Below are 111,771 nucleotides of genomic sequence, written 5' to 3'. Positions count from 1 at the left end.
ATCGCCTACCTGGGCATGCAACTGGCGTACTGCGTCAGCCTGAAGCACGTCCTGGTCGTCGACCTGGTCGTCGTCACGACCGGGTTCCTGATGCGGGCGACGGCGGGCGGACTCGCCCTCGGCATCCCCCTGTCCCGCTGGTTCCTGATCACCACCGGTTTCGGTGCGCTGTTCATGGTCGCGGCCAAGCGCTACTCCGAGGCCGTCCAGCTGGCCGGCACCGCGGGCGCCACGCGCGTGCTGCTCACCGAGTACACCACCGGCTACCTGCGCTTCGTCTGGCAGCTGGCGGCCGGGGTCGCCGTGCTCGGCTACTGCCTGTGGGCCCTGGAGGAGGGCGGCGTCCCGCACACGAGCCTGCTGCCCTGGCGCCAGCTGTCCGTGGTCGCCTTCGTCCTGGCGGTCCTGCGCTATGCCGTCTTCGCCGACCGGGGCACCGCGGGAGAGCCCGAGGAGGTCGTCCTGGGCGACCGCGCCCTCGCCCTCATCGGCCTGGCCTGGCTTGCCATGTACGGGCTGGCGGTGGCCAACTGGTGAGCCACGCGCGCGTGCCGCCACCGGCAGGCCGGCGAGAGCCCCGCACCGGCCACCGTCCCGCGTTCACGGGGTACCCGAACCCTGGTGTTCCGCGATAGTCGTGTCGGCATCCGCGTCGGCGGCATGCGCGTCGTTCCTCGGGACAGGGGCAGAGTCGGATCATGGACTGGCTGAAGAAGCTTCCCGGCATCGGGCCGTGGGTCGCGCGCCTCATGGCCACGCACGCGTGGCGGTCGTACGAGCGACTGGACCGGGTGAAGTGGACGCGGCTGGCCGCCGCGATGACGTTCGTCAGCTTCGTCGCGCTGTTCCCGCTGCTGACCGTGGCCGCCGCCATCGCCGCCGCCACGCTGAGCGCGTCCCAGCAGCAGGAGCTCCAGGACAAGATCGCCGATCAGGTCCCCGGCATCTCCGACCAGCTGGACGTCAACGGCCTGGTCCAGAACGCGGGCACCGTCGGTTCCATCGCCGGTGCGGTGCTGCTGCTCACCGGTATCGGCTGGGTCGGCCAGATGCGGGACTGTCTGCGCGCGGTGTGGGAGCGGCCCGACAGCGACGAGAATCCCGTCCTGCGCAAGGCCAAGGACGCGGGCGTCCTCGTCGGCCTCGGCGGCGCGGTCCTGCTCACCATCGCCATCTCGACCGTCGCCTCGGCCCTGGTCGGCTGGATCACCGACCGCTCGGGCGTCGACGAGGCGGGCTGGGGCACCGTCCTGCTGCACGTGGCGGCGTTCTCCGTCGCCGTGCTCGCCGACTTCCTGCTCCTGCTCTACGTCCTCACCCTGCTGCCCGGCGTCGAACCCCCGCGCCGCCGCCTCGTCGTCGCCGCGTTCATCGGCGCCGTCGGCTTCGAACTGCTGAAGCTGCTGCTGAGCGGCTACATGCAGGGCGTCGCCGCCAAGAGCATGTACGGCGCGTTCGGCGTGCCCATCGCCCTGCTGCTGTGGATCAACTTCACCGCGAAGCTGGTCCTGTTCTGCGCGGCCTGGACGGCGACGGGCAGCGTCCCCGACAACCCCCGGGACATCGACGTCAGCGACGACGTCGTACCAGGTCCGGCAGCGGCCAGCGGCGGTTGACGAGGAACGCGCCGCCCGCGAGCAGCACCAGCAGTCCTCCGGTGATCGCCAGCGCGATCCACATGCCGCCCGAGCCGTTCTCGGTCACCGCGCCCGCCACCGGCTTCGCCGACACGTCCCCGGCGCCGCCGGCCTGCCCGGACGCGTCGGACGGGGAGGGGTTGGCGCCGGGCTGCGCGCTCGCCTGCGCGGTGCCCTTCGGCGCGACCAGCTCACCCACCGGCGTCACCTTGCCGGCCGCCTGGAAGCCCCAGTCCAGCAGCGCGGCGGTCTCCTTGTAGACCTCGTTGTGGTCGGTCTTCTCCGGGTTCATGACCGTGACGAGCAGCACCTTGCCGTTGCGCTCGGCCACGCCGGTGAAGGTCGCGCCCGCGTTGGTGGTGTTGCCGTTCTTGACGCCCGCGATGCCCGGGTACTGGGAGATGTCGTAGTCGCCGCTGAGCAGCCGGTTGGTGTTCTGGATCTCGAAGGTCCCGCGGCTGGTCTTGCCCTTCTTGTTCTTCTTCGTCTCGCCGGGGAACTTGGCCGTGACGGTCGAGCAGTACTCCCGGAAGTCCTTCTTCTGCAGGCCCGAGCGGGCGAACAGCGTCAGGTCGTACGCCGAGGAGACCTGGCCGGGGGCGTCGTAGCCGTCCGGGGAGACGACGTCCGTGTCGAGGGCCTGGAGCTCCTCGGCGTGCTCGTTCATCTGCCTGACCGTCTCGGCGACGCCGCCGTTCATCGCCGACAGGACGTGCACCGCGTCGTTGCCGGAGCGCAGGAAGACGCCGAGCCACAGATCGTGGACCGTGTACGTCTCGCCCTCCTTTATGCCGACCAGGCTGGAACCGGATCCCATGCCGGCCAGGTCCTTCGCCTCGACCTTGTGCACGGTGGCCTTGGGGAACCTCGGCAGGACGGTGTCGGCGAAGAGCATCTTCATGGTGCTCGCCGGGGGCAGCCGCCAGTGCGCGTTGTGCGCGGCGAGCACGTCCCCCGACTCGGCGTCCGCGACGATCCACGACCGCGCGGTGAGGTCCTTCGGCAGCACCGGCGCACCGCCCGCGATCGCCACCTGCGTCCCGGCCTGCCCGAGCCGTGTGCCGCCCACGGACGACATGTCCGGCGGCGGAGCGACCGACGGCGAGGCGGACGCGGACGACGAGGCGGAGGGGGCGGCCGACGGCGAGGCGGAGGCCCTCGGCGAGCCGGACGCCGCAGGGGACGGCGACGGGCTCGGCGCCGCGAGCGAGGCGGGCGCGGTGAGCGCGAGGGACGCGAGGGTCGCGGAGGTGACCAGCAGGGTTCGCCTGACGGTCTGCATCATGGGTGCGGGCACGACGGAGAACGTACCTGGCACGTGACGGGAAGTCCCGTCACCCTCCCCACCCCGGTCACGGAACCGGACACGCGCCGGTGATACTGAACCCATGAAGCTCAGCCGCCCCGTCTCCTGGTTCCTGCTCGCCTTCGGGGTGTGGAGCTGGATCATCTGGGTCACTTTCGTCAAAAACCTGATCAAGGACAGCAGCGGACTCGCGTTCGACGACGGCGACCCCACGGCGTACTTCTGGGTGCACCTGACGCTCGCTGTCGTCTCCTTCGTATTGGGGACGGTCGTCGGAGCCATCGGGTTGCGTGGGCTGCGCGCACTGCGGCGGGTGTCATAACCATGGTGATCGTCTTCGTGCTGCTCGCCCTGACCGTGCTGGTCGCGGCCAACTGGTACCTGTGGCGGCGGCTGTTCCGCGACACCACCCGCGGCCCCGGCCGGGCACGCCGCGGCGGCGCGGTGCTGATCGCGGGCGGCTGGGTCCTGGCGATCGGCGCCCTGGTCGCCGAACGCACCGGCGCGCCCTTCTGGCTCCAGCGCGTCATGGCCTGGCCGGGCTTCCTGTGGATGGCCCTGTCGGTCTATCTCCTGCTGGCCGTGATCGCGGCCGAGGCCGTACGGCCCCTGCTGGACCGCTTCCTGAAGAGGCGGACGTCCGCCCGGACGCCCGTGGCGCAGCCGGAGCCGGTCCCGGTGGGGGCGGCGCCCTCCCCGGAGCAGCCGGAGCCCGAGGACCCCGCACAGGCCCCCTCGGCCCCTTCCCGACGGCTCTTCGTCTCCCGGGCGGTGGGTGGCGCGGCGGCCGCGGTCGCCGTCGGGACGGTCGGCTACGGCACCTACGGCGTGCTGCGTGGTCCCAGGGTCAAGCGGGTCACGGTGCCGCTGGCCAAGCTTCCGCGCGGCGCCCACGGTTACCGGATCGCGGTCGTCAGTGACATCCATCTGGGTCCGGTCCTCGGCCGGGGCTTCGCGCAGAAGGTCGTCGACACGATCAACGCGACGCAGCCCGACCTGATCGCGGTCGTCGGCGACCTGGTCGACGGCAGTGTGAAGGACCTGGGCCCGGCGGCGGCCCCGCTCGCGCAGCTGAAGGCCCGTCAGGGCAGCTTCTTCGTCACCGGCAACCACGAGTACTTCTCCGGCGCCGAACAGTGGGTCGAGGAGGTGCGGCGGCTCGGCCTGAACCCCCTGGAGAACGCCCGCGCGGAGCTGCCCTGGTTCGACCTGGCGGGCGTCAACGACATCGCGGGCGAGAGCGAGGGCCAGGGGCCCGACTTCGCCGGCGCGCTCGGCGACCGTGACACCACGCGCGCGTGCGTGCTCCTCGCCCACCAGCCCGTCCAGATCCACGACGCCGTACGCCACGGCGTCGACCTCCAGCTCTCCGGTCACACCCACGGCGGTCAGCTGTGGCCCGGCAACCTCTTCGCGGCCGCCGCGAACCCGACCGTCGCGGGCCTGGAACGCTACGGCGACACCCAGCTCTACGTGTCCCGGGGCGCGGGCGCCTGGGGCCCGCCCACACGGGTGGGAGCCCCCTCCGACATCACCGTCGTCGAACTGGCCTCGACGCACGCCTGACGGTCGGTCAAAAACCTGTGCACAGGCTGTGAAACCCGTCCGAAACAAGGCGTCGGTAAGTTCTTTCCCATCTCGCCAGAAGCCTCTTCCCCCGTGCGAAACAGGTGTGGTTGGGTGAGCCCCGCCGCCAAGGGGAGCGGCACTTTTTCTGGGGACTGGGCCCGTCCTGCGGCCTGGGGAGGCAGGACATCACCATGCGATCTGTTCGCATGCGGATCCTCATGGCGCTGCTGGTTCTCGCGGTCGTCGGAGTGGGCGGCTGGCAGTTACTGCCGTCGCAGGACAGCGGCGGCGCGACCATCAGGGTCGGCACCACGGACACCGTCACCTCGCTCGACCCGGCGGGCGCCTACGACGCCGGTTCGTGGGCCCTGTTCAGCAACGTCTTCCAGTCGCTGCTGACGTACGCGCCGGGCGGCGCCTCGCCCGTGCCCGACGCGGCCAGGAGCTGTTCCTTCGCGAAGGGCGGTCTCACCACGTACACCTGCGAGCTGCGCGACGACCTCACCTTCAGCAGCGGCGACAAGGTGACCGCCGAGGACGTGAAGTTCTCCTTCGACCGGGTCAAGAAGATCGACTCGAACGTCGGCCCGGCCTCCCTGTTCTCCACCCTGAAGTCGGTGGACGCCAAGAACCTCACCGTCACCTTCCACCTGTCGACACCCGACGCCACCTTCCCGTTCAAGGTGGCCACCGGGGCCGGCTCGATCGTCGACCACACCCGCTACCCGGCGGGCGCCCTGCGCATCGGCAACCGCGTCGACGGCACCGGCCCCTACGAGCTGACGGGGTACACGAAGGGCAAGAAGGTCCTGCTGTCGCCCAACTCGCACTACAAGGGCGCCGTGTCGACCGGTTCACCCGTCGAGCTGCGCTACTACTCCGACCCCGACACCCTGGAGAAGGCCTGGAAGGCCAAGGACGTCGATGCCGCGACACGTCAGCTTCCGCCCGCCGTACTGGCCGCCCTCGACACCAGCGACCCCGATCAGCGCGTATACGAGGCCGACTCCTCCGAGACCCGCAACCTGTACTTCGACACCCGCTCCGGCGCACCGCTGCACGACACGGACGTCCGCAGGGCGATGGCCTGGCTGATCGACCGCGACCAGCTGGCGGCGAGCGTGTACGACGGGACCGTCGAGCCGCTGTACTCGCTCATCCCGGCCGGCATCACCGGCCACACCACTTCCTTCTTCGACAACTACCCGGACCGGAACACCGCCAAGGCGCGCAAGCTCCTGGAGTCGGCCGGCGTCGGCATCCCGGTGAAGTTCACCTACGGCTACGGCCTGGGCAGCGGCTCCGCGGCGGCCGAGGCCAGGGAGCTCAAGCGGCAGCTGGAGGCGAGCGGTCTGTTCAAGGTGGACGTCAAGGGCTACGAGTGGACCGACTTCCAGAAGCGGTGGGCCACCGGCAAACTCGACGCGTACGCCGTCGGCTGGGTCGCCGACTACCCCGACCCGGACACCTTCGCGGGCCCGCTCGTCGGCACCGACTCCACCATGAACACGGGCTACAGCAGCAAGGCCGTCGACGACTACATCGCCGGAAGCCGGCAGTTCGCCGACCGCAGCCGGGCCGCCGGCGACTTCCGCGGCCTCCAGCAGGTCATCGCCGAGGACGTGCCGGTCGTCCCGCTGTGGCAGCGCAAGGAGTATGTCGTCACCAGCACGGACATCGGCGGCGGCCAGTTCCTGGCGGACGGCGACGGAGTGTTCCGCCTCTGGAAACTCGACTGGATCTGACCGGGTCCCCTCCCTGCCCGCGGGCTCGGTCCCGTGAGCTGGGCACGCGCCCCCGTCGGACCGGGCGGGCACCCGGCCCCGGAGGGGCCCGGCGCCCTCAGAGGCAGGCCTTCGGGCGGGTCGGCAGCGTCACCGTCACGGCCAGTCCCTCACCCGGCGCCGTCCGCACGCTCACCTCGCCGCCGTGCGCCTGAACGACGCCCTGCACGATCGCCAGGCCCAGCCCGCTGCCCGCGCCGCCACCGGCCCGGAAGAAACGGTCGAAGACCCGCGCCGCGTCCTCCGGGCCGAGCCCCGGCCCGTCGTCCTCGACCGACAGCCGTACGACTCCGTCGGCCCGCTCCACCCCGAGCCGCACCGGCACCTCGGCCGAGGTGTGCGTGCGGACGTTGGCCACCAGGTTGCCCAGCACCTGCCGCAGCCCCGACTCGTCGGCCCGCACCAGCACGGCCCCGTCTGCCTCGACGGTGACCGGCCGCCCGGGCTGCTGCGCGCGCAGGTCCTGCGCCGAGTCCCGCACCAGACGGCTCACGTCGACGCCCCGCAGCAGCAGTTCGGGCCGCTGGTCGAGGCGGGCCAGCATGAGCAGCTCGTCGACGAGCCGGCCCATCCGGTCCACCTCGCCGTTCATCCGGTCCCAGGCCCGCCGGCGCTCCTCCGGCTCGACCAGCATCCCCTGGTCGTACAGCTGGAGATAGCCGCGGATCGCGGAGAGCGGGGTGCGCAGTTCGTGCGAGGCGTCGGCCACGAAGCGGCGCAGCTGGGCCGCGCTGCGCTCGCGCGTGCGGTACGCGGTCTCCACCTGGTGGAGCATGGAGTTCAGGGCGAGCCGCAGCTGCTCGACCTCCTGGGTGGGGTGGTGGCTGGAGGGCACGCGCCGGGTCAGGTCGCCCTCGGCGATCGCCGTCGACGTCTCCACCATGTCCTCCAGCGGCCGCATCCGCCGTCGCACGCTGAACAGGGTCAGACAGGCGAGCAGGGCAAGCAGCAGCGTGCCGACCGCCAGATCGAGCTTCAGGGCCTTCGCTATGCCCTTGTGGAGGGCTTCGGTGGAGGTCGCCAGCAGGACGTACGTGCCGTCGGTGAGCCGCGTCGCGGTCACCCGGTACGCGGAGTCGTGCACGGTCACGTCGTGCGGGTCGGCGTCCCGTGCGAGCGCGGCAGGGTCGGCCACGGCGTCCGCGAGGCCGACCTGGGCCTCGGTCGGCGCGATGCCGAAGAGGGCCAGAGCCTTGCCCCCGTCGTCCACGGCGGTGAACACGGAGTCCGGCGCCGGCCGGTCGGCGGAGTACTCGGGCACCAGCCGGTCGCGGACGAAACCGAGGACGCTGAGCGAGTCGATCTGCCGCAGGGTGAGCTGCGAACTCCCCAGGGACGTACGCGTCTTGGCGAGCTCGGAGTCGACCTGGTCCAGGAGGTAGTGCCGCATCGCCATGAGGCTGATGGCGGTGGCGGCGACGATGCCGAGTGCGAGGAGCCCCACGTTGGCCGCCGTCAGCTTGGCGCGCAGCGAGTGGATGCCGTGCCGGTGGATCCGCCTCACGCCAGCCCGTATCCGACGCCCCGCCGCGTGGTGATCAGCGGCGGTCCCAGCACGTCCAGCTTGCGCCGCAGATAGCTGATGTAGGTCTCGACGACCGTCGACTCCGGCGGGGTGTGCTCGTACTGCCAGACGTGGCGCAGGAGCTGCTCCTTGGGCACGATCCGGCCGCCGTTGCGCACCAGGAAGCGCAGCAGCGCGTACTCGGTCGGGGTGAGCTCGACCGAGCGCCCCGCGCGGTGCACGCTGTACGTCGTCTCGTCGAGTTCCAGGTCGCCGTACCGCAGCGGCGGCCGCTGCGGAAGGACGTCGACCGACCGCGTGCGGCGCAGCACGGCGGTGATGCGGGCGACGACCACGTCGATGTCGAACGGTTTGGTGATGTAGTCGTCGCCGAAGCCGAGGGCGCCGACGATCTCGGCCGGCGCGTCCCGCGCGGTGAGGAACACCAGCGCCAGGTCCGGCCTGCGCCCCCGCAGTTCACGTCCCAGCGCCCGGCCGTCGCCGTCCGGCAGCATCACGTCGAGCAGGGCCACGTCCGGCCGGGTGCGGTCGGCGAGGGCGAGCGCCTCGCGGACGGTGCCCGCGGTCATGACCTCGAAGCGGTGGTAGCGCAGGGCGATGGCGAGGACGTCCGCGATGCTCGGTTCGTCCTCCACGACCAGCACGGTGCCGGAAGCCGTCGTCATGCCCCCAGTATCGGCGGACCCACCGACGATCGCGCCGGTTCACGCTTTGGAGTTCCTTGAGAGTCATGGTCGTCACATGTCCACGCACGCGTGGCGCCGCCGATCCTGTTGCCCAGGACCTGGGGGACCGACCGACGATCTGTTGAAGGAGATTGAGCGTGGCGGCATTGGCACGCTGGTGCTATCGGCACCGGCTGGTGGTCCTGTTGCTCTGGGCGGGGGCGCTGTTCGGCCTGGGATTCTCGGCCTCGACGGCGGGCACGGACTACGCGAACGACTTCTCCCTCCCCGACACGGACTCCAAGAAGGCCTACGACCTGATGGAGAAGGCGTTCCCGGCGAGCGCGGGCGACACCGACACGGTCGTGTGGAAGGTCGGCGAGGGCTCGGTCCGGGACCAGGACGTGCGGTCCCGGGTCCAGCCCGCGCTCGACGAGATCGCGAAGATGAAGGGCGTGGGCGGGGTCACCGGCCCGTACTCGGGGGGCACGGCGCAGATCAGCGGTGACGGGCGGATCGCCTACGCCCAGATCACCTTCACCGACCAGGCGAACGCCGTACCCAAGGAACTCGTCCAGGACGTCGTCGACACCGCGCGGGGCGCCGCACAGGGCGGCCTGGAGGTCGAGGTGGGCGGCCAGGCCGTCCAGCGGGTGCAGGAACCGCCCACCGGCCTCGCCGAGATGGTCGGCCTCGCGGCGGCCGCGGTCGTCCTGTTCCTGGCCTTCGGCTCGCTGTACGCGATGCTGCTGCCGCTCGCCGTCGCCGTCTTCGGCGTCGGCATGGGCCTGTTCTCGACCCAGTTGCTGAGCCATGTCACCGACATCCCGGACCTGGCCCCGCTGCTGTCCTCGCTGATCGGCCTCGGCGTCGGCATCGACTACGCCCTGTTCATCGTCACCCGGCACCGCAAGGGCGTCCTGCGCGGCCTGGACCCGGAGGAGTCGACGGTCGTCGCCCTCAACACCTCGGGCCGGGCGGTGCTGTTCGCGGGCGGCACGGTGTGCATCGCGCTCGCCGGAATGCTGGTGACGAACCTGCGCTTCCTGGACGGCGTCGTCATCGGCACCTCCCTGACGGTGGTGCTGAGCGTCCTCGCCGCGACGACCCTGCTGCCCGCGCTGCTCGGCTTCCTGGGCGCGCGCGTGCTGAGCCGTAAGCAGCGGCGCCTGCTGGCCGACGGGGGCACCTCCCGCTCGAGCGAAGCCGAGAGCGGGGGAGGGCCGGAGCCGGAGAAGGCGAGCGGTCCCGCGGCCCGCTGGTCGATGGGCGTGCAGCGCCGGCCGCGGACGATCGCGGCGCTCGCGCTGGTCGTCATGGCCGTTCTCGCGCTCCCCGTGCTGTCGCTCCGTCTCGGCGCCACCGACCAGGGCAACGACGACGCCTCGACGACCACCCGCAAGGCCTACGACCTGCTCGCCGAGGGCTTCGGGCCGGGCTTCAACGGCCCCCTCCAGGTGGTCGTGGACGGCGGTGACGCCACCGCTCTGGCCCGGGGCATCGAGAAGACGCCCGGCGTCGCCCAGGTGGCCGCGCTGCCGCCCGCGCGCGGGGTCACCGTCATCCAGGTGGTGCCCACGACCTCGCCGCAGTCCGAGCAGACGGACACCCTGATCGACCGTCTGCGCGACGACGTCATCCCCGAGGCGGGGGCCGAGGCGCACGTGGGTGGTGTCACCGCGGTCTCCAAGGACTTCGCGACGATCACCGGCGACCGCCTGCCCCTCTTCATCGCCACCATCATCGGCCTGGGCTTCCTGCTGCTCCTGGTCGCCTTCCGCTCCCTGGTGGTGCCACTGACGGCCGCCGTGATGAACCTGGTCGCGGCCGCGGCCTCCTTCGGCGTCCTCGTCGCGGTCTTCCAGTGGGGCTGGGGCCTGGAGCTGCTGGGCCTCGGCAAGGAAGGGCCGATCAACGCCTTCCTGCCGGTCATCATGCTGTCCCTGCTGTTCGGTCTGTCGATGGACTACCAGGTCTTCCTGGTCAGCCGGATGCACGAGGAGTGGGTGCACACCCGGGACAACGCGCGCGCGGTGCGCGTGGGCCTCGCGGAGACCAGCCGGGTCATCAACTCCGCCGCTCTGATCATGGTCTGCGTCTTCCTCGCCTTCGTGCTCAGCGGCGACTCGGGCGCGGCGATGGCGGGCGTGGGCCTCGCCGCCGCGGTCGCGCTGGACGCGTTCATCCTGCGTACGGCGCTGGTGCCGGCCGCGATGCACCTGCTGGGCGACTCCAACTGGTGGCTGCCCGCGTGGCTGGAGAAGCGGCTGCCGCATCTCGCGGTCGAGCCGAAGGAGGAGGAGGCTCGGTCGGTCGCGGCCGGCGACGGCCCGGCCTCGGTCGTCCACGGCTTCGTCCGTGACACGGCCGGTGACCCGGTGGAGGGCGCGACGGTCACGCTGGTGTCGCAGGGCGGACGGGAACGGGACCGCGTGACCTCCCTCGCCGACGGCTCGTACATCCTCTCCGTCCCGGCTCCGGGGACGTATCTGCTGGTGACGACGGCCGAGCCGCCCCTGCTGAAACGCACCCGGGAGCTGACGGTCGCGGGGGAGCCCCTGGTGTACGACGTGGAGCTGGAGGAGGGGGCCGAGGTCGGCTGAGTCACTCCTCGGCCGGGCCCGGTGGTTCTTTCCTCGCCGGGTCCGGCAGGGCGTTGCTCATGCCGGGCAGGAAGTCCGTGAACAGGTCGTGCACCTCGAGGACGAGCGGCCGCAGCACCCGGAACCGGGCCAGCGCCACACCCCGCGCGGTGAGGCGGGCGCCCCGCCCGGCCAGCCGGTAGCTGCGTTCGCGCCCCTCCGTACGGTCGTAGATCCAGTACATGACGAGGCCCATCTGGGAGAGCCACATCAACTCGGGCAGCACCTCGCGCAGCTCCTCCGGGACCTTCGCCTTCGACCCCGCGAGCACCTCCTTGTGGACGGCGATGGCCTCCACGCGCGCGTGTTCCGACTCGGTCGAGAAGGGGCTGAGCGGGCTGTCCGGGTCGGCGGCGTTCTTGAAGAACTGGACCGCGAACTCGTGGTACGGCTCGGCCACCTCCAGCCAGACCCGCAGCACCCCCGCCAGCCGGGCCTCCAGGCCGGTCTCCCGCGCCAGAACGTCCCGGACGGCCTCCCGGTGCTCGGCGGCGAGCCGGTCGTAGAAGCCCTGGATCAGGTGCTCCTTGCCGGCGAAGTAGTAGTACGCGTTGCCGACCGAGACCCCGGCTTCCTTGGCGATGGCCCGCATCGTCGTCTTGTCGTAGCCGCGTTCCTGGAACAGCCGCATCGCCGTCTCCAGGATCAGCGCGCGGGTCTGCTCGGACTTGGACGCGGGGGCGGCCTCATGACGTCCGGCCGCGTGAGCGGCCTCATGGGGCTCGGTCGGGGAAGCGGCCTCGGCGGGACCGTCGTTGTTCGCGGGCACGTACAGGAGCCTAGCCAGTGGAGCAGGTGCCGTCGGCACAGGTGGGCGGGTTGTAGGTCCAGCCCAGCCGCGGGTCGTACGACCACCCGTCGCCGCGGCGGTACACGCCCCCGCCCCAGCCCGCCGCCTGCCCCTGCCCGTCGCGCCACTTGGCGGCCGCGAGCACGGCGCCCCGCGCCAGTCTCGCCCCGGCGGGGGTGCTCAGCCGGTGGGACAGCGGACGGTACTCGCGCAGCGCCCACAGGGTGACGATCCAGGCCGCGGCGCCCCGGTAGACCTGGCCGGAGTCGCCGACGACGGTGATCTCGTCGAGGGTCGCGCGGTGGTCGAGGCCGGGGAAGCGGGCGGCCGCCTGTGCCGACCCCGCCGGGACGAAGTCCAGCGGCACCAGCTGCGGCTGCCGGCCCAGCCAGTCGCGCAGGAAGCCGCACAGGGAGCAGTCGGCGTCGTGGAGCACGGTGAGCCCGCGGACCGGGACGCGCCGGGCGTCCCGGCCGGCCGCGGCCCGGTCGGCGACCATCGTGCTCACGCCCCGGCGGCGGGCGCCGAGGGGGCGGTCCAGCCCTGCGGGCCGACCGGCGGGGTCTGCTCCCGCTCCATGACCCCGCGCCGCCGGATCCGGTTGAGCACGTACACGTTGGCCAGGTGCATCGCGCCGAGCACCAGCAGCACCACGCCCAGCTTGGTGGACAGGGCCTCGAAGATGCCGCGGGTGTCCTCGATGGTGGCGTCGCCGCTCAGGTAGAGGGCGACGAAGCCGAGGTTGACGAGGTAGAAGCCGACCACCAGGAGGTGGTTGACGGCGTCGGCGAGCTTCTCGTTCCCCTGGAGCACGTCGGCGAGGAATATCCGTCCGTTGTGACTGAGGGTCCTGGCCACCCAGACGGTCAGGCCGATGCTGATGACCAGGTAGACGACGTAGGCGATGACCGTGCGGTCCATGTTCCCCACCTTTTCTTGAACGCGTTCAAAACGCTGTCGAGGATGACTGTAGCGCTTGTTTTGAACACGTTCAACTGAAGTGGGGCAGGGCTAGCGCCTCGCCAGCTCGGGCCGCTTGAGGTAGTCCGTGAACCCGAAGACGTTGCCCCAGGGGTCGGCGACCTCGACGGTCCATCCGGTGGCCGTGGAGAACGGCGTGCCCAGGGGTGTGATGCCGGCGTCGGCCAGCGCCCGGGCCGCGCCCCGGGCGTCCGGCACCTCCAGCCAGACCCGCATGGCCGGCCAGGGCGGCGGCCGGTGCGCCAGAGCCTCCTCCCATCGCAGCAGGATCCCCGGTGTCTCGCCCCCGATCTTCAGGAGCGCGATCCCGGCCTCGTCGAACCGCAGCCCCACCGTGAACCCGGCCCGCTCGTAGAAGTCGACGGCCTCGCCGAGGTCGCCGACGGGCAGCAATACGTTGTCGAAGCCGAGCAGCTCGTACGACTGGTCATCTGACATGTCGTCAGGTTAGGTGCGGCGGGCCCGAAATCCGGTCAGGAGCACCCCGGTCTCGGCGTGGCTGTTTTTCTCCTGCAAGATGTCCTGCACTCGTCTCATCCACGGATGATCCGATCATCCGACCTCGGGGGAACTCGCCTTGTCCGAAACACCGCAGCAGCCCCAGCCACCGCAGGAGCCGCAGCAGCCCCAGCCACCGCAGGAGCCGCAGCAGCCCCAGCCACCGCAGGAGCCGCAGCAGCCCCAGCCACCGCAGCAGCCCGAGCAGCCGCAGCCACCGCAGCAGCCCGGGCAGCCCCCCCAGCCGCCGCCCGCTTACGGCTACCCCACCGCGGGCCCCGGCGCCCCCTACGACGCGGGCCGGCCCGGCCAGCCCGGTCCGGGCCCGTACGGCTACCCCCAGCCCGGCCCGCCATACCCGGGCTACGCCCAGCCTGGGTACCCGGGCCCCGGGTACCCAGGGCCCGGATACCCCGGACCGGGCTATCCCGCCCCTGGTTACATACCCCCCGGCACCTTCACCGGCGACCCCCAGGCCCCGTACGGGTACGACCTGATGGGCCGCCCCTACTCCGAGAAGTCGAAGGTCGTCGCGGGCGTGCTCCAGCTCACCCTGGGCAGCTTCGGGGTCGGCCGGTTCTACATGGGCGACGTCGGCATCGGCCTGGCCCAGCTGTTCACCTGCGGCGGGCTCGGCATCTGGGCGCTGATCGACGGCATCATCCTGCTGGTCAGCGACGACAAGACCGATTCCGACGGACGGATCCTGCGTGGCTGACGCGGAGCGCCTCTCCGTGAGGTGTTCCGCCCTGTTGCGGCACCCGGCGGCGGCCCCCCTCACGGTGCTCGCCGCCGGTGCGGCGGGCTCCGCCCATCTGTATGTCACCGACCCGCACCAGCCCGGCCACTGGCTCCCGCAGTGCCCCTTCCGGCTCGTCACCGGCCTGCTCTGCCCCGCCTGCGGCGGCACCCGCATGGTGTACGACCTGATGCACGGCCACCTCGCCCAGGCCTGGCTCGACAACCGTGTCCTGCTGCTCGCCTCGCCGTACGCGCTCGCGCTGCTGGCCCGCTGGATGTGGGCGGGCCTGCACGGCCGCGCCTGGCATCCGCGCCTCGGCCCACGGGCGTTGACGGTCGTCCTCGGCATCGCGGTGGCATGGACGGTGATCCGCAACCTCGTTGACTGATTTTGATCACGGATCAGGAACGATGGATCATCTGTACTCCCTCTTTACCCTTTGTTTTATCTAGGCTTACTTGTCACAGGGGGGACGTCCTGGCATGGCCGAGGCCGTGCGGGGCGTGGGTCGAGATCGGTCGACGTCGGTCGACGCGGGTGTCTCTCGCGTCGCATCCCTCCTGCACGCCCCCTTTCGGAGCAGGCCGTCCCGGTCGCCCGCAGGCATTTTCAGGAGCAGTTCTCATGACCGTCCCCACCCCGCAGGCCCCCTACGGGGTCGACCCGCTGGGTCGTCCGTACTCCGACAAGTCCAAGATCGTCGCGGGTATCCTCCAGCTCTTCCTGGGCTCCCTCGGCATCGGACGCTTCTACGTCGGCTCCGTCGGCGTGGGCATCGCCCAGCTCTTCACCTGCGGCGGCCTCGGCGTCTGGGCGCTGATCGACGGCATCCTGTTCCTCACCAGCAACGACCGCACCGACAAGCAGGGCCGCGTCCTGCGCGGCTGACACCGGCGCGGCAACACGGTGAGGGCCCCGCTCCACCAGGAGCGGGGCCCTCACCGTGTCACAGGGCTCGGAAGCCGGGAGACTCAGAAGCGGCGCGTGATGAGCGCTCGCTTCACCTCCTGGATCGCCTTCGTGACCTCGATGCCACGCGGGCAGGCGTCCGTGCAGTTGAACGTCGTGCGGCAGCGCCAGACGCCGTCCTTGTCGTTCAGGATCTCCAGGCGCTGCTCACCCGCCTCGTCGCGCGAGTCGAAGATGAAGCGGTGGGCGTTCACGATCGCCGCCGGGCCGAAGTACTGGCCGTCGTTCCAGAACACCGGGCAGGACGACGTGCAGGCCGCGCAGAGGATGCACTTCGTCGTGTCGTCGAACCGCTCGCGGTCCTCGGCGGTCTGGAAGCGCTCGCGCGTGGGCTCGTTCGTGTCCTTCGTGATGAGGAAGGGCATGACGTCCCGGTACGCCTGGAAGAACGGCTCCATGTCGACGACCAGGTCCTTCAGGACCGTCAGGCCCTTTATGGGCTCGACCGTGATCGGCTTCGCGGGGTTGAGGTCCTTGATCAGCGTCTTGCACGCGAGGCGGTTCTTGCCGTTGATCCGCATGGCGTCCGAACCGCAGATGCCGTGGGCGCAGGAACGCCGGAAGGTCAGCGTGCCGTCCTGGTCCCACTTGATCTTGTGGAGGGCGTCGAGGACACGCTCCTTCGGGTCGATCTCCAGCTGGAAGTCTTCCCAGACCGCCTCCGCCGAGACCTCGGAGTTGAAGCGGCGGATGCGGAAGGTGGCCGTGATGTACGGGGAGTCGGCGAAGCCGGGCTCGGGGGCGCCGGCCGCGTCCGCCTTGTCGAGAGTCGGGGTTGCCATCAGTACTTACGCTCCATCGGCTGGTAGCGGGTCTGGACGACCGGCTTGTAGTCGAGACGGATGGACTCGGTGCCGTCGTCGCCCACCTCGCGGTACGCCATGGTGTGGCGCATGAAGTTGACGTCGTCGCGATTCGGGTAGTCCTCGCGGTAGTGACCGCCGCGGGACTCCTTGCGGGCCAGCGCCGACACCGCCATGACCTCGGCCAGGTCGAGCAGGTTGCCCAGCTCGATGGCCTCCAGCAGGTCGGTGTTGAACCGCTTTCCCTTGTCCTGGATCGAGACGTTCCGGTAGCGCTCGCGCAGCTCGGCGAGCTTCTCGACCGCCGTCTTGATCGTCTGCTCCGTGCGGAACACCATGACGTTCGCGTCCATGGTCTCCTGGAGCTCGCGGCGCAGTTCCGCCACCCGCTCGGTGCCGGTGGACGCGCGCAGGTGCTCCACCTGGTCGATCACCTGCTGGGCGGGGTTCTCCGGCAGCTCGACGTACTCCGCCTTCTGCGAGTACTCGGCGGCGGCGATGCCGGCCCGCTTGCCGAACACGTTGATGTCCAGCAGCGAGTTCGTGCCCAGACGGTTGGCGCCGTGCACCGAGACGCAGGCGACCTCGCCGGCCGCGTACAGGCCCGGGACGACCGTCGTGTTGTCGAGCAGGACCTCGCCCTGGACGTTCGTCGGGATGCCGCCCATCGCGTAGTGCGCGGTGGGCTGGATCGGGATCGGGTCCGTGTACGGCTCGATGCCGAGGTAGGTGCGCGCGAACTCCGTGATGTCCGGGAGCTTCGCGTCCAGCTGCTCCGGCGGCAGGTGGGTGAGGTCCAGGTAGACGTGGTCGCCCTCGGGGCCGCAGCCGCGGCCTTCCCGGATCTCCGTGTAGATCGAGCGGGACACGACGTCACGCGACGCCAGGTCCTTCATGACCGGCGCGTACTTCTCCATGAAGCGCTCGCCGTCCTTGTTGCGCAGGATGCCGCCCTCACCGCGGGCGCCCTCCGTCAGCAGGATGCCCATGCGCCAGATGCCGGTCGGGTGGAACTGGAAGAACTCCATGTCCTCCAGCGGCAGGCCACGGCGGTAGACCGCCGCCTGGCCGTCTCCCGTCAGCGTGTGCGCGTTGGACGTCACCTTGAAGAACTTGCCGGTGCCGCCGGAGGCGTAGATCACGGCCTTCGCCTGGAAGACGTGGATCTCGCCGGTCGCCAGCTCGTACGCGATCACGCCCGCGGACCGCTTCACCCCGTCGACCTCGGTGATCAGCTGGTCGAGGACGTAGAACTCGTTGTAGAACTCCACGCCCTCCTTCACGCAGTTCTGGTACAGCGTTTGGAGGATCATGTGACCGGTGCGGTCGGCCGCGTAGCAGGACCGGCGGACCGGGGCCTCGCCGTGGTTGCGGCTGTGACCGCCGAAGCGGCGCTGGTCGATCGTGCCGTTGGGCGTCCGGTTGAACGGCAGGCCCATCTTCTCCAGGTCGAGGACGGAGTCGATGGCCTCCTTCGCCAGGATCTCGGCGGCGTCCTGGTCGACCAGGTAGTCACCGCCCTTGACCGTGTCGAAGGTGTGCCACTCCCAGTTGTCCTCCTCCACGTTGGCCAGCGCGGCGGCCATGCCGCCCTGCGCGGCGCCCGTGTGGGAGCGGGTGGGGTAGAGCTTGGTCAGCACGGCGGTGCGGCTGCGCTTCGTCGACTCGATCGCGGCGCGCATACCGGCGCCACCTGCGCCGACGATGACTGTGTCGTACTTGTGGATCTTCATGAGTGGTTCTCTCAGTCCCTCGGTCCCGTGCGCCTAGCGGATGTTCGGGTCGAAGGTGAAGATCACCAGCGTGCCCAGCAGGATGGTGAACACCGTGGCGGTGTAGAGCAGGCCCTTCAGCCACAGCCGGGTGTTCGCGCGCTCCGCGTAGTCGTTGATGACCGTCCGCAGGCCGTTCGCCCCGTGCAGCATGGCGAGCCACAGCATCAGCAGGTCCCAGACCTGCCAGAACGGGGAGGCCCAGCGGCCGGCCACGAAGGCGAAGCCGATCTTGGAGACGCCGCCGTCCAGGACGAGCTGGATCAGCAGGTGGCCCAGGACCAGGACGACCAGCACGACGCCGGACAGGCGCATGAACAGCCAGGCGGCCATCTCGAAGTTGCCACGGGTGGACTTCGGGGTCTTCTTGGTGCGCTTGCGCGGGGCCTCGATGAAGGGCGCCGGGTTGTCCACGCCGTAGACGGTGCCGCCCTCGACGGGGCCGATCCCGGCGGCGGTGGTTTCAGTGGTGGCCATTGGTCTCAGCTCCCGAACAGTTCACGAGCGGCGTGGCCGAGAACGGGGTAGATCGCCCCGAGCATCAGCACCAGCCACAGGCCGACGACACTCCAGAGCATCTGCTTCTGGTAGCGCGGGCCCTTCGACCAGAAGTCGACGGCGATGACGCGCAGGCCGTTGAGCGCGTGGAAGAGGATGGCGGCCACGAGGCCGTACTCCAGCAGCGCCACGATCGGCGTCTTGTAGGTGGCTACGACCTTGTCGTAGTCCTCGGGGGAGACACGCACGAGGGCGGTGTCCAGCACGTGAACGAACAGGAAGAAGAAGATGAGGACGCCGGTGACTCGATGAGCCACCCAGGACCACATTCCTTCCCGGCCGCGGTACAGCGTTCCAGCCGGCACGGAAGAACCCTCCGGGAGCGGGGATTGGGGCCTGCCGGCTTGGGTGTCGGACGGGCCCGGCCGGGTACGGTCCACCGGCCCCCAGCATGGTAGCTAGCCGGTGGCTCGGCGCTTACAGGGGGCCTACCGGTGTGATCAAAGTGGCATGCGTTTGGGTTAGCGTTCCGGGCTTCTGGGGTGGATTGTGCGTTATGCGCCGCGCGCGGATCCGTTGTGGCTGGTCGCGCCCCGCGGTGGAGCCGCACATGTCACAGTCCCGCGCCCCTGAGGTGGCTCACCAGCCGGGCCTTTCCAAGGCGCCGGAGTTCCTCCGCGGCCACCACCCGTTCGTCCTCGGGATCGTTTGTCAATCGTGACCGGATGCCCGCCAGGACGTGGTCCAGGGACTCGTCCGGGGGGACGGACGACAGGCAGATGACGAACGCGTGCCCGAATCGGGCCTCGTAGGCCGCGTGCGCCGCGTTCAGCGCCATGTGCGCCGCGCCGTACGCGTCCTCGGGCAGCGCGGGGAGGGACTCGGCCGCCAGGGCCTCCGCCAGATCGCCCGGGCTCAGGTCGTACGCGGCCTCGTCGGAGGCGGCCAGAAGGGCGTCGAGCGTCGGGTAGGGGCGGTGATCTGCCACGCGGTGGGCCCATCGCAGGCTGCGGAGACAGCCGAGGAGGATGCGGTGGGCCTCGTCGGCGGGTGCGGTGTTGAAACCGTCCAGCAGCGGTGCGGGTGAGGTCCGGGTCTGCGCCGGTATGGCGAGGCGGCCGGAGAGAGGGGGGAGACGGTGCGCAGGCAGCGTGGATCCTCACGTCACGTGTGGTGTGGCAGGGGATGCAGTGAAGGGTGTGTCGTCACGTTATCGAGAGTGGTCAAGACGTGTACGACTGATGCCTGAATTTCACCCGAACGAGAGAGTTTCGGAACGTGTCGTGGACTTCGCCACGCCGGTCTCGACGCGCTCGGGGCGGCCGGGGGTCGTACGGTTGGCGGGGTGAGCAGGCACAGGCACCGGCGCCGGACGCCGCAGAGGAAGCCGCAGCAGCAGGTGGTGACGCGGGCACTGCTGGCGGGTGGGCTGGTCGTCGCGCTCGGCGCGGGACTCGGCGTGTGGGCCTCGTCGGACGACGACACCACGACACCCGCCGGATCGGCCGCCTCCCGGCGGGCCGCCCCGGGGACGTCCGCCGCCGGTGACAGCGCCGCCTCGGCCGCCGCCCGGGCCGCGAGCCCGACGCCCAGCCGCTCCTACGCCCTCTCCACCACCCCCCGCACCATCCCCGCCGTCAGCGCCCACACCCCGGCGCGCGGCCCGGGTTGGAAGCCGCAGTCCACCCGCCGGGTGGTGGTGAGCGACGCCGCCCTCGCCGACGAGGGACGGCTGGTCGCCGGTGAGCTGGGACTGACGTACGCGGGGGAGAAGGACGACGTACGTGCCGGCGACCTGCGGCTGGCGCTCAACGACGACGAGGGCGCGAACCCGGAGTCGTACACCATGACCGTGCGCGGCGGGCGGGTCACCGTCAGCGCGCCCTCCGACGCGGGCGTCTTCTACGGCACCCGCACCCTCAAGCAGGAGGTGCACGCCGGCGGCACGGCGCCGGAGGGCGTCGTGCGCGACCGGCCGGCCAAGCCGCAGCGCGGGTTCACGCTGGACATCGCGCGCAAGCACTTCACGGCCGCCTGGATCGAGGACCGGGTACGGGAGCTCGGCGACCTGAAGTACAACCAGCTCGGCCTGCACTTCTCCGACGACCAGGCCTTCCGGATCGAGTCGGACAGCCACCCGGAGATCGTCGCCCGCCAGCACCTGACCAAGGCCGAGGTGAAGAGGATCGTCGACCTCGCGGCGAGCCGGCACATCACCGTCGTGCCCGAGATCGACTCACCCGGGCACCTGGGCGCCGTCCTCGCCGCCCACCCGGAGCTGCAGCTGCGCAACGCGAGCGGGGTCGCGACCCGCGGGGCGATCGACATCTCCAAGGAGGACTCCGCGAGCCTCCTCGACGACCTCCTGGACGAGTACGCCGACGTCTTCCCCGGCGCCTACTGGCACCTCGGCGGTGACGAGTACCAGGCCCTGACGGTGTCCAGCCCGGCGGCCTCCTACCCCCAGCTCGCCGCCGCCGCGACGGCCCGCTACGGCTCCGGCGCGGGCGTCGCCGACCTCACCACCGGCTGGCTCAACGACCGCGCCGACACCGTCCGCGCCCACGACCGGACCATGCGGGTGTGGAACGACGGGTTCTTCCGGGGTACGTCGGTCAAGCCGGCCTCCGACCTCGTGGTCGCGTACTGGACGGGCAAGGAGATCGGGGCGCGGACCCCGACGGAGTACCTGAGCGCGGGGCGCAAGGTCCTCAACTACAACGACGAATACCTGTACTACGTCCTCGGCGAGCCGAACGACTTCGCCTACCCGACCGGGCAGCGGATCTACCAGCAGTGGACCCCGCGGGTGCTGCGCGGCACCACCCCGGTCGCCGCGAAGTACGACGCCCAGATCCTCGGCGGCTCCTTCTCGGTCTGGTGCGACCTCGCGAACTCCCAGACGCAGGCCCAGGTCGCGGCCGGCATCCGGATGCCCCTGCGAGCCACCTCGCAGAAACTGTGGGACGCGGGCACACCACCGCTGACCTGGACCCAGTTCAAGGCGCTGGCCGACCACTTGGGCTGAACGCCCGGGCAACTCCTCGACCACCCGCCGGACTGACTCCGAGTTGGCCGAAACCAACCTCCTGTGACACTCCTGGCCCGTCGCACGCAGTAAGGGGAAGTGCGGGCTCCGTAAGGTCGGTGCCCTGGCGAGGGAGGCGTGGATGAGCCTGGTGGAACTGATTGCTCAGGCCGACGAACGCGGACTGGCTGCCAGCGGGCTGGCTTGTTTGGATCGGTGCGTACCACTGCTCGGGGGTGACGACGAGATCCTGCGACCGCTGTGGGGGAACCTCACGGAGGCCTCCGACGCCGCCGACTGGGGCGATCTGCTGGAACAGGCGCGCGGCAAGCTGGCGTCCGCCGCCGAGGAGGGCGACGAGGCCGGGCGCCTCGCCCGCCGGATGCTGACCGCCGCCCCCGACGACCGCTCCACCGCCGAGGTGCGGCTCTGGGCCGACGCCTGCTCCGTCGCGTCGCTCCAGATACACCGCCTCCTCGACCCGGCCGAGGACGCCTCCTCGGTCGACTCCCGCCGGGAAGGCCGTACGGAGGGCATGCCGCCCCTCGTCGCCGCCGAACTGCGCCGCCAGGTCACCGTCCTGGAGGTGCTCGCGGGCCACGGCGCGGGCGGACTGCGCCGCGCGCTCGAGGTCTCCACCGAAGGGCGCCGGGTGCTGCGCGCGGTGGTCTCGCGACGGGCCCGCGGACGAAAGTGAGCGGAGTGCGGGGAAGGTGGGTCGGTCCTGCACCGGTCCCGCGAAGTCCCCGGAAACGAGTGACGCCACCGCCGCCGACCTCGCTGTTCCAGGTGTGACGCGCAGGACGACCGACCAGACCGACCAGACCGACCAGACCGATCAGACCGACGAGACCGACAAGACGAACCGGACGGACCGGGCCGAACAGCCGGCCCCCCGCCCCTCCGCCGCCGCGAAACCCGTGCGGTGGGCGGCGGAGGCGGTGGCCGCCGCGCCCGACACCATCCGCCCCCACCTCGACCACTCACCACAGAGCCTGTGGCGCGTCGACCGCATGATCGAGGAGCTACGGCGCGAGGGCTCGCCGCACGCCGCCGTGGCGAACCTGCTGCGCGGGCTCGGCGCCTACGCCGGCGAGGTGATCGTCCGGCAGACGGGCGCCGAGTGGTGGGGAGCCGGCGGCGACCACTGGGTCCGCACCCCCGACGGCCGCCTCTGGGAGCCCCTGGACGAGTCCCGCCGCTGCTTCGCCGGCCACGGCTCCCTGCGGCTGCTGTGCCGCGACGCGACGCGGGGCCTCCGCGGCCAGGTGTATTGACCCGCAGGTCGTTCACGCGGTGATGGGTGGCTGGCCGCCGCCCGGGCTCGGACGTGATCAGGGACACCTGCGTGGCCTGTGATGCTTCGGGGCCGCCGACCGCTGGGACAGCGAGGGGCCCGGCCGCTGGGGCCCCCGGTGTGAGCGAAGGGTGGGGTCCATGGGGAGCAAGGCGGACGAGGGGACTCCGGGCGCGACGGAGATGCGGGCCTGCGCCGCCGGGTTCGTCGCGTGGGTCGTCGCCCGGCAGCGGTTGCCGCTCGACTACTCCGTGGCCAGCCTGCGCGTTGCCGACTTCCTGGTCGACGGGCTGCGCAAGGGCGGGGCGGAGCGGGAGCGGGTGCAGGACGCGCTCGTCGGGCTGGGGGCGTACGTCGGTGAGGTGCTCGTGAGGCGGGCCGGCGGGACCTGGGTGGATCTCGACGACGTCCAGCGTGGCTGGTTCGGCCAGTCGGTCGGGGTGCGGATGCCGGACGGACGGGTGTGGAATCCGCTCGGCAAGGTCGTCAACCGGTTCGGGACCGGAGGCGCGGAGGACTCGTTGCGGACCTTCTATCTGACCCTGCACGGCCGTGCCCGGCGGGCGGCCGCCTGACCGCGCGCTGTGACACTTCTGTGAGGCCCGACGCTGATGACCGTGGGGGCGCGGCCGCGTTCGGACCCGGTGTCCGACGGGGGAGTCGCGCGCCGGAACGAACTCCGCACGAACGAGGACAGTCTTGGGCCAGGGAGGGGAATCCCGGCGCGCGCACCCGCACGACGGGGAACTGGGCGCGGCCGTGACGCGGGCCCAGGACGGCGACGAGGCCGCGTTCGCCGTGGCGTACCGGATCGTGCAGCCCGGACTGCTGGGCTATCTGCGCGGGATCGTCGGTGACGACGCCGAGGACGTGGCCTCCGACGCCTGGCTGGAGATAGCCCGGGACCTGGGGCGGTTCAAGGGCGACGGCGCCGGTTTCCGCGGCTGGACGGCGACCATCGCCCGGCACCGGGCCCTCGACCATCTGCGCCGGCTGCGGGTCCGGCCCCGGTCGGCGGCGCTGGACCAGGACGTCGTCCTCGACCTGGCCGGCCCGCACAGCACCCACGACCAGGCGCTGGAGTCGCTCTCCACCGAACACGCCCTGGAACTGGTCCGCGGGCTGCCTCGCGACCAGGCCGAGGCGGTGCTGCTCCGGGTGGTCGTCGGCCTGGACGGGCCCGCCGCCGCCCGCGTCCTCGGCAAGCGCCCCGGCGCGGTCCGTACGGCCGCGCACCGGGGTCTGAAGCGGCTGGCCCGCCAACTCGGCGAGGAGGGCACGGGCGAAGGTGTGACGGATGGCGGCCCCCGAACGCTGGGGGAGTCGATATGAACGGCGCGGGCCGCGAACCGTATGGATCAGTGACGGATGCGGCCACCAGGCCGAACGGTCTGATCGGACGGACGGGACAGAGGCGGAAACGGAATGGGTGAACGACCGGGCGACGGCGCGGGCCACAGCCGTCGGCGTGAGCACCCCGCAGGACGCTCTGCCGCCGACACCGCCGCTGCCCACGACGTGGCGAGGCCGACGGAGCCGGGGCTGGAGGCGCTGCTCGCGCAGGCCCTTCTCGCCCGGGATCCGAGCGGGACCGGTGCCCGTGCCGACCTCGTACCGGACGTGGACGGCGGCAGCGACGGCGAGCGGCGGGCCGTCGCCGCCTTCCGGGCCGCGCGGGACGCGGGCGCGCACCGGGCCCGTACCCGGCGCCGGGACGACTGGCGGCCCCGGGCCCGGCGGCACACGGTCCGCTCGCTGAAGGCCACGCTCTCCGCGCTGGTCGCCGGCCTCGCCCTGGGCGGCGTCGCTTTCGCCGCCATCGGCTCCGCGACGGACGGCCGCGCCGACGCCGAGGGCCGCCCGGAACGGCCGGTCACCGCGACCGCGTCCGGGGCCCGGTCCACCGGCCCCTCCGTGAGCGCGCCCCCGGCCGCCCCCGCCGACCAAGACCGTCCCGTGAGCGCCAAGGACACCGAGGCCCACTGCCGTGCCTACGAGAAGGTCCGGGGGCGCGGCAGGGCGATGGACTCCACGTCCTGGCAGCGGCTCGTGACGGCGGCGGGCGGCGAGGAGAACGTCGCGGCGTACTGCGCGGCGCAGGGTGGGCCCAAGGGGGAGAAGGCCCCGAAGGGCGACAGGACGCCCAAGGCCGACAGGACGGTGAAGGCCGACGCGACCTCGAAGACCGGGAACACTCCGGAGCCGACGGAAAGCCAGAAGGAGGCGAAGGCCGGGAAGCCCGCCGACGCCGACGGGACCGGCAGGGCCGAGGACACCGCCAGGGCCGCCAAGGGCGGGGCCGAGGGCGAGTAACCGGTTGCCGCCAAAGCAACGGCCGAGGCCGCCACCCCCCACAGGAGAGGCCCCGGCCGTCGCGCGGCACGGGCCGCGCGGCGGCCCGTACTCCCTACAGCGCCATGAGTGCGTTTTCTGTCACACCTGCGGAGCACCCGCTCGCGTCACGAGTCAGTTGCATGTTCCACGGACGTGGACGGGCGGCTGTTTCAGGTCGTAACGTGCCTTTCGCGCCGGACGGCGAAGCGGCGGACCACCGCACCGACCTGCGGTCACCGACCGTGAACCATCGACCGAGGAACCACGACGTGGGGGACGACGCGGAGCTGACAGCCGCGGTGCTCGCGGCACAGAACGGGGACGAGACCGCGTTCCGGACTGTGTACCGCGCTGTGCACCCGCGGCTGCTCGGGTACGTACGGACGCTCGTCGGCGATCTCGACGCCGAGGACGTGTCCTCCGAGGCCTGGCTCCAGATAGCCCGGGACCTGGAGCGGTTCAGCGGTGACGCGGACCGCTTCCGAGGCTGGGCCGCCCGGATCGCCCGCAACCGCGCGCTGGACCACGTACGCATGCGCGGGCGGCGCCCGGCGACGGTCGGCGACGAGACCGAACTGACCGGTCGTGCCGCCGAGTCCGACACCGCGGGCGAAGCCATCGAGGCGCTGGCCACCGGCCGCACCCTCGGCCTCATCGCCCGGCTGCCGCAGGACCAGGCGGAGGCCGTCGTCCTGCGGGTCGTCATGGGCCTGGACGCCAAGACGGCCGCCGAGACGCTCGGCAAGAGGCCCGGAGCCGTGCGTACGGCCGCGCACCGCGGCCTGAAGAAGCTCGCCGAACTGCTCGGCGAGGATCCGGAGACGGCCGGCGTGCTCGACGCGCTGCCGCCTCAGCGAGAACCGCGCTCGCGCGCGGTGACGTCCGCCGGTGTGACGCATACGCGCGCGCGGACGCAGAAGGACATGTGATGGCCGACAAGCAGGACAGGTGGCTCGATCGCGAAACGGCGGAGCGTCTGCTGCGCGGTGAGTCACCCGACAACGCTGTCGGTGGCGCCGCAGAGGAGGCCGAGCGGCTCGCCCGGACCCTCGGCGCGCTCTCCGCGCCGGCCGCCGAGCTCCTGCACGCCGACGAGGAACTCCCCGGCGAGGCCGCGGCCCTGGCCGCCTTCCGCAAGGCCCACGCGGACCGCGCCGACCTCGCCCGCCACGCCGGTCCCGGCGGCCGCCCCGCCGCGAGCGCCGGTGAGACCACGGCCGCCGCCGACCGCCTCCGTGTCGTGCCCGCCGCCGACGCCGGACTCGTACGCATCGGCGGCCCGGTCCCGGAGGCCGGAGGCCGTACCCGTTGGGGCCGGCCCGCGCGTCTGGGGCTGGCCGCCGCGCTGGCCGCCGGGATGGTGGGCGGGATCGCGGCCGGGACGGGTGTCCTGCCGACCCCGTTCGACGGCGTCGGACCGGCCCGCCCCGTGGCTTCCGTGTCGGCGCCCGTGCCCCCGGACGAGCACTCGCGCGCCTCACCCGCACCGGACGCCTCGGGCGGCGACACCGGCTCGGCGTCCCCGGACGACGGCACGGACGGCACCGGCCGCGAGGACGCCGGGAAGGGGAGGACGGGCGACGACGCCACGGCCGCCCCGGGCTCCCGCGGCACCTGGCCGACCGGCGTGACCTCGTCCTGCCGGGACCTGAGCGCGGGCCGCACCCTGGACACCGAGCGCCGCCGGACCCTGGAGCACCTCGCGGGCGGCCCGACGCGCGTGCCGAAGTACTGCGCGGGCGTCCTCGACGGGACCCCGGCCGGGAACCCCCGCGGCGACGACCGCACCTCGAACGGCACGGCCGGCCGGAACGGCGGCAAGAGCCAGGACGGACGCGGAGGTCACGACGGGGGCTCGGGCGACAAGGGCGGTTCGGGCGGCGGTTCCGATGACGACGATGACGGTGGCCGTGACCGAGACGGCCGCGGTGGCCATGGCGGCGGTGCCCATGGCCCTGGTGGCCATGGCGGTGACGGCCGTAACGGCATCGGCAGCGGCCGATCGGGCGGCTCCGGTCACTCCGGTCACTCCGGATGGTCCGGCGGGTCCGGCCACTCGGGCGGGTCGGGCCACTCGGGCGGGTCGGGCCACTCGGGCGGGTCGGGCGGAAACTCGTCCTCGCAACGCCACTGACCTGCGGCTTCGCGGATCACGAAAACTTTCTTCGCCAGGGGTGTGACGTTTTCGGGGGCCGGGGCGCAGTAACAAGTGAGCCGACTGGTCATCGGCCCTTGCACAGAGCCGGGGTTCCCCCCGTACTTCCGGCTCGTGCGCTCGGCGCGGGCGGGACACGTTCCCCCGGTCCCGCTCGCGCCCCAAACACCTCGCCTCCTCACCCCTCGCAGGCCCTCGCGCTCACCAGGACACGACGACCTTGTCGCCGTTCCTCACCTGCGCGAAGAGACTCGCGATCGCCGCCTCGTCCCGTACGTTGACGCACCCGTGCGAGGCCCCCGCGTACCCCCGCGCCGCGAAGTCGGACGAGTAGTGCACCGCCTGCCCGCCGCTGAAGAACATCGCGTACGGCATCGGTGAGTCGTAGAGCGTGGACACATGGTCCCGCGACTTCCAGTAGACGTGGAACACCCCCTCCCGGGTGGGCGTGTACTGCGAGCCGAAGCGGACCGACACCGTCGTCAGGGTCCGGCCGTCGATCATCCAGCGCAGGGTGCGGGTCGTCTTGTCGATGCACAGCACCCGTCCGGACAGGCATCGGGCATCGGGCGCGGCGGCCGGCCGGCCGCCCATCAGGTACAGCTCCCACTCACCGGGTTCGTGCGTCATCCCCAGCAGCCGCTGCCAGGTGACGGTGTCGGTCTTCCCGGTCCTCGGCAGCCCGCGCTTGCCCTGGAACCCCTTCACCGCCTGCTCGGTGAGGTCGCCGTACGTCCCCGTGGGCCCCTCGAAGAGCCAGGCGACCTGGCGCAGCCGGGCCTGGAGCTCGCGGACGTCAGGTCCGGTGTCGCCGCGCGACCACAGGACGGCGGGCGGCGGGGCGCTGGTGGCCGGGCGGCTCGGCCTGCCGCCGGTGGTCGTCCCGGCCGGGCCTGCCGTCGCCGTCGCCGTCGGCGGTGAAGCCGTTCGCCCGCCGGCGTCGGGCGACGCCGGCGGGCGCGCTTTTCCGTCCGAGTCGGGGGCCTGCACGCTACAGCCGCACACCGTCACCAGGGCCGCCGTGCCGGCCAGGACGGCGATCGATCTCCGCATCCGCATGACTGAGATGTTCCCCCCGGATGACGCCTGGCGAACGGACCGGCATTGTGGGGACCGAAAGCGTCGCCGCTCCGTCGCCGCCACTCTGTGAGGAAGGTCAAAGAGTGTCCCCCTCCACCGGGTGCGCGCCCGCCGATACAGTCCGTCGGAAGGCCGGGCTGTACTGACGGGTAACTGGCGAAGCGGGGCGAGTGGCCGACAGGCCGATCGATCAGTCGAAGCAACGGGTATTGCTCAGCGGGAGGCATCACACCCATGGCGCGTGAGTCGGAGTCCGGACTGCCCATCGAGCCGGTGTACGGGCCGGATGACCTGGCGGGCTGGGACCCGGCCGAGCAGCTGGGCGAGCCGGGCCGGTACCCCTTCACCCGGGGCGTCTACCCGTCGATGTACACCGGCCGCCCCTGGACCATGCGCCAGTACGCGGGCTTCGGCACGGCGGTGGAGTCCAACGCCCGCTACCAGCAGCTGATCGCGAACGGCACGATGGGCCTGTCGGTCGCCTTCGACCTGCCCACCCAGATGGGCCACGACTCCGACGCGCCGATCGCGAGCGGTGAGGTCGGCAAGGTGGGCGTGGCGATCGACTCGGTCGAGGACATGCGGGTGCTGTTCGGCGGGATCCCGCTGGACAAGGTGTCGACGTCGATGACGATCAACGCGCCGGCGGCGCTGCTGCTGCTGATGTACCAACTGGTCGGCGAGGAGCAGGGCGTGCCGGCCGACCGGCTCACCGGCACGATCCAGAACGACGTGCTGAAGGAGTACATCGCGCGGGGGACGTACATCTTCCCGCCGAAGCCCTCGCTCCGGCTGATCGCCGACATCTTCAAGTACTGCAGGGCCGAGATCCCGAAGTGGAACACCATCTCGATCTCGGGCTACCACATGGCGGAGGCGGGCGCGTCCCCGGCGCAGGAGATCGCCTTCACGCTGGCGGACGGCATCGAGTACGTGCGTACGGCGGTGGCGGCGGGAATGGACGTGGACGACTTCGCGCCCCGCCTGTCCTTCTTCTTCGTGGCCCGTACGACGATCCTGGAAGAGGTCGCGAAGTTCCGTGCCGCGCGCCGGATCTGGGCGCGGGTGATGCGGGAGGAGTTCGGCGCGAAGAACCCCAAGTCGCTGATGCTGCGCTTCCACACGCAGACGGCGGGTGTGCAGCTGACGGCCCAGCAGCCCGAGGTGAACCTGGTCCGGGTCGCGGTGCAGGGCCTGGCGGCGGTCCTGGGCGGCACCCAGTCGCTGCACACGAACTCCTTCGACGAGGCGATCGCGCTGCCCACGGACAAGAGCGCGCGCCTGGCCCTGCGCACCCAGCAGGTGCTCGCCTACGAGACGGACGTGACAGCGACCGTCGACCCCTTCGCCGGCTCCTACGTCGTCGAGAAGATGACCGACGACGTGGAGGCGGCGGCCGTCGAGCTGATGAAGAAGGTCGAGGACCTCGGCGGCGCGGTGTCGGCCATCGAGCACGGCTTCCAGAAGTCCGAGATCGAGCGGTCCGCCTACCGGATCGCGCAGGAGACCGACTCCGGCGAGCGGGTCGTGGTCGGCGTCAACCGCTACCAGCTCGACGCCGAGGAGCCCTATGAGCCGCTGCGCGTCGACCCGGCCATCGAGGCCCAGCAGGCGGAGCGCCTCGCGAAGCTGCGGGCCGAGCGCGACCGGGCGGCGGTGGACGCGGCCCTGGACGCCCTGAAGAAGGCGGCCGAGGGTGAGGACAACGTCCTGTACCCCATGAAGGACGCGCTGCGGGCCCGGGCGACCGTGGGTGAGGTGTGCAACGCCCTCCGGGAGGTCTGGGGGACGTACGTGCCGTCGGATGCCTTCTGAGCTGGGCGGTTCCCCCGGATGGTGATCGAGGGCGGCCTCCGCGCGCAGCCGGTCACCCTCGTGGAGAGTGATCCCCGAGAAGGAGGATGCCGTGGCCGTACTGCTCTGCGGACACCCTTCTCGACGGCTGACGCTCAGGCGCCGGCCGCCGCCGCGTAGCGGTCCATGCCCTCCGTCGTGTCGCCCGCCCAGCCCACATGACCGTCCGGGCGGACCAGGAACACCCCGTCCTCCAACGTCAGCAGGGTCCAGTCCGGGCCCCTGAGCCGGTCGAAGAGGCGGACGCCGTCGACCGTCAGGTCCGGGACGCGATCGCCGGCGCGCAGCGAACCCGGGGCCGGCCTCGTCTCCTCGCTCAGTGACGAGTGCCGGTAGTGCAGGCCCAACTGCCGCGTCCCCGCGCCCCTGCGCGCCTCGTCCCGGTGGATCGCCGTCGACACGCCGAGGACGTGCGCGGCGACCGGACGCCGTTCCTCCTCGTAGGTGTCCAGCAGGGCTTCCGGCGCCCGCCCGCTCAGCACCGCACCCAGTTTCCAGCCCAGGTTGTACGCGTCCTGGACGCTGGTGTTGAGCCCCTGGCCGCCGGCCGGGGAGTGGACGTGCGCCGCGTCCCCGGCGAGGAAGATCCGGCCGTCGCGGAAGCGTTCCGCCAGGGCGGCGCGCGGGCGGAAGTCGGACGCCCAGAAGAGCTCCGTCACCGCCCCTGGTGCGAGGTGGGTGCGCTCCGAGACCAGCTCGCGGATGCCCTGCATGGAGAGGTCCGGATCCGTCCCGCCGGGGAGCCGCGCCACCAGCTGGAACTGGTCCGTCCCGGCCAGCGGGCACAGCGCCAGGAACCCCGAGTCCGGCCCGCTCGGCGGGAACAGATGCCACCAGGTCCGGTCCAGGCCGGGGATCCGCACGTCCGCCACCAGGGCCGCGTCCGGGTCGAGTGTCTCGCCCCTCATCGTGATGCCCAGCGCGCGGCGCACCGCCGAGCGGCCGCCGTCCGCGGCGACGGCGTACCGGGCGCGGACCGGCTCGCCGGAGCCGAAGTGCGCCGTCACACCCTCGCTGTCCTGCTCGAGCCGCACCACCTCACGGCCGAAGGCCACGGTCCCGCCCAGCTCAGTCAGCCGGGCCAGCAGGACCTCCTGGTTGCGCCACTGCGGGACCATCCAGGGGATGGTGAAGCGGCAGCCCACCTCGCCGTCCTCCGCCGGGTCGAACATCGCGTGCTCGCCGGCCTGCTCGCCGTCCGCCCAGATCATGCCCACCGGGTACGGGCCACCGGCGGCGAGGATCTCATCGAGGACGCCGAGGTCCTCGTAGACCTCCATCGTGCGTGGCTGGAGGCCCTTGCCGCGGGAGCCGGGGGCAAGGGTGTCGCCGCCTTCCACCACCAGCGCGTCCACTCCGCGCCGGGCCAGGTCGATGCCGAGGGCGAGGCCGGTGGGGCCGGCACCCACGATCAGGACGTCCACGTCCGCATAGCTGTCCATATCCATGCAACTCTCCTTAACGTCGTTAAGTTCCGTCGTTCCACGAGAGTGGCCTTAACGGCGTTAAGCTGTCAAGCGTGAGTACCGAACGACGCGCCCCCCTCGACCGCAAGCGAGTGGCGGACACCGCGCTCAGGCTCCTCGACGAGGCAGGTCTCGACGGGCTGACCCTGCGTGCCATCGCCAGGGAGCTGGACGTCAAGGCGCCCGCTCTGTACTGGCACTTCAAGGACAAGCAGGCCCTGCTGGACGAGATGGCGACCGAGATGTACCGGCGGATGGTCGCGGGCACCGCGCTCGATCCCGCCGACACCTGGCGGGACCGGCTGCGCAAGGCCAACCACGGGCTGCGCGCGGGGCTCCTCGCTCACCGCGACGGCGCCAAGGTCTTCAGCGGCTCCCGTTTCACGGGCAACGACCACGCAGTGCAGATGGAGGAGACCCTGCGCCTGTTCACGGCCGCCGGCTTCACCTTCGCCGACGCCGTACGCGCCTCGTCGACCGCGTACGCGTTCACCATCGGGTTCGTCACCGAGGAGCAGGGCGTGCAGCCGCTGCCGGGCGAGCGGCGCGAGGGGTTCGACGTCGAGGAGCGCGCACGGCTGCTCGCCGAGTTCCCGTTGTCGGCGAAGGCGGGCGCGGAGATCTTCGAGGACTACGACCGGCAGTTCGAGGAGGGTCTGGAAATCGTCGTGGCCGGAATCTCCGCGCGGTACGGGATTCCTTGACCGAAGGCCTGACGGCCCGCCCGGGCGCGGGCCGGCTCCGTAAGTCGATTCACCGCATTGCACCACTCATCGCGCGTTCGAGTCGCGTTCATATCGCGCCCCTACGTTCGCCGAATGCCTGACATATCCAGACGGGCGCAGGAGTTCCGCGCGCCCCGTCAGCGTGGTGGCGCCGCGCTCGTCTCCTATGTACTTCCCGTCTTCAACGAACAGGACGGAATCCGCCACTTCCACGAGGAACTCGTGGCGGCCCTGGGTGAACGCCCGGAATTCACCTTTGAGTTGATCTACGTCAATGACGGCTCCGCCGACGGCACGCCGGCCATTCTGGAAGACATCGCGAAGAACGACCGGCGCGTCCGGGTCGTCGACTTCGCGCGCAACTTCGGGCACCAGATGGCCATCACGGCCGGTATCGACGAGGCGCGCGGCGATGCCGTCATCGTCATGGACACCGACCTCCAGGATCCGCCGAAGGTCAGCCTCCAGCTGATCGACGCCTGGCGGGAGGGCGCGGAGATCGTGCACGCCCGTCGGCGCAGCCGACAGGACACCTTCTTCAAGAAGGCCACCGCGCACGCCTATTACCGGCTCCTGCGGTCCTCCAGCGACGTGGACATCCCGCTGGACACCGGCGACTTTCGGCTCATGGACCGCCGCGCCGCCGACGAGCTGCGGCGCTTCAGGGAGCGCAGCCGGTTCGTGCGCGGCATGGTCGCCTCGATGGGCTTCCGGCAGAGCGAGGTGCACTTCGACCGCGACGAGCGGTTCGCCGGAGAGACCAAGTACCCGCTGCGCAAGATGGCGCGGCTCGCCATCGACGGGCTGACCGGCTTCTCCACCGCGCCCCTGCGGATGATCACCAAGCTGGGCTTCGCGGTGCTCGCGCTCTCCCTGATCGGGATCTGCTACGCGCTCGCCATGAAGATGCTGCGACCGGAGATCACGGTCTCCGGCTGGACGATGCTGATGGTCGTCGTGCTGTTCCTCGGCGGTGTGCAGATGCTGTCGCTGGGCGTGCTGGGCAGCTATGTCGGGCGTACGTACAACGAGGTGCAGGGCCGGCCCCTGTACACCGTGCGGCAGGTCATCTCGCACGACGTGGCGCAGGACGTGGAGGCCGGCGGCGACGGCACCGGCCATGTCCGCTGAGCGCGTGGTGCGCGCCACCGGCTCCCGTACGGGCGCCGGCTCCGGCCCTCCGGCGCGCACCGGGCCCGGCCCGCGGGGCACCGAGTCCGAGGGCAACGACACAGCACGGGGCGCCGACTCCCCTGCTGGGAGCGGCTCCCCGGAGGGCGCCGGCGCCCGCGATCTCCGGCAGCTCATCACGTACGCGCTGGTCGGCGGCAGCGGCGTCCTCCTCGACCTGGGCGCGTTCCTGCTGCTCCACAACGTGGCCGGACTGCACGAGCAGCTGGCCAACGTGCTCTCCACCAGCCTCGGCATCACCAACAACTTCGTCCTGAACGCCCTGTTCACCTTCGGCAAGCGCGACCGTCCGCTGCCGCGCTATCTGCGCTTCTACGCCGTCGGCCTGACCGGCATCGCCCTGACGTTCGTGCTGCTCGCGGTGTTCTCCCGGGGGCTCGGAATCGACCCGAACCTCGTGAAGGCCGGCTCGCTGCCCCTGGTGCTGGTCTTCCAGTTCGCGCTCAACAGAAAGTGGAGCTTCGCATGAATCTCGGCGTCATCGGCGCGGGAGCGACCGGCCTCACCGCCGCGTACGACGCGGTCAAGGAGGGTCACGCGGTCACCGTCCTGGAGGCCGCCGACGAACTGGGCGGGCTCGCCGCGTCGATCCCCGTCGGGGGAGTGCCGCTGGAGCGCTACTACCACCACATCTTCCGCAGCGACCGCGAGATGATCGAGCTCATCGAGGAGCTGGGCCTGGGCGGCGACCTGCGCTTCCACAGGACCACCACCGGTGTGTACCGGGGCGGGCGGACGCACCCCTTCAGTACGCCGCTGGAGATGCTGACCTCCCCGCTGTACGGCCTGCCCGCCGGAGTCCGCTTCGGCCTGTCCTCGGCGTGGCTGAAGGTCGTGCGCGACGGGGAGCGGTTCACCGACCGCACCGCCCTGAGCTGGCTGAACAAGTGGGCCGGGCGGCGCGCCACCGAGGCCGTCTGGGAGCCGCTGCTGCGCGGGAAGTTCGGCGACCGCGCCGACCAGGTGTCCATGGCCTGGCTGTGGGCGCGCGTGCACTGCCGCACCTTCGAACTCGGGTACCTGGACGGCGGGTTCGACCGGGTGTACGCGACGCTCGCCGACCGGATCGCCGAGCGCGGCGGCAGGGTCGAGTTCGGAAAGCGGATGGAGACGATCCGCCAGGACGGCGACGACGGGCCGGTCACCGTGCGCACCGCCGACGGCGCCTCGTACGCCTTCGACCACCTGATCGTCACCGCTCCGCAGCCCGCCTTCGCCAAGGCCGTCGACGCGCCGGCCGACGACGCCGTCCGGCGCAACCAGTACCTGGGCGCGACCTGCTTCGTCCTGGAGCTGGACCGCAGCGCCGTCCCGTACTACTGGCTCAACATCAACGAGCCCGAGTTCCCCTTCCTCGCGGTCGTCGAGCACACGCGGATGGTCGACCCGGCTCAGTACGGGGGCCGTCACATCCTCTACGTGGGCAACTACGTCGAGCGGGACGACTGGCGCTTCACCACCGATCCGGCCGAGCTGCTGGAGCGGTATCTGCCCTGGCTCAAGCGGCTGAACCCGGAGTTCGACCGCTCCTGGATCCAGGACTGGCACTTCTCCCGGGCGCCCTTCGCGCAGCCTGTGGTCACCCCCGGGTACAAGGCGCTGATCCCCGGCCACCGGACCGGTCTCAGCCGGGTGACGCTCGCGACGATGGCGCAGATCTACCCGCAGGACCGGGGCCAGAGCTACTCGGTGGAGCTGGGTCACAAGGCGGCGCGCATCGCGGGCGTCGCCTGACCTGCCGCAGGGAGACAGGTCGCGGCGAACAGGCTGCGGACAGCGGGGCCCAGGGATGAGGCTCCGGAGAACAGGCCCCGGCGGAGGAGTTCACCGCCGGGGCCTGCCGGGGCCTGCCGGGGGCCCGCCGGGTGCGCGGTACGCGGTACGCGTCTCAGCGGCGCGCGGTGCACACCACGAGCTGCCGCCCCTCCGGCTGGGGGCACTCGTACGCCCTGCGGATGTCGGCGGCGATCCGCGGGTCGATCACGCCCAGGGACAGCCAGCCGGGCTGGTAGACGGCGTAGGCGGCCGGGTGCTCCTGGGTGATGCAGCGGACGTTCTCCCGGGTCGACTCGAGCGAGGGCACCTCGGTGAGCCGCTTGGGCACGTTGAAGAACGTGGGGAAGGGGTACCGGCAGGCGGTGGAGTGGCCGATGTAGTACGCCTGCTGGCCGAAGGTCAGGTACAGCACGGGCACCCCGGCCGGGAGCCGGGCGTCGACCTGCTCGGCCGCCGTCCGCCCCGACCGCGCCTGCACCTTGAGTTCGGCGTTGGTCGTGACGATGTTCCCCTCGATCACCCGGACCCCGGACGTGGGCCACACGGTCGCGGCCAGGCACACGACGAGCGCGAGGACCGGCAGGGCGACCGGGACGCGGCCGGCGCGCGGACGCGGTGTCCGCACCCGCAGCAGGTCCAGCCCGCCGGCGAGCAGGGCAGCGACCGAGGCGAGCCAGGCGAGCACCGCCGTGTCGACGTCCGCACGGACGAAGGCGAGCAGCGGGGCCAGCGCGCCGTACAGGAGGGCGAGCACGGTGAGGCACAGCGGAGGCCGGCCGTGGGCGCCGTACCAGCGGCCGATCGCGAGGCCGGTCACGGCCGCGGCCACCACCGGCAGGCTCTCGCCGTGGTAGGCGAACCAGTTGCCCTGGTAGACCACGACGGCCAGACCGATGACGAGGAGCAGCAGCGTGACGAGCACGGCCTCGACGCGCTGCCGGCGCGAGGAGAGCGTGGCGGCGAACAGCAGCAGCGCTCCGGGCAGCAGCGCGAGCACCGGCGTCAGCGCGATGCGGTCGCCCAGGTAGTCGGCGGTGCGCAGCAGCAGGTCCGGGAGGACGACCGGCTCGTTGCCCAGCGCGTGCGCGTTGATGTACGGCATGTCGCGCAGCCACTGGAGTTCGCGCGAGCCCGACCAGGCGCTGAGCGCGAACAGCAGGCCGGTGCCGACGGCGGTGGCGGCGGCCAGCAGCAGGCCCCGTACGCGGTCCACGGCGAAGACCACGAGGAGCGCCATCGCGGCCGTGCCCGCGGTGGAGTACTTCATCAGCACGGCGAGACCGAGCGGCAGCGCGGCGAGCACGGCGGCCCGCGGGCGGCCGCGGACGCCGAGCGCGGCGGCGACGGCCACCGTCGCGAAGACGATCGCGAACCACTCCGGCTGCAGGTAGTCGATGACGGGCGCGAAGGCCAGGGTGAGGGCGGGCAGGCCCGAGACGAGCAGCGCGTCCCGCTCGGGCATGCGCCGGCGAAGCGCCCGGTGCAGCAGAAGACCGGCGGCCGCGCACAGCGCGAGGCCGATGAGCCGCAGGAGGGCTTCGCGCACCGCGTCCGGTCCGCCGGTGACGGAGTCCAGACCGTGGAGCAGCCACCGGTAGAAGAAGGGCCGGTGGGCGAATATCTCGGAGGGGGAGAGCCCGCTCGCCCCGGTCGTCCGCAGGGCGGCGAGTACATAACGGATGTCGAGAAAGACGCCGGCGGTGAGGGTCGTGTGGATCAGCAGCGCGGCGGTGGTGACGACGGTGGTCCATCCCGCGGGAGAGGTGAGGCGCAGCCGACGCGATGCCGGTCCGGGCCGGCTCTGCCCGCGCTGGGCGGCGGGCGGAGGTGAGGTGGATATATCGGTCACGTGCGCGAACGTAGCATCGAATTCCGCGGGAATACGGGGCGGTGGAAAGGGCGAGCGGTCGGCTCACCAGTTCTTCATCTGTGATTCTCCGGCCCGATTCGGATGTCACTCCGAATTCACCTGGGTTTCGGCGATGGGACATGCGAATGCCGATCCTGTTTTCTTAGGATCACTTGACTTCCCGCTGAGAATCCAGGTGCGCACACGTGGCCAACACACCGACCCTGTCCGTCGTCGTCCCCTGCTACAACATCGAGTCGTACCTGCCCGAGACCGTGACCAGCCTGGTCAACAACGCGCGGGACGACTTCGAGTTCATCTTCGTCGAGGACGGATCCACCAAGGACAGGACCTATGAGGCGCTCCTCGCCCTGACGGAGCGGCTCGGGAACAGCCGAGTGATCCGGCACGAACACAACGGCGGACTGGCCACCGCGCGCAACACCGGCATCGACGTGGCGGAAGGCCGCTACCTCACCTTCCTCGACGGCGACGACTGGCTGGCGCCGGGCCATCTGGCCCAACTGGTGGACGCCGTCGAGCGGTTCGACGTCGACTTCGTACGCACCGACCACGTACAGGTCACGGGGATCGAGCGGGCCGTCCACCGGGCGCCCGAGGGCCGCCGCCACACCCCGCTCGACCCGCGTACCTCCATCCTCCCCGTCGACGACACCACGATGGTCGACTACCCGTACGCCTGGGCCGGCGTGTACCACCGCCGGCTCCTCGACCGGGGCATGCTCCGCTTCCACGACGGGCTGCGCACCGCCGAGGACCGGCCGTGGATCTGGGACCTCCACCGCAGGGCGGACTCCTACGCCGTCGCCAGTCTGCACGGCGTCTTCTACCGCCGGGGCATCGCCAGTTCGCTCACCCAGATCGGCGACGTGCGCCAGCTGGACTTCTTCCGCTCCTTCGACCTCGTCCTGGCCGAGCTCGCCGACGATCCCGAGGCCGGCCGGCTGCGCGGGAAGGCGCTGCGCAACTTCTGCGTCGTCATCGCCCACCAGCTGCTCGACCGGCGCCGGTTCGAACGCAGTGTGGCCGCGAAGCTGAAGCGGCTGGCCGCCGAGGCGCTGGGCGCGATGACCGAGGAGGAACTGAGCGAGGCCGTGGTGGGGATGGGCGAGGAACGCGTACACGTGCTGCGCCGGGTCCGCGGCGGCATGAAGGGTGTGGCGGCGTGATCCAGATGTTCTGCTCGGCCACCCAGTACGCGGCCGCGACCGTCACCGCCGCGATCCGCGCCGGGCAGTTCGGCCCGCGCGAGGGCGTCCGCCGCATCCTCGTCGTCAGCAACACCGCCGCCGCACCGGAGGTCGGCACCCCGCTGGACCGGATGGCCGGCTTCGAGAGACTGCGCCCCGAGTTCGACCAGGTGTACTCCTGGAACGAGTTCATCTCCCCGCACCACCCGGCCGGCTGGTCGCCGCGCGCCCAGGACACCCGACTCTGGGAGAAGGCCGTACGTCTCGCCTGGGACCTGGGTGACGAACTCGTGGAGATCGCCTGCGAGTCCATCCAGGCCAACCCCTCCCGCGCGATCGCCGACATCTTCGCGGACAGCCCGATCCACGTGTACGCGGACGGCCTGATGAGCTACGGCCCCACCCGCAACCGCATCCCGCACGGCCTGAGCAGCCGCATCGCGCGCGTGCTCCACCTCGACCTGGTGCCCGGTCTGCGGCCGATGCTCCTGTCCGAGTACGGAGTCCGGCCCGAGGCGGTGCCGGGTGAGGCGATCGTCGACGTCCTCGCGCGGATCGGCGAGTCCGGCGCCCACGTTCTCGCCGAGCGGCTCCCGGCCGACCGTCCGGCCACCGCCGTACTCCTCGGCCAGTACCTCTCCGCGATCGACCTGATCACCCAGGACGAGGAGGAGCGGCTGCACATCCGCATGCTGCGTGCCGCCGCCCGCGCGGGCCACGAGGACGTCCTGTTCAAACCGCACCCGAGCGCGCCCGCCGTCTACGGCGAGTCCCTGGAGGCGGCCGCCGGGGAACTCGGCGTGCGGCTCACCGTGCTGAACGAGCCGATCCTCGCCGAGACCGTCTTCGCCTTCCTGAAGCCCAAGCTGGTCATCGGCTGCTTCTCCACGGCGCTGATGACCGCCGCCGCCTTCTACGGCATCCCCGTCGCCCGCGTCGGCACGGAGCTGCTCCTGGGCCGCATCACGCCGTACGAGAACAGCAACCGCGTCCCGCTCACCATCATCGACGCGGCGCTGCCCGACGCGGAGCGGGCGGAGCCCGGCGCCCCCGTCGAACTCGCGGGAGCGGCCGAGGAGCTGACGCCCCTGATCCGGGCCGTGGGGTACTGCATGCAGTCCCGCAAGCACCACGCCCTGCGCGCGGAGACGGCCGCCTGGCTCGCCGCCCATCTGACCGGCCCGTCCCCGTACCAGCGCTACTTCAAGCGCCGCCGCCTCACGAGCCTCCGCCTCCCCGGCGGCGGCCCGGTCCGCGCGGAGGCACTGCGCCGCAATCCGGCGGTGCGGCGAGCGGTACGCCGAATCCGGTCGACGGCACGTCAGGGCTAGGTCTCTCGTTCGGATCAGGCACCAGGGGTCGCGAGCCCTGGTGCCTGATCCGCCCTGATCCAAACGAAAGACTCCGGATCGGCGTAGGCACCCGCGTCCCGCAGGGGCGCGGGGAACCGCGCGACCAGCCCACCGGCCCGCGGGTCTACTCCGGCGCCTCCCGCCGCACGGCGAGCGCCCGCTTCAGCCGCGGTCCGAGCGGCTTCTCCACGAAGCGGTGGAGAAGCCACGCGATGCCGAGCATCGACAGCACCGTCGTGCCGAACGTCAGCCACGGGCTCAGCCCGAAGTCGCGGTACAGCACCCGGATGAAGAACCAGCCCAGGTGCTCGTGGATCAGATAGAAGGGGTAGGTCAGCGCCCCGGCCACCGTCAGCCAGCGCCGGTTCGCCCGGCTCGTCCGGCCCAGGGCCACCGCGGCGACGGCGACGAAGGCGACGAGGACGATCAGCTGGATGACGTACGGGCTGCGGTGGAAGGCGCCCTGCGGGCCGGGGTGCCACAGGGCGGTGACCGAGTAGCGCTGGCCGAGCAGGAAGCTGAAGACCACGATGCCCCAGGGCAGCAGGCTGTTGCCGAAGCGGTGGATCAGGTAGAGGGCGAGACCGCCGATGAAGTACGGGGCGTGGTCGCGCATCACCAGCTCGTCGGTCAGCGGGTTGTCGGCGACCCGGGCGAAGACGCCGGCCAGCGTCCACAGGCAGCAGAACATCACCACCCTGCGGTAGGTCACGCCCCGCCAGACCACGAACAGCGCGAACAGGGCGTAGAAGCGCACCTCCACCCAGAGCGTCCAGTCCACCCCCAGCACCCGGGGCACACCCATCGGCTGTTGCAGCATGGTGAGGTTGGTGAGGATCTCGTCCGAGCGCAGCGGCGAGGCCACCACCGGCAGGGCGAGGCCGGCGGCGGTGACCAGGACGATCGCCGCCCAGTACGCGGGGTACAGACGGGCCACCCGGGAGCGGAAGAAGTCGCCGATGCTCCGGCCCCAGCTGCTCATGCAGATCACGAATCCGCTGATCAGGAAGAAGAACTGCACGCCCAGACTGCCGTAGGTCGCGAACTGCGACAGCGTCGGAAACCTCACGGACGGGGACTGGTGCCAGGACTGCGCGACCTCGCCGTTCTTGCCGGCGTAGTGGTAGAAGCAGACCATCAGGGCTGCCAGCAGGCGCAGTCCGTCCAGGGTGCGCAGCCGGCTCTCCGCCCGGGGCCGGACCGGAGCCCGGTCGGGGAGGAGAAGGTCCAGCCGCGGGGCCGGTGTCGTCGGAACCAATGGCGGGGCCGGTGCCGCCGCCTGGTCAGCCGCGCTCATCCTGGAGACCTTCCGTGGGAGTCGTGAGGTGTGTTCCGTCGTACGCGGCGGTCGTCGCCGTCGCGTCGGCGACTGGACGCCGGGCAGCTCCGACAGGTGAGGGACGAGTGACGGCTGACCGTGGACGGCGTGCGAATGACGTTCGGATGAACGGCCGCACCGTCATGTCCTGCTTCCGGTCGTCGCCCGCTTCAGGGCCCGCGCCCGCCGTGCGAGACGGCGCACGGTCGCGTTGCGCGGGATGAAGGCGAGCTGGTTCGGTACGGCACCGGGGAGGGCCAGCGCCGCCAGCCGCCGGCGCTTGAAGTAGCGCCAGGTGTGCGGGTCGAGGTGGGTGGAGAGATAGCGCTCCGCCTCACCCAGCAGCCCGGGGTAGATCCTGGGCTGCATCGCGTAGCCGACGGTCCTCAGGAGCGCGGACAGTTCGTCCACCCGCTCCGGCGACGGCATGGCCCATGCCTCCACCGCCTGCCCGTCCGCCAGGTCCGGCAGCAGCGCGTCGACGATGGTGAGCGGCACCCGGTTGCTGTTCTGGTACGGGGTGAGCCCGGCCAGCACGGTGCCGGTGCCGACCCGGGCGACCGGGAGGCCGTACAGACCGGCGGCGGTGAGCAGCGCGGTCGAGAAACAGCCGACGACGAGGGCGGGCCGCAGCCGCTGGTAGGCCACCTCGGCGAGCACGGGACGGTCGAGGAGGACGAGTTCGGCGCCCAGCCTCTCCGCCTCGTCCTCCAGCAGCCGGGACCAGCGGGCGGGTGCCACCGGGTGCGGCTTGAAGACGAGCCTGCGGTGCCCGAGTGCCACGGCGCCGCGCACCATGTCCAGATGCAGCGCCTCCTCCTCGGCGTCGCCGATGATGCCGAGCGCCGAGAGGTACTGCCCCAGGAGCAGGGCCGGCCGTTCCCCGGGAGTGTCCGGCTCGGTTTCGGTGGAGGCGAGTTCGCTCAGCACCTTCAGGAACGCCTCGGACGGCACCAGCACCGGCGGCACGCCGAACTCGGTCAGCAGCAGGGGAGTGAGGCCCGGCACCAGATCGAGGTGCAGCAGCCGGTCGACGCGGGTGCCGACCAGCGGATCGATCTTGTCGCGCGTGGGGCCGTAACTCATGAGTCCGTCGGCGTAGGCGTCGACGGGCGCGCCGGTGAACAGCTGGCACAGTGCCAGCGCCGGGTTCACCTGGAGGGACTCCACGGCCAGGTGGACCTCGTCGTCGCCGAGGTCCCACAGCAGCCGTACGTACCGCTCCCACAGGGGGATGTCGTCGCCGCGCGGACCCCAGGCGCCGGGGTGGAAGGGGGAGATGGTCTCGTTCCAGGACAGCACCTCGTCGAAGCGCTCACGGATCCGGGCGAAGCCCGGCATGGCGTCGACCGAGGGCGTGATCTCCGGGTTGACCGCGTTGTTGGTGACCAGCAGCAGCTGACGGTCGGTCGGTTCGAAGAGCCCGGCGTCGAGGGCCGCGGCCAGGGTCGCGGCGCCGTACAGGGTCGAGACGCAGAAGATCCGGGTGGTGCGAGGCATCAGACGGCCCCCCTGCGTGCCGCCGCCGTGCGTGCCGCCACCGGCCTGCGCCGCACCCGCCGCAGCACCCCCGCCCGCTGCACGTCCATCGAGTCCATGACCTCCGCGAGCACGTCCTGAGGCATCCTCTTCAGGGCGGCGGCGCACAGTGAGCGCAGTTTCCGGGCCACGGCGGGTTCGAACCTCTCGATCGAGCCGAGGTGATGGGTCATGATCGCGCAGTAGGTGCGCACCGCCTTGGGCAGCAGCCCGGCGCCCTCGGCGTCAGCCGTGGTCTCCTCGATCACCTGGTCGAAGGCGCGGACGAAGTCCAGTTGCCGTACGTCGCCGATCTGGGTGAGCGAGGAGGCCACACCGCGCCGGTAGTGGACGCCCAGCAGGCCCACCACGGCGAAGGTGTCCGCCTCCCGGTGTAGCTTCCAGATCCACGGGCGGTCCTCGGCGGTCCGCAGGCCGTCGGTGAAGTGGAGCAGCCCGCGGTCGACCAGCCGACGGTGGTAGACGCCGGCCCAGGCGTAGGCGTAGTCCACCGAAGTGGACCGGTCGGCGGGCAGGATCGCCTCCCTCGGGTTCATCACCGTCGCGCGCCTGCCGTGCGGGACGCGGTGAATGGTCCGCGCCCGCCCGGTGCACTGCACATGGTCGGTGCGGACGAAATCGCAGCCCAACTCCTCGATGCAGGCGAGAAGCCGGGGGAAATACCCGGGCGCGAGCCAGTCGTCACCGTCCAGGAAAGTCAGATAATCACCATGCGCTTTGTCGATTCCGGTGTTTCTCGCGGTCGCCAGCCCTCCGTTCCTTTCGTGTCTGACCAGCACCGCGCCCGGCAGTTCGCGCTCCGCACGGGCGAGGATGTCCGAGGTCGCATCGGTCGAACAGTCGTCGACCAGGATGAACTCGAAGTCCTCGCGCGTGTTCGCACGCAGGCTCGCAAGGGTGTCAGGCGCATATCGCTGAACGTTGAAGAACGGCACGATCACGGAAAGCTTGGGCACCCGCGAAACCCTAGAAGGATGCCCGGCAGCGAAACTTTCCGGTGCGGATACGGGGGGTGAAATCGATGTGTCGGAATGGTGCACCCCCTGCACATTTCCCGAATTCCCGGCCCAGTTCGGCGTTCGGTGGCTCGCTGTTAACTTTTTGTTGAGGGGTGATTGGGCAAAGCCAGACTTTTGCTTTCTAGCGTCTTGGCCGTGCCAGCAAGTACTGCCAACCCCCCACGGATCGCCGTCCTCGCGGACTCCGACACCCGGTGGAAATGGGGTGCGCTGACCGCGACGCGGATCGCGCCCTCCATGGAAGCCGGAACCGGGAGCGGGGCGCAAGCCGCCCCCGTCCTGGACGGATTCCTGTTGCGCGGCCGGGCCACACCCACCCCCCGTCAGCTGACCGAGGTCGGCGTCCACGCCGACTCGCTGCGCGAGGTCACCGCACTCGAGTTCCTGCGCGTCATGACCAGGACCTCGTACGACGTCCTCGTCCTCGCGCTGGTCGGCGGCGGCGTCCAGGCGCTCCTGCACGGCCTGAGGCGGGTCTGGGAGGGGCGGGGCGAGCGTCCCGTCGTCGTCACCGGCTATGTCGGAGTCGTCTACGAGAAGCTCGCCGACGGCCTGCTGCTGCGGCACGGCGCGGACCTCGTCCTCGCCAACTCCCGCCAGGACGCGGAGCGTTTCCGCGCCGTGTACGAGGGGGTGGGCGCCGACGCCTCGTCGGTGACCGAGGTGGCCCTGCCGTTCCTGGGCGGTGCCCCCTACACGGGTGGACACGACCCCGGCGCGGAACAAGGGGGCGGGCCCCGCACCGTCGTCTTCGCCGCGCAGCCCTCCGTGCCGGAGAACCGCAGGGACCGCGCCTACCTGCTCGACCGGCTGGTGCGGCACGCGCGTCTGCACCCCGAGCGCGAAGTGCTGCTGAAGCTCCGCTCCAAGCCGGGTGAACACACCACCCACATCGAGGAGCTGCCCTACCAGAAGCTGGCCCAGAAGCTCGATCCGCCGCCCAACTTCCGCCTGGTGTACGGAAACATGGGCGAGATCCTCGACCGCACCGACCTCATGGTCACGGTCAGTTCGACGGCCGCCCTGGAGTCCCTGCACCGCCGGATTCCCACGGTCGTCCTCACCGACCTCGGAGTGCGTGAGGCGCTCGGCAACCACCACTTCGTCGGCTCCGGCTGCCTCGCCTCGTGGGACCAGCTGGACGCCGGGCACCGGCCCGCCCCCGACGAGGAGTGGGTGACCCGGCAGGGCGTCGCGGTGGACGGCTCGTACGCGACGGCCTTCGACGCGGCGCGTGGGCGGATCACCGAACTGCTCGGCCTCCCCGGCGGCCTGCCGCCCCTCACCCCCTACTACACGCCGGCGACCGCGCCCGGCTATCTGCCCGGCCTCCTCGCCCGCCACCACCTCGGCCCCGACGGCAGCCCGCTGCCCGGCGAACCGGCCGCCGACAAGGAGCCGGGCCCGGTCCGCCGGATCGTGCGCCGGGCGGCACGCGGCGCCTACCGGCACGGGGTGCAGCGGGTGGCGCCGGTCGTCCGGCGGATGGGGGAGCTGTGACCCTGCAAGGAGAGAAGCTCATGTCCGACTCACCAGCGGGGGCGCGCCGTGTGCTCGCCGTGATCCCCGCGCGCGGCGGCTCCAAGGGCGTCCCCGCGAAGAACCTCGCCCCGGTGGGCGGCGTACCGCTCGTCACCCGCGCGGTCCGCGAGTGCCGGGCCACCCGGCTCGTCACCGACGTCGTCGTCTCCACCGACGACCACGCCATCGCGGTGGCCGCGCGCGAGGCGGGCGCGGAGGTCGTGCTGCGTCCGGCCGCCATCGCCGGCGACACCGCCACCTCCGAGGCCGCCGTCCTGCACGCCATGGACGCCCACGAAGCCCTGCACGGGGCCCCCGTGGACGTCGTCCTGCTCGTCCAGTGCACCAGCCCCTTCCTCGTCCGCGAGGACGTGGACGGGGTCGCCGGGGCGGTCGTCGAACAGGGCGCGGACACGGCCGTCACGGTCGCCCCCTTCCACGGCTTCGTCTGGCGGCACGCGGACGAGGCCGAGGAGGGCGGCCACGGCGTCAACCACGACAAGTCCGTCCGCCCGCGCCGCCAGGACCGCCCCCAGGACTTCCTGGAGACCGGCGCCGCCTACGCGATGGACGCGGCCGGCTTCCGCAAGCACCAGCACCGCTTCTTCGGCCGCACGGAACTCGTCCGCACCGACCCCGCCCGGGTCCTGGAGATCGACGCCCCGCACGACCTGGCGCGGGCAAGGGCACTGGCGCCCCTCTTCGACGCCGACAGCCCCGCCGCCCCGGCAGTCGATCCCCCCACCCGCCTCCCAGCTGCTCCCCCCACCCGCCTCGCACCCGCTTCCTCCACCCGCCTCGCACCCGCTTCCTCCACCCGCCTCGCACCCGCTTCCTCCACCCGCCTCGCACCCGCTTCCCCCGCCCGCCTCCCCGCGGCCGAAGACATCGACGCCGTCGTCCTCGACTTCGACGGCACCCAGACCGACGACCGGGTGCTGATCGACTCCGACGGACGGGAGTTCGTCTCCGTCCACCGGGGCGACGGACTCGGCATCGCGGCCCTGCGCAGGTCGGGTCTGCGAATGCTGATCCTCTCGACCGAACAGAACCCCGTCGTCGCCGCCCGCGCCCGCAAGCTCAGGCTCCCGGTCCTGCACGGCATCGACCGCAAGGACCTCGCTCTCGAGCAGTGGTGCGAGGAACAGGGCATCGCGCCGGAGCGCGTGCTCTACGTCGGCAACGACGTCAACGACCTCCCGTGCTTCGCGCTCGTCGGCTGGCCGGTCGCGGTCGCGAACGCCCACGACGTCGTACGCGACGCCGCCCGCGCGGTCACCACCGTCCCCGGTGGCGACGGCGCCATCCGGGAGATCGCCGGCTGGATCCTCGGCCCCTCCCTCGACACCCTCCCCCAGTAAGGAACGTTCCGCCATGAGCACCAGCACCGGCATCAACTCCCGTCTGCGCTTCCTCGGTTCGCGTCCCGTCGGCCCCGGCCACCCCGTCTACGTCACCGGCGAGATCGGCATCAACCACAACGGCGACCTGGCCAACGCCTTCCGTCTGATCGACGCCGCCGCCGAAGCCGGGTGCGACGCCGTCAAGTTCCAGAAGCGCACGCCCGAGATCTGCACCCCGCGCGACCAGTGGGACATCGAGCGCGACACGCCCTGGGGCCGGATGACGTACATCGACTACCGCCACCGCGTCGAGTTCGGCGAGGACGAGTACCGGCAGATCGACGAGTACTGCAAGGAGAAGGGCCTGGCCTGGTTCGCGTCCCCGTGGGACACCGAGGCGGTCGCCTTCCTGGAGAAGTTCGACCTCCCCGCGCACAAGGTGGCGTCCGCCTCGCTGACGGACGACGAACTGCTGCGCGCCCTGCGCGGCACCGGCAGGACGGTCGTCCTCTCCACCGGCATGTCCACCCCGAAGCAGATCCGCCACGCGGTCGAGGTCCTCGGCTCGGACAACATCCTGCTCTGCCACGCCACCTCCACCTACCCGGCGAAGGCCGAGGAGCTCAACCTCCGCGTGATCAACATGCTGGAGAGCGAGTACCCGAACGTCCCGATCGGCTACTCCGGCCACGAGACGGGCCTGCAGACCACCCTCGCCGCCGTCGCCCTCGGCGCGGTCTTCGTCGAGCGGCACATCACCCTCGACCGCGCCATGTGGGGCTCCGACCAGGCGGCCTCCGTGGAGCCGGGCGGCCTCCACCGCCTCGTCCGCGACATCCGCACCATCGAGGCCTCCCTCGGCGACGGCGTCAAGAAGGTCTACGACTCCGAGCTCGGCCCGATGAAGAAGCTGCGCCGGGTGTCGGGCGCCGTCGCGGAGGCGGAGATCGCGGCGGCGGCGGGCGAACCGGTCGCCGTGTGACCTGAGTACCTCTCCGAGCGCCTCACAGGATGGTCGTCCGACGATGAGTCCCCGCGCCGGGAACAACACCGGCCCCACCCCCCACACCCTCGCCTTCGTCGAGAGTCCGGTGCAGCTCCTGAACGTCCTGGAGTGGGCGCACGCCCGGGAACTCCACCCGGGGGAGGAGCCCGGCGCGGGGCTGACGCTCGTCGTCCTGTCCCCGACCGACCCGATGACCCGGGGCCAGCTGCGCCGCATGGCCGAGCTGGCCCGCCGGGAAGGGCACACGGTCCGCTGGGAGGAGGCCCGCGGCGGCGCCACGGCGCCCTTCCGCACGATCGGCGGCCTCACCCGGCTGCTGCGGCGCGCGGAACGCATGGTGATGGGCGACCCGTTCTCCCGCTACGTCCAGCTGCTGCTGACCATCACCAGGGCGAGCGAACTGGTCGTGGTGGACGACGGGACGGCGACGATGGAGTTCGTGGGCCAGCTGGCCCGCGGTGAACGCCTCGTGCGCTGGCACCGCAAGGGCGGCCGCTCCGGCCCTCGTGACATGTTCTTCGCCCCGGTCTCCTCCGCGGCCCGCCGCCGCCTCACCCCGACCGCGGACCGCCGGGTCGAGGTCTTCTCCTCCATGCCCATGGGGCAGGCCCCGGACGGCGTCACGCTCACGTCCAACGTCTTCGCCTGGACCCGGGAGCGCTTCGGCCCGCCGCGCGTCACGAAGAGCGCGGACATGGTGGGCACCTCGCTGGTGGAAACCGGCGTGGTGGACCCCGAGCGCTACCTGGAGGCCGTCCGGGCACTGGCCAAGGCCCATGGCGCGACCCGCTACTTCGCCCACCGCCGGGAGAGCGCGGAGAAACTCCACCGGCTGGCCGTCGAGACGGGGCTCGAGGTCGTCCGCCCGGACCTCCCGCTGGAACTGATCGCCCGCCGGGGGCCCATCGGGCGGACGGTCCTCAGCTTCCCGTCCACGGTCGTCCACACCCTGCCGCTCGCCCTGTCCGGCACGGACGTCCGCGTCGCGGTCTGCGACATCGACCCCGCCTGGCTGACGGATCACGCCTCGCCGAGGGCCCAGGGGTTCCTGTCCGGGGTGACGGGCACGGCCAAGGACGTGCACCGGCTGGCCGCGGTGAGCGTGGTCTGAGCAGGACCGAGCCCCCGGCCACCGAGAGCCGCCACCCGCCGGGGCGGCGGCTCTCCCCGCTCCCGGCTCCCGCTCCCGGCTCCCGCTCCCGGCTCCCGCTCCCGGCTCCCGCTCCCGGCTCCCGCTCCCGGCTCCCGCTCCCGGCTCCCGCTCCCGCTCCCCGCTCCCGCTCCCGCTCCCCGCTCCCGCTCCCGCTCCCCGCTCCCGCTCCCCGCTCCCCGCTCCCGCTCCCCGCTCCCGCTCCCCGCACCACCCCGCTCCTCGTCCCAACGGCCGAACCCGCCGAAGCTTTCTCTGTGTGACGGCACCATGCCCGTCTGCCCCGGTGCCGTCGCCCAGCGTGGCCACCCCGCTGCACAGAGGTGCTGATTCCGGGATCGGTCCCGCCAAGTGGACAAGTCCAGCGTTTCTCCAGCGGTCCGTGGTATCCGTGAGAGGAAGGAAGAAGTGTGGGTGCCGGCCAAAAAGCCGGTGAGTTTACCCACCACCCACAGCAGCCATGCGCCGCGCGGCCAACTTTTCTTCGCCTAACGGGTTGAACTTTTGTTGATCGGGTCAGTTGACCGCCCCGGCGTCCTACCCTTCAGAGGGTGAAGCAACTGATGTCCCGAGAGTCCGAGGCCGATCCGTCAGGGGAAGACGCGCTCCCCGGTGCACTTCCCGGCGCCCTTCCCGGCACCTTGCCGGAGGCGCTGCGCGCAGAGCTCGTGGCCTTCCGCCGCGACATGCACATGCACCCTGAGCTCGGCAACCAGGAGTTCCGTACGACGGCCGCGATCAAGGCCCGCCTCGAGAAGGCGGGCCTCAAGCCGCGCGTTCTGGCCGTCGGGACCGGCCTCATCTGTGACATCGGGACCGTGGGCGGAGGGGGCGCGTCGGGCGCGGCGGCCGACGGCGTTCCCGTCCTCGCCCTGCGCGCCGACATCGACGCGCTGCCCATCCCGGACACGAAGACCGAGAGCGCGTACCGCTCGACGGTGCCGGACCGCGCGCACGCCTGCGGGCACGACGTGCACACCACCGTCGTGCTCGGCGCCGGGCTCGTCCTCGCCGAGCTGCACCGGCAGGGCCGGCTCCCGCGGCCCGTGCGACTGATCTTCCAGCCCGCCGAGGAGGTGCTGCCCGGCGGCGCCGCCGACGCCATCGAGGACGGGGCGCTGGACGGAGTGGGCCGGATCATCGCCGTGCACTGCGATCCCCGCGTCGACGCGGGCACGGTCGGACTGCGCGAGGGCGCCATCACCTCCGCCTGCGACCGGCTGGAGATCGCCCTGGACGGGCCCGGCGGCCACACCGCCCGCCCGCACCTGACCACCGACCTGGTCACGGCCGCCGCCCGGGTCGTCACCGACGTTCCCGCGCTGGTCGGCCGGCGTGTCGACACCCGGGCCGGGCTGGCCGTCACCTGGGGCCGGATCGAGAGCGGCCACGCACCGAACGTGATCCCGCAGCACGCCGAGCTCTCCGGGACCGTCCGCTGCCTGGACATCGAGGCGTGGCGGCAGGCCCCGGACATCGTGGTCGCGGCGATCGACGAGGTCGCCAACCTGCACCGGGCCAAGTCCGAGATCACCTACGTCCGTGGCGTCCCGCCCGTCGTCAACGACGCGGAGGTCACCGGGCTGCTGCGGGACGCCATGGTCGCCCGGCGCGGCGAGGCGGGCGTGGAGGGCACCGAGCAGAGCCTCGGCGGCGAGGACTTCTCCTGGTACCTCGAGCGGGTGCCCGGTGCGATGGCCCGGCTCGGCGTCCGCACCCCCGGCGAGCGCACGGTGCGTGATCTGCACCAGGGAGACTTCGACGCGGACGAGTCGGCGATCACCGTCGGCGTGGAGCTCTTCACGGCGGCCGCGCTGCTGGACGCGCAGACGCGCGCCCACTGAGGACCCCGGTGAAGGGGTGCCGGAAAGGCGCCCCTTCATCCCCTTGTGTCACCCACCCGTAACGCCGGGGAGGCACTTGTAACCCGGCGTCGGCACGAATCGATAACGGCCACGGAGAACCCCGTTCCCCTCCGCGTCTACGCGCGTTACTGTGCGCCGGAATCGCCACCGGGAAAGGCTTGTTGGGGGAGCTCTCCCGTACGGCGCCACCAAGGGGAAAGCGGGCCGGTCACGGCGCCGTGGGGATGAAGGGGTGCTTGCAATGCGTCTGATGTCTCGGAGGACGAGATTTTCCCAGGCCGCGGTGACCGTCGCGGTCGTCGCGCTCGCCGCCGCCGGCTGCGGCAAGTCCAGCACCGACTCCAAGTCGAGCGACTCGGAATCCAGCAGCGGCACGTACTCGGGCAAGGGCATCGGCCTCGCCTACGACATCGGCGGCAAGGGCGACCAGTCGTTCAACGACGCCGCCTACGCCGGTTTCCAGAAGGCCGAGAAGGAATTCAAGATCAGCGGCCAGGACATCGAGCCGCAGGACGGCGAGTCCGACGCGGACAAGGTGCAGCGGCTGACCCAGCTCGCGCAGGCCGGCTACAACCCGGTGATCGGCGTCGGCTTCGTCTACGCGCCGGCCGTCAAGGCGGTCGCCGCCAAGTTCCCGAAGATCACCTTCGGGATCATCGACGACGAGCAGGTCCAGGCCAAGAACGTCGCCGACCTGGTCTTCCACGAGGAGCAGGCCTCGTACCTGGCCGGTGTCGCCGCCGCCAAGGCCACCAAGAAGGCGCACATCGGCTTCATCGGCGGTGTGGACATCCCGCTGATCCACAAGTTCGAGGCCGGTTACATCCAGGGCGCCAAGTCGGTCAACCCGAGCATCAAGATCGAGTCGCAGTACCTGACCGAGACCCCGCAGGAGGGCGGCTTCTCCAGCCCCGACAAGGGCAAGGACGCGGCGAGCGGCCAGATCGAGGCGGGCGCCGACGTCCTCTACCACGCGGCCGGTCTGTCCGGTCAGGGCGTGATCACCGAGTCCGCGGCCAAGAAGGTGTGGGCCATCGGCGTCGACTCCGACCAGTACAGCCAGAGCGCGCTGGCGGCGTACAAGGACTACATCCTCGGCTCGGCGCTGAAGAACGTCGGCGGCGCCGTCTACGACCTCGTGAAGTCCGTCGTCGACGGCAAGCCGCTGTCCGGCGTGGTCCGCGGCAGCCTCTCCAACGACGGCGTCGGATTCGCCGACACCAACCCGAAGTACAAGGCGATGACGGACGTCGTCGCGGCCGTCGACAAGGCCAAGAAGGACATCATCGACGGCAAGATCACGGTAAACACCAAGTAACGGTCCGAAGCACGCTCCACGGGGCCCTCGCTACGCCCTTCCGGGCGTCCTTGCAGCCCATACGCCCCTTGCCTCCCGCAAGGGGCGTACTGCTGTCCGTAACCTTGACCGCAACTGTGGCCACAGGTCGGTAACGGACCGGACAGAAGGGTTTTTCCGTCAGGTCTACGCGCGTTACGCTGCGGCGGAACCAGCGCCTGGTTTGGGCGCTTGCACAAAGGAGTCAAGTTCCATGCGCCGGGTGTCCCGAATCGCGGTTGCGGGTGTTGCCACCGCAGCTCTCGCCGTGACCGTTTCCGCTTGCGGAAGCTCCTCCACGTCGTCGTCCTCCTCCAGCAGCAGTGACAAGAACATGGGCCTCGCGCTCGCGTACGACGTCGGCGGCAAGGGCGACCAGTCCTTCAACGACGCCGCCACGGCCGGCCTGGACAAGTCCGACAAGGAGTTCGGCTACAAGTCCACCGCGGTCGAGCCGCAGGACGGCGAGTCCGACGCGGACAAGGTGCAGCGCCTGGAGAGCCTTGCCAAGCAGGGCTACAACCCGGTGATCGGCGTCGGCTTCGCCTACGCGCCGGCCGTCAAGGAGGTCGCGGCCAAGTACCCGAAGACCACCTTCGGCATCGTCGACGACGAGCAGATCAAGGCCGACAACGTCGCCGACCTGGTCTTCCACGAGGAGCAGGCCTCCTACCTCGCCGGCGTCGCCGCCGCGAAGGCCACCAAGACCAACACCGTCGGCTTCGTCGGTGGTGTGGACGTCCCGCTGATCCACAAGTTCGAGGCCGGTTTCAAGCAGGGCGTCGAGGACACCAAGAAGGGCGTCACGGTCAAGTCGCAGTACCTGACCGAGACCGCCGCCGAGGGTGGCTTCTCCAGCCCCGACAAGGGTGAGAGCGCCGCCGAGGGTCAGATCGACGCCGGTGCGGACGTCGTCTACGCCGCCGCCGGCCTGTCCGGCCAGGGTGTCATCAAGGCCGCCAACGCCCACAAGGTCTGGGCGATCGGCGTCGACTCCGACCAGTACAAGCAGGACGCGCTGAAGGCGTACAAGGACTCGATCCTGACCTCGGCCATGAAGAACGTCGAGGGCGCGGTCTACACGCTGGCCAAGTCCGTGCACGACGGCAAGCCGGCCACCGGCGTCGTCCGCGGCAGCCTCGAGAACGGCGGCGTGAGCGTGTCGAACTCGAACCCGGCCTTCGCGGGCAACGCCGACATCCAGGCCGCGATCAAGAAGGCCGAAGAGGGCATCAAGAACGGCACCATCACGGTGAAGACCTCCTGACCTTCTGTCAGAGGCCTTGGCCAAAGAAGCGCTGTAATGGCAGCGTTACGGCCACGGAACCGGGCGCGGGAAGGATGTCCTCCCCGCGCCCCGTTCGCGCGGCAGAATGCTCGGAACAGATCGAGACTTGATCAGGATGCCCCCAGGACGGCTATCAAGATCATTCAAGATCGACCTGATCCGGGCACTATTTAAAGCAGGGGCGCTACGCGCGTAGAGCGACCCCTTTTCCAAGGAGAGTGCGCCATCGACGCGTCCAGCAGCCCTCCGCTCACCGCACAGTCGACGATCGCGGTTGAGCTGGCGGGGATCACCAAGCGCTTCCCCGGTGTCGTTGCCAACCACGACATCCACCTCGCCGTCCGCAAAGGCACCGTGCACGCCCTCGTGGGCGAGAACGGCGCCGGCAAGTCGACGCTGATGAAGATCCTCTACGGCATGCAGAAGCCGGACGAGGGCACCATCGCGATCGACGGTGAGCAGGTGAGCTTCTCCAGCCCCGCCGACGCCATCGCACGCGGCATCGGCATGGTCCACCAGCACTTCATGCTGGCCGACAACCTGACCGTGCTGGAGAACGTGGTGCTGGGCAGCGAGAAGCTGTACGGCATCGGTGGCAACGCCCGTAGGAAGATCAAGGAGATCTCCGACCGCTACGGGCTCGGCGTGCGCCCCGACGCCCTGGTCGAGGACCTCGGCGTCGCCGACCGGCAGCGCGTGGAGATCCTCAAGGTGCTCTTCCGCGGCGCCAGGACCCTCATCCTCGACGAGCCGACCGCCGTCCTCGTCCCGCAGGAGGTCGACGCGCTCTTCGACAACCTGCGCGAGCTGAAGTCCGAGGGCCTGTCCGTCATCTTCATCTCGCACAAGCTGGGCGAGGTGCTGTCCGTCGCCGACGAGATCACCGTCATCCGGCGCGGCACGACCGTCGGCACGGCCGTCCCGGCCGAGACGACCCCCCGCCAGCTCGCCGAGATGATGGTCGGCAGCGAGCTGCCCACCCCGGAGACCGCCGAGTCCACGGTCACCGACAAGCCGGTCATCCAGGTCGCCGGCCTCACCGTGTACGCCAGCGGCGGCGCTTCCCTGGGCGCCGAGGCGGAGCCCACGGCCGGCGGGGTCAGCGGCATGATCTCGCCCGAGGTCGCTCTCGGCGGCGAGGTCAAGAAGGCCCTCGACGACGTCAGCTTCACCATCCACGCCGGTGAGGTCATGGGCATCGCCGGCGTCGAGGGCAACGGCCAGACCGAGCTGATCGACGCGCTGATCGGCACCAAGAACGCCGACTCCGGCACCATCGCCTTCCTCGGCGAGGACATCACCCCCTGGAGCACCCGCAAGCGGCGTGAGTCCGGCGTCGGCTACATCCCCGAGGACCGCCACCGCCAGGGCCTGCTCCTGGAGGCGCCTCTCTGGGAGAACCGCATCCTCGGCCATGTCACCGAGGCCCCCAACGCCAAGGGCTTCTGGCTGAACATCAAGGGCGCCCAGGCCGACACCCGCCGGATCGTCGAGGAGTTCGACGTCCGCACCCCCGGCATCGACGTCACCGCCGCCTCCCTCTCCGGCGGCAACCAGCAGAAGCTGATCGTCGGCCGCGAGATGAGCCACAACCCGAAGTTCCTGATCGCCGCCCACCCCACCCGCGGTGTGGACGTCGGCGCTCAGGCCCAGATCTGGGACCGCATCCGCGAGGCCCGCCGCGAGGGCCTGGCCGTGCTGCTGATCTCCGCCGACCTCGACGAGCTCATCGGCCTGTCGGACACCCTGCGCGTGATCTACAACGGCACGCTGGTCGCGGACGCCGACCCGGCCACCATCACCCCGGAGGAGCTCGGCTCCGCCATGACCGGCGCCGCGTCCGGTCACCTGGAACACGTGGACGACGCGGAAACCACCGAGGAAGCTGCCGGTCCGGAGGACGAGGCCCGATGAAGAAGTTCGACAAGGAGCGCGTGCTCCTCGCGGTGGCCGGTCCGGTCATCGCGCTCGTCGCGGCGATCCTGCTGACCTCGGTCGTGCTGATCGCCTCGGGCAAGAGCCCGATCGAGCCGTACACGCTCATGCTGGAGCAGGCCGGCTACTCCGACGTCCAGGTCCTGATCGTCAACCAGGCCTCGATGTACTACGTCGCCGCCCTCGCGGTCGCCATCGGCTTCCGCATGAACCTGTTCAACATCGGCGTCGACGGCCAGTACCGCCTCGCCGCGATGATGACCGCCGTCGTCGGCGCGAACATCGCCCTGCCGGCCTTCCTCCAGATCCCGCTGCTGCTCCTGGTCGGCGTCCTCACCGGCGCGTTCTGGGCCGGCATCGCGGGCGTCCTGAAGGTCACCCGGGGCGTCAGCGAGGTCGTCGCGACGATCATGCTGAACGCGATCGCCACCAGCCTGATCGGCTACCTCACCCTCGACAACATCTGGGGCGTGCAGGTCGGCAACAACAACACCACCGGCATCATGAAGGACTCCGGCTGGGTCCCCGGCATCGACCTCGGCGCGGACGTCGGCGAGATCTACGGCCTGGTCTTCCTCGCCATCGCCCTCGGCATCGTCTACTGGATCGTCCTCAACCGCACCCGCTTCGGCTTCGACCTGCGTGCCACCGGCGAGTCCGAGACGGCCGCCGCGGCCTCCGGCGTCGACGCCAAGAAGATGGTCCTCACCGCCATGCTCATCTCCGGCGGCATCGCGGGCCTCTCCGGCCTGCCCCTGCTGCTCGGCGACGCCCACACCTACAGCCTGAGCTTCCCCACGGGTCTCGGCTTCACCGGCATCACCATCGCCCTGCTCGGCCGCAACAACCCGGTCGGCATCGCCTTCGCCGCGCTCCTGATCGCCTTCCTCGACAAGGCCTCTCCCGCCCTCGACTACGCGACCCCGGTGGCGTACGAGAAGGAGATCGCCACGATCATGCAGGGCCTCATCGTCTTCGCGGTCGTCATCTCGTACGAGGCCGTACGCCAGTGGGGTCTGCGCCGTCAGCAGAAGCGCGTCGGCGCCGAGCTCGCCGCCGCCCAGAACACCAAGAAGGAGGTGACGGTCTGATGAGCACCACGACCATCGCCAAGCCGAAGGCGAAGCAGCCCGGCAAGGGCGGCCGCCGTATCTCGCTCCCGGTCCTCCTGCTGATCATCGCGGGCGTCCTGGTGCTGACCTCGGTCGTGCGCCTCATCACCGGCGCGGACGGCATCACCTCCACCGGCCAGATGTCGACGGCACTGCGCCTCGCCGTGCCCATCGGCCTCGCCGGGCTCGGCGGCCTGTGGGCCGAACGCGCGGGCGTCGTCAACATCGGCCTCGAGGGCATGATGATCCTCGGCACCTGGTTCGGCGCCTGGGCCGGCTACCAGTGGGGCCCGTGGACGGGCGTGGTCTTCGGCATCATCGGCGGCGCGCTCGGCGCCGTCCTGCACGCCGTCGCGACCGTCACCTTCAACGTGAACCACATCGTCTCCGGTGTGGCCATCAACATCCTGGCCCTCGGCACCACCCGCTACCTGTCGAAGTTCACCTTCGAGAACGCCCCGCAGGGATCCTCCAAGCAGTCCCCGCCGATCGACTCGCTGGGCACCTTCGACATCCCTGGCCTATCGAGTTGGCTGGACACGCTCAACGAGAAGCACTGGTTCCTGATCTCGGACATCGCCGGCCTCGTCGGCGGTCTGATCACCGACCTGTCGCCGCTCACCGTCATCGCCGTCGCCCTCGTCCCGGCCACCTGGTGGGTGCTGTGGCGGACCGCCTTCGGCCTGCGGCTGCGGTCCTGCGGCGAGAACCCGGTGGCCGCCGAGTCCCTCGGCGTCAACGTCTACAAGTACAAGTACATCGCCGTGATCATCAGCGGTGGCTTCGCCGGCCTCGGCGGCGCGTTCCTGTCCATCGTGGCCTCGAACGTCTATCTCGACGGCCAGACCGCGGGCCGCGGCTACATCGGCCTCGCCGCGATGATCTTCGGCAACTGGATGCCGGGCGGCCTCGCCCTCGGCGCGGGCCTGTTCGGCTACACCGACAGCCTCAACCTGCGCGGTGGCACCACCAACGTGCACGCGCTGATCCTGCTCCTGGCGATCGTGCTGGTGTTCGGCGCGGCCTACCTGGCGTGGCAGAAGAAGTACGTCCCCGCCGTCGTCACCGCGCTGGTCTCGGCCCTGATGTTCGTCTGGTACGTCAGCACGGACGAGGTTCCGCGCCAGGTCGTGACGGCCGCGCCGTACGTCGTCACGCTGCTGGTGCTCTCCCTCTCCGCCCAGTCCCTCAGGATGCCCAAGGCGGACGGCATGCCGTACCGGAAGGGGCAGGGCAAGTGACCCCGCCCGCCGCCGCGGTCGACTGGGAGCGGCTGCGTACCGTGGCCAGGGACGCCATGTCCCGGGCGTACGCCCCGTACTCCGGCTACCCGGTCGGTGTGGCGGCGCTCGTCGACGACGGCCGGACCGTGTCGGGCTGCAACGTCGAGAACGCCTCCTACGGACTCGGCCTGTGCGCCGAGTGCGGGCTGGTCTCGGAGCTCCAGAACACCGGCGGCGGGCGGCTCACGCACTTCACCTGCGTGGACGGCAGGGGCGAGATCCTCGTCCCGTGCGGCCGCTGCCGCCAGCTCCTCTACGAGTTCGGCGGCCCCGAGCTGCTGCTGGAGACGCCGGCCGGGATCCTGCCGCTGGCGGAGATGCTCCCGCAGGCCTTCGGCCCGGACCACCTCGCCGAATAACTCCGTGCGGCCCCTCTGACTGGCGCAGAGGGGCCGCGCACTTTCTCCCACGTCTTGTCGCACCACCGTGCACCACCGGAAGGAAAGCCATGGCCATGGACGCCGTCTCCGTCATCCGCAGCAAGCGGGACCGGGGTGAGCTCAGCGACGAGCAGATCGACTGGGTCATCGACGCGTACACCCGCGGCGAGGTCGCCGACTACCAGATGGCCGCCCTCAACATGGCCATCCTGCTCAACGGCATGAACCGCCGCGAGATCGCCCGCTGGACGGCCGCGATGATCGCTTCCGGTGAGCGCATGGACTTCTCCGCCCTGTCCCGCCCGACGGCCGACAAGCACTCCACGGGCGGTGTCGGCGACAAGATCACGCTGCCGCTGGCCCCGCTGGTGGCGGCCTGCGGCGCCGCGGTCCCGCAGCTCTCCGGCCGGGGCCTCGGCCACACCGGCGGCACCCTGGACAAGCTGGAGTCGATCCCGGGCTGGCGCGCGCTGCTCTCCAATGACGAGATGCTGTCGGTGCTGGACGGCACCGGCGCGGTGATCTGCGCGGCGGGCGACGGCCTCGCCCCGGCCGACAAGAAGCTGTACGCGCTGCGGGACGTGACCGGGACGGTGGAGGCGATCCCGCTGATCGCCTCGTCGATCATGTCGAAGAAGATCGCGGAGGGCACCGGTTCCCTGGTCCTGGACGTGAAGGTGGGCACCGGCGCCTTCATGAAGACGATCGAGGACGCGCGTGAGCTGGCGTCGACGATGGTCGGCCTGGGCACCGACCACGGCGTGAAGACGGTCGCCCTGCTGACCGACATGTCCACCCCCCTCGGCCTCACCGCCGGCAACGCCCTGGAGGTCCGCGAGTCGGTCGAGGTCCTGGCCGGCGGCGGCCCGGCGGACGTGGTGGAACTGACCATCGCGCTCGCCCGCGAGATGCTCGACGCGGCCGGCGTGAAGGACGCGGACCCGGCGAAGGCGCTGGCCGACGGCTCGGCGATGGACGTCTGGCGCCGCATGATCGCGGCCCAGGGCGGGGACCCGGACGCCGCGCTGCCCACGGCGAGGGAACAGCACGTCGTGAAGGCCGGCGCCTCGGGCGTCCTGACCCGTCTCGACGCCTACGACATCGGCATCGCCGCCTGGCGCCTCGGTGCGGGCCGCGCCCGCAAGGAGGACCCGGTGCAGGCGGGCGCGGGCGTCGAACTGCATGCCAAGCCCGGCGACACGGTCAAGGAGGGCCAGCCCCTTCTGACCCTCCACACGGACACCCCGGAGCGCTTCGAGTACGCGCTCCAGGCGGTGACCGGCTCCTACGACATCGGTGCGGCCGGCACCGAGTTCACCGCGTCCCCGGTGGTGCTGGAACGCATCGCCTGACCTGCGGGCTCTCCCGCACCGATGAGTTGGGCTGCCCGCCCCGGTCTACCGATCGTGGAAGCGACGACACCCCCCGTACTCACCCTGACCGGCCCTGTCACCCGTCCCCGGGTGACAGAGCTGGCCGACGACGTACGGGCGCTGATGGAGGCGCCCGGTGCCCCGGTCGTCGTCTGTGACGTCGCCGGGATCGGCCCGCCGGGGCTCCTCGCCGTCGACCTGCTGGCGCGGCTCCAGCTGGCCGCCCGGCGGGCCGGGGGACACATACGGCTGCGCGCCCCCGACCCCGCCCTACGAGCCCTGCTCGACCTCGTCGGTCTCCGCTTCGAGGTGGAGGGGGAGGCCGAAGAGGGGGAACCAGCGCTGGGTGTCGAGGTAGAAGTGGAACCCGGTGAGGCGGCCGTCTGAGATCTCCAGGACCTGGATCGCCCACGGGGTGAACCCGCCCCGGTCGGGGTCCGGCTTGTACTGGGCGAAGCCCGGCAGACCGTTGACCTGGACCGGCAGCAGGCGCGAGCCCTCGCAGGCGGAGCCGATCGTGGTCATGAAGCCCGTGATGTCGTCGTGGCCGGTCAGCCACAGGTCGAACGGCGGCATCGTCATGATGGCGTCCTCGTGGAGGAGAGCCGTCAGCGCCGTCATGTCGTAACCCTCGAAGGCCGCCACATAGCGTTCGAGCAGTTTCTGCTGCTCCTCGTCCAACGGGTCGGACACCGCCGCGTCCGCGCCCGACGCCTCCCGCTCGGACAGCGTCGCCCGCGCCCGCTGGAGCGCGCTGTTGACCGAGGCGACCGAGGTCTCGAGCAGCTCGGCGACCTCGCTCGCCTTCCACGCCAGCACCTCCCGCAGGATCAGCACCGCCCGCTGCTTCGGCGGGAGCTGCTGCAAGGCGGCCATGAACGCGAGGCGCACCGACTCCTTGGCGACCGCCGCCTCGGCCGGGTCCTCCACCGTCGGCAGCACACGGGCGTCCGGCATCGGCTCCAGCCAGGTGTTGTCGGGGCGGGGGGAGAGGGCCGCCCGGGCCAGCGGGGTGGGCTCGGAGAGGTCCATCGGCCGGGCCCGCTTGTTGCCGGCCGTCAGCATGTCCAGACAGACGTTCGTCGCGATCCGGTACAGCCACGAGCGCAGGCTGGAGCGGCCCTCGAACTTCTCGTAGCTCCGCCAGGCGCGCACCAGGGTGTCCTGCACCGCGTCCTCGGCCTCGAACGAGGAGCCGAGCATGCGGTAGCAGTAGCCGGTCAGCTCCGTCCGGTGCTTCTCCAGTGCGACGTCGATGTCCGTCGTCGTCGCGGTGCTGTTGCCCATCGTCCACCCACCCCTGTGGCCGTTCTGTTCACGCGCCTTCGCGCCCAGCACTTCGGAAGCTACCGCAGCCCACTGACAATGGCCCGCCGAGTCGCTGAAAGCGCAGGTCAAGCGGTTGGCCAGGCCGTGGTCAGACCAGCTGCTTCACGGACATCAGCAGGTGCCGGTGGGTCCCGGGCGCGTCCGCCGGGCCCAGCAGCGCACGCTGTCCCGTCCCCAGCAGTTCCACGCGCAGCCTCGGCGCCTCGAAGGAGGCCAGCGCGTCCAGCAGATACGCCGGGTTGAAGGCCACCGTCACCTCCTCGGCACCGGTCATCCCGGCGGGCAGCCGCTGGGTGGCCACGTCGTCGCCGTACCCGGCGCGCAGCACGACGGACTCCGCCGAGAAGTCCAGCCGCACCGGACTGTTCGCCTCCGCCACCACCGCGACCCGTCGCACGGCCTCGGTCAGCGCCCCGCACTCCACCTCGGCGACCGCGGCCCCCGCCATGTCGAACAGCTTCCCGTACGACGGCAGCCGTCCGTCCAGCCGCCGCACCACCGTCCGCATCCGCCCGCCCTCGAACCCGATCGGGCCGCTCCCCGAGGCCCCGTCCAGCCCGACCCGGACGGTCCCGCACCGCGCCTGCGACCGTGCCACGTCCAGCAGCCGCCGGGCCGGCACGAGCGCCTCCGCCACTCCCTCGGCGGCCGCCTCCCGCTTCCACTCCAGCCGCCGTACGGCGTACCGGTAGCGGTCCGACGCCGACAGCGTCATCTCGTCGCCCTCCAGGCACAGCTGGACGCCCGTCAGTACCGGGAGCGTGTCGTCGCGGCCCGCGGCCACCGCGACCTGGGCGACGGCGGTCGCGAACGCGGCCGCCTCCACGGTGCCGTACACCCGCGGCGGCTCGGGCGGGGTGGGGTACTCCTCGCGCGGGAGGGTCGACAGGCCGAAACGGGTGCCGCCCGCCTCGACCGTGAACCGGGTGCCGTCCAGGGCGCAGCTCACCGGCCCGTCCGGCAGCACCTTGCAGATGTCGAGGAGCCGGCGGCCGAGCACGAGCACCCGGCCCGCCCCGCCGACCTCGGCGTCCGTCTCGATCCGGGCCGCCGTCTCGAAGTCGAACCCCGACACGCTCAGCCGCCCCGCCGCCGCGTCCAGCAGCAGCCCGCCCAGCACGGGCACCGGCGTACGGGCGGGCAGCGCGCGGGCCGCCCAGGCCACCGCCTCGACGAGGTCACCGCGGTCGATCCGGAACTCCATCAAAAATCCCCCTGCTCGTGCCGGTCGTCGCGCGGAGGCTACGTGCCACCACTGACAACCGGCCCCGAGCAGGGGGAGGCCGCGGGATGCTCAGTGCGCGGCGACCAGCGTCTCCCGACGGGCCGCCCGCGTCCCGAACACCGTGATCGTCACGACGCCGAGCACCGCCAGGACACCCACGCCGACCGTGCCGGCCCAGCCGCCCGAGTGGAAGGCCAGCGCGCCCACCGTGGAGCCGGTGCTGGAGCCGATGTAGTACGCGGACTGGTAGAGGGCGGAGGCCTGCGCGCGGCCGGTCGTCGCCGTCCTGCTGACCGCCGAGGACGCCACCGCGTGCCCCGCGAAGAAGCCCGCAGTGATCAGGACCAGGCCCAGCAGGACCGGAACCAGCGAGTCCGCCAGTGACAGCAGCAGTCCGCCGGCCGTGGTGCCACCCGCCAGGTACAGCGCGCCGCGCCTGCCCAGGCGGCCGACCAGCCGGCCCGCCGTGGACGCCGACACCGTGCCCACCAGGTACACCAGGAAGATCGAGCCGACGATGCCCTGGGGAAGGGAGAACGGGGCCTCCGTCAGCCGGTAGCCGATCACCGTGTACACGCCGCCGAAGACCGTCATGAACAGCGCGCCGATCGCGTACAGGCGGCACAGCAGCGGGTTGGCGAGGTGCTCGCGGACCGTGCGGAGCAGGACGCGGGGCGCCAGTGACCCCGTCCTGAAGTGCTTCGGCGCGGGCAGCAGCAGCCGGAAGGCGACCGCGCAGGCCACGGCAAGGACGCCGATCACCCCGACGGCCACCCGCCAGCCCCACTCCTGGGCGACCCAGCCGGTGATGACCCGGCCGCTCATCCCGCCGACGCTGTTGCCCGCCACGAACAGGCCGATCGCCGTGACGAGGGCCTTCGGCCGGACCTCCTCGGCCAGGTACGCGGTCGCCGACGCCGGAAGCCCGGCCAGCGCCGCGCCCTGCACCGCCCGCAGCAGGACCAGGGTGCCCAGGGAGGGCGCGAAGGGGACCAGTACGCCGACGCCCACCGCGACGCCCAGCGAGGCCGTCATCACGGTGCGGCGGCCGTAGCGCTCCGACAGGGCGCTCATCGGGAGCACGAACAGCGCCAGCCCGCCGGTCGCCGCCGCCACCGTCCAGCTCGCCCGGCTCGCCGCCACCCCGAAGTCACCGGAGATCAGCGGCAGGAGCGCCTGCGTCGAGTACAGCAGGGCGAAGGTCGCCACACCGGCGAGGAAGAGCGCGAAGCTCATCCGGCGGTAGCCGGGGTCGCCGGGGGCCATACGGGAGTCGGAGGAGACGGGAGCGGGGGACGCGGCGCCCACGAGCGTGGACGCCCCGGTACTGGCGGGAGACATGCCTCGAAGTTACGTACGCCCCCGCTCATCCGTCCAATGCATGGAATCGTCATAATCGTTCCCATGGTGCATCAGCAGAGGTCAGAGGGTCGCCTGTCACCGTCCAGTGACACAGAAGACATGGCGGACATGGGGAGGCTGCTGGCCCCCCGGCTCGCGTACTTCGCCGGAGTCGCCCGTACCGAGCACGTCACGCGGGCCGCGCAGGAGATGCAGGTCCCGCAGTCGACGCTGTCCCGGGCCATGGTCCGCCTCGAACAGGACCTGGGCGTCGACCTGTTCGCCCGCCACGGCCGCACGGTCTCCCTCACCCCGGCCGGGCGCACCTTCCTCGGCTCCGTCGAGCGCGCCCTCGACGAGATCGAGCGGGCCGCCGACGAGGTCCGGGCGGACGCCGACGCGGCCACCGGCAAGGTCGCCTTCGGCTTTCTGCACACCATGGGCGCCGAGACCGTCCCCGGTCTGATCCACGCTTTCCGCGCCGATCATCCGCGCGTCCGCTTCAGCCTCGTCCAGAACTACGGCGAGGCGATGCTCGAGCGGCTGCGGGCGGGGGAGCTGGACCTCTGTCTGACCTCGCCGGTCCCGGACGCCCCCGACCTCGTGGGCCGCCGCCTCGACGAGCAGAAGCTGCGGCTGGTGGTCCCGGCCGACCACCGTCTCGCCGCCCGCAGACGAGTCCGTCTCGCCGAGGCCGCCGACGAGACCTTCGTGACCCTGGAACCCGGCTACGGCCTGCGCCGCATCACCGACGACCTCTGCAAGGAGGCCGGGTTCCGTCCCCGGATCGCCTTCGAGGGCGAAGAGGCGGAAACCCTGCGCGGGCTGGTGGCGGCGGGTCTCGGCGTGGCGCTGCTGCCGCCGCCGGCCGTGGCCCGGCCGGGGGTGGTGGAGCTGACGGTGACCGCCCCGCGCGCCGCCCGGGAGATCGGGGTGGCCTGGCTGGACGGGCACCCGGACACCCCTCCGGTGGCGGCCTTCAAGAAATTCCTGCTGTCGAGAAGGGGCAATCTGCTGCCGCACTGAAGCAGCGCCTCAGAGGCGTCCCCGGCGCCGTAACGACTTGCCGAACCCGACGGCCAGCGGCATCCGCAGTCCGAGCGGCGGCGGGGCGGCCAGCGCGTCCTCCACCGGCCGGGAGAGCGGCCGTCCGAACAGCGCCCCCATGACGAAGTCCTCGGCCAGCGCGAGGACTTCACTCCGGTACTGATGCAGTCCGTGGCCGTCGGCGTGCACCTCGAACCGGCACACGTCCCGGTTCGCCTTCTTCGCCCGCGCCGCGAGCCGGAACGACAGCTCGGGGTCGCAGCGCTCGTCCTTCGTGCCGTGCGCGATCAGCACCCGCCGCCCGGCCAGCTGCTTCACCGGTTCGGGTGCGGCGGCCATGTCCTCCTCCGGCAGCCAGGGAGCGATCGCCAGCACGGAGTTGACGGCCTCGTGACCGGCCGCCCGCAGTGCGGCCCGCGCGCCCATGTCGACGCCGGCCAGGCACACGGGGACGTCCCCGTAACGCCGTACGACCTCGTCGGCCGCCCAGGACGCGTCGGCCGCGAGATGCGCCTCGCTGCCGTTCCAGCCTCGGTAGCGGTAGTGCACGGTATGGATGACGAGACCCTCCTCGCGTCCCGCCCGGGCGAGCCCGCGCCCCAGCCCCCGCACGAAGCCGGCCGTCCACACGGTGGACGGTCTGCGGCTGGAGACCTCCTCGCCGCCCGGGAGCAGCAGCACCACCCCGCTCACCGCCGTCGGCGCCGGGCCGAGCGCCCTCCCGAGCCGGACCGTGCGAACCGGCGTCACATCCTGTGCCATGACAGAACAGTGTCAGAAGCGTCGATGTACTCCACCCGTCCGTGCGGTCACCGTTACATATCGGCGGAGTTGTACAACGCGCCGTCTACGCGCGTAGGAGTTAGAGTGCGGAAATGACGAGCCAGAGCACCCAGACGGGCATCACCCCGAGCTCGGACCAGATCCGGCGGGCACCCAAGGTTCTGCTGCACGACCATCTCGACGGCGGGCTGCGCCCCGGCACGATCGTCGACCTCGCCCGGGACGCCGGTTACGGCCAACTCCCGGAGGCCGACCCGGACAAGCTCGGGGTCTGGTTCCGGGAGGCCGCCGACTCCGGTTCGCTGGAACGCTATCTGGAGACGTTCTCGCACACCGTCGGCGTGATGCAGACCCGCGACGCGCTCGTCCGCGTCGCCCGCGAGTGCGCCGAGGACCTCGCCGAGGACGGCGTCGTCTACGCCGAGGTGCGGTACGCCCCCGAGCAGCACCTCGACGGCGGACTGAGCCTCGAAGAGGTCGTCGAGGCCGTCAGCGAGGGCTTCCGGGAGGGTGAACGGACGGCCCGGCACAACGGGCACCGCATCCGCGTCGGCGCCCTGCTCACCGCCATGCGGCACGCGGCCCGCGCCCTGGAGATCGCCGAACTCGCCAACCGCTACCGGGATCTGGGGGTCGTGGGCTTCGACATCGCGGGCGCGGAGGCCGGCTTCCCGCCCACCCGGCACCTCGACGCCTTCGAGTACCTGAAGCGCGAGAACAACCACTTCACCATCCACGCCGGCGAGGCCTTCGGGCTGCCGTCCATCTGGCAGGCGCTCCAGTGGTGCGGCGCCGACCGGCTCGGACACGGCGTGCGCATCATCGACGACATCGAGGTCGCCGCCGACGGCAGCGTGAAGCTCGGCCGGCTCGCGTCCTACGTCCGCGACAAGCGCATCCCGCTGGAGCTGTGCCCCAGCTCCAACCTCCAGACCGGAGCGGCCGCCTCCTACGCCGAGCACCCCATCGGCCTGCTGCGCCGGCTCCACTTCCGGGCCACCGTCAACACGGACAACCGTCTGATGTCCGGCACCAGCATGAGCCGGGAATTCGAGCACCTTGTCGACGCGTTCGGTTATACGCTCGACGATCTCCAGTGGTTCTCTGTCAATGCTATGAAGTCAGCATTCATTCCTTTCGATGAACGACTTGCCATGATCAGTGACGTGATCAAGCCGGGCTATTCCGAGCTGAAGTCCGAATGGCTGTTCCAGCAGACCGCCTCCACCAGTGGTTCTGTGGCCACGGAAGGCTGAGCGCCGGGTTTCCCGGAGCGCGGGACGCTGGCGGGTGTTCACAATCCGTCCGCATTTCGATGTTTGCCGCCGACCCCTCTCCGTGTTTACGGTCGAGAACCGCTCAGTTCCCCGTATCCCATTCGAGGACGCATTCATCATGAAGCAGTCTGCTGCCAAGACCCTCGGTGTCGCCGCTCTCGGTGCCGCCTTCGCCGCCGTCGGCGCGGGTGCCGCGAACGCCGCCCCCGCCGTCCCGGACGCCTCCCAGGCCCTGGACGGCATCAACAGGACGCTGCCGGCGGAGAGCGTGGCCAGTGCGCTGCCCGGTGCCGGTGAGGCGCTGTCGCAGGCCCAGCCGGCCCTCGGCGCGGGCCTGGCCGCCGCCCAGCCGGTCGCCGAGAAGCTGCTCGCCGGGGGGCCGACCGCGCCCGTCGCCGGTCTGCTCGGTGGTCTGCCGCTTCAGGGCCTGCCCACGCACGGCCTGCCGGTGAACGGCCTCCCGCTGGGCTGAGCGGCGCCGCCCGTCACGCGCGCCAACGCCGTTGGGGCGCACCCGGTAGTACCGGGTGCGCCCCAACGGCGTTGCTGCGGACGACCGTCACCAGGCCGTGCGCGCCGCCTTGTCCTCGGACGGGAGCAGGATCCACAGCGCTATGTAGAGCAGGAACTGCGGGCCGGGCAGCAGACAGGAGAGCAGGAAGATCACGCGCATCGTGGTCGCGGAGGTGCCGAAGCGCCGGGCCAGCGCGGCGCACACTCCGCCGATCATGCGGCCGTGGGTGGGGCGAGTGAGGCTGGACATCTGCGGCTCCTTCGTGAGCGATGGGGGCCCCACCCGCTCGAGCGAAGTCGAGAGTGGGGGACGGAGGCGGCCCCTGCGGCTGCTCCATCTGACGTCAACGCTACGGTGACGAAGGGGACGAAGCGTCGCTCTACGGTGCGACACCGACCCTGGTAATCCTCGGGGTCAGCCCCTGAGCGGCCTCCTCCTGACGGACCGCGGCAGGCTCCCGGCGCTCGTCCCTGCGGCGCAGCCACCCGCGCACCGCCGGCACCACCGCGACATGCGCGAGGGCCACGCCCACGGTGTTCAGCAGCATCGAGTCGACGTCCACGACCTGACCGGGCACCCCGGTCTGGAGCAGCTCTATGCCCAGCGCCAGCAGGGCGCCCGCCGTGACCGTACGGATCAGGGAGGCGAGCGGCGACACCCGGAGCCTGCCGTGCACCAGCGGCAGCAGGAAGCCCAGCGGGGCCAGCAGCCCCAGCCCCTCGCCGATCCGCCGGGCCGCCTCGGGCCAGCCCAGTCTCAGGTCGGCCCGGATCCCGTCGAACGGGTGGAGATTGGCCGGTACCACCCAGGGGACGTTCAGCGGGCGCAGCGCGACCCAGGCGACGAACACGAGATGGGCGGCCAGGAGGATAATCCCGGTCGCGCGGATGCGGATCGCGGCGCTGCCGCCGATGGAGCCTTGACGCTGCACGCCCCCCAAGACGCGCCCCCCGGCACGATCGGTTCCGGCCTGTCCCGTGACACCGGCACCGGTCGCCCGCCCCGCGCTCCGGCCACCGCCCCTCGACAGACGGTGACCTGCGACGACCACGACCGCCGGGCGTGTCATGAGGCGTCCGCCACACCGGGCGGCCCCTGGTCCGCCGATCGTCGGACACTCCTGCGCGACGGCGGCTCAGCCGGTCTCGGTGACCACCGATGACGGGGGCTCCGTGCTGCCGGGGCGGGACCGGACCTCGTCGGTGCACGCGTAGCGGCGCAGCGGGTCGGAGCCGGGGCCGCCCAGGACCACCGAGCCGTCGCCCTCGGCCGCCGCCGAGTCGGAGAAGGTGCAGACGAGCTGGGCGAGGGCGTACGAGGTCAGGTCGCCGGGCTGGGTGCTCAGCCGCAGCGCGTCGTCCGGATCCTTCGGACCGGGCCCGCGCACCGTCATGCCGCCGCGCAGGTCCGTCGTGTACCCGGCCTCCTTCTCGGCGGCCGACGGCGACTCGGCGAGCTGGTCGAGCAGGCCCTGCGCCACCAGCACCCGCCGCTCGAAGTCCGCCGCGCCGTTCGGCACCCGCACGGACCGGTCGACGGCCACCAGCGAGGAACCGCACAGCAGGAACACCTGCACCGGCACGCCCGCCCGGGTGGCCTGGGTCGTCACGTCCGGCTCGGTGAGCGAGCAGTGCACCCGGGAGGGCGCCGGCCCGAAGTCGGTCGGCACCTCGGTCGCCCGGATCCCGCAGCCGACGAGCAGGCCGGCCAGCACGGGAACGGCGAGCAGCCGACGTACGGTCGCACGGCCCATGGTCACGACGCGTCCCCCTTGTCCTGCCCGGACGGCCCGGACTGCACGGAATGCGAGGGCGGCACGGAATGCGCGGGCGGCACGGACCGCACCGCCCGCTCGCCCTCCTCACCGGCCTGCTCCACCACCTCCAGGACGCCCCGGGGCAGCCGCAGCGTGAACACCGCGCCACCCTCCGGGGAGTTGGCCGCGGTGATCTCGCCGCCGTGGATGTGGGCGTTCTCCAGGGCGATGGACAGGCCGAGCCCGCTGCCCTCGGAGCGCGGCCGGGAGGCGCTCGCCTTGTAGAACCGGTCGAAGACGTGCGGCAGCACCTCCTCGGGGATGCCGGGCCCGTGGTCGCGCACGGAGATGACGACCGCGTCGTCCGCCGCCGACACCGACACGCGGACCGGCGAGCCGCCGTGCTTGAGCGCGTTGCCGATGAGGTTGGCCAGGATCACGTCCAGGCGACGCGGGTCCAGCAGGGCGTGGATGCCGCGCTCGGCGTCCAGGTCGACCGCGTCCAGCCAGGCGCGCGCGTCGATGCAGTGGGTGATCTGGTCGGCGACGTCGACGTCGTCCAGGACCAGCCGCGCCGTACCCGCGTCGAAGCGGGTGACCTCCATCAGGTTCTCGACCAGGTTGTTCAGCCGTCGCGTCTCGCTGACCACCAGCCGCACCGCGGGCTCGATCATCGGGTCGATGCTGCCCGACTCGGCGTCCAGCTCCTCCTCCAGCACCTCCGCGACGGTGGTGATGGCGGTCAGGGGCGTCCGCAGCTCGTGCGACATGTCGGCGACGAACCGCCGCGAGGCGTTGTCCCGCGCGGCCATGTCCGCGACCCGCTTCTCCAGCGACTCGGCCGCCCGGTTGAAGGTCCGTGAGAGATCGGCGAGTTCGTCCGTCCCGGACACCTGCAACCGGGTGTCGAACCGGCCCTCTCCGAGCCGCCGCGCCGCGATGCCCAGCCGGTGCACCGGCTTCAGCACGGTCGTCCCGGCGGCCTGCGCGAGCAGCGCGGCCCCGATCAGCGCGAGTCCGGTGGCGATCCCCAGCGACCAGGCCAGCGAGTTGAGATCCTTGGCCTCCGGCTCCAGCGACTTGCGCATGTACCCGGTCGGCCCGCCCCCGATCACCTTCGTCCCAGCCACCAGATACGGCGTGCCGTGGTCCACGACCCGCTGCCAGTACACGTGGTACGGCGACTTGTTGCCGCCCGTGACGTCCTGCCGCTTGTTCACCGCCGTGCGCAGCGACTCGGGCACGTCCTCCAGCGCGAACCCGTTCAGCCCGCCCGAGTTCCCGAAGACGGTCTTGCCCCCGGAGTCCTCGCCCACCAGCAGCACGCTGAAGCGCTGGCTGCTGTTGGCCATCTGCCCGGCGGTGTGCTGGAGCTCGTCCTGCGACGGATGCTCGGGCAGCGAACCCGCCCGGTTCTGCATCTCCTGCTCGAAGTCCCGCAGCACCGCACCCTGGGTACGCGTCAGCACGGCCTCGCGGTTGAGCCAGTACGCGATGCCGGACGCGGACACGGCGGCGGTCAGCGCCACCGCCCCGAAGACGACGACGAGCCGCAGCCGCAGGCTGGTGAGACGCAGCCGCGACAGTCTTCCCTTGCGCGCCGCGGACCAGCCGCGGAGCCCCCCTTGCGGCTGTGTCACTGAGGGGCGTCCAGGCGGTAGCCGACGCCACGCACGGTACGGATCAGGATTGGGGACGACGGCACGTCCTCCACCTTGGCCCGCAGCCGCTGGACACAGGCGTCCACCAGCCGTGAGTCGCCCAGGTAGTCGTGCTCCCACACCAGCCGCAGCAACTGCTGCCGGGACAGCGCCTGTCCCGGCCGCCGGCTCAACTCGAGCAGCAGCCGCAGTTCGGTCGGGGTGAGCTGGAGGTCCTCACCGTTCTTCGTCACCGTCATCGCCGCGCGGTCGATGACGAGGCTGCCGAAGGTCGCCGAGTCGTTCGACTCGCGTTCCCCGCGCCGCAGCACGGCCCGGATCCGGGCGTCCAGCACCCGGCCCTGCACGGGTTTGACGACGTAGTCGTCGGCGCCGGACTCCAGCCCGACGACCACGTCGATGTCGTCGCTGCGCGCGGTGAGCAGAATGATCGGCAATTGGTCGGTGCGCCGGATGCGCCGGCACACCTCGAATCCGTCGATGCCGGGCAGCATCACGTCCAGCACGATGAGATCCGGCCGCTGCTCGCGCAGCAGCTTCAGACCGTCCTCACCGCTGGCAGCGGTGGCCACCCGGTGTCCCTGGCGCGTCAGTGAGAGCTCCAGGGCCGTACGGATGGCGTCGTCGTCCTCGATCAGCAACAGGGAAGGCACGGGCTCATTCTGGCCCATGAGGGGCCTGTCGTTCGACCCGTGGGGTGGGGAGGAGGCGCCGGGGGAGGTGGTCTCGGCGGCGCGGGCGGCGTGCAGGGGGGCGGACACGTGCCGCGAACGACTGTGCACGGACCGCACATCGGTACGGTCCGCAACCCGCAGACCTGCGGTTTCGACGAATCCGAGCAGTTCGCGCGGCGCACCGACCGAGCCGTTCGGCCGGACCGGACCGGATCGGCCGGCCCTCACCGTCGGGCCTCGGGTGCTTCCCGAGACCGGTCAGGAATCCGCCCGGCATCGTGCTGTTCTCGTCGTGGACGCCCGGTTCCGGAGCCGCGGAGGGCCGGCCGGGCAGCCACGGCGGGTCCCGGACGACGAGATCGGCACGGCGGCCGAGGAGGTACCGGCCCGGCGGGACCGCCGTCCGGACACGGCCCCGGGTCACCGTGATCCGCCCGTCGGCCCGAGCCGCCGGGCGTCGTCCCGGCGCGGACGACGACGCGCGGGCCGGCGTCCGTCCGCGGAACGCGCAGGCCACCCGGCCCTCGCGCATCCGGCCCTCGCGCATCCGGCCCTCGCGCACCTGGCCCTCCCGCATCCGGACCGGCCCGGATGCGGGCAGGCGCGTGAGGCCGGGAGGGGGGAGGCCGGGGAGGGGCGTAGTCACTACCGCGTGCGCGTGGAAACGCGGGGGCGGGAGTCGAACAGCGCCATGCCGGGAGTCACCCGGCGGGGCCCCGTGGCGACCTGCGCAGACCAGGTCAACTGCGGTACCGCGCAAGCCTTTGGACGCGCTGTGGTGTTCCCCTGACAGGCCCCTGTGACAGGTCTGTGACAGTCGGCGGACACGGCGATGAAGTGGCCCGGGCAATCTTTTGGTCACGGGCAAGGCGACGCGGAACGACAGCGGAGCCGGACCGGAGCGAGACCGAACACCGGTAAGTCCACGACGGGGGGCGCGAGATGAACACGCTGCACGGTATGAGCACCAACGCAGTCGCGGTCGTCACGCGTCTGCACGACGTGAACCGGGGTTCCGAGAAGTCCGGTGCTGTGGCCGGGCGGGGGTGCGGTCGCGGCACCGGGCGTCAGCACGGCACGTTCATGACGGTGGTCGACACGGGGGAACACGCGGCCCACGGGGGAGCCGCGTACAGGGAGGACTCGGGGGAGCGTCGTTCGCTGAGCGAGGCGGAGTTCACCGCCTACGTCCAGGAGCGCCGCGCCTCCCTGTACGCAACCGCCTACCACCTCACCGGCGACCGCTTCGAGGCCGAGGACCTGCTCCAGAGCGCGCTGTTCTCGACGTACCGGGCATGGGACCGCATCAGTGACAAGGCCGCGGTCGGCGGATACCTCCGCCGGACCATGACCAACCTGCACATCAGCGCGTGGCGCCGCCGCAAGCTGAACGAGTACCCGACCGAGGAACTGCCGGAGACGCCCGGCGACACGGACGCGATGCGCGGCACCGAACTGCGCGCGGTCCTGTGGCAGGCGCTGACCCGGCTCCCCGAACTCCAGCGGACGATGCTGGTCCTCCGCTACTACGAGGGCCGCACCGACCCGGAGATCGCGGAGATCCTCGACATCAGTGTCGGCACGGTGAAGTCCAGCATCTGGCGGTCGCTCCGCCGGCTGCGTGAGGACGAGGTCCTCAGCTTCGGCCGTGACGAGGAAGACGCCTTCGGGGAGCTTGTCGCCTGAGGGTGAACGGGGGAAGGGCCGGCTCCGCTCAGGGGAGCCGGTAACGGGGGAAACACGGGGGAAGCGGTACCGGGGGGATCCGACGGGGGACGTTCGGCGGAGCGGTACCGCGCAAGCACGGGGGAAGCACCACCCCGGGGGGACACGGGGGAGCACCGAGTGAGCGGGGCTGGAGGGCCGGGGGGTCCATCCAGTCCCGTTCACCCGTTTTCACGACCGAACCGGCGCCGCTCCCGCGGACCCGGTCGCGCGCCGTCGTGGTCGCTCACTTGACGGTCGCGGTGTTCTCCGCTGTCGTGCGGCGGCCCGCTGCCGCTGCCGCGAGGCGGCCCATCGCCTCGTCGCGGTCGCAGGCGTGCGCCCCGAGCGCGGTCTGGCGGGCGACGATGGAGCGTTCGGCGCGCATCAGACGCCAGCCGCGGCGCAACAGGAAGGGCACCGACTTGCGGCCCTCCTTCAGATCGCGCAGGAAACGGCGGCGGAAGGTCTTCACCGCGCCGCGGCTCAGGCACAGCGCGTCGGCCAGGACGCCCAGCTCCCGGCACCGCTCGACGATCTCGGCGGCGAAGATGCCCTCCGCTATGAACAGCGGGGTCCGCCCGATGTCGACCGCGTCCGCGCCGGTGCGGGCGCTGAGCGAGATGTCGTACACGGGAACGTTCGTACGGCCCGTGCCGCACAGTTCCACGATCGAGGCGACGGCCGTGTCCGCGTCCCACGATCCGGGGTGGTCCCAGTCGATGTCGGAGCTCCCGGCGACCAGCGGCAACGACGGGTCGTCGCCCTCCTTGTAGAAGTCGTCGAGCCGCAGCACCGGAAGGCCGGAGCGGGCGGCGAGCAGGGACTTGCCGGAGCCGGAAGGGCCGCAGAGCAGCACGACTCGCGTCGGTATGGGCGGAGGGGAGGTCACGGGACACCAGTGTGAGGCATGCCCCCGGCCGTCAACGACCCCGCGGGTCGGCTTTGATGCGCGCGTCACACCTCAACTACCCTTCGTGTCGACCCGATCACCTTGAGCAGCAGAAGGCGGCACCGCGATGGCCCGACACGCATCTCCCCAGACCTCCACCGGCCGGCGCGCCCTCGCCGCCCTCGCGACCGCCGGAGTCGCGCTGGGCGCCGGCGCCGGAACCGCCGCCGCGGCCACCGGCGAGCCGGTCGTCGACGTGGTGCGGACGAGGCCCACCTCGGTCGGTCATCTCGACCCCCAGGCGGGCGTGCAGGGGGCGCTGGGCTCCCTGTCGTACGTCACCGGCGCCGTCTCCGGCCTCAAGCCCAATCCCCTCGCGGGCACCGGGGTCGACCCGCTGGACAACGGCGTCGGCACCCAGCTCGCCGACTTCAAGCCGCTGACCTCCCAGATGCTCACCGGGCCGGTGGCCCAGGCGCAGTCGATCGGCTCGATCCCGGTGCTGGGCGAGGCGACCAAGGTGCTCGGCGGCTGACGCCGGCGCACCCGGCCGCCGCCACACGGCACACGGACGGAAGCCGCGCCGCCCCCGGACGGAGGGGCGACGCGGCTTCCGCGTCTCATGGGACCCCTGCCGCGGGGCCCCCGGTGGGCGAGTGCCCTCAGTAGGACGAGCCCGAGGCGCCCAGTGAACCGGTGGGGTGCCAGACCGTCTTCGTCTCCAGGAAGGCAGTCATGCGGTCCGTGCCCGGGGTCGCCGACCAGTCGCCCACAGGCTGTGGACGAAGGGCGCGCTTCAGATTGTCCGCCGCCGCGATCTCCAGCTCCTTCGCCAGCACGTCGTCGGCGCCCGCGAGGTCGATCGCGTTGACGTCCTGGTGGGCGGCGAGGGGCGCCGCGATCTCCGCCGTACGGCCGGAGAGGACGTTGACGACCCCGCCGGGCACGTCGGAGGTGGCCAGCACCTCGCCGAGCGACAGCGCCGGCAGGGGGGAGCGCTCGCTCGCGATCACGATCGCCGTGTTGCCGGTCGCGATCACCGGGGCGACGACCGAGACCAGGCCCAGGAAGGACGACTCCTGCGGGGCCAGAACCACGACCACGCCCGTCGGTTCGGGCGAGGAGAGGTTGAAGTACGGGCCGGCGACCGGGTTTCCGCCGCCCACGACCTGGGCGATCTTGTCGGTCCAGCCCGCGTACCAGACCCAGCGGTCGATCGTCGCCTCGACCTGCTCGGCGGCCTTGGACTTCGACAGGCCCTCGGCGTCGGCGACCTCGTGGACGAACTGGCCCTTGCGGCCCTCCAGCATCTCCGCGACGCGGTAGAGGATCTGGCCCCGGTTGTACGCCGTCGCCCCGGACCAGCCGCCGAACGCCTTGCGCGCGGCGACGACCGCGTCACGGGCGTCCTTGCGAGAGGACTGCGGTGCGTTGGCCAGCCACCTGCCCTTTGAGTCGGTCACCTCGTACACCCGGCCGCTCTCGGAACGCGGGAACTTCCCGCCGACGTACAGCTTGTAGGTCTTGAAGACGCTGAGTCGCTGCTGTTCGGTCTTGTCGGTCTTATCGGACATCGAGGTACGCCTCCAGGCCGTGGCGGCCGCCCTCGCGGCCGAAGCCCGACTCCTTGTAGCCGCCGAACGGCGACGTCGGGTCGAACTTGTTGAACGTGTTGGACCAGATCACGCCCGCGCGGAGCTTGCTCGCCACCGCGAGGATGCGGGAGCCCTTCTCCGTCCAGATGCCGGCCGACAGGCCGTACGGCGTGTTGTTGGCCTTGGCGACGGCCTCCTCCGGCGTGCGGAAGCTGAGGACCGACAGGACCGGGCCGAAGATCTCGTCGCGGGCGACGGTGTGCGCCTGGGTGACGTTGGTGAAGAGGGTCGGCGCGAACCAGTAACCGGACGTGGGCAGTTCGCAGGCCGGGGACCAGCGCTCGGCGCCCTCCGCCTCGCCCTGCTCCACTAGCGTGGTGATGCGCGAGAGCTGCTCGGCGGAGTTGATCGCGCCGATGTCGGTGTTCTTGTCCAGCGGGTCGCCGAGGCGGAGCGTGGAGAGCCTGCGCTTGAGCGACTCCAGCAGCTCGTCCTGGATCGACTCCTGGACGAGGAGTCGGCTGCCCGCGCAGCAGACCTGGCCCTGGTTGAAGAAGATGCCGCTGACGATGCCCTCGACGGCCTGGTCGATCGGCGCGTCGTCGAAGACGATGTTGGCGCCCTTGCCGCCCAGTTCGAGCGTGAGCTTCTTGCGGCTGCCCGCGACCGTGCGCGCGATCTGCTTGCCGACGGCCGTGGAGCCGGTGAAGGCGACCTTGTTCACGTCGGGGTGCGCGACCAGCGCGGCGCCCGTGTCGCCGTAGCCGGGAAGGATGTTGACGACGCCCTTGGGCAGGCCCGCCTGACGGCAGATGTCCGCGAAGAACAGCGCGGACAGAGGGGTCGTCTCGGCGGGCTTCAGGACCACCGTGTTGCCGGTCGCGAGCGCCGGGGCGATCTTCCACGCCAGCATCAGCAGGGGGAAGTTCCACGGGATGACCTGGCCGGCGACGCCCAGCGGCCTCGGGTTCGCGCCGAAGCCCGCGTGGTCGAGCTTGTCGGCCCAGCCCGCGTAGTAGAAGAAGTGCGCGGCGACCAGGGGAAGGTCGGCGTCGCGCGTCTCCTTGATGGGCTTGCCGTTGTCCAGCGTCTCCAGGACGGCCAGTTCCCGGCTGCGCTCCTGGATGATCCGGGCGATGCGGAACAGGTACTTGGCGCGTTCGGAGCCCGGCAGCGCGGACCACTTGGCGAAGGCCTTGCGGGCCGCCCGCACCGCGCGGTCGACGTCCGCCTCGCCCGCCTGGGCGATCTCGGAGAGGACCTCCTCGGTGGACGGCGAGACGGTCTTGAAGACCTTGCCGTCGGCGGCCTCCACGAACTCGCCGTCGATGAACAGGCCGTAGGAAGGGGCGATGTCGGCGACCGAGCGGGACTCGGGAGCCGGTGCGTACTCGAATACAGAGGCCATGGTGATCAGTCCACCGTCACGTAGTCGGGGCCGGAGTAGCGGCCGGTGGCCAGCTTCTGACGCTGCATCAGCAGGTCGTTCAGGAGCGAGGAGGCGCCGAAGCGGAACCAGTGGTTGTCCAGCCAGTCCTCGCCCGCGGTCTCGTTGACCAGCACGAGGAACTTGAGCGCGTCCTTGGTGGTGCGGATGCCGCCGGCGGGCTTCACGCCGATCTGGACGCCGGTCTGGGCGCGGAAGTCGCGCACGGCCTCCAGCATCAGGAGGGTGTTCGCGGGAGTGGCGTTGACGGCGACCTTGCCGGTCGAGGTCTTGATGAAGTCGGCGCCCGCGAGCATGCCGAGCCAGCTCGCCCGGCGGATGTTGTCGTACGTCGACAGCTCGCCCGTCTCGAAGATGACCTTCAGCCGGGCGGACGTCCCGCACGCCTCGCGCACGGCGGTGATCTCGTCGTACACCTTCAGGTACTTGCCCGCGAGGAACGCCCCGCGGTCGATGACCATGTCGATCTCGTCGGCGCCCGCGGCGACGGCGTCGCGGACGTCCGCGAGCTTCACCTCGAGGGCGGCGCGGCCGGCCGGGAAGGCGGTGGCGACCGAGGCGACCTTGACGCCGGAGCCGGCGACGGCGGCCTTGGCGGTGGCGACCATGTCCGGATACACGCAGACCGCGGCGGTGGCCGGGGTCGTACGGTCGGTCGGGTCGGGGTGGACCGCCTTCACGCCGAGCGCCCGGACCTTGCCCGGGGTGTCCGCGCCTTCCAGCGTCGTCAGGTCGACCATCGAGATGGCGAGGTCGATGGCGAACGCCTTCGCGGTCGTCTTGATGGAACGGGTGCCGAGCGCGGCGGCGCGCGCCTCCAGGCCGACCGTGTCGACGCCGGGCAGCCCGTGCAGGAAGCGGCGCAGCGAGCCGTCGGACGCGGTCACGTCCATGAGTGCGTGAGCGCCGGGAGTACCTCCCGGGCGTTCTCCGGTGGGGGCAGGTGCATTGGTGGGCATGGTCACCAGACGAGCATATCTACGCGCGTAGCAGGTGTACACCCCGGCGGATGCATCCGTGCTCCTCGTGTACGGCGGGGCTGCGGATGAGCGGGCCGGTGGGCGTCGGGCAGAATCGGGGCCATGACGACCCCGGAAGACCAGTCACCCGCGCCGCAGCCGGCACCCGAGACCAAGGACCGCATCTACCGGTCGCCCGCGGGCATGGGCGGCGGCGTGCTGCTGCTGGGCCTGGTGGGCTGGCTCGGCCTCGACGCGATCTTCGTGGGGCACGGGAGCACGCCCTGGCTGGCACTCGCGTCGCTGATCCTGGTGGTGCCGCTGATCGTCGCCTTCACGCTGCGGCCCGCGGTGTTCTCGGGCCGGGACCGGCTCCGGGTGCGCAATCCGTTCCGGGTGATCGTGCTGCCGTGGGGGCAGGTGGCCTCGCTGCGGTCCGGCTACTCCAACGAGGTCGTCGCCGCGTCGGGCGCGAAGTTCCAACTGTGGTCCGTTCCCGTCTCGCTGCGGGCGCGGAAGCGGGCGAACCAGCGGGAGTCGCGGGCGGCGGCGGAACGGGCCGCGCGGCGGGACGGCCGGACCCCCGGGCAGGACAGCGGAATCAGCGGGTTCGGCGGGCTCACCGGCTTCCGCGGCGGGCTGTCGCGTGGCGCCGGCCCCGTGTCGGACGGGCCCGTGCGCGCCGAGACCGACCGGGTCATGGACGAGCTGCGGGAACTGTGGGAGGCGCGCGAGAAGGAGGAGAGCGCGCAGGGCGAGGTGACCGTGCGGTGGGCCTGGGAGATCCTGGGACCGGCCGTGGCGGGGGCCGTGGTGCTGGGGATTCTGCTGGCCGTGGGGTGAGGTTCCGGGGGCTTGGGGTGGGTTTCGAGGTGCGGTGGATCGGGGTGGATCGTGATCGGGGTGTTGCCGTGGATCACGGGGCCCTCCGTCGTCGTCGGCACGTGGCGTCGGGCCGACCGGGCGCGGGCGGCGGCACGGCGGTCGGCCCCCTGCCGCGGCCGCCGCTCCTGACGGCCGTTCCGTGGGGCCGGAGATCCGGTGGGCCGGCAGGCCGGGGGAGCCATGAGTACGCGTTCTGCTGAGGTTCTGCGGCTGCCCGGGGCGGCGATACCCGAGGGGTGCCGGTCCTGGCAGGGCGAGTCGGCGGGGCGCTGGACGCGCGGGCTGCCGCCGCGCTGGGTGCCCGTGCGGGCGCGGACGTCCGTGTTCTTGGCGCTGCCGTTGGTGGCCGTGGCGGGCGCCGGACTGCTGGACCGGTCCGTCGGACTGCCCGCCTGGGGTGCCGCACTGGTCGCCCTGCACCTCGTGTGGCTGGTGCTGCGGCCCGAGGTGGCCCTGGCCCTCGTACCCTTCGCCGCTGTCGTCGTTCTGACGCTGGGGGAGTTCGCCCGGTTCGGGCGGCTCGGGCTCCTGGCCGCCCTCGTGGGCGTCTGGGTGGCCGTATGCCTGCGGCTGGCCGCACGGAAGCGGCAGCGGGCGGCGTTCCTGGAGGCCGCCGGGGGAGTGACCGCCGAGCTGCCCCGGGCGCCGGGGATGTCCGGCGTGCCCGAGACGTCGGGCGGCCGGGCGGAGCGGGGGACGTTCCTGCTGTGGGCCGGGCTCGCCACGGTCACCGCCGGAGGGGCCCTCTATGCCACCGCGCGCCTCTGGGACCTGACCCAGGGCCGGGACACGGTCGCGGCGGCAAGCTGGTGCCTGGCCGGGCTCGGCCTCACCGTGCTGCTCTCCGCGGGGCTGGCCCGCCGCCGGGCCGTCGGCCTGCGCCGGGCGCCCGTCCCCGTACTGCGCGTGCTCGTGCGGGAGAACGGCGACGTCGAGAACGAGGTCTTCGCCGCCGACGACGTCGCCGCGCTGCGACCCCTGTTCACGGTCTCGATCACCGAGGTCGACGCGAGTACGAAGATCGAGGACGACGACGGCAACGACGACGAGGCTGTCGACGAGGGCGTTCGGGAGCTGATCTCGCGGATCGACGACGAGCGCGTCGGGCCGCTGCGGGAGGCCGTTCTGTACGGGGCCCCCTACGACGGTGCCGAGGTCGTGTTCTTCGCCGCCGCGGCCAAGGCCGGTGAGCCGCCGGTGGTGGAGGTGTCCGTGGGGCCCGTGCGGCCGGTCACGGGCGTCGCTTTCCGGTGGAGGGCCAGGGCGGAGCAGGGGAAGGCCGTCCGGGAGGCCCGGCAGGAGGAACTGCGCGGGGCCGCCGCCGCGGCCGTCGCCGAGCGGACCGGCCAGCGGACCGCCCTCGTGCAGGTGCGGCGGTGGCGTGCCGGATGGGCCGACTGGCTCGCCGTCGGGCTGGCGCTGTTGTTCCTCTCGCTCTACCTGGACGGCTCCGGATGGTGGGGGCACGTCTCCGGCCTGGGCGCCACTCTGGGCGCCTCCCTGCTGCTGCCGCGCCGGATCGCCTGGCGGGTCACCGCAGACCGCGAGGGCCTGTGGTTCAACGGTCTGGGCGGGGCCCGGCACCTCGCCTGGGATCACGTCCGGGCCGTGGAGTGCGAGGGCGCCCGGCTGCGGATCCACAGCAGGCAGGACTCGTTCGAGGAGTGGCGGGTGGCCTCGCCCCGCTGGCCGTGGCTGGAGAGCCGGATCGGCCTGGTGCACCCGTACGAGCGGACCGCCGCCGAGATCACCGCGATGTGGCACGACCTCGCGGCCCGCCCGGTCGGCCTGGCCGACGAGCGGCAGCACGGGCGTGCGCTGTGGCCTCTGGCGGCTGCCATCGGCATCGCCGGCGCGGCGGTGCTGTTCCTGCCCTGACGGGCGTCGACCAGGACGCGACGGCACACGGGGCGCGAGGGCACACGGGGGCGCGAAGCTCGCGGGTGCGGGTGCGGGTGCGGGTGCGGGTGCGGGTGCGGGTGCGGGTGCGGGTGGGGGTGGGGGTGCGCGAGGGCGAGGGCGAAGGGCGGAAGGCGGAAGGCGGAAGGCGGGGCGAGGTTCGCGGGGCGGGGCAGAGGGGTGAGCCCAGCGGGTCCCAGGCCCGCGTGTTCGCGCATGCTTCCGCTGGGTCCCGGCGTGTTCGTGCTTGCTTCCGTGCCCTCGCAGGGCCAGCGTGTTCGCGCATGCTCCCGCAGGGCCCGCATGTCCCCGCTGGGCCCGCATGCCCGCGTATGCCCCCCCCGGGTAGGGATGCTCCTGCTGGGTCGGCGTGTTCGGGCATGTTCACGCTGGGGCGGCGTGTTCGCGGGCGTGCTCCTGCTGGTCGGCGTGAAGTCGCGCATGTTCCCGCTGGGTCGGCGTGTCCGCGCATGCTCCTGCTGGGCCCGCATGGCCGCGCAGGGCCCGCATGCTCCCGCAGGGCGTGTCCCCGCAGGGCCCGCTGGGACTCGTGTGCCCTCGCAGAATTGGTGGGCCCCCATGCCGCGGGCAGTTCGTCGTGCCGCGGCAGGGCACGAGACTCGTGCGGCGGGGCCGTCGGCGAGAAACCCGCGGTGCGGGCGGGGCAGGTCCGAGCGCCCCCGTATGGCGCGGGTGGCCGTTCGAACCACGCCTACGCACGCACGCCCCGAAGACCCGCGGGGCGTGCGTGCCCCGCAGGTGTTCGGGGTTCCGTTCCGGGGTCAGATGCCGGCCGCCGCCGACAGGTCCCGCTTGATCGCGCTGAGCAGGTCGTCCGCCGTGCCGCGGGCCGCCGGGAGGTCGGCGTGGGCGGCGACCGGGACCACGACCTCCAGGTAGCACTTCAGCTTCGGCTCGGTGCCGCTGGGACGGACGATGACCCGGGCGCCCTCCAGCGTGTAGCGCAGGCCGTCGGTGGGGGGCAGGGTGTCCGTGCCCCGGGTGAGGTCCTCGGCCCTGGTGACGGCCAGGCCCGCGAGGGAGGTCGGGGGCCGCTCGCGGAGCCGCTCCATCGCGCGGGCGATGACCGAGAGGTCCTGCACCCGCACCGCCAGCTGGTCCGTGGCGTGCAGACCGTGCTCCACGGCGAGGTCGTCGAGCAGGTCGAGGAGGGTGCGGCCCTCGGACTTGAGGGAGGAGGCGAGTTCCGTGATCAGCAGGGCGGCGGTGATGCCGTCCTTGTCGCGTACGCCCTCGGGGTCCACGCAGTAGCCGAGGGCCTCCTCGTAGCCGTAGCGCAGGCCGTCGACGCGGGCGATCCACTTGAAGCCGGTGAGGGTCTCCTCGTAGGGCAGGCCCGCCTTCTCGGCGATGCGGCCGAGGAGGGAGGAGGAGACGATCGACTCCGCGAAGACTCCCCGCGCGCCGCGCCGGACGAGGTGGGCGGCCAGCAGGGAGCCGACCTCGTCGCCGCGCAGCATGCGCCAGTCGCCCTCGTGGGGCACGGCCACGGCGCAGCGGTCGGCGTCCGGGTCGTTGGCGATGACCAGGTCGGGGGCGGTCTCGCGGGCCCTGGCGAAGGCGAGGTCCATCGCGCCGGGCTCTTCCGGGTTGGGGAAGGCGACGGTCGGGAAGTCCGGGTCGGGCTCGGCCTGTTCGGCGACGAGGACGGGCTCGGGGAAGCCCGCGCGGGCGAAGGCGGCCAGCAGGACGTCCTTGCCGACGCCGTGCATCGCCGTGTACACCGTGCGGGCCGTACGGGGGGAGTCCGGGGCGAGGACGGCGTCCGTGCGGGCCAGATAGGCGTCGAGGACGTCGTCGTCGAGGGTCTGCCAGCCGGCCTCGGGACGCGGCACGTCCTTCAGGGCGTCGATCGCGTCGATCTCCGCCGCGATCCCGGCGTCGGCGGGCGGCACGATCTGCGAGCCGTCCCCCAGATACACCTTGTAGCCGTTGTCGCGCGGCGGGTTGTGGCTGGCGGTGACCTCCACCCCGGCGACGGCGCCCAGGTGCCTTATGGCGAAGGCGAGGACGGGGGTGGGCAGGGGGCGGGGGAGCACGGCCGCCCGGAATCCCGCGCCCGTCATCACGGCCGCCGTGTCGCGCGCGAAGTCCTCCGACTTGTGGCGGGCGTCGTAGCCGATGACGACGACTCCGCCGGTCCCGCCGTTCTTGGTGAGGTACGCGGCGAGGCCGGCGGCGGCGCGGATGACGACCGAGCGGTTCATGCGCATGGGCCCCGCGCCCAGCTCACCGCGGAGGCCGGCGGTGCCGAACTGGAGGGTGCCGCCGAAACGGTCGGCGAGCTCGGTGTCGTCCCCGGCCTCGATGAGCTCGGCGAGCTCGTCGCGGGTCTCCGGGTCGGGGTCCTCGGCGAGCCAGGCGTTGGCGCGGGCGATGACGTCGTGCACGTTGGGGTCAACCTCTCGTCGTCTCGTGGTGCGGGCACCCGGGGGTCGCGCCCCCAGACCCCCATCGGCCCGGAAAGGGCCTCGTCCTCACACTCCCCGCCGGAGGACATCCTCACCGGGATCCCTCACGACGGCCTCCTCCGTGGGGGACCTCCTCACCGGGATCCTCACGGGTGGCCTCCTTCGACGGGGGACCTCCCCATCCGGGGCCTCCTCCGCCGAGGGGTCTCACCGGGGGACCTCCTCGCCGGGGACCGTCCCCGCCGTGGGACCTCCCCGGGAGGGGCGAACCCCGGACGGGCCGGGTCGCAGGGACCGGGGCCGCGAAGGGGCCGCTGCTACAGCCGGCCGAGCACCTGCGCCAGCAGGGAGCCCATGCGTGTCGCCGAGTCCCGCCCCGCCTGGAGGACCTCCTCGTGGTTCAGCGGTTCCCCGGTCATGCCGGCGGCGAGGTTGGTCACCAGGGAGATGCCGAGCACCTCGGCCCCCGCCTCGCGCGCCGCGATGGCTTCCAGCACCGTGGACATGCCGACCAGGTCCGCTCCGATGGTCCGGGCCATGCGGATCTCGGCCGGCGTCTCGTAGTGCGGGCCGGGGAACTGGGCGTAGACCCCCTCCTCCAGCGTGGCGTCGATCTCCTTGCAGAGAGTGCGCAGCCGCGGGGAGTAGAGGTCCGTCAGGTCCACGAAGTTCGCGCCGAGGATGGGGGACGTCGCCGTGAGGTTGATGTGGTCGCTGATCAGCACCGGCTGCCCGGGACGCATGCCCTCCCGCAGACCGCCGCAGCCGTTCGTCAGCACGATCGTCTTGCAGCCGGCCGCCACCGCCGTACGGACTCCGTGGGCGACGGCGGCGACGCCGCGGCCCTCGTAGTAGTGCGTACGGCCCAGGAAGACCAGCGCCCGCTTCGCGCCGATCTGGTACGAGCGGATCTTGCCCCCGTGGCCCTCGACCGCGGGCGGCGGGAAACCGGGCAGCTCGGTGACCAGGAACTCGGCGTCGGGAGCGCCCAGCGCGTCGACGGCCGGTGCCCAGCCGGAGCCCATCACGAGGGCGACGTCGTGGGTCTCGGCGCCGGTCAGTTCGCGCAGCCGCGAGGCGGCGGCGTCGGCGGCGGCGTGGGGGTCGCCCTGGATGTCGTCCGGGAGAAGAGATGCGTTCACGCGACTGAGGGTAGCCGGTTCGGGCCTACGCGCGTAGATGACTGGGCCAACGGGATGGCGATCGTTGTCTTGTCGTTTCCAACGAAGGGAGCCGGGACGATCACTCGCCCGTGACGAAGATGTCCGTGTCGTCGAAGACCTCGACGATGAAGATCAGTAGCCTGCCGACGCTGACCGTGTACTCGACGAGGATGTTCCGGGTCAGCCGGATCGTCCGGTCGTCACCGGTGGAGCTTACGGGCCGGGACAGGGCGGGAAACGGATCCGCGGCGAGCATCATGATGCCCTTCTCGAACGCGGCCCGCTGCGGCTCGTCCAGCCGGTCGCGCGCCGCTGCCGCCTGCTCCGTGTAGAAGACGGTGTACGCGGTCCTGCCGGTCATCGCGCTCTCCCGTTCGTGTGCCGACGCTCACCGAGTCCGGAGTCGGCCGCGCTCAGCAGGGCCGCTTGCGCAGCTCCATCACGTAATCGTGTGGAGCTCCGGCGGATTCCGCCGCGTCGGCGATCTCGCCCAGGTAGCGGGCGGCGGGCAGTCCGCCCTCGTAGCCGTTCAGCACGAACATCCAGGCGGACTCCTCCCCCTCCAGCGTCTGCACCCGCACCCGGGCGCGCCGGTAGATGCCGAGGCCGACGCCCTCCCAGCGGTCCAGGGAGTCCTCGTCCATGGGGGCGACGTCGTACAGCGCCACGAAGACCTGCGCGCCGGGGTCCACCGTGTCCTCGGCGACCGTGGCCAGCGCGCCCTCCCAGCCCAGCTGCTCGCCGCCGAACGTCAGCCGCCACCCGTTCAGCCAGCCGGTGGCGCGCAGAGGCGAGTGGGGAGCGCGGCGGGACATCAGCCGCGCGTCGAGGTTGCCGGCGTACGCGGCGTAGAGCGACATGCAAGGAGAGTACGGCAGCGCGCGCACGCGTCACTCTCGTAACAGTGGCGGCCCCGCGGGCCCCCCGGGGCAGTACCACCGACGCCCGTGCGGGACAATGGAGTACGTGACTCGGATCGTGATCATCGGTGGCGGACCCGGCGGCTATGAGGCGGCGCTGGTGGCCGCGCAGCTCGGCGCGGAGGTGACCGTCGTCGACTGCGACGGTCTGGGCGGAGCGTCGGTGCTGACCGACTGCGTGCCGTCGAAGACCCTGATCGCCACGGCCGAGGTGATGACCACCTTCGACTCCTCGTACGAGGAGCTGGGGATCATCGTGGCCGACGACACGCCGCCGCTGGAGCAGGCGGCCCGGGTCGTCGGGGTGGACCTCGGCAAGGTCAACCGCCGGGTGAAGCGGCTCGCGCTCGCCCAGTCGCACGACATCACCGCCTCCGTCACCCGGGCCGGCGCGCGGGTCCTGCGCGGCCGCGGCCGGCTGGAGGGCATGCAGGCCCTCGACGGCTCGCGCAAGGTCGTGGTCAGCGCCGCCGACGGCACCGAGGAGACCCTCACCGCCGACGCCGTCCTGCTCGCCACCGGCGCCCACCCGCGCGAGCTGCCGGACGCCCAGCCCGACGGCGAGCGCATCCTGAACTGGACCCAGGTCTACGACCTCGGCGAGCTCCCCGATGAGCTCATCGTGGTCGGCTCGGGTGTGACGGGCGCGGAGTTCGCCGGCGCCTACCAGGCCCTCGGTTCCAAGGTCACCCTCGTGTCCTCCCGCGACCGCGTGCTGCCCGGCGAGGACCCGGACGCCGCCGCCGTCCTCGAGGACGTCTTCCGGCGCCGCGGCATGAACGTCATGGCCCGCTCGCGCGCCGAGTCCGCCAAGCGGGTCGGCGACCGCGTCGAGGTCACCCTGTCCGACGGCCGGGTCATCACCGGCTCGCACTGCCTCATGGCGGTCGGCGCCATTCCCAACAGCGAGGGGATGGGACTGGAGGAGGCGGGCGTCAAGGTCCGCGAGTCGGGCCACATCTGGACCGACAAGGTCTCCCGGACCACCGCCCCCGGTGTGTACGCGGCCGGTGACGTGACCGGCATCTTCGCGCTGGCCTCCGTCGCGGCCATGCAGGGCCGGATCGCCATGTACCACTTCCTCGGCGACGCGGTGGCCCCGCTCAACCTGAAGACCGTCTCCTCGAACGTCTTCACCGACCCCGAGATCGCCACCGTCGGCTACAGCCAGGCCGACGTGGACGGCGGCAGGATCGACGCCCGGGTCGTCAAGCTGCCGCTGCTGCGCAACCCGCGCGCCAAGATGCAGGGCATCCGCGACGGCTTCGTCAAGATCTTCTGCCGGCCCGGCACCGGGATCGTCGTCGGCGGTGTGGTCGTGGCGCCGCGCGCCTCGGAACTGATCCACCCCATCTCGATCGCCGTCGACAACAATCTGACGGTCGAACAGATCGCGAACGCGTTCACCGTGTACCCGTCCCTTTCCGGGTCGATCGCGGAGGTGGCGCGACAGCTGCACACCCGGAAGACGGCGGACGAGGGCTGACGGCCGGTTTCGACTCCCCGCCGGTCACCGGGAGTTGACGGTGGGTCGTCGCCGGGTTGCCGGACGTGCGGGAGCCATGGGCGCCGGAACTGCGCCCTATACCACTCCCCGTCCCTCTGTGCGAACAACTTCTACTATTCGGCGCAAAGAGCTGAAAGCAGACGGTCGTCCGCGTTACTGTCAGTTTCGTGTTCGCTGCAGAACGTCGTCAATTGATCCTCGAAATGGTGCGAGCGAACGGGGCCGTGTCGCTCCGTGAGCTCGCCCGCGTCGTCCAGACCTCCGAAGTGACCGTACGGCGGGACGTGCGCGCACTGGAGGCAGAAGGACTCCTCGACCGCCGACACGGCGGTGCGGTATTGCCGGGTGGGTTCACGCGAGAATCCGGCTTTCCGCAGAAATCCCATCTCGCGACCGCCGAAAAGACCGCCATCGCGGACCTCGCCGCCAACTTCGTCGAAGAGGGCGAGGCCATCGTGGTCGGGGCGGGCACCACCACACAGGAGCTGGCCCGCCGGCTCGCCCGGGTGCCCGGACTGACCGTCGTCACCAACTCCCTGCTCGTCGCCCAGGCGTTGGCCCATGCCAACCGGGTCGAGGTCGTGATGACCGGCGGCACCCTGCGCGGTTCCAACTACGCCCTCGTGGGGAGCGGCGCCGAGCAGTCCCTCCAGGGACTCAGAGTGTCGCGGGCCTTCATCTCCGGGAGCGGACTGACCGCGGAGCGCGGGCTGTCCACGTCCAACATGCTGTCGGCGTCCGTGGACCGGGCGCTGGTGCAGGCCGCGGCCGAGGTCGTCGTCCTCGCCGACCACACCAAGCTGGGCACGGACACCATGTTCCAGACCGTGCCCACGGACGTCATCACCCGCCTGGTGACCGACGAGCCGCCCGCGCACGACGACCGGGCCGCCACCGAGTTGCAGGCCCTGGCGGACCAGGGGGTGCAGATCGCCGTGGCCGGGGCGTCGGGGAGCCCGGGGGGTGATGCGGTCCCGGCGCGCCATCAGCAGCATCGTCGGGACGTGCCGTTGCCCGCGCCGCGGCGGGGGCAGGTGCCGGGCGCCGCCGCGGGCTTGCGGGCGGCCTCGATGCTGGGTGAGACCCCTGGCGGGGAGCGGGCTCGGGTCGCGGACATGCGCCGCCGTTGACCTCGGGCGGTCGTCGGCACGGGTGACCCGGGGGCTCCACCCCCAGACCCCCGTCCGGCCCTGAACGGGCCTCGTCCTCAAACACCGGACGGGCTGGCTGGGCCGGGTGGGTTTGATGGGCCGGGTGGGCTGGACGGGCCGCGGTCCGCGAGCTGCGCACCGCCGCCGACAGAGGCTCTGAACGCGGCGAGGCGCCCGGGGGCCGGGCGCCTCGACACGGGTGATCCCTGAGGTCAGTCCTTGATCTCGCAGATCGCGGCGCCCGAGGTGATGGACGCGCCGACCTCCGCGGCCAGGCCCTTGACGGTGCCGGAGCGGTGCGCGTTCAGGGGCTGTTCCATCTTCATCGCTTCGAGGACGACGATCAGGTCGCCCTCCTTGACCTCCTGGCCCTCCTCGACGGCCACCTTGACGATGGTGCCCTGCATCGGGGAGGCGAGGGTGTCGCCGGAGGCCATGGGACCGGACTTCTTGGCCGCGCGGCGCTTGGGCTTGGCGCCCGCCGCGAGGCCCGTGCGGGCCAGGCTCATGCCGAGCGAGGACGGGAGGGAGACCTCCAGCCGCTTGCCGCCGACCTCGACCACGATCGTCTCGCGGTCCGTGTCGTCCTCGGCCTCGGTGTCGGCCGGGGCCGCGAAGGCGGGGATCTCGTTGACGAACTCGGTCTCGATCCACCGGGTGTGGACCGTGAACGGTGCGTCGGAGCCGGTGAGTTCCGGGGCGAACGCCGGGTCCGTGACCACCGCGCGGTGGAACGGGATGGCCGTGGCCATGCCCTCGACCTGGAACTCCTCCAGCGCGCGGGACGCCCGCTGGAGCGCCTGCTCACGCGTGGCTCCGGTGACGATCAGCTTGGCGAGGAGCGAGTCCCACGCCGGGCCGATGACGGAGCCGGACTCGACGCCGGCGTCCAGCCGCACGCCCGGGCCGGACGGTGCGGCGAACGTGGTGACGGTGCCGGGAGCCGGCAGGAAGCCCCGGCCCGGGTCCTCGCCGTTGATCCGGAACTCGAAGGAGTGACCGCGCAGCTCCGGGTCGCCGTAGCCGAGCTCCTCGCCGTCGGCGATGCGGAACATCTCCCGCACCAGGTCGATGCCGGCGACCTCCTCGGTCACCGGGTGCTCGACCTGGAGGCGCGTGTTGACCTCGAGGAAGGAGATCGTGCCGTCGACGCCGACGAGGAACTCGACGGTGCCCGCGCCGACGTAGCCGGCCTCCTTCAGGATGGCCTTCGAGGAGGAGTACAGCTCGGCGACCTGCGCCTCGGAGAGGAACGGCGCCGGAGCCTCCTCGACCAGCTTCTGGTGGCGGCGCTGGAGCGAGCAGTCACGGGTCGACACGACGACCACGTTGCCGTGGCTGTCGGCCAGGCACTGGGTCTCCACGTGCCGGGGCTTGTCCAGGTACCGCTCGACGAAGCACTCGCCCCGGCCGAACGCGGCGACCGCCTCGCGGACGGCCGAGTCGTACAACTCGGGGACTTCTTCCAGCGTCCGGGCGACCTTCAGGCCGCGACCGCCGCCGCCGAAGGCGGCCTTGATCGCGATCGGCAGGCCGTGTTCCCGGGCGAAGGCGACGACCTCGTCGGCGCCGGACACCGGGTCGGGCGTACCGGCGACCAGGGGCGCGCCGGCCCGCTGGGCGATGTGCCGGGCGGCGACCTTGTCGCCGAGGTCGCGGATGGCCTGCGGGGGCGGGCCGATCCAGATCAGGCCCGCGTCCAGGACCGCCTGCGCGAAGTCGGCGTTCTCCGAGAGGAAGCCGTAGCCGGGATGGATGGCGTCGGCTTCGGACTCCCGCGCCGCGTTCAGCACCTTCTCGATGTCGAGATAGCTGGTCGCAGGAGTGTCACCGCCCAGGGCGAACGCCTCATCCGCTGCGCGGACATGCAGAGCGTCCCGGTCCGGGTCGGCATATACGGCCACGCTCGCGATACCGGCATCCCGGCACGCCCGGGCCACGCGGACTGCGATTTCGCCACGGTTGGCGATGAGCACCTTGCGCACGATTGAGGCTCCCTCCTTGAAACAAGCCGAGTTTAGGGACTGCCGACACGCCTATTCGACCCGTCCCCAAAGGTGAGCTTGCCCACACGGAGCGTGATGCCAGGCTCACTCGACCGCGAAATCCCTTGTAGTACCGCCGTACGCAGCACTCCTCCGGCAAACCCTAGCCCTCCGATGTGGTCAAGGTCTCTGTGAGGGCGTGCTGCGGCACACTCCGTTTCTTTGTGGAGTCCCTACGAATGGCCCAATGATTCTTTGCCGCGCGCGAAACCCTTGTCCCGCCGTTTACCCGTTAGTAGCGTTCGGGGTGTCTCGAACGTACGTGAGGCGGCAACACGCTTGCTCGGGTCGGGGTCGAAAGTGGGTGGGGACCGGTGGTGCGCAGACCGGTGGCATGGATCGTGGCGGTCGTGCTCTTCGCGGAGGCGCTCGGCGTCGCCGCGCTGAACTGGTTCATGGGCGTCGTGGTGGACCGGCAGGACATGTCCCTGGCCGGTCTGGACCCGGACGTCATGTCGACGTCCTCGAAGGTCGGCGGGATCCTCTTCGGCCTCTACTTCGCCCTGTGCGCCGTGGTGGCCCTGCTGGTGGCCCTGCGCGACCGTGCGCCCGCCGGGCTCGGCCGGGTGCTGCTGATCAGCGTCGCGGTCGTGCACGGCCTGCTGGGCGCCTTCGCGTGGGGCCTGCTGGGCTGGACGCAGTTCCTGTTCATGGTGGTCGTGCTCACCCTGATCGTGCTGCTCCTGATGACGTACGACGCCCAGGAGCGGCCTGCCGCCGAGCAGCCCCAGGACAGCAAGGGCGACGGCGGCGGCCCGCCGGTGGCGCCGGCGCCGGTCACGCCTCCGACGGCGCCCACAACTCCGTGATGCCGACGCCCAGTTGCGCCAGCAGTCGGCGCACGAGGGGCAGGCTGATGCCGATGACGTTGCCGTGGTCGCCGTCGATGCCGTCGATGAACGGGGCCGAGCGGCCGTCGAGGGTGAACGCCCCGGCGACGTGGAGCGGCTCACCCGAGGCGACGTACGCCGCGATCTCCTCGTCCGTCGGCTCGCCGAAGCGGACGACGGTGGAGGCGGTCGCGGAGGCGTAGCGCCCGCTGAGGGTGTCGTAGACGCAGTGGCCGGTCTGGAGCGTCCCGGCCCGGCCGCGCATCGCCTTCCAGCGCGCGAGGGCCTCCACGGCGTCCGAGGGCTTGCCCAGCGCCTCGCCGTCCAGGTCGAGCACCGAGTCGCAGCCGATCACCAGCGCGCCCTTGACCTCGGGCTTCGCGGCCACCACGGAGGCCTTGGCCTCGGCAAGGGCGAGCGCCAGCTCGGCCGGGGTGGGGGCGGTGACGGCGTCCTCGTCCACGCCGCTGACGATGACCTCGGGGGTCAGGCCCGCCTGGCGCAGCAGGTTCAGTCGGGCGGGGGACTGGGAGGCGAGGACGAGTCGGCGCATGTGGTCAGCCTAGCGGCGCGGCGCGCTCTACCTGAGACCCAGCACGATCATCGCTATCACCATGGCCAACGCGAGGAAGAGGCCGAGTCTCCGCAGGGTTTCCTGCATCTCGCGGAGTTCCTCGGGGGGCTCGTTCTCAGGGTCGGACCACAGCATGCCACCAGCGTGGGGCGTGGCCGGGGGCCCGCGCCTGAGTACCCGTACTCAAGTTGTGGGCCCGCAGCCGTTCACCGGATGTTCGGTTGTTCGTCGGCTGCGGGCCGGTGGGGGTGCCGCGCGGTTTGCCGCGCCCTGAGAGCGGATCGGCTGCCCCTGCGCGCCTCGGGAGGATCGCCCCTCAGCTGGGCCAGTAGGTGCGGGTCCAGGACGCCTGGCCGGGGTGCGGCAGGCGCTGCCCCGCGATGCGGGACGGGTCGGACCACGCGTCCCTCGGGGTTTCCGCGCCGGACGGTGTGGACGCTGCCGCCGCGGCGCGGGCTCGGACCACCGCCAGGGCGGCGGCGAGCTCCTCGGGCGTCGGGTTGCCCCGTACGACCTTGATCGTCATGACGGCTCCTAGAGGGGGATGTTGCCGTGCTTCTTCGGAGGGAGGGATTCCCGCTTGGTGCGCAGTTGACGCAGGCCGCGCACGATGTGCCGGCGGGTGTCGGACGGCATGATCACCGAGTCGACGTAGCCGCGCTCGGCCGCGACGTACGGGTTGAGGAGGGCGTCCTCGTACTCCCGGATCAGCCGGGCCCGCACCGCCTCCAGATCCTCACCGCTCGCCGCCGCCTCCGCGATCGTGCGGCGGTGCAGGATGTTGACCGCGCCCTGGGCGCCCATGACGGCGATCTGGGCGGTCGGCCAGGCCAGGTTGAGGTCCGCGCCCAGGTGCTTGGAGCCCATGACGTCGTAGGCGCCGCCGAAGGCCTTGCGGGTGATGACGGTGATCAGCGGGACGGTGGCCTCGGCGTAGGCGTAGATCAGCTTGGCGCCGCGGCGGATGATGCCGTCGTGCTCCTGGTCGACGCCGGGCAGGAACCCGGGCACGTCCACGAACGTGATGACCGGGATGTTGAAGGCGTCGCAGGTGCGGACGAAGCGGGCCGCCTTCTCGGAGGCCGTGATGTCCAGACAGCCCGCGAACTGCATCGGCTGGTTGGCGACGATGCCGACGGGGTGGCCCTCGACCCGGCCGTAACCGGTGAGGATGTTCGGCGCGAACAGCGCCTGCGTCTCGAAGAACTCGGCGTCGTCCAGCACGTGTTCGATCACCGTGTGCATGTCGTACGGCTGGTTCGCGCTGTCCGGGACGATCGTGTCGAGCTCCAGGTCCTCGTCGGTGACGGACAGGTCCGCCTCCTCCGGGAACACCGGGGCCTCGCTGAGGTTGTTGGACGGCAGGTACGACAGCAGCTGCTTGACGTACTCGACGGCGTCCTTCTCGTCGCCGGCCATGTGGTGCGCCACGCCCGACACCGAGTTGTGGGTGCGCGCGCCGCCCAGCTCCTCGAAGCCGACGTCCTCGCCGGTGACCGTCTTGATGACGTCGGGACCGGTGATGAACATGTGCGACGTCTGGTCCACCATCACCGTGAAGTCGGTGATCGCGGGGGAGTACACCGCGCCCCCCGCGCACGGGCCGACGACCAGGCTGATCTGCGGGATCACGCCGGACGCATGGGTGTTGCGGCGGAAGATCTCGCCGTAGGCGCCCAGGGACGCGACACCCTCCTGGATGCGGGCGCCGCCGGAGTCGTTGATGCCGATGACCGGGCAGCCGGTCTTCAGCGCGAAGTCCATGACCTTGACGATCTTCTGGCCGTACACCTCGCCGAGGGCACCGCCGAAGACCGTGAAGTCCTGGGAGAAGACGGCGACCGGACGGCCGTCGACCGTGCCGTAACCGGTGACGACGCCGTCTCCGTACGGGCGGTTCTTGTCCAGGCCGAAGTTGGTGGAACGGTGTCGGGCGAACTCGTCCAACTCGACGAAGGAGCCCTCGTCGAGAAGCAGTTCGATTCGCTCACGGGCCGTCAGCTTGCCCTTGGCGTGCTGCTTCTCGACGGCACGCTCCGAACCGGCGTGCGTCGCTTCCTGGATGCGGCGCTGGAGATCCGCGAGCTTGCCCGCGGTCGTGTGGATGTCGATCCCTGGGATCTCGTGGCGCTCTTCCGGCTCGGACATCGGGATGTGGCTCCCTGCCTGCTCAAAAGGGGGGACGGTTACTCATCCGTAGAGTAGTGCTGGCCCTGGGGATCGGCAGTGCGGCATTCAACACACCTAGGGTGGCTTGCATGACACCGCGAGATGCAGCAGACGCCGGCGGCAGCCGGTGGTCCGATCTGGACCGTCCGCCCCTCAACGCCCAGGCACTGCGCCGGGCGCTGGTACGGGAGGGCGGGCTGTGGTCGCAGGTGGACGTGGTGCAGAGCACCGGGTCCACCAACTCCGACCTGGTGGCGGCGGCCGCTGCGGGCAAGGCGGCCGAAGGCGCGGTCCTCGTCGCCGAGGAGCAGACCTCGGGACGCGGCCGGCTGGACCGCCGGTGGACGGCGCCCCCGCGCTCCGGGCTGTTCTTCTCCGTTCTGCTCACCCCGGACGACGTGCCGGTGGCCCGCTGGGGCTGGCTGCCGCTGCTCACCGGGGTCGCCGTGGCGACGGGGCTGTCCCGGGCGGCCGGCGTCGACACGGCACTCAAGTGGCCCAACGACCTCCTGGTGACCGTCGGGGGAGAGGAACGCAAGGCCGGCGGCATCCTCGCGGAGCGGGCCGGGCCCGAGGCGGTGGTGGTCGGCGTCGGCCTCAACGTCACCCTGCGGGCGGACGAGCTCCCGGTGCCCCTGGCGGGGTCGCTGGCCCTGGCCGGCGCGGCGAACACGGACCGGGACCCGCTGCTGCGGGGCGTCCTGCGATCGCTGGAGGAGTGGTACGGGCGCTGGCGGGCTGCGGGCGGCGACCCCGAGGCGAGCGGTCTCCAGGAGACGTACGCGGCCGGGTGCGCGACGCTGGGACGAACGGTACGGGCCGAGCTGCCGGGGGACCGGTCGATCGTCGGCGAGGCGGTCGCGGTCGACGGGGACGGACGGCTTGTGATCGCCACGAAGGAAGGGGTACAGGAGCCGGTGGGGGCGGGAGACATCGTGCACCTGAGGCCGGCGTGACGTGAACGCCGGGCCTCGTACCCCGGTCGAACGGAACGGAGTGAGCTGGCGCACACCTGCCGTAGAGTTGAGGCCGGTCGATACCTGACCGCGGAAGATCGGAAGGGCAGCAGGCGTGACCGTCGACGACACGGGCTCCGGCGCGGGCGCGGACGGCCGGGGAAACCTGCCGGCCGCCGATCCCGGCGAGCCGGACGACCCCGGTGAGGACCCGCATCCTCTGGCCCTGCGCCTCGAACAGCTCATCCTCGGCGCCGAGCGGCGTTACACCCCGTTTCAGGCCGCCCGCAGCGCCGGTGTCTCCATGGAGCTGGCGTCGCGTTTCTGGCGTGCCATGGGCTTCGCCGACATCGGGCAGGCCAGGGCGCTCACCGAGGCCGACGTCCTCGCCCTGCGGCGCCTGGCCGGCCTCGTGGAGGCGGGACTGCTGAGCGAGGCGATGGCCGTGCAGGTGGCGCGGTCCACCGGGCAGACCACCGCCCGTCTGGCGGAGTGGCAGATCGACTCCTTCCTGGAGGGGCTGACCGAGCCGCCCGAACCGGGGATGACCCGCACCGAGGTCACGTATCCCATCGTCGAACTGCTGCTGCCCGAGCTGGAGGAGTTCCTCGTCTACGTCTGGCGCCGGCAGCTCGCCGCCTCGGCGGGCCGGGTCGTCCAGGCCGCCGACGACGAGGAGATGGTCGACCGGCGTCTGGCCGTCGCCTTCGCGGACCTCGTCGGCTTCACCCGGCTGACCCGGCGGATGGAGGAGGAGGAACTCGGCGAACTGGTCGAGGCCTTCGAGACGACCGCCGCCGACCTGGTCGCCGCCCGTGGCGGACGCCTGATCAAGACGCTCGGCGACGAGGTGCTGTACGCGGCCGACGACGCGGGCATCGCCGCCGACATCGCGCTGCTCCTCGTCGAGACCATGAGCAACGACGAGACGATGCCCGAACTGCGCGTGGGCATGGCGTTCGGCACGGTCACCACCCGGATGGGCGATGTCTTCGGCACGACGGTCAACCTGGCGTCGCGGCTGACGTCGATAGCCCCCCGTGACGCCGTCCTCGTCGACAGCGCCTTCGCCGAGGAGCTGATCCGCACCGGCGACGCCCCGGCCTCGGAGGCCGAGGCGGCGGAGGAGGCGGCCGCCGCGGAGAAGGAGGGCGAGGAGCCGCCGAAGTACCGGTTCGCGCTCCAGCCGATGTGGCAGCGACCGGTGCGTGGTCTCGGCGTGGTCGAACCCTGGCTGCTGACCCGACGCAACGGCGCCGACGGATAGGCGCTGCCCGGGGCCGGGCCGTGTCCGCGAAGTCCCGCCCGGCTCGCGACGCCCGGCAGGCACTCCGCCGGTGGGGCGGCCGGCAGGCACTCCGCCGGTGGGGGCTCCCGGCACTTCCCCGGTTGGGGCGCCCGGCAGGCACTCCGCGGTGGGGGCGGCCGGCAGGTACTCCGCCGGTGGGGGCGTCCGGCAGGCACTCCTCCGGAGGGGCGCCCCCCGGCCGCGTGGTCGGGATCGTCCACGTGCACCCGGTAGGAGGGCGACTCCGCGCCTTGCGCTCGCGCGGGGCACCGCCATGACGCCGCGAGTCCTGCCCTCCGGGCAGCCGGCGCTACGTCCCGGGACAGCACACCTAGAGCCTCGGCACGGGAGCGCCCAGTGGGTCCACGCAGAGGCCGATGACGGGAACGCAGACGCCGGGCTGACGCGGATCGGCGGGCTTCTCCGGCTGGGGCGCGGGTGCGGCCGTGGCCGGGGCGGGCGCGGGTGCCGGTGACGTGGGCCGCGGGGCGGTGGTCCTCGGGGGCGCCGGGGCTCGGGGTACGGGCGCGGCCGGGGTGTAGGTGACGCCCGGGGTGAGGGCGACGGAGGTCGGTGAACCGGGGACGCCCGGGATCAGGCCGCCCCTGGCTGCCGGGGCGGGACTCGCCCCGCCCATCGCGCTGGGCGCGGTCGGGCCGGGTGCGACGGGGGTGCCCGGACCGGCCGAGCGGTCGGCGCGGTCGGCATCGGTGCCGGTGTCGGTGTCGACGCCGGTGTCCGTGCCCATGTCGGTCTCCGCGCTCGCGACGGGTTCGGGCTGGGGCTCGGCCTCCGCGGTGCCGATACCGGCCGCGGCGCCCGGGTCGGGGGTCAGCCGGACGAGGCTCAGCACCCCGGCGGCCAGCGCCAGGCCGCCGGCGGCGAACAGCACCTTGCGGGGGCGGGGACGTCGGTGCCGGCCCCGGGGGCGCGGCGCCCACGGCCCGCCGGCCTCCACAGCCGCCGACTCGTCCTGAGTCGTCTCGTAGTGCTCGGTCCACGTGCTCACCGGCGTGCTCGTCATCGCGTTCCCTCCCCGATGCGGTCGCGCCCCCGATGCGCCGGGGCGGACGCACGTTATGCGCTCCGGTGGGCGGTGCGGGGGGAGTTGGGCGACATGTCACTCGAACGGGTCGGCGGGGCCCGAACCGTGGGAGTGCGGGGAGCCGGTCCGCTCTTTCGTCTCCCGGTCCCGGCTGCGATGATCGGGTGAACGTTGTTAACCCGCGTTAACCGGAGGGTGTCGTGAGCGGTGTCGGGAGCGGTGTCATGGGCGAGGAGCGGTTCGGGGAGTTCGTCCTCGTACGGCGGCACGGGGACGGCGGGCACGTCGCCGAGCTGGTCCTCGACCGTCCGAAGGCCATGAACGCCGTCTCCACCGACATGGCCCGGTCGATCGCCGGGGCGTGCGCGGCACTGGGCGGGGACCGGGACGTACGGGTGGTCGTGCTGACCTCGACGCACGAGCGGGCGTTCTGCGTCGGCGCCGACCTGAAGGAGCGGAACTCCCTCAGCGACGCCGAACTGCTGCGGCAGAGGCCGCTCACGCGCGGCGCGTACACCGGGGTGCTGGAGCTTCCGGTGCCCACGGTCGCGGCGGTACACGGCTTCGCGCTGGGCGGCGGCTTCGAACTGGCGCTGGCCTGCGACGTGATCGTGGCCGACCCCACGGCCGTGGTCGGGCTGCCGGAGGTGTCGGTGGGCGTGATCCCCGGCGGTGGCGGCACCCAGCTGCTGCCGCGCCGGGTGGGGGCGGCCCGGGCGGCCGAGCTGGTCTTCACCGCGCGTCGGGTGGAGGCGGCCGAGGCGCGGGAACTGGGTCTGGTGGACGTCCTGGTGGAGGAGGGGCGGGACCGGACGGAGGCGCTGGAGCTGGCCGGGAGGATCGGCGGCAACTCGCCGGTGGGGCTGCGGGCGGCGAAGCGGGCGCTGCGCCTGGGGCAGGGGCTGGACCTGCGGGCCGGGCTCGAGGTCGAGGACGCGGCATGGCGGTCGGTGGCCTTCTCCGGGGACCGGGCGGAGGGAGTGGCGGCCTTCAACGAGAAGCGGAAGCCGCAGTGGCCCGGTGAGTGAGTGAGGGTGTGGGGGTGCGAGCGGGCGGGCCCGTGAGTGAGCGAGGGGATGGCGGCCGGGAGCCCGACACGCGGGCGGAGGTGCGCTTCTCACTCTCCGTGGCCCTTCGGTGTCCCCTTTCAGGCTGAATGTCCCTAGCCTGGGGAGATGGGTGACGACAGACGCCTGGAGGCCGTGGTGGCGCTCGCGCAGGGGATGGCGGCCGCGCACACCCCCCGCGAGTCCTGGCGTGCGGCGGCCCTCGGGGCCTGCCGCGCGCTGACCGGCGGCTTCGCGGCGCTCTCCGTGTGGGAGCGGGACCTCGGGCGGCTGCGCGTCCTGGTGAACGTGGGGGACCGGGCCGCCGACGAGGACGAGTTCCCGGACGGCGAGGCCTATCCGGTGCACCAGTTCCCCGAGATCACCGAGTTCCTGCACGAGCGCTGGGTGGCCGGCGGCGAGCCCAACGCCTGGGTGGAGACGGCGCAGGGGCCCGCCGCCGGGCGCCCCGGCTACTGCCACCAGAGGGTCGCGGCGCTGCGCCGACGGGGCCGGGGCTCCTGCGTGGTCGCGCCGATCGTGCTGCACGGCCGTGCCTGGGGCGAGCTGTACGTGGCCCGCCCTGCGGGCACCCTCGTCTTCGACCGGGCGGACGCCGACTTCGCGACCGTCCTCGCCGCCGTCGTCGCCGCCGGGCTCGCCCAGACCGAGCGGCTGGAGGAGGCCCGCCGCCTCGCCTTCACCGACGCCCTCACCGGTCTGGCGAACCGCCGCGCCGTCGACGTGAGGCTGGAGGAGGCGGTCGAGCGGCATCGCGTGGAAGGGATCGTCGTCAGCCTCGTCGTGTGCGACCTCAACGGGCTGAAGCGGGTCAACGACACCCGTGGGCACGCCGTCGGCGACCGGCTGCTGGAGCGGTTCGGGTCGGTGCTGTCGCTGTGCGGGGCCATGCTGCCCGGCGCGCTGGCCGCCCGGCTCGGCGGCGACGAGTTCTGTCTGCTGGCCGTCGGGTCGCCCGCCGACGGCGTCGTCAAGGTCGCCGACGACCTCTGCCGCCGGGCCGGCGAGCTGGAGCTCGGCGAGGGCGTGGCCTGCGGGGTCGCCTCCACCCAGGACCCCATCGGGCCCGTGACGTCGGCCCGCCGGCTGTTCCGGCTGGCCGACGCCGCCCAGTACCGGGCCAAGGCCGTGCGGGCCGCCCGGCCGGTGGTCGCCGGGCGGGAAGGCCCCGACGACCCCGTCGTGCGCCTCGCCGACGAGCCGCCCCACGAGCGGACGGCCGAGCGGCGGCGGTTCAGGGGCCGGCGCTGAGGGGGCGGTCGCCGAGGGTGTGACCCGATCACTCGAGGGTGTGACCCAATCGGTAAGGGGTGAACCGGGTACCCACTGGTGACATCCCGGTCTTCACTGCGTACGCTCCTGAATATGGATATGCACACTGTGGTGGTGGGGACGTCCGGGGTGACCGCGTCCGACGTACTCGCCGTGGCGCGCGACGGCGCCCGCATCGAGCTCTCGGCGGAGGCGGTGGCGGCCCTCGCCGCGGCCCGCGGGATCGTGGACGCGCTGGCCGCCAAGCCCGAGCCCGTCTACGGCGTCTCCACCGGGTTCGGCGCCCTCGCCACCCGGCACATCAGCCCGGAGCTGCGCGCCCAGCTCCAGCGCAACATCGTCCGCTCGCACGCCGCCGGCATGGGCCCGCGGGTCGAGCGCGAGGTCGTCAGGGCGCTGATGTTCCTGCGGCTGAAGACCGTCTGCTCCGGGCACACCGGCGTCCGGCCCGAGGTCGCGCAGACCATGGCCGACATCCTGAACGCCGGCATCACCCCGGTCGTGCACGAGTACGGCTCCCTGGGCTGCTCCGGCGACCTGGCCCCGCTCTCGCACTGCGCCCTGACGCTCATGGGCGAGGGCGACGCGGAGGGCCCGGACGGCGCCGTACGGCCCGCCGGCGAACTGCTCGCCGAGCACGGCATCGCCCCGGTCGAGCTGCGCGAGAAGGAGGGCCTGGCGCTCCTCAACGGCACCGACGGCATGCTCGGCATGCTGGTCATGGCCCTTGCCGACCTCGACATGCTCTACAAGTCCGCCGACGTCACGGCCGCGCTCAGCCTGGAGGCGCTGCTCGGCACCGACAAGGTGCTCGCCCCCGAACTGCACGCCATCCGCCCGCACCCGGGACAGGGCGCCTCGGCCGCCAACATGCTGGCCGTGCTCGCGGGTTCGGAACTCACCGGCCACCACCAGGACGACGCGCCCCGGGTCCAGGACGCCTACTCGGTGCGCTGCGCCCCGCAGGTCGCCGGCGCCGGCCGCGACACCATGGCGCACGCCCGGCTCGTCGCCGAGCGGGAGCTGGCCTCGGCCGTCGACAACCCGGTGGTGCTGCCCGACGGGCGCGTCGAGTCCAACGGCAACTTCCACGGCGCGCCGGTCGCCTACGTCCTGGACTTCCTCGCCATCGCCGTCGCCGACCTCGCCTCCATCGCCGAGCGGCGCACCGACCGGCTGCTGGACAAGAACCGCAGCCACGGCCTCCCGCCGTTCCTCGCGGACGACCCCGGCGTCGACTCCGGGCTGATGATCGCCCAGTACACGCAGGCCGCGCTGGTCAGCGAGCTGAAGCGGCTGGCCGTACCGGCGTCCGCCGACTCGATCCCGTCCTCCGCGATGCAGGAGGACCATGTGTCGATGGGCTGGTCCGCGGCCCGCAAGCTGCGCACCGCCGTCGACAACCTCACCCGCGTGATCGCCGTCGAGCTGTACGCCGCCACGCGCGGTGTGGAGCTGCGCGAGGGGCTGACCCCGGCTCCGGCGAGCCGGGCGGTCATCGAGGCCGTGCGCAAGGCGGGGGTGCAGGGCCCCGGCCCGGACCGGTTCCTCGCGCCCGACCTCGCGGCGGCGGACGCCTTCGTCCGCGACGGACGGCTCGTCGCCGCGGTGGAGACGGTCACCGGGCCGCTGCGGTAGAACGACGGGGCCCCGCCGCACGGATGTGACGGCGGGGCCCTGCGCGTCGCGCGGGTCGGCGAACCAGCGGGTCGGCCGGTGGGCGGGTCAGCGGATCAGCGGGTCACTTGAGTTTGGCGACCTGCGCGTCGACGACGGCCGCCGGGACGGCGCCCATGTCGCCGCCCTTGGCGAACGCGGCGAAGTTCACCGTGTAGAACGAGGCGACGGTGTTGCCCTTGCGCACCACCACGGTGTGGAAGGTGGCCGTCCCCTCGCCGTCCATGTCGACGTCCTCGGTGAACGCCACCGTCTCGTCACCCTTCGTGGCGCCCTTCTCGGCGGCGACCTTGGTGACCTTCGACTTCTCGCCGTCGGCCGCGAGGCCGTACCCGCCGACGCAGGCCGTCACGCCGTCGGAGACGGCCTTCATGGCCTTCTCGGCGCCGTCGCCCTCGTACGAGGAGAGACCCACGAACGTCATGTCGACGTCGAAGGCGTCCGCCAGGTCCTCGGGAGCCGTGGCGGCCGACGCCTTGTCCTCCGAGACCGTGTTACTGGCGTTCGCGTCCGTGTCGCCCGGGGCGAGAGCGGCCGTGGCCCAGGCGAGCGGGTCGCATGCCGGCTTGTCGGTCTTCACCTGCGCCTTGGAGGCCGGGAGGGTGTCATTGCCCGAGTCGACCTTGTAGCCCTTGACTTCGGCCTGCGTGAGCAGCAGCTTCTCCAGCTCGGCCGTGGTGAGCGCCTTCGCGGCCGGAGCCGACGAGGAGGAGGCGGCGGACGAGGAGGACGACGCCTTCGAGTCCGCGGTGTCCTTCGATCCCTCGTCCGAACACGCGGTCAGGAGGGAGAGCGACAGTGCGCCTATTGCGGCCGTGGCGCACAGCCGCGCCCCCGATGATCTCTTCATGGGCGAACTATGAAGAACCTGTCAAAGAACAGTCAAGTTAATTCAAAAACCCAGACGTTCCCGGCGAACGGAATAAACCACGAAACCCGCGCCCAGCGCGAGCAGGGTGGTTCCGCCGACGACGTACGGGGTCGTGTCGAAGCTTCCGGTGTCGGCGAGGCGGATGCCGTCGTCGGCCGTGGTCTCGGCCGCCGACTCGGCTGTCGTCCCCGTCGAGTCGGCGGCCCCGCTGTCGGCGGTGGTGACGGTCGTGGTGGTCGACGCGGCCCGGGCCTGGGTCGTGACCTGTGTCGTCGTGACCGTTCTGACCGGGGTGTCCTGGGACGCGTTCGCGGACGGGACGAACCACAGGGCGCCCAGCAGGGTCCCCGCGGCGGTGGCGGTCAGCAACGGACGTCGAGCGGATGACACGGAATATCGATCCCCTTGTGGCGCTGGCGAATTGGCCGTGTGGTCCGATGCTAATGAAAGTCACGGGTCGCGGGAAAGTTACGGGAGCTGTGAGCCGTACGCTCCGGCCATGAGTACTGAAGAGACATCACGTTTTGTACGGCTTCGGGTGGAGATCCTCCTCGAGGTGCACGACGAGGACGCCGTGACGAAGGCGGCGCTGCGGCGGCTCGCCGACGACGCGGAGGTCCCGGACGCCGAGCGCGCGCACACCGAGGGCGCTGTGACGGAGGACACCGCGGAGGCCCTCGCCTATCTCGTCGACCCGTTCGACCTGGTGGGCGAGGTCCCCGGGGTGGAGCTCCAGCAGGCCTCCTGGTCCAGCGAGCGGATCGATTACGACCCGGATTCGCCGGAGTGGGACCTGGACGAGGACGATGTCGGCGAGGATGGCGAGGCGGACGGTGAAGAGGACCGCATCGGCTGAGCGTTCCGGGAAACTCGTAGGCCCCGGACGGCAACCGCCGACCGGGGTTTCGTCGTCTCAGCAGACGCACGAACCGACACCCGCACCATCCGCGCGCCGCGAACGTGGCGTGCCCCACACCTTCGGGAATGTGGAACGGGACGAACCGGTCGTAGCGTTGATGTTCATGACGGGGACTCTCTGGGTTCTGGTATTCGGCAACGATGGAGAAGCGTGTGATGACGGACAGTAGGCGGCGTCGGGGTCTGATGACCGCGTCCGCCCTGCTCGGCGGGGTTCTGGTGCTCTCTGCGTGTTCCGGCGGTGGCAGTGACGCCGCCGACGGCAAGGGCAGCTCCTCGCAGGCCAAGGCCGACGAGGCGGCGGCCAAGAAGTCCTCCGAGGCCCAGATCAAGATCACGCCCGCGGACGGCTCGGACAACGCCTCCATCAACAACTCCGCGGCTGTCACGGTGAGCAAGGGCACGCTCACCGCGGTGACGATGACCACCTCCGAGGGCACCGCCGTCGAGGGCGCGCTCTCCGCCGACAAGACGAGCTGGAAGCCGAACGCCCAGCTGGAGCGCTCCACCACCTACAAGGTGGCGGCGGAGGCGAAGGACTCGGGCGGCCTCGTGGCACACGAGAACGCCTCCTTCACCACGGTCTCCCCGGACAACAGCTTCATAGGAAACTTCACGCCGGAGAACGGCTCGACGGTCGGCGTGGGCATGCCCGTGTCGATCAACTTCAACAAGGAGATCACCAACAAGGCGGCCGTGCAGAAGGGCGTCACGGTCACCTCCACCAGCGGTCAGGAGGTCGTCTGCCACTGGTTCTCCACCCAGCGGATGGACTGCCGTCCGGAGGACTACTGGAAGGAGAACTCCACCGTCACGCTGAAGCTCGCGCTCGACGGAGTGGAGGGCGCCAACGGCGTCTTCGGCGTCCAGCAGAAGACGGTCACCTTCAAGGTGGGCCGCAACCAGGTCTCCTACGTCGACGCGAAGACCAAGCAGATGAAGATCACGCACAACGGCGCGGTCATCAAGACCATCCCGATCTCCGCCGGTTCGCCCGACAACAAGACGTACGAGGGCCAGATGGTGATGTCGGAGAAGTTCAAGGAGACGCGCATGAACGGCGCGACCGTGGGCTTCACCGATGACGACGGCAAGGGCGAGTACGACATCAAGGACGTGCCGCACGCCATCCGCCTCACCAACTCCGGCACCTTCGTGCACGGCAACTACTGGGGCGCGAAGTCCATCTTCGGCTCGGTGAACACCAGCCACGGCTGTGTGGGCCTGTCCGACACCAAGGGTGCCAACGACTCGGGCACGGCGGGCTACTGGTTCTACACCAACTCGATCGTCGGTGACGTCGTGGTGGTCAAGAACACCGGTGACAAGACCGTGGCCCCGGACAACGGCCTCAACGGCTGGAACATGGACTGGGCGCAGTGGAAGGCCGGTTCGGCCGTCTGAGGTAGCTCCTGACGATCCGACGGCCGACCCGACGGGTCGGCCCGACAGTTCTCGCACAGCTCTCCGGTGCCGCCCTCAGGGGCGGCATCGGTGTTTCCGGGGCCGGTCACAGCCTTCTCATCATTCTCTTATTTCGGCCTTATCCCTTCATCACGCGCCGTACCTACCGTGCGGCCATGTTCTTCACCTACCTGAGGCGCGAACTGCGCCGCCGCAGAAAAGCGGCCCTCGTCGTCGCCTCCGGGCTCGCGCTGGGCATCGCGCTGGTCATCGTGGTCACCTCCGTGTCCTCCGGCATGGGGAAGGCCCAGGACAAGGTCCTCCAGTCCCTGTACGGCCTCGGTACGGACATGACGGTCACCAAGGCGGCCTCGCCCACCGCGAGCGCCTCGGACCGCCCGCGCTTCCAGTTCGACGCGCAGGACGACTCCGACGCGGAGCAGAGCACCGACCGCGTCATGGTGCAGGGCTTCCAGACCCTGTCGACAGCGACCGTCACCAAGGTCGGCAAGCAGGGCGGGGTCTCCGACGCGGTCGGCGGCCTGAGCCTCCAGGTCCTCAAGGTCAACGGCCAGTTCACCCGCGGCCAGTTCCAGCAGAACGACAACGCGGGCGGCGGCGGCCGGCAGGGCGGCGGCGGCAACGGCCAGCCGCAGGGTGAAGTGCGGGGCGGCGGCGCCAACTTCGACGTCAACAGCTACTCCGTCTACGGCACCGACGTCACCCGGCCGGCGCTCGGACCGCTGACCTCCTCGACGATCACCAGCGGCCGTACCTTCAAGACCTCGGAGAACAACGGCAAGGTCGCCGTCCTCGACTCCGCGTACGCCAAGGAGAAGTCGCTCAAGGTCGGCTCCACGCTCACCATCAGCAGTGTCAAGTTCTCGGTGATCGGCGTGGCCACGGCCGACAGCGGTGACGCAGCCGCCAACGTCTACATCCCGCTGACCCAGGCCCAGACCCTCAGCGACTCCAAGGACAAGGTCACGACGATCTACGTCAAGGCGACCGACTCCCAGAAGATCGACAGCGTCAAGTCCACGATCCAGAAGAACGTCTCCGGCACGACCGTGACGACCTCCGCCGACCTCGCGGACACCGTCTCCGGCTCCCTCTCCACGGCCTCCTCGCTCGCCACCAACGTCGGCAAGTGGCTGTCCATCGCGGTCCTGATCGCCGCCTTCCTGGTCGCCGGTCTGCTCACCTCCTCGGCGGTCTCCCGCCGCGTCCGTGAGTTCGGCACGCTGAAGGCGCTGGGCTGGAAGTCCGGCCGGGTCACCCGGCAGGTCGTCGGTGAGGCCATGGTCAACGGTCTGCTGGGCGGCGCCCTCGGCATCGCGCTGGGCCTGGCCGGCGCGTACGTCGTGACCGCGATCAGTCCCACGCTCCAGGCCCAGCTGGGCGGCGGTGGCGGCCAGGGCGGCCCCGGCGGTGGCGGCGGCTTCGGCGGTCCCGGTCGCCAGGCGGCGGCCAAAACCCTCGACGTGGCGCTGACGGCGCCCGTGAGCGTCACGACGGTCGCCATCGCGGTGGGCCTCGCCGTGGCCGGCGGTCTGATCGCGGGAGCGTTCGGCGGCTGGCGCGCCTCGCGGCTGCGCCCCGCGGACGCGCTGCGCCGCGTCGAGTAGCCGCACCGCCCCAACCCTCATACGCAACCCAGGAGTTGTTGTCCCCATGTACGAACTCAGAGGCGTCACCAAGCGCTACAGCCGGGGCAAGGAGACGGTCCACGCCCTCGACGGCGTCGACCTGACCATCGCGGACGGCGACCGGCTCGTCATCCAGGGCCCCACGGGCGGCGGCAAGTCCACGCTGCTCCAGATGATCGGCGCGCTCGACCGGCCCACCGAGGGCGAGATCGTCCTCGACGGCGTCGACCTGGCCAAGCTCTCCGAGGCCAGGCTGACGAAGGTGCGCAGCGAGAACATCGGCTTCGTCTTCCAGTCCTTCAACCTCATCCCGACGCTCAACGCGCAGGAGAACGTCGAGACGGCGCTCGTCCCGCTCGGCGTGAAGGTCAAGGAGCGGCGCGAACGGGCCGCCGAGGCGCTGAGGTCCGTAGGCCTGGGGGAGCGCCTCCGACACCTCCCGTCCGAGATGTCCGGCGGCCAGCAGCAGCGCGTCGCGATCGCCCGCGCGCTGGTGAAGCAGCCGAAGGTGCTGCTCGCCGACGAGCCCACCGGCAACCTCGACGAGAGCATGCGCGACGAGATCATGGACGTGCTGTACACCATGTGGAAGGAGCACGGGCTGACCTTCATCATGGTCACCCACGACTCCGCGATCGCGAAGAAGGCTCCGCGCCTGGCCACGATCCGCAAGGGCAGGATCACGGTGAAGGAGAACGCCGCGGCGAAGTGAGCGTGTCCCGCGGCGCGTCCGGTGACCGCCCTGCGGCCGGGCACCGGACGATCGGGCCGCCGGTTCGCTGAGCGCTGAGCGAACGCCTGCCGGAAGGCGAGCCTCCGGCGGGCTGTTCGTGCTTGCGTGGCCCCATGACGGCACCCGAGACAGCCACGCCCCGCACCACGGTCGAGTACATCCGGTACCGCGTCCCGCAGGAGCGGTCCGCGGAGTTCCTGGCCGCGTACACCCAAGCCGCGCGAGAGCTCGCCGCCTCCCCGCACTGCGTCGACTACGAACTCGCCCGCTGCGAGGAGGACTTCGGACACTTCATCCTGCGGATCACCTGGACGTCGACCGAGGACCACCTGGAGGGTTTCCGCACCTCGGACCTGTTCCCCGCCTTCCTCGCGGAGATCCGGCCGTACGTCGGGGCCATCGACGAGATGCGGCACTACAAGGCCACCTCGGTACGCGGGACGGGCTCCGCCGTGCCCACGCTGTACGAGTGGGCCGGCGGGGCGGAGGCCTTCGCCCGGCTCACGGAGGCCTTCTACACCAAGGTGCTCCGCGACGATCTGCTCGCGCCGGTCTTCGCGGGCCTCGCCCCCGAGCACGCCGAGCATGTCGCCCTCTGGCTCGCGGAGGTCTTCGGCGGGCCGGGGGCCTACTCGGCGACCCAGGGCGGCCACAGCCACATGGTGGCCAAGCACTTCGGACGGGACATCACCGAGCCCCAGCGCCGCCGCTGGGTCAACCTCATCCAGGACGCCGCCGACGAGGCGGGTCTGCCGACCGACGCCGAGTTCCGGTCGGCGTTCCTCGCCTACGTGGAATGGGGCACGCGGCTCGCCGTCCACTTCTCCGGCCCGGACGCCAAGCCGCCGGCCGAGCAGCCGGTGCCGAAGTGGGGATGGGGCGCGGCTCCGCCCTACCAGGGCTGACACGCCTGTCCGGGCGGACGTGGCCCGTCCGGGCGGACGTGGCCTGTCCGGGCGGACGTGGCCTGTCCGGGCGGACGCGGCTCGGCCGGGCCCGTGACCCGGGCGCCCGCTCAGGGTCCGGGGGCCGCTGAGGCGCCGCCACGGGTCAGGCCCGCGGCGGCGCGAGAGGGACGACTGCCGACAGGAGGAGTCCGGCCGGGGAAGAGGCGACGGCCGTTCGGAGGGGAGACTGGCCGTGGGAGAGGCGACGGCCGTTCGGAGGGGAGACTGGCCGTGGGAGAGGCGACGGCCGTTCGGAGGGGAGACTGGCCGTGGGAGAGGCGACGGCCGGCAGACTGGAGTCCGGCCGTGGAGCAGGCGACTGCCGGCGGGAGGGGGACTTTCAGGCGGACGGTGTCTGGGCGCCGGTTCCCGCCCGCGTCGCGTCCGCGCCCCAGCTCGCCAGCAACCGCAACGCCTCCGCCGAGGTCGACCCCGGCTCCGCGTGATACGTCACCAGCGACTGTTCGCCGTCGCCCGCCAGCCTGAACCCCTCGAAGTGCAGGGAGAGTTCGCCGACCAGCGGATGCCTCAACTCCTTGACCCCATGGCTCTTCTCCTTGACGTCATGGGTCGCCCAGAGCCGCCGGAAGTCCTCGCTCTTCACCGACAGCTCGCCCACCAGCGCGGAGAGCCGCGGGTCGTCGGGATAGCAGCCCGCGTCCATGCGCAGGACGCAGACGATGTCGATCGCCTTCTGCTCCCAGTCCACGAAGAGGTCCTGGTAGTCGGGGCGCAGGAAGACCAGCCGAGCCCAGTTGCGCTCCGCCACCGGCAGCTCCGCCCAGTCGCCGAAGACCGCCGCCGCCATCCGGTTCCAGCCCAGGATCTCCGAGCGCCGCCCGACCAGGTACGCCGGCACCGAGTCCATCGTGTCCAGCAGTTGCAGCAGCGCGGACCGTACCTGCTGGGGCCGCCCGCTCTGCTTCTTCTTGTGCTTCGGCTTCGCCAGATGGGTGAGATGCGCGTGCTCGGCGTCGGAGAGCCGCAGGGCGCGGGCGATCGAGTCCAGCACCTCCGCCGACACGTTCCGCCCGTTGCCCTGCTCCAGACGCGTGTAGTACGCCACCGACACCCCGGCCAGCTGCGCCAGCTCCTCGCGCCGCAGCCCCGGCACCCTGCGGTGCCGCCCGAAGTCCGGCAGCCCCACGTCCTCGGGCTTCAGCCGGGCCCGCCGGGTGCGCAGGAACTCGCTGAGCTCGGCACGCCGGTCCAGGGAGGCGCCGGGCGGTTCGGGGCGTTCGTCCATGCCGTCCAGTATTCACGGTCGTACGCACACCATCCTGACCCCGCCAGTGGTAGGCACAGCAGACGTACGCAGAAGCGTGGCCTGGGTGAATCCCACGCCATGGGGCAGGCTGGCCGCCGTACCGGCCCAAAGGCAGGCCGGAACACGAACCCCCCGCTAGGAGATCCCCGGCATGACCACCGTAGCCGCGTACGCCGCACCCGCCGCCAAGGCTCCGCTGGAGCGCACGACGATCGAACGCCGACCGGTGCGCGAGTTCGACGTCCTGATCGACATCGAGTTCGCCGGCATCTGTCACTCGGACATCCACCAGGCCAGGGAGGGCTGGGGCGAGGCGATCTTCCCGATGGTGCCCGGCCACGAGATCGCGGGCGTCGTCTCCGAGGTCGGCCCCGGCGTCACCAGGTTCGCCGTCGGCGACCGGGTGGGCGTCGGCTGCCTCGTGGACTCCTGCCGCGAGTGCGACAACTGCAAGGCGGGCCTCGAGCAGTACTGCACCGGCGGCAGCGTCGGCACGTACAACGCCGTCGGCAAGGACGGCGAGCCCACCTACGGCGGTTACGCGCAGAAGATCGTCGTCGACGAGAACTACGTCGTCCGCATTCCCGACGGCCTCAAGCTCGACGAGGCCGCGCCCCTGCTCTGCGCCGGCATCACCACGTACTCCCCGCTCAAGCACTGGAACGCCGGCCCCGGCAAGAAGGTCGCCATCCTCGGCATGGGCGGCCTCGGCCACATGGGCGTCAAGATCGCGCACGCCCTCGGCGCCGAGGTGACCGTGCTGTCCCAGTCCCTGCGCAAGAAGGACGACGGGCTGAAGCTGGGCGCCGACCACTACTACGCCACCAGCGACGAGAAGACCTTCGAGGAACTGCGGGGCACCTTCGACCTCATCCTCTCCACGGTCTCCGCCCCGCTGAACCTGGACGCCTACCTGTCCCTGCTGAAGACGGACGGCGCCTTCGTGAACGTCGGCGCGCCCGAGGAGCCCGTCGCGCTCAACCTGTTCTCGGTGATCGCCGGCCGCAAGACCCTCGCCGGCTCCGGCATCGGCGGCATCCAGGAGACCCAGGAGATGCTGGACTTCTGCGCCGAGCACGGCTTCGGCGCCGAGATCGAGCTGATCAGCGCCGACCAGATCAACGAGGCGTACGAGCGGGTGCTCGCCAGCGACGTCCGCTACCGCTTCGTGATCGACACGTCCACGATCTGACGGACCTCGCGACGGACCTCGCGACGGACCTCGCGACGGACCTCGCGACGGACCTCGCGACGGACCTCGCGACGGGTCGGTGACGGTTCTCGTCCTGCCGGACCCGTGCCGGGCCCGACGGTCCTCGCGGCTTCCCGACCGTGAGTGGAGTGGGGCCCTCGGCGACTGCGCCGGGGGCCCTTCGGGCTCTGGCGGCACGGGTACCGGGCGCCTGAGGGCTGCCGTCGGCCCCTAGCCGGCGGCCCACGGCAGAGCCCCGGCAGAATCGGGGCGCAGGCGTGAGGCGCCGGCCTGGTTTTCGGTCCCGGGCCCCGGACTCAGGCCACGGGGAACGACTCGCCGTCGCCGTAGGACCGTACGAGGACTCCGCCGCCCGGAGCGGGACGCACGGAATGGGCCCGTCCGAGCCCGGCCACCCGCGCGCGACCCTCGCCGCCCTCGCCCCCGACCTCCACCAGCGTGTTCTCGTCGATGGCCACCCCGTGTGCGAGCCGTCCACCCGCCACGACCGCGGCCAGCCGCCCCAACGTCCCCCACTGAGCGGCATGGTTGTCCACCCCGAACGGCACGAGCCCCAGCCCGGGCCGGACCTCGATCTCCTCGAGATCCTCGGCGGTGTCCGGCGGGCACACGGCGACCCCGTCCATCAGCCACCCCCCGACCACCGCGTCCCGCCCGGCGATCGCGGCTCCCGCGGAGAACCCGGCATAGGGGACGCCACGACGGGCGAGCGAGGAAGGCAGGGCCGGCGGCGTCGGCGGCGAGGTGCGGCCCCCGGCGAACGCTTCCTGATACGCGGGCGTCAGCCCACCGCAGACGATCACCCCGTCCACGTCCTCGGGGACCGCGCCGGCGTCCACCCGCTCCCCGACCGGCACCAGCAACGCTACGGGCGTGCAGTTCCCGGCCTTCCGCAACGCGACGTCGTACCGGGCGAACTGCTCGGCTCCGTCGCCCTCGTCGACGATCACACAGAGGATGCGGGGGGTCGGCCCCAAGCCGGTCCCGGATTCGGTCGTGCTTCCGGAACCGGTCGTGCTCCCGGAACCGGAACCGGAGCCGGTCCCGGATTCGGGGCGGGATCCGGGGCCGGACGCCGTAGAAGCGGCGGCGCGCAGAAACGGCCCGTAGACGACGTCGGCGACCGTCTCGTCCCACCCGCCACCGATCAGAAACACCTGGCCGCCACCGCTCCGCGTAACGCTGCTCACGCGCACTTCCCCCCTGGGTTCATCGACGACTCGGGCAAGTAACTCACGAAGTTCCGCCGGTCCGGGGCGGGGCGCGCCCCCTCAGCCATCGGCCCGGAGGCCCTGGAGACCGTCGTAGGCGGCCATCACGATGTCCAGTCCCCGGGTGTCTTCCGCGGGTTCCCGCATCTGATTGGTCACGTAGGCCACCACCAGGCGCGACTCGGGTTCGATCATGACCGTGGAACCGCCCCAGCCGCCCCACCCGTACGTGCCGCCGAACCGCCCGTAGCCCAGGCCCCAGCTGATCGGCATGCCCAGCCTGCGGTCCTCGCCGCTGAACTGCTCCTCCCAGGCACGGTCACAGCCCGCCCGCGACAGCAGCCGCACCCCGCGCACCGAACCCCCGCAGGCCATCGCCGACTGGACGAGGGCGACCGAGCGGGCGTTGCCGAAGCCGCTCGCCGCCGGGATCTGCGCCCGGCGCCAGGCCACGCTGTTGCCGTCGCGGACCCGGATCGCGGTCGGGGTGATGGCGGAACCCGGTGCGGGCGTGGCCGGGGCGCCGGGCGCACTCGCCGTGTAGTCCTCGTCCCGGGACGGCGGCGGGACCGTCGGCGCCACCCGGTGGTCGTGCTCGGCCGACAACCCCATGTGGAAGTCCGCGTCCAGGGGTCCTGCGATCTCGTCGGCGAAGAACTCACCCGGGTTCCGGCCGGTGATCCGGCGTACGACCTCGCCCACGAGGAATCCCTGGGTGAGCGAGTGGTACCCGGCCGCGCTGCCCGGCTTCCACTGCGGAGTCTGCGCGGCCAGTCGGGCCGTCGCGGCCGGCCAGTCGTAGATCTCCGCCACCGGGCCGTCCCAGTCGGGCAGCCCCGCGGTGTGCGAGAGCAGGTGCCGTACCAGCACGGCCTCCTTGCCCGCCGCGGCGAACTCCGGCCAGTACCGGGCGACCGGTGCGTCCGGATCGAGCTCGCCCCGGTCGGCCAGAACCAGCGCGCACAGCGCCGTCATCGTCTTCGTGACGGAGTAGACGTTCACGAGGGTGTCCCGCTGCCACGGGATTCCGCGCGCCACGTCGGCGGACCCGCCCCAGACATCCACCACCGGCTCACCGTCCACGAAGACGGCCACCGAGCCGCCCGCGTCTCCGCCGTCCAGCAGCGCGGCCAGTGCGGTGGGCACCGCGGCGAACAGATCGTCGTACGAGCCCTGAATGTCAGCCATGCCCGTCATTCAGCCCCCACCGAACCGTCGGAGGCAACCGAAATACCTCCGGCGGCTCCAGCCGCTACGGTCCTGAGTCGCCGGAGCCGCCTGCCGAGGTCTTCGTCAGCGGGGGCGGCGAGGCCTGCGCGCCCATGTCGAGGCGGAACGGCGGATACACATCGGTCATCAGCGCCGCATAGGCGGCCACCCGCGCGACCCAGCGGGCCAGCCCGATCAGGAAGTCGAAGAGGTGAACCGGGTAACGGCCGGTGACCGCCAGAATGACCACGGCGACCAGCGAGAGGAAGTAGACCAGGCCCCCGCCGTGCCAACAGTC

At 71.6% G+C, this 111,771-nt stretch carries 105 protein-coding genes (2 of these 105 running past the window's edge); 58 read left to right on the top strand and 47 right to left on the bottom strand.

All coding sequences use genetic code 11. The features are described from left to right. Together ACIPFH_RS10715 and ACIPFH_RS10710 are read left to right on the top strand one after the other, a co-directional pair. A protein-coding gene (locus ACIPFH_RS10715; RefSeq protein WP_401824907.1) for a decaprenyl-phosphate phosphoribosyltransferase crosses the window boundary here: on the top strand, nt 1–537 show its 3' portion. 417 nt of this gene lie to the left of the window's left edge; the window shows 537 of its 954 coding nt (coding positions 418–954); its start codon lies beyond the left edge, outside the window; the stop codon is at nt 535–537. A gap of 161 nt (nt 538–698) precedes the next feature. Beyond that, nucleotides 699–1,616, top strand: coding sequence for a YihY/virulence factor BrkB family protein (locus ACIPFH_RS10710; RefSeq protein WP_401824906.1), 918 nt, complete (start codon nt 699–701; stop codon nt 1,614–1,616). Here the strand turns inward: ACIPFH_RS10710 and ACIPFH_RS10705 are convergent. Continuing rightward, nucleotides 1,570–2,934, bottom strand: a complete 1,365-nt coding sequence (locus tag ACIPFH_RS10705) for a D-alanyl-D-alanine carboxypeptidase family protein (RefSeq protein ID WP_401824905.1) — start codon at nt 2,932–2,934, stop codon at nt 1,570–1,572. The two genes, ACIPFH_RS10710 and ACIPFH_RS10705, sit on opposite strands and share 47 nt — an antisense overlap. Before the next feature lie 91 nt (nt 2,935–3,025). On the opposite strand from ACIPFH_RS10705, the gene ACIPFH_RS10700 reads away from it, so the two are divergent. The 3 genes from ACIPFH_RS10700 to ACIPFH_RS10690 all read left to right on the top strand — a co-directional run bounded on the left by ACIPFH_RS10700 (nt 3,026) and on the right by ACIPFH_RS10690 (nt 6,257). Beyond that, nucleotides 3,026–3,265 carry an SCO4848 family membrane protein gene (locus ACIPFH_RS10700; protein WP_356252212.1) on the top strand — a complete coding sequence of 80 codons (240 nt, stop codon included), beginning with the start codon at nt 3,026–3,028 and terminating at the stop codon, nt 3,263–3,265. 2 nt (nt 3,266–3,267) lie between these two features. Continuing rightward, nucleotides 3,268–4,509, top strand: a complete 1,242-nt coding sequence (locus tag ACIPFH_RS10695) for a metallophosphoesterase (protein WP_401824903.1) — start codon at nt 3,268–3,270, stop codon at nt 4,507–4,509. Between the two features lie 194 nt (nt 4,510–4,703). After that, nucleotides 4,704–6,257, top strand: a complete 1,554-nt coding sequence (locus ACIPFH_RS10690; protein WP_401824901.1) for an ABC transporter substrate-binding protein — start codon at nt 4,704–4,706, stop codon at nt 6,255–6,257. Nucleotides 6,258–6,354: 97 nt separating this feature from the next. Here the strand turns inward: ACIPFH_RS10690 and ACIPFH_RS10685 are convergent, their stop codons facing one another. Both ACIPFH_RS10685 and ACIPFH_RS10680 read right to left on the bottom strand, forming a co-directional pair. Beyond that, nucleotides 6,355–7,800 carry an ATP-binding protein gene (locus tag ACIPFH_RS10685; RefSeq protein ID WP_401824899.1) on the bottom strand — a complete coding sequence of 482 codons (1,446 nt, stop codon included), beginning with the start codon at nt 7,798–7,800 and terminating at the stop codon, nt 6,355–6,357. Next, a complete protein-coding gene (locus ACIPFH_RS10680) occupies nt 7,797–8,486 on the bottom strand; it encodes a response regulator transcription factor (protein WP_401824897.1) in 690 nt (229 codons plus the stop codon). The genes ACIPFH_RS10685 and ACIPFH_RS10680 overlap by 4 nt, the downstream gene beginning before the upstream one ends. A gap of 167 nt (nt 8,487–8,653) precedes the next feature. On the opposite strand from ACIPFH_RS10680, the gene ACIPFH_RS10675 reads away from it, so the two are divergent. Further along, complete coding sequence (locus ACIPFH_RS10675) at nt 8,654–11,089, top strand: MMPL family transporter (protein ID WP_401825149.1); 2,436 nt, start codon at nt 8,654–8,656, stop codon at nt 11,087–11,089. Between the two features lies 1 nt (nt 11,090). On the opposite strand, the gene ACIPFH_RS10670 is transcribed toward ACIPFH_RS10675, so the two are convergent. The 4 genes from ACIPFH_RS10670 to ACIPFH_RS10655 form a co-directional block, all read right to left on the bottom strand. Then, the gene (locus tag ACIPFH_RS10670; RefSeq protein WP_401824895.1) at nt 11,091–11,897 is read right to left on the bottom strand and encodes a TetR family transcriptional regulator; all 807 of its coding nucleotides are present in this window, start codon (nt 11,895–11,897) and stop codon (nt 11,091–11,093) included. A gap of 10 nt (nt 11,898–11,907) precedes the next feature. Continuing rightward, nucleotides 11,908–12,417 (bottom strand): thiol-disulfide oxidoreductase DCC family protein, encoded by a 510-nt coding sequence (locus ACIPFH_RS10665; protein ID WP_401825147.1) that lies wholly within the window; start codon nt 12,415–12,417, stop codon nt 11,908–11,910. A 5-nt stretch (nt 12,418–12,422) separates the two neighbouring features. Further along, nucleotides 12,423–12,839: a hypothetical protein gene (locus ACIPFH_RS10660; RefSeq protein WP_356264625.1), complete on the bottom strand. Its 417-nt coding sequence runs from the start codon at nt 12,837–12,839 to the stop codon at nt 12,423–12,425. 90 nt (nt 12,840–12,929) lie between these two features. Beyond that, on the bottom strand, nt 12,930–13,337 hold the full coding sequence (locus ACIPFH_RS10655; RefSeq protein ID WP_401824893.1) for a VOC family protein: 408 nt from the start codon (nt 13,335–13,337) through the stop codon (nt 12,930–12,932). A gap of 139 nt (nt 13,338–13,476) precedes the next feature. On the opposite strand from ACIPFH_RS10655, the gene ACIPFH_RS10650 reads away from it, so the two are divergent. The 3 genes from ACIPFH_RS10650 to ACIPFH_RS10640 all read left to right on the top strand — a co-directional run bounded on the left by ACIPFH_RS10650 (nt 13,477) and on the right by ACIPFH_RS10640 (nt 15,027). Further along, nucleotides 13,477–14,115, top strand: a complete 639-nt coding sequence (locus ACIPFH_RS10650) for a TM2 domain-containing protein (protein WP_401824891.1) — start codon at nt 13,477–13,479, stop codon at nt 14,113–14,115. Continuing rightward, nucleotides 14,108–14,527 (top strand): DUF2752 domain-containing protein, encoded by a 420-nt coding sequence (locus tag ACIPFH_RS10645; protein WP_401824889.1) that lies wholly within the window; start codon nt 14,108–14,110, stop codon nt 14,525–14,527. The genes ACIPFH_RS10650 and ACIPFH_RS10645 overlap by 8 nt, the downstream gene beginning before the upstream one ends. Nucleotides 14,528–14,763: 236 nt before the next feature. Continuing rightward, nucleotides 14,764–15,027, top strand: a complete 264-nt coding sequence (locus ACIPFH_RS10640; protein ID WP_356264613.1) for a TM2 domain-containing protein — start codon at nt 14,764–14,766, stop codon at nt 15,025–15,027. Between the two features lie 83 nt (nt 15,028–15,110). Here ACIPFH_RS10640 and ACIPFH_RS10635 read toward each other — a convergent pair whose 3' ends face one another. The 5 genes from ACIPFH_RS10635 to ACIPFH_RS10615 form a co-directional block, all read right to left on the bottom strand. Further along, nucleotides 15,111–15,890, bottom strand: a complete 780-nt coding sequence (locus ACIPFH_RS10635; RefSeq protein WP_356260981.1) for a succinate dehydrogenase iron-sulfur subunit — start codon at nt 15,888–15,890, stop codon at nt 15,111–15,113. Continuing rightward, nucleotides 15,890–17,644 (bottom strand): succinate dehydrogenase flavoprotein subunit, encoded by a 1,755-nt coding sequence (sdhA, locus tag ACIPFH_RS10630; RefSeq protein ID WP_356260984.1) that lies wholly within the window; start codon nt 17,642–17,644, stop codon nt 15,890–15,892. Before sdhA ends, ACIPFH_RS10635 begins: the two co-directional genes overlap by 1 nt. A gap of 33 nt (nt 17,645–17,677) precedes the next feature. Beyond that, nucleotides 17,678–18,160 (bottom strand): succinate dehydrogenase hydrophobic membrane anchor subunit, encoded by a 483-nt coding sequence (locus ACIPFH_RS10625; protein WP_401824887.1) that lies wholly within the window; start codon nt 18,158–18,160, stop codon nt 17,678–17,680. A gap of 5 nt (nt 18,161–18,165) precedes the next feature. After that, entirely contained in the window at nt 18,166–18,546 is a 381-nt protein-coding gene (sdhC, locus tag ACIPFH_RS10620) for a succinate dehydrogenase, cytochrome b556 subunit (protein WP_078504082.1), read from the bottom strand. A 248-nt stretch (nt 18,547–18,794) separates the two neighbouring features. Further along, entirely contained in the window at nt 18,795–19,331 is a 537-nt protein-coding gene (locus ACIPFH_RS10615) for a 2-oxo-4-hydroxy-4-carboxy-5-ureidoimidazoline decarboxylase (RefSeq protein ID WP_401825146.1), read from the bottom strand. A gap of 267 nt (nt 19,332–19,598) precedes the next feature. Between ACIPFH_RS10615 and ACIPFH_RS10610 the strand changes: the two genes are divergently transcribed. The 8 genes from ACIPFH_RS10610 (at nt 19,599) to ACIPFH_RS10575 (ending at nt 26,974) form a co-directional block, all read left to right on the top strand. Next, nucleotides 19,599–21,209: a glycoside hydrolase family 20 protein gene (locus tag ACIPFH_RS10610; protein WP_401825144.1), complete on the top strand. Its 1,611-nt coding sequence runs from the start codon at nt 19,599–19,601 to the stop codon at nt 21,207–21,209. Between the two features lie 142 nt (nt 21,210–21,351). Continuing rightward, complete coding sequence (locus ACIPFH_RS10605; protein ID WP_401824886.1) at nt 21,352–21,906, top strand: hypothetical protein; 555 nt, start codon at nt 21,352–21,354, stop codon at nt 21,904–21,906. Nucleotides 21,907–22,129: 223 nt separating this feature from the next. Further along, nucleotides 22,130–22,486, top strand: a complete 357-nt coding sequence (locus ACIPFH_RS10600; protein ID WP_401825143.1) for a hypothetical protein — start codon at nt 22,130–22,132, stop codon at nt 22,484–22,486. A gap of 160 nt (nt 22,487–22,646) precedes the next feature. Then, complete coding sequence (locus ACIPFH_RS10595) at nt 22,647–23,081, top strand: hypothetical protein (protein ID WP_401824884.1); 435 nt, start codon at nt 22,647–22,649, stop codon at nt 23,079–23,081. Between the two features lie 124 nt (nt 23,082–23,205). Beyond that, entirely contained in the window at nt 23,206–23,838 is a 633-nt protein-coding gene (locus ACIPFH_RS10590) for an RNA polymerase sigma factor (RefSeq protein WP_356260999.1), read from the top strand. A 93-nt stretch (nt 23,839–23,931) separates the two neighbouring features. Further along, complete coding sequence (locus ACIPFH_RS10585) at nt 23,932–24,819, top strand: hypothetical protein (protein ID WP_401824883.1); 888 nt, start codon at nt 23,932–23,934, stop codon at nt 24,817–24,819. 290 nt (nt 24,820–25,109) lie between these two features. Next, on the top strand, nt 25,110–25,769 hold the full coding sequence (locus tag ACIPFH_RS10580) for an RNA polymerase sigma factor (RefSeq protein ID WP_401824882.1): 660 nt from the start codon (nt 25,110–25,112) through the stop codon (nt 25,767–25,769). Beyond that, entirely contained in the window at nt 25,769–26,974 is a 1,206-nt protein-coding gene (locus tag ACIPFH_RS10575) for a hypothetical protein (protein WP_401824880.1), read from the top strand. The genes ACIPFH_RS10580 and ACIPFH_RS10575 overlap by 1 nt, the downstream gene beginning before the upstream one ends. 222 nt (nt 26,975–27,196) lie before the next feature. Here the strand turns inward: ACIPFH_RS10575 and ACIPFH_RS10570 are convergent, their stop codons facing one another. Continuing rightward, complete coding sequence (locus ACIPFH_RS10570; RefSeq protein ID WP_401824879.1) at nt 27,197–28,054, bottom strand: L,D-transpeptidase family protein; 858 nt, start codon at nt 28,052–28,054, stop codon at nt 27,197–27,199. A 255-nt stretch (nt 28,055–28,309) separates the two neighbouring features. Here ACIPFH_RS10570 and ACIPFH_RS10565 point away from each other — a divergent pair, with 255 nt between their 5' ends. Beyond that, nucleotides 28,310–29,890, top strand: coding sequence for a methylmalonyl-CoA mutase (locus ACIPFH_RS10565; RefSeq protein ID WP_401824877.1), 1,581 nt, complete (start codon nt 28,310–28,312; stop codon nt 29,888–29,890). Between the two features lie 134 nt (nt 29,891–30,024). On the opposite strand, the gene ACIPFH_RS10560 is transcribed toward ACIPFH_RS10565, so the two are convergent. Then, nucleotides 30,025–31,377, bottom strand: a complete 1,353-nt coding sequence (locus tag ACIPFH_RS10560; protein WP_401824875.1) for an FAD-dependent monooxygenase — start codon at nt 31,375–31,377, stop codon at nt 30,025–30,027. A 71-nt stretch (nt 31,378–31,448) separates the two neighbouring features. On the opposite strand from ACIPFH_RS10560, the gene ACIPFH_RS10555 reads away from it, so the two are divergent. From ACIPFH_RS10555 to ACIPFH_RS10540, 4 genes are all read left to right on the top strand, one after another. Next, on the top strand, nt 31,449–32,099 hold the full coding sequence (locus ACIPFH_RS10555; protein WP_401824873.1) for a TetR/AcrR family transcriptional regulator: 651 nt from the start codon (nt 31,449–31,451) through the stop codon (nt 32,097–32,099). 114 nt (nt 32,100–32,213) lie between these two features. Next, entirely contained in the window at nt 32,214–33,251 is a 1,038-nt protein-coding gene (locus ACIPFH_RS10550; RefSeq protein ID WP_401824872.1) for a glycosyltransferase family 2 protein, read from the top strand. Continuing rightward, nucleotides 33,241–33,780: a GtrA family protein gene (locus ACIPFH_RS10545; protein ID WP_401824871.1), complete on the top strand. Its 540-nt coding sequence runs from the start codon at nt 33,241–33,243 to the stop codon at nt 33,778–33,780. Before ACIPFH_RS10550 ends, ACIPFH_RS10545 begins: the two co-directional genes overlap by 11 nt. Continuing rightward, nucleotides 33,777–35,045, top strand: coding sequence for an NAD(P)/FAD-dependent oxidoreductase (locus ACIPFH_RS10540; RefSeq protein WP_401824869.1), 1,269 nt, complete (start codon nt 33,777–33,779; stop codon nt 35,043–35,045). The genes ACIPFH_RS10545 and ACIPFH_RS10540 overlap by 4 nt, the downstream gene beginning before the upstream one ends. Before the next feature lie 154 nt (nt 35,046–35,199). On the opposite strand, the gene ACIPFH_RS10535 is transcribed toward ACIPFH_RS10540, so the two are convergent. After that, nucleotides 35,200–36,936 (bottom strand): hypothetical protein, encoded by a 1,737-nt coding sequence (locus ACIPFH_RS10535; RefSeq protein ID WP_401824868.1) that lies wholly within the window; start codon nt 36,934–36,936, stop codon nt 35,200–35,202. A gap of 206 nt (nt 36,937–37,142) precedes the next feature. Between ACIPFH_RS10535 and ACIPFH_RS10530 the strand changes: the two genes are divergently transcribed. Together ACIPFH_RS10530 and ACIPFH_RS10525 are read left to right on the top strand one after the other, a co-directional pair. Beyond that, nucleotides 37,143–38,126, top strand: a complete 984-nt coding sequence (locus ACIPFH_RS10530; RefSeq protein ID WP_401824866.1) for a glycosyltransferase family 2 protein — start codon at nt 37,143–37,145, stop codon at nt 38,124–38,126. A gap of 5 nt (nt 38,127–38,131) precedes the next feature. After that, nucleotides 38,132–39,478, top strand: a complete 1,347-nt coding sequence (locus ACIPFH_RS10525) for a polysialyltransferase family glycosyltransferase (RefSeq protein WP_401825141.1) — start codon at nt 38,132–38,134, stop codon at nt 39,476–39,478. Nucleotides 39,479–39,623: 145 nt separating this feature from the next. Here ACIPFH_RS10525 and ACIPFH_RS10520 read toward each other — a convergent pair whose 3' ends face one another. The 3 genes from ACIPFH_RS10520 to ACIPFH_RS10510 all read right to left on the bottom strand — a co-directional run bounded on the left by ACIPFH_RS10520 (nt 39,624) and on the right by ACIPFH_RS10510 (nt 43,312). After that, on the bottom strand, nt 39,624–40,796 hold the full coding sequence (locus ACIPFH_RS10520; protein ID WP_401824864.1) for an acyltransferase family protein: 1,173 nt from the start codon (nt 40,794–40,796) through the stop codon (nt 39,624–39,626). Nucleotides 40,797–40,958: 162 nt separating this feature from the next. Continuing rightward, nucleotides 40,959–42,317, bottom strand: coding sequence for a polysialyltransferase family glycosyltransferase (locus ACIPFH_RS10515; RefSeq protein WP_401824863.1), 1,359 nt, complete (start codon nt 42,315–42,317; stop codon nt 40,959–40,961). Then, nucleotides 42,317–43,312 (bottom strand): glycosyltransferase family 2 protein, encoded by a 996-nt coding sequence (locus ACIPFH_RS10510; RefSeq protein WP_401824861.1) that lies wholly within the window; start codon nt 43,310–43,312, stop codon nt 42,317–42,319. Before ACIPFH_RS10510 ends, ACIPFH_RS10515 begins: the two co-directional genes overlap by 1 nt. Nucleotides 43,313–43,510: 198 nt before the next feature. Between ACIPFH_RS10510 and ACIPFH_RS10505 the strand changes: the two genes are divergently transcribed. From ACIPFH_RS10505 to ACIPFH_RS10445, 13 genes are all read left to right on the top strand, one after another. Beyond that, the gene (locus ACIPFH_RS10505; protein ID WP_401824859.1) at nt 43,511–44,875 is read left to right on the top strand and encodes a DUF6716 putative glycosyltransferase; all 1,365 of its coding nucleotides are present in this window, start codon (nt 43,511–43,513) and stop codon (nt 44,873–44,875) included. A 20-nt stretch (nt 44,876–44,895) separates the two neighbouring features. Continuing rightward, nucleotides 44,896–46,257, top strand: coding sequence for a cytidylyltransferase domain-containing protein (locus ACIPFH_RS10500; RefSeq protein WP_401824857.1), 1,362 nt, complete (start codon nt 44,896–44,898; stop codon nt 46,255–46,257). A gap of 13 nt (nt 46,258–46,270) precedes the next feature. Next, a complete protein-coding gene (locus tag ACIPFH_RS10495) occupies nt 46,271–47,221 on the top strand; it encodes an N-acetylneuraminate synthase family protein (RefSeq protein ID WP_401824856.1) in 951 nt (316 codons plus the stop codon). Nucleotides 47,222–47,264: 43 nt separating this feature from the next. After that, nucleotides 47,265–48,356, top strand: a complete 1,092-nt coding sequence (locus ACIPFH_RS10490; RefSeq protein WP_401824854.1) for a hypothetical protein — start codon at nt 47,265–47,267, stop codon at nt 48,354–48,356. A 602-nt stretch (nt 48,357–48,958) separates the two neighbouring features. After that, complete coding sequence (locus tag ACIPFH_RS10485; RefSeq protein ID WP_401825139.1) at nt 48,959–50,239, top strand: amidohydrolase; 1,281 nt, start codon at nt 48,959–48,961, stop codon at nt 50,237–50,239. 271 nt (nt 50,240–50,510) lie between these two features. Continuing rightward, the gene (locus ACIPFH_RS10480) at nt 50,511–51,578 is read left to right on the top strand and encodes a BMP family protein (RefSeq protein ID WP_401824852.1); all 1,068 of its coding nucleotides are present in this window, start codon (nt 50,511–50,513) and stop codon (nt 51,576–51,578) included. Nucleotides 51,579–51,810: 232 nt separating this feature from the next. Beyond that, nucleotides 51,811–52,863, top strand: a complete 1,053-nt coding sequence (locus tag ACIPFH_RS10475; RefSeq protein WP_401824850.1) for a BMP family protein — start codon at nt 51,811–51,813, stop codon at nt 52,861–52,863. Between the two features lie 246 nt (nt 52,864–53,109). Next, on the top strand, nt 53,110–54,798 hold the full coding sequence (locus ACIPFH_RS10470) for an ABC transporter ATP-binding protein (RefSeq protein WP_401825138.1): 1,689 nt from the start codon (nt 53,110–53,112) through the stop codon (nt 54,796–54,798). Continuing rightward, the gene (locus ACIPFH_RS10465) at nt 54,795–55,910 is read left to right on the top strand and encodes an ABC transporter permease (RefSeq protein WP_401824849.1); all 1,116 of its coding nucleotides are present in this window, start codon (nt 54,795–54,797) and stop codon (nt 55,908–55,910) included. Before ACIPFH_RS10470 ends, ACIPFH_RS10465 begins: the two co-directional genes overlap by 4 nt. Continuing rightward, nucleotides 55,910–57,172 carry an ABC transporter permease gene (locus tag ACIPFH_RS10460; RefSeq protein WP_401824847.1) on the top strand — a complete coding sequence of 421 codons (1,263 nt, stop codon included), beginning with the start codon at nt 55,910–55,912 and terminating at the stop codon, nt 57,170–57,172. Before ACIPFH_RS10465 ends, ACIPFH_RS10460 begins: the two co-directional genes overlap by 1 nt. Next, a complete protein-coding gene (locus ACIPFH_RS10455) occupies nt 57,169–57,573 on the top strand; it encodes a cytidine deaminase (RefSeq protein ID WP_401824845.1) in 405 nt (134 codons plus the stop codon). The genes ACIPFH_RS10460 and ACIPFH_RS10455 overlap by 4 nt, the downstream gene beginning before the upstream one ends. A gap of 95 nt (nt 57,574–57,668) precedes the next feature. Next, nucleotides 57,669–58,946: a thymidine phosphorylase gene (locus ACIPFH_RS10450; protein ID WP_401825136.1), complete on the top strand. Its 1,278-nt coding sequence runs from the start codon at nt 57,669–57,671 to the stop codon at nt 58,944–58,946. 21 nt (nt 58,947–58,967) lie between these two features. After that, nucleotides 58,968–59,354, top strand: a complete 387-nt coding sequence (locus ACIPFH_RS10445) for an STAS domain-containing protein (protein ID WP_401824843.1) — start codon at nt 58,968–58,970, stop codon at nt 59,352–59,354. Here the strand turns inward: ACIPFH_RS10445 and ACIPFH_RS10440 are convergent. The 3 genes from ACIPFH_RS10440 to ACIPFH_RS10430 all read right to left on the bottom strand — a co-directional run bounded on the left by ACIPFH_RS10440 (nt 59,238) and on the right by ACIPFH_RS10430 (nt 62,862). Continuing rightward, nucleotides 59,238–60,254: a sigma-70 family RNA polymerase sigma factor gene (locus tag ACIPFH_RS10440; RefSeq protein ID WP_359129531.1), complete on the bottom strand. Its 1,017-nt coding sequence runs from the start codon at nt 60,252–60,254 to the stop codon at nt 59,238–59,240. The two genes, ACIPFH_RS10445 and ACIPFH_RS10440, sit on opposite strands and share 117 nt — an antisense overlap. 130 nt (nt 60,255–60,384) lie before the next feature. Next, on the bottom strand, nt 60,385–61,500 hold the full coding sequence (gene dnaN, locus ACIPFH_RS10435; RefSeq protein ID WP_401824842.1) for a DNA polymerase III subunit beta: 1,116 nt from the start codon (nt 61,498–61,500) through the stop codon (nt 60,385–60,387). A 90-nt stretch (nt 61,501–61,590) separates the two neighbouring features. Continuing rightward, nucleotides 61,591–62,862 carry an MFS transporter gene (locus tag ACIPFH_RS10430; RefSeq protein ID WP_356256837.1) on the bottom strand — a complete coding sequence of 424 codons (1,272 nt, stop codon included), beginning with the start codon at nt 62,860–62,862 and terminating at the stop codon, nt 61,591–61,593. A 63-nt stretch (nt 62,863–62,925) separates the two neighbouring features. On the opposite strand from ACIPFH_RS10430, the gene ACIPFH_RS10425 reads away from it, so the two are divergent. Beyond that, entirely contained in the window at nt 62,926–63,888 is a 963-nt protein-coding gene (locus ACIPFH_RS10425; RefSeq protein WP_401824841.1) for a LysR substrate-binding domain-containing protein, read from the top strand. Nucleotides 63,889–63,897: 9 nt separating this feature from the next. Here the strand turns inward: ACIPFH_RS10425 and ACIPFH_RS10420 are convergent, their stop codons facing one another. Beyond that, nucleotides 63,898–64,671 (bottom strand): alpha/beta hydrolase, encoded by a 774-nt coding sequence (locus ACIPFH_RS10420; protein WP_401824839.1) that lies wholly within the window; start codon nt 64,669–64,671, stop codon nt 63,898–63,900. A 113-nt stretch (nt 64,672–64,784) separates the two neighbouring features. On the opposite strand from ACIPFH_RS10420, the gene ACIPFH_RS10415 reads away from it, so the two are divergent. Together ACIPFH_RS10415 and ACIPFH_RS10410 are read left to right on the top strand one after the other, a co-directional pair. Then, nucleotides 64,785–65,948 (top strand): adenosine deaminase, encoded by a 1,164-nt coding sequence (locus tag ACIPFH_RS10415; protein WP_401824838.1) that lies wholly within the window; start codon nt 64,785–64,787, stop codon nt 65,946–65,948. Between the two features lie 139 nt (nt 65,949–66,087). Continuing rightward, on the top strand, nt 66,088–66,441 hold the full coding sequence (locus ACIPFH_RS10410; protein ID WP_356256824.1) for an ATP-binding protein: 354 nt from the start codon (nt 66,088–66,090) through the stop codon (nt 66,439–66,441). Nucleotides 66,442–66,528: 87 nt separating this feature from the next. Here the strand turns inward: ACIPFH_RS10410 and ACIPFH_RS10405 are convergent, their stop codons facing one another. From ACIPFH_RS10405 to afsQ1, 5 genes are all read right to left on the bottom strand, one after another. Beyond that, nucleotides 66,529–66,732, bottom strand: coding sequence for a PspC domain-containing protein (locus tag ACIPFH_RS10405; protein WP_401824836.1), 204 nt, complete (start codon nt 66,730–66,732; stop codon nt 66,529–66,531). A 130-nt stretch (nt 66,733–66,862) separates the two neighbouring features. Then, a complete protein-coding gene (locus ACIPFH_RS10400; protein ID WP_401824834.1) occupies nt 66,863–67,414 on the bottom strand; it encodes a VanZ family protein in 552 nt (183 codons plus the stop codon). A 204-nt stretch (nt 67,415–67,618) separates the two neighbouring features. Next, entirely contained in the window at nt 67,619–68,236 is a 618-nt protein-coding gene (locus ACIPFH_RS10395; protein ID WP_401825134.1) for a hypothetical protein, read from the bottom strand. A gap of 2 nt (nt 68,237–68,238) precedes the next feature. Beyond that, on the bottom strand, nt 68,239–69,879 hold the full coding sequence (locus tag ACIPFH_RS10390; RefSeq protein WP_401824833.1) for an ATP-binding protein: 1,641 nt from the start codon (nt 69,877–69,879) through the stop codon (nt 68,239–68,241). Further along, nucleotides 69,876–70,553, bottom strand: a complete 678-nt coding sequence (afsQ1, locus tag ACIPFH_RS10385) for a two-component system response regulator AfsQ1 (protein ID WP_356255614.1) — start codon at nt 70,551–70,553, stop codon at nt 69,876–69,878. The genes ACIPFH_RS10390 and afsQ1 overlap by 4 nt, the downstream gene beginning before the upstream one ends. Before the next feature lie 963 nt (nt 70,554–71,516). Between afsQ1 and ACIPFH_RS10380 the strand changes: the two genes are divergently transcribed. Continuing rightward, nucleotides 71,517–72,260 carry a SigE family RNA polymerase sigma factor gene (locus ACIPFH_RS10380; RefSeq protein ID WP_401824831.1) on the top strand — a complete coding sequence of 248 codons (744 nt, stop codon included), beginning with the start codon at nt 71,517–71,519 and terminating at the stop codon, nt 72,258–72,260. 265 nt (nt 72,261–72,525) lie between these two features. On the opposite strand, the gene ACIPFH_RS10375 is transcribed toward ACIPFH_RS10380, so the two are convergent. Then, entirely contained in the window at nt 72,526–73,239 is a 714-nt protein-coding gene (locus ACIPFH_RS10375) for a uridine kinase (RefSeq protein ID WP_401824829.1), read from the bottom strand. A 58-nt stretch (nt 73,240–73,297) separates the two neighbouring features. Between ACIPFH_RS10375 and ACIPFH_RS10370 the strand changes: the two genes are divergently transcribed. After that, complete coding sequence (locus ACIPFH_RS10370; RefSeq protein WP_401824827.1) at nt 73,298–73,705, top strand: hypothetical protein; 408 nt, start codon at nt 73,298–73,300, stop codon at nt 73,703–73,705. A 127-nt stretch (nt 73,706–73,832) separates the two neighbouring features. On the opposite strand, the gene ACIPFH_RS10365 is transcribed toward ACIPFH_RS10370, so the two are convergent. From ACIPFH_RS10365 to deoC, 3 genes are read right to left on the bottom strand one after another with little or no spacing between them, the layout of a single operon-like run. Continuing rightward, nucleotides 73,833–74,744 carry an aldehyde dehydrogenase family protein gene (locus ACIPFH_RS10365; protein ID WP_401824825.1) on the bottom strand — a complete coding sequence of 304 codons (912 nt, stop codon included), beginning with the start codon at nt 74,742–74,744 and terminating at the stop codon, nt 73,833–73,835. Continuing rightward, nucleotides 74,734–76,173, bottom strand: coding sequence for an aldehyde dehydrogenase family protein (locus tag ACIPFH_RS10360; RefSeq protein WP_356255593.1), 1,440 nt, complete (start codon nt 76,171–76,173; stop codon nt 74,734–74,736). Before ACIPFH_RS10360 ends, ACIPFH_RS10365 begins: the two co-directional genes overlap by 11 nt. A 5-nt stretch (nt 76,174–76,178) precedes the next feature. Further along, entirely contained in the window at nt 76,179–77,171 is a 993-nt protein-coding gene (deoC, locus tag ACIPFH_RS10355) for a deoxyribose-phosphate aldolase (protein WP_356255626.1), read from the bottom strand. Nucleotides 77,172–77,294: 123 nt separating this feature from the next. Between deoC and ACIPFH_RS10350 the strand changes: the two genes are divergently transcribed. Both ACIPFH_RS10350 and ACIPFH_RS10345 read left to right on the top strand, forming a co-directional pair. Beyond that, on the top strand, nt 77,295–78,014 hold the full coding sequence (locus ACIPFH_RS10350; RefSeq protein WP_401824823.1) for a PH domain-containing protein: 720 nt from the start codon (nt 77,295–77,297) through the stop codon (nt 78,012–78,014). Nucleotides 78,015–78,236: 222 nt separating this feature from the next. Further along, on the top strand, nt 78,237–79,934 hold the full coding sequence (locus ACIPFH_RS10345) for a hypothetical protein (protein ID WP_401824822.1): 1,698 nt from the start codon (nt 78,237–78,239) through the stop codon (nt 79,932–79,934). Between the two features lie 803 nt (nt 79,935–80,737). Here ACIPFH_RS10345 and ACIPFH_RS10340 read toward each other — a convergent pair. From ACIPFH_RS10340 to ACIPFH_RS10325, 4 genes are all read right to left on the bottom strand, one after another. Continuing rightward, the gene (locus ACIPFH_RS10340; protein WP_401824820.1) at nt 80,738–82,366 is read right to left on the bottom strand and encodes a phospho-sugar mutase; all 1,629 of its coding nucleotides are present in this window, start codon (nt 82,364–82,366) and stop codon (nt 80,738–80,740) included. 338 nt (nt 82,367–82,704) lie between these two features. Next, nucleotides 82,705–83,529 (bottom strand): purine-nucleoside phosphorylase, encoded by an 825-nt coding sequence (locus ACIPFH_RS10335; RefSeq protein ID WP_401824818.1) that lies wholly within the window; start codon nt 83,527–83,529, stop codon nt 82,705–82,707. 100 nt (nt 83,530–83,629) lie between these two features. Then, a complete protein-coding gene (locus ACIPFH_RS10330) occupies nt 83,630–83,911 on the bottom strand; it encodes a type II toxin-antitoxin system RelE/ParE family toxin (protein ID WP_401824817.1) in 282 nt (93 codons plus the stop codon). A gap of 52 nt (nt 83,912–83,963) precedes the next feature. After that, entirely contained in the window at nt 83,964–84,410 is a 447-nt protein-coding gene (locus ACIPFH_RS10325) for a gamma-glutamylcyclotransferase (protein ID WP_401824816.1), read from the bottom strand. A 97-nt stretch (nt 84,411–84,507) separates the two neighbouring features. Between ACIPFH_RS10325 and ACIPFH_RS10320 the strand changes: the two genes are divergently transcribed. Together ACIPFH_RS10320 and ACIPFH_RS10315 are read left to right on the top strand one after the other, a co-directional pair. After that, nucleotides 84,508–85,956, top strand: coding sequence for an NAD(P)H-quinone dehydrogenase (locus ACIPFH_RS10320; protein WP_401824815.1), 1,449 nt, complete (start codon nt 84,508–84,510; stop codon nt 85,954–85,956). A 188-nt stretch (nt 85,957–86,144) separates the two neighbouring features. After that, entirely contained in the window at nt 86,145–87,107 is a 963-nt protein-coding gene (locus tag ACIPFH_RS10315) for a DeoR/GlpR family DNA-binding transcription regulator (RefSeq protein WP_401824813.1), read from the top strand. Between the two features lie 233 nt (nt 87,108–87,340). Here ACIPFH_RS10315 and ACIPFH_RS10310 read toward each other — a convergent pair whose 3' ends face one another. Next, on the bottom strand, nt 87,341–89,113 hold the full coding sequence (locus tag ACIPFH_RS10310; protein ID WP_401824812.1) for an acetyl/propionyl/methylcrotonyl-CoA carboxylase subunit alpha: 1,773 nt from the start codon (nt 89,111–89,113) through the stop codon (nt 87,341–87,343). A gap of 374 nt (nt 89,114–89,487) precedes the next feature. On the opposite strand from ACIPFH_RS10310, the gene ACIPFH_RS10305 reads away from it, so the two are divergent. Next, a complete protein-coding gene (locus tag ACIPFH_RS10305; RefSeq protein ID WP_401824811.1) occupies nt 89,488–89,982 on the top strand; it encodes a hypothetical protein in 495 nt (164 codons plus the stop codon). Here ACIPFH_RS10305 and ACIPFH_RS10300 read toward each other — a convergent pair. The 4 genes from ACIPFH_RS10300 to ACIPFH_RS10285 form a co-directional block, all read right to left on the bottom strand. After that, on the bottom strand, nt 89,951–90,556 hold the full coding sequence (locus ACIPFH_RS10300; RefSeq protein ID WP_401824809.1) for a Maf family protein: 606 nt from the start codon (nt 90,554–90,556) through the stop codon (nt 89,951–89,953). The two genes, ACIPFH_RS10305 and ACIPFH_RS10300, sit on opposite strands and share 32 nt — an antisense overlap. A 27-nt stretch (nt 90,557–90,583) precedes the next feature. After that, nucleotides 90,584–90,712, bottom strand: coding sequence for a morphogenic membrane protein MmpB (mmpB, locus tag ACIPFH_RS10295; protein ID WP_355706601.1), 129 nt, complete (start codon nt 90,710–90,712; stop codon nt 90,584–90,586). Between the two features lie 181 nt (nt 90,713–90,893). Beyond that, nucleotides 90,894–91,103 (bottom strand): acyl-CoA carboxylase epsilon subunit, encoded by a 210-nt coding sequence (locus ACIPFH_RS10290; protein ID WP_356255563.1) that lies wholly within the window; start codon nt 91,101–91,103, stop codon nt 90,894–90,896. A gap of 8 nt (nt 91,104–91,111) precedes the next feature. Further along, nucleotides 91,112–92,725, bottom strand: coding sequence for an acyl-CoA carboxylase subunit beta (locus ACIPFH_RS10285; protein ID WP_356255560.1), 1,614 nt, complete (start codon nt 92,723–92,725; stop codon nt 91,112–91,114). Nucleotides 92,726–92,835: 110 nt separating this feature from the next. Between ACIPFH_RS10285 and ACIPFH_RS10280 the strand changes: the two genes are divergently transcribed. Continuing rightward, entirely contained in the window at nt 92,836–93,702 is an 867-nt protein-coding gene (locus tag ACIPFH_RS10280) for a biotin--[acetyl-CoA-carboxylase] ligase (protein ID WP_401824807.1), read from the top strand. A gap of 115 nt (nt 93,703–93,817) precedes the next feature. Continuing rightward, nucleotides 93,818–94,969, top strand: coding sequence for an adenylate/guanylate cyclase domain-containing protein (locus ACIPFH_RS10275; RefSeq protein ID WP_356249046.1), 1,152 nt, complete (start codon nt 93,818–93,820; stop codon nt 94,967–94,969). 352 nt (nt 94,970–95,321) lie between these two features. Here the strand turns inward: ACIPFH_RS10275 and ACIPFH_RS10270 are convergent, their stop codons facing one another. Continuing rightward, entirely contained in the window at nt 95,322–96,014 is a 693-nt protein-coding gene (locus ACIPFH_RS10270; RefSeq protein ID WP_401824806.1) for a hypothetical protein, read from the bottom strand. A 245-nt stretch (nt 96,015–96,259) separates the two neighbouring features. On the opposite strand from ACIPFH_RS10270, the gene ACIPFH_RS10265 reads away from it, so the two are divergent. From ACIPFH_RS10265 to hutH, 3 genes are all read left to right on the top strand, one after another. Further along, a complete protein-coding gene (locus ACIPFH_RS10265) occupies nt 96,260–97,063 on the top strand; it encodes an enoyl-CoA hydratase/isomerase family protein (protein ID WP_401825132.1) in 804 nt (267 codons plus the stop codon). A gap of 147 nt (nt 97,064–97,210) precedes the next feature. Then, a complete protein-coding gene (locus tag ACIPFH_RS10260) occupies nt 97,211–98,353 on the top strand; it encodes a diguanylate cyclase domain-containing protein (RefSeq protein WP_401824804.1) in 1,143 nt (380 codons plus the stop codon). Nucleotides 98,354–98,473: 120 nt separating this feature from the next. Next, nucleotides 98,474–100,012 carry a histidine ammonia-lyase gene (gene hutH / locus ACIPFH_RS10255; RefSeq protein ID WP_401825131.1) on the top strand — a complete coding sequence of 513 codons (1,539 nt, stop codon included), beginning with the start codon at nt 98,474–98,476 and terminating at the stop codon, nt 100,010–100,012. A gap of 103 nt (nt 100,013–100,115) precedes the next feature. Here the strand turns inward: hutH and ACIPFH_RS10250 are convergent, their stop codons facing one another. Continuing rightward, on the bottom strand, nt 100,116–100,901 hold the full coding sequence (locus tag ACIPFH_RS10250; protein ID WP_401824802.1) for a hypothetical protein: 786 nt from the start codon (nt 100,899–100,901) through the stop codon (nt 100,116–100,118). A gap of 42 nt (nt 100,902–100,943) precedes the next feature. Then, nucleotides 100,944–101,312 (bottom strand): LPXTG cell wall anchor domain-containing protein, encoded by a 369-nt coding sequence (locus tag ACIPFH_RS10245; protein WP_401824801.1) that lies wholly within the window; start codon nt 101,310–101,312, stop codon nt 100,944–100,946. 109 nt (nt 101,313–101,421) lie between these two features. On the opposite strand from ACIPFH_RS10245, the gene ACIPFH_RS10240 reads away from it, so the two are divergent. The 5 genes from ACIPFH_RS10240 (at nt 101,422) to ACIPFH_RS10220 (ending at nt 106,531) form a co-directional block, all read left to right on the top strand. Beyond that, nucleotides 101,422–101,778: a hypothetical protein gene (locus ACIPFH_RS10240; RefSeq protein ID WP_356249036.1), complete on the top strand. Its 357-nt coding sequence runs from the start codon at nt 101,422–101,424 to the stop codon at nt 101,776–101,778. 203 nt (nt 101,779–101,981) lie between these two features. Beyond that, on the top strand, nt 101,982–103,244 hold the full coding sequence (locus ACIPFH_RS10235) for an Ig-like domain-containing protein (RefSeq protein ID WP_401824799.1): 1,263 nt from the start codon (nt 101,982–101,984) through the stop codon (nt 103,242–103,244). Nucleotides 103,245–103,420: 176 nt separating this feature from the next. Beyond that, nucleotides 103,421–104,872: an ABC transporter permease gene (locus ACIPFH_RS10230; protein ID WP_401824797.1), complete on the top strand. Its 1,452-nt coding sequence runs from the start codon at nt 103,421–103,423 to the stop codon at nt 104,870–104,872. Nucleotides 104,873–104,918: 46 nt separating this feature from the next. Next, nucleotides 104,919–105,605: an ABC transporter ATP-binding protein gene (locus ACIPFH_RS10225; protein ID WP_401824795.1), complete on the top strand. Its 687-nt coding sequence runs from the start codon at nt 104,919–104,921 to the stop codon at nt 105,603–105,605. A gap of 134 nt (nt 105,606–105,739) precedes the next feature. Continuing rightward, nucleotides 105,740–106,531: a group II truncated hemoglobin gene (locus tag ACIPFH_RS10220; RefSeq protein WP_401824793.1), complete on the top strand. Its 792-nt coding sequence runs from the start codon at nt 105,740–105,742 to the stop codon at nt 106,529–106,531. A gap of 382 nt (nt 106,532–106,913) precedes the next feature. On the opposite strand, the gene ACIPFH_RS10215 is transcribed toward ACIPFH_RS10220, so the two are convergent. Then, nucleotides 106,914–107,819 (bottom strand): helix-turn-helix domain-containing protein, encoded by a 906-nt coding sequence (locus ACIPFH_RS10215; protein ID WP_401824791.1) that lies wholly within the window; start codon nt 107,817–107,819, stop codon nt 106,914–106,916. A gap of 172 nt (nt 107,820–107,991) precedes the next feature. On the opposite strand from ACIPFH_RS10215, the gene ACIPFH_RS10210 reads away from it, so the two are divergent. Further along, nucleotides 107,992–109,032 (top strand): NAD(P)-dependent alcohol dehydrogenase, encoded by a 1,041-nt coding sequence (locus ACIPFH_RS10210; RefSeq protein WP_401824789.1) that lies wholly within the window; start codon nt 107,992–107,994, stop codon nt 109,030–109,032. A gap of 317 nt (nt 109,033–109,349) precedes the next feature. Here ACIPFH_RS10210 and ACIPFH_RS10205 read toward each other — a convergent pair whose 3' ends face one another. The 3 genes from ACIPFH_RS10205 to ACIPFH_RS10195 form a co-directional block, all read right to left on the bottom strand. Then, nucleotides 109,350–110,243, bottom strand: a complete 894-nt coding sequence (locus ACIPFH_RS10205) for a hypothetical protein (RefSeq protein ID WP_401824787.1) — start codon at nt 110,241–110,243, stop codon at nt 109,350–109,352. Nucleotides 110,244–110,324: 81 nt separating this feature from the next. Next, on the bottom strand, nt 110,325–111,452 hold the full coding sequence (locus tag ACIPFH_RS10200; protein ID WP_401824785.1) for a serine hydrolase domain-containing protein: 1,128 nt from the start codon (nt 111,450–111,452) through the stop codon (nt 110,325–110,327). 64 nt (nt 111,453–111,516) lie between these two features. Continuing rightward, on the bottom strand, nt 111,517–111,771 hold the end of the coding sequence (locus ACIPFH_RS10195) for a DUF4389 domain-containing protein (RefSeq protein ID WP_401824783.1). The gene runs 450 nt beyond the window's last position; only the last 255 of its 705 coding nucleotides appear in the window; the start codon falls outside the window, past its right edge; the stop codon is at nt 111,517–111,519.

Source organism: Streptomyces sp. NPDC088157, assembly GCF_044741545.1.
Taxonomy (GTDB): Bacteria; Actinomycetota; Actinomycetes; order Streptomycetales; family Streptomycetaceae; genus Streptomyces.
The sequence above is the reverse complement of the archived record's forward strand: the minus strand, read 5'-3'. Positions and strand labels throughout refer to the sequence as shown.

What these genes read in the sequence shown, in the direction of transcription:
- ACIPFH_RS10710 (WP_401824906.1), top strand. Translation starts at nt 699, where the DNA reads ATGGACTGGCTGAAGAAGCTTCCCGGCATCGGGCCGTGGGTCGCGCGC.
- ACIPFH_RS10700 (WP_356252212.1), top strand. Translation starts at nt 3,026, where the DNA reads ATGAAGCTCAGCCGCCCCGTCTCCTGGTTCCTGCTCGCCTTCGGGGTG.
- ACIPFH_RS10695 (WP_401824903.1), top strand. Translation starts at nt 3,268, where the DNA reads ATGGTGATCGTCTTCGTGCTGCTCGCCCTGACCGTGCTGGTCGCGGCC.
- ACIPFH_RS10690 (WP_401824901.1), top strand. Translation starts at nt 4,704, where the DNA reads ATGCGATCTGTTCGCATGCGGATCCTCATGGCGCTGCTGGTTCTCGCG.
- ACIPFH_RS10680 (WP_401824897.1), bottom strand. Translation starts at nt 8,486, where the DNA reads ATGACGACGGCTTCCGGCACCGTGCTGGTCGTGGAGGACGAACCGAGC.
- ACIPFH_RS10665 (WP_401825147.1), bottom strand. Translation starts at nt 12,417, where the DNA reads ATGGTCGCCGACCGGGCCGCGGCCGGCCGGGACGCCCGGCGCGTCCCG.
- ACIPFH_RS10660 (WP_356264625.1), bottom strand. Translation starts at nt 12,839, where the DNA reads ATGGACCGCACGGTCATCGCCTACGTCGTCTACCTGGTCATCAGCATC.
- ACIPFH_RS10655 (WP_401824893.1), bottom strand. Translation starts at nt 13,337, where the DNA reads ATGTCAGATGACCAGTCGTACGAGCTGCTCGGCTTCGACAACGTATTG.
- ACIPFH_RS10640 (WP_356264613.1), top strand. Translation starts at nt 14,764, where the DNA reads ATGACCGTCCCCACCCCGCAGGCCCCCTACGGGGTCGACCCGCTGGGT.
- ACIPFH_RS10635 (WP_356260981.1), bottom strand. Translation starts at nt 15,890, where the DNA reads ATGGCAACCCCGACTCTCGACAAGGCGGACGCGGCCGGCGCCCCCGAG.
- sdhA (WP_356260984.1), bottom strand. Translation starts at nt 17,644, where the DNA reads ATGAAGATCCACAAGTACGACACAGTCATCGTCGGCGCAGGTGGCGCC.
- ACIPFH_RS10625 (WP_401824887.1), bottom strand. Translation starts at nt 18,160, where the DNA reads ATGGCCACCACTGAAACCACCGCCGCCGGGATCGGCCCCGTCGAGGGC.
- ACIPFH_RS10605 (WP_401824886.1), top strand. Translation starts at nt 21,352, where the DNA reads ATGAGCCTGGTGGAACTGATTGCTCAGGCCGACGAACGCGGACTGGCT.
- ACIPFH_RS10595 (WP_401824884.1), top strand. Translation starts at nt 22,647, where the DNA reads ATGGGGAGCAAGGCGGACGAGGGGACTCCGGGCGCGACGGAGATGCGG.
- ACIPFH_RS10585 (WP_401824883.1), top strand. Translation starts at nt 23,932, where the DNA reads ATGGGTGAACGACCGGGCGACGGCGCGGGCCACAGCCGTCGGCGTGAG.
- ACIPFH_RS10575 (WP_401824880.1), top strand. Translation starts at nt 25,769, where the DNA reads ATGGCCGACAAGCAGGACAGGTGGCTCGATCGCGAAACGGCGGAGCGT.
- ACIPFH_RS10570 (WP_401824879.1), bottom strand. Translation starts at nt 28,054, where the DNA reads ATGCGGATGCGGAGATCGATCGCCGTCCTGGCCGGCACGGCGGCCCTG.
- ACIPFH_RS10565 (WP_401824877.1), top strand. Translation starts at nt 28,310, where the DNA reads ATGGCGCGTGAGTCGGAGTCCGGACTGCCCATCGAGCCGGTGTACGGG.
- ACIPFH_RS10560 (WP_401824875.1), bottom strand. Translation starts at nt 31,377, where the DNA reads ATGGATATGGACAGCTATGCGGACGTGGACGTCCTGATCGTGGGTGCC.
- ACIPFH_RS10550 (WP_401824872.1), top strand. Translation starts at nt 32,214, where the DNA reads ATGCCTGACATATCCAGACGGGCGCAGGAGTTCCGCGCGCCCCGTCAG.
- ACIPFH_RS10545 (WP_401824871.1), top strand. Translation starts at nt 33,241, where the DNA reads ATGTCCGCTGAGCGCGTGGTGCGCGCCACCGGCTCCCGTACGGGCGCC.
- ACIPFH_RS10540 (WP_401824869.1), top strand. Translation starts at nt 33,777, where the DNA reads ATGAATCTCGGCGTCATCGGCGCGGGAGCGACCGGCCTCACCGCCGCG.
- ACIPFH_RS10525 (WP_401825141.1), top strand. Translation starts at nt 38,132, where the DNA reads ATGTTCTGCTCGGCCACCCAGTACGCGGCCGCGACCGTCACCGCCGCG.
- ACIPFH_RS10520 (WP_401824864.1), bottom strand. Translation starts at nt 40,796, where the DNA reads ATGAGCGCGGCTGACCAGGCGGCGGCACCGGCCCCGCCATTGGTTCCG.
- ACIPFH_RS10515 (WP_401824863.1), bottom strand. Translation starts at nt 42,317, where the DNA reads ATGCCTCGCACCACCCGGATCTTCTGCGTCTCGACCCTGTACGGCGCC.
- ACIPFH_RS10500 (WP_401824857.1), top strand. Translation starts at nt 44,896, where the DNA reads ATGTCCGACTCACCAGCGGGGGCGCGCCGTGTGCTCGCCGTGATCCCC.
- ACIPFH_RS10495 (WP_401824856.1), top strand. Translation starts at nt 46,271, where the DNA reads ATGAGCACCAGCACCGGCATCAACTCCCGTCTGCGCTTCCTCGGTTCG.
- ACIPFH_RS10490 (WP_401824854.1), top strand. Translation starts at nt 47,265, where the DNA reads ATGAGTCCCCGCGCCGGGAACAACACCGGCCCCACCCCCCACACCCTC.
- ACIPFH_RS10485 (WP_401825139.1), top strand. Translation starts at nt 48,959, where the DNA reads ATGTCCCGAGAGTCCGAGGCCGATCCGTCAGGGGAAGACGCGCTCCCC.
- ACIPFH_RS10480 (WP_401824852.1), top strand. Translation starts at nt 50,511, where the DNA reads ATGTCTCGGAGGACGAGATTTTCCCAGGCCGCGGTGACCGTCGCGGTC.
- ACIPFH_RS10475 (WP_401824850.1), top strand. Translation starts at nt 51,811, where the DNA reads ATGCGCCGGGTGTCCCGAATCGCGGTTGCGGGTGTTGCCACCGCAGCT.
- ACIPFH_RS10465 (WP_401824849.1), top strand. Translation starts at nt 54,795, where the DNA reads ATGAAGAAGTTCGACAAGGAGCGCGTGCTCCTCGCGGTGGCCGGTCCG.
- ACIPFH_RS10460 (WP_401824847.1), top strand. Translation starts at nt 55,910, where the DNA reads ATGAGCACCACGACCATCGCCAAGCCGAAGGCGAAGCAGCCCGGCAAG.
- ACIPFH_RS10450 (WP_401825136.1), top strand. Translation starts at nt 57,669, where the DNA reads ATGGACGCCGTCTCCGTCATCCGCAGCAAGCGGGACCGGGGTGAGCTC.
- ACIPFH_RS10445 (WP_401824843.1), top strand. Translation starts at nt 58,968, where the DNA reads ATGAGTTGGGCTGCCCGCCCCGGTCTACCGATCGTGGAAGCGACGACA.
- ACIPFH_RS10440 (WP_359129531.1), bottom strand. Translation starts at nt 60,254, where the DNA reads ATGGGCAACAGCACCGCGACGACGACGGACATCGACGTCGCACTGGAG.
- dnaN (WP_401824842.1), bottom strand. Translation starts at nt 61,500, where the DNA reads ATGGAGTTCCGGATCGACCGCGGTGACCTCGTCGAGGCGGTGGCCTGG.
- ACIPFH_RS10430 (WP_356256837.1), bottom strand. Translation starts at nt 62,862, where the DNA reads ATGTCTCCCGCCAGTACCGGGGCGTCCACGCTCGTGGGCGCCGCGTCC.
- ACIPFH_RS10425 (WP_401824841.1), top strand. Translation starts at nt 62,926, where the DNA reads ATGGTGCATCAGCAGAGGTCAGAGGGTCGCCTGTCACCGTCCAGTGAC.
- ACIPFH_RS10420 (WP_401824839.1), bottom strand. Translation starts at nt 64,671, where the DNA reads ATGGCACAGGATGTGACGCCGGTTCGCACGGTCCGGCTCGGGAGGGCG.
- ACIPFH_RS10415 (WP_401824838.1), top strand. Translation starts at nt 64,785, where the DNA reads ATGACGAGCCAGAGCACCCAGACGGGCATCACCCCGAGCTCGGACCAG.
- ACIPFH_RS10410 (WP_356256824.1), top strand. Translation starts at nt 66,088, where the DNA reads ATGAAGCAGTCTGCTGCCAAGACCCTCGGTGTCGCCGCTCTCGGTGCC.
- ACIPFH_RS10405 (WP_401824836.1), bottom strand. Translation starts at nt 66,732, where the DNA reads ATGTCCAGCCTCACTCGCCCCACCCACGGCCGCATGATCGGCGGAGTG.
- ACIPFH_RS10395 (WP_401825134.1), bottom strand. Translation starts at nt 68,236, where the DNA reads ATGGGCCGTGCGACCGTACGTCGGCTGCTCGCCGTTCCCGTGCTGGCC.
- ACIPFH_RS10380 (WP_401824831.1), top strand. Translation starts at nt 71,517, where the DNA reads ATGAACACGCTGCACGGTATGAGCACCAACGCAGTCGCGGTCGTCACG.
- ACIPFH_RS10370 (WP_401824827.1), top strand. Translation starts at nt 73,298, where the DNA reads ATGGCCCGACACGCATCTCCCCAGACCTCCACCGGCCGGCGCGCCCTC.
- ACIPFH_RS10365 (WP_401824825.1), bottom strand. Translation starts at nt 74,744, where the DNA reads ATGTCCGATAAGACCGACAAGACCGAACAGCAGCGACTCAGCGTCTTC.
- ACIPFH_RS10360 (WP_356255593.1), bottom strand. Translation starts at nt 76,173, where the DNA reads ATGGCCTCTGTATTCGAGTACGCACCGGCTCCCGAGTCCCGCTCGGTC.
- deoC (WP_356255626.1), bottom strand. Translation starts at nt 77,171, where the DNA reads ATGCCCACCAATGCACCTGCCCCCACCGGAGAACGCCCGGGAGGTACT.
- ACIPFH_RS10350 (WP_401824823.1), top strand. Translation starts at nt 77,295, where the DNA reads ATGACGACCCCGGAAGACCAGTCACCCGCGCCGCAGCCGGCACCCGAG.
- ACIPFH_RS10345 (WP_401824822.1), top strand. Translation starts at nt 78,237, where the DNA reads ATGAGTACGCGTTCTGCTGAGGTTCTGCGGCTGCCCGGGGCGGCGATA.
- ACIPFH_RS10330 (WP_401824817.1), bottom strand. Translation starts at nt 83,911, where the DNA reads ATGACCGGCAGGACCGCGTACACCGTCTTCTACACGGAGCAGGCGGCA.
- ACIPFH_RS10325 (WP_401824816.1), bottom strand. Translation starts at nt 84,410, where the DNA reads ATGTCGCTCTACGCCGCGTACGCCGGCAACCTCGACGCGCGGCTGATG.
- ACIPFH_RS10320 (WP_401824815.1), top strand. Translation starts at nt 84,508, where the DNA reads ATGGAGTACGTGACTCGGATCGTGATCATCGGTGGCGGACCCGGCGGC.
- ACIPFH_RS10300 (WP_401824809.1), bottom strand. Translation starts at nt 90,556, where the DNA reads ATGCGCCGACTCGTCCTCGCCTCCCAGTCCCCCGCCCGACTGAACCTG.
- mmpB (WP_355706601.1), bottom strand. Translation starts at nt 90,712, where the DNA reads ATGCTGTGGTCCGACCCTGAGAACGAGCCCCCCGAGGAACTCCGCGAG.
- ACIPFH_RS10290 (WP_356255563.1), bottom strand. Translation starts at nt 91,103, where the DNA reads ATGACGATCAAGGTCGTACGGGGCAACCCGACGCCCGAGGAGCTCGCC.
- ACIPFH_RS10285 (WP_356255560.1), bottom strand. Translation starts at nt 92,725, where the DNA reads ATGTCCGAGCCGGAAGAGCGCCACGAGATCCCAGGGATCGACATCCAC.
- ACIPFH_RS10280 (WP_401824807.1), top strand. Translation starts at nt 92,836, where the DNA reads ATGACACCGCGAGATGCAGCAGACGCCGGCGGCAGCCGGTGGTCCGAT.
- ACIPFH_RS10270 (WP_401824806.1), bottom strand. Translation starts at nt 96,014, where the DNA reads ATGACGAGCACGCCGGTGAGCACGTGGACCGAGCACTACGAGACGACT.
- ACIPFH_RS10265 (WP_401825132.1), top strand. Translation starts at nt 96,260, where the DNA reads ATGGGCGAGGAGCGGTTCGGGGAGTTCGTCCTCGTACGGCGGCACGGG.
- ACIPFH_RS10260 (WP_401824804.1), top strand. Translation starts at nt 97,211, where the DNA reads ATGGGTGACGACAGACGCCTGGAGGCCGTGGTGGCGCTCGCGCAGGGG.
- hutH (WP_401825131.1), top strand. Translation starts at nt 98,474, where the DNA reads ATGCACACTGTGGTGGTGGGGACGTCCGGGGTGACCGCGTCCGACGTA.
- ACIPFH_RS10250 (WP_401824802.1), bottom strand. Translation starts at nt 100,901, where the DNA reads ATGAAGAGATCATCGGGGGCGCGGCTGTGCGCCACGGCCGCAATAGGC.
- ACIPFH_RS10240 (WP_356249036.1), top strand. Translation starts at nt 101,422, where the DNA reads ATGAGTACTGAAGAGACATCACGTTTTGTACGGCTTCGGGTGGAGATC.
- ACIPFH_RS10235 (WP_401824799.1), top strand. Translation starts at nt 101,982, where the DNA reads ATGGAGAAGCGTGTGATGACGGACAGTAGGCGGCGTCGGGGTCTGATG.
- ACIPFH_RS10230 (WP_401824797.1), top strand. Translation starts at nt 103,421, where the DNA reads ATGTTCTTCACCTACCTGAGGCGCGAACTGCGCCGCCGCAGAAAAGCG.
- ACIPFH_RS10225 (WP_401824795.1), top strand. Translation starts at nt 104,919, where the DNA reads ATGTACGAACTCAGAGGCGTCACCAAGCGCTACAGCCGGGGCAAGGAG.
- ACIPFH_RS10220 (WP_401824793.1), top strand. Translation starts at nt 105,740, where the DNA reads ATGACGGCACCCGAGACAGCCACGCCCCGCACCACGGTCGAGTACATC.
- ACIPFH_RS10215 (WP_401824791.1), bottom strand. Translation starts at nt 107,819, where the DNA reads ATGGACGAACGCCCCGAACCGCCCGGCGCCTCCCTGGACCGGCGTGCC.
- ACIPFH_RS10210 (WP_401824789.1), top strand. Translation starts at nt 107,992, where the DNA reads ATGACCACCGTAGCCGCGTACGCCGCACCCGCCGCCAAGGCTCCGCTG.
- ACIPFH_RS10200 (WP_401824785.1), bottom strand. Translation starts at nt 111,452, where the DNA reads ATGGCTGACATTCAGGGCTCGTACGACGATCTGTTCGCCGCGGTGCCC.